The following is a 115,343-nucleotide window of genomic DNA, read 5'->3' as shown; positions in this document are numbered from 1 at the left end:
TCGGCCAGGCGCAGGGTGCGCTGCTCGCCGGTCGCGGTGCGCTGGTCGGCCAGCCAATAGTCGACCGGCAGATAACGTTCGCCGGCGAACAACGCCAGACCGATCACTGCGACGACACTGGCCAGGCCGCTACCGAGTTTGCGCACGCGCCGCCGAATGCCCTCGCGCGATTGCAGCAGCGCAGTTCGCGCCGGGCCGCTGGCAACACTGAAGCGTTGATCGAGCATGCCCAACTGACGCCAGGCCCGTGCGTGTTCTTCGTGGGCGGCGTGCCAATTAGTGAATGCTTCGCGCTCTACCGGGTTGCCGGAGTCCAGGGACAACTGCCACGCAATCGCGGCGTCCAGCACTTGCGCCGACACCGGTTTGGAGCTAACCGGGCTCATGTCGGCTCACCGTACTGCGCGATGTAGCACTGACGAACGCCCTGAGCCAGGTACTGACGAACCCGCGGCACCGAGACACCCAAACGCTCGGCAATTTCCGCATGGCCCAGGCCATCGAGACGGTTAAAGAGAAACGCCGCCCGGGCCTTGCTTGAGAGTTTGCCGAGCAGGCGATCAATGTTTTTCAGGTCTTCGAGGATCATCTGCTGTTCTTCCACCGACGGTTGTTCGGCTTCGGGGATCAGCATCAGTTCGGTGAGGTAGGCCTGCTCGAGCGCGGCGCGACGGAAATAGTCGAACAGCAAGCCCTTGGCAATCGCCACCAGAAAAGCTCGCGGCTCGCGAGGCACCTTCAATTCTTCACGACCCAGCAAGCGCACAAAGGTGTCCTGGCTCAGGTCTTCGGCCCGTTGCGGGCAAGCGACGTTGCGCCGAAGCCAGCCCAATAGCCAACTGCGGTGGTCGCGATATAGCGCACCGACGAGCTCACTTTGAGGGCTGGGGACTGACGACACGCAGCATCACCGAGTGGGAAGGGTTAACCAACGAGAATTGTTCGCGATTGTGTCAGAGGCCGGGACGGGAAGCAATTGGCGCTGGTCGGGTGGTTGGTGGCGCCAAACTCCGTAGGAGCTGCCGAAGGCTGCGATTTTTTGATCTTGAAAAAAGATCGCAGCCTTCGGCAGCTCCTACGGTGACCGCGTCGTTATTAGAAGGACGGCGCCTGCTGCCGCCGTTTCCATTGGCTCAAGCGCTGTTGCAGGTTTAACGGGCTATGAATCTGCTGCTGCCGCGCCCGGCTGAACAGGATCAGCGCCAGTTCTGCGGTGGCCAGCGCATCGGCACTGGCGTGGTGACGCTCGAAGACTTCCAGCTTGAACCAGTCGATCCAGTCGTCCAGCCCGGCCTCGCGAATGTGCGCCTGTGGGCACAGCAACGGAGCAATATCCGCCACGTCCATAAACAGGTGCCGCAACTTGTAGCCCAGATGATCTTTCAATGCGCGCCCGAGCATGTGTTGATCAAACGGCGCATGGAAGGCCAGCACCGGGCTGTCACCGATGTACTCCATAAGATCGAGCAACGCCTCGGCCGGATCGCTGCCTGCCGCGATGGCACTGGGGCCCAGCCCATGGATCAGCACGCTGGGGCCGAGTTTGACTTCAGCGCATTGCAAGGTGCGCTCGAACTGCTGACTGAAGTCGATCGCCCCGTCCTCGATCACCACCGCACCGATGGACAGCACCCGATCCTTGTTCATGTTCAGCCCGGTGGTTTCCAGGTCGAGCACGACCCAACGTTGTTCGCGCAGGCTGCATTCGCCCGGGGTGGCGGGATCTGGCAAGCGTTCGAGCCGATGCTGCAGGTCGGCGGACAGCGTTGGGCTGGCCGCACGCAGCCATGAGAACAGGCTCATAGCTGATACCGCAGGCTCAGGCTGCTTTGCAGGCGCTGGGCCTGACGCAGGGATTCGCGCAGGATGCGGCGGTCCAGGTGATTAAGGCTGTCAGGATCGACCCGATTGGAGTAGGGAAAATTCTCCCGGGTCTGTAGTTGATGTTGCTGCATGCGCGTTTGCTGAATGAAGTGATAAGCCTCTTCGTACGCCGCGCCATCCAGAGGCTCGATCACTTCTTTGGCGATCAACTGACGAAAGCGCTCCAGGGTGTTGTTGGCTTCGATGCCATGGGCGAGAGCCAATACGCGAGCGCCGTCGACAAAAGGGGCCAGGCCCTGGGTCTTCAGGTCCAGCGTGGCTTTCTCACCATTTTTGCGCGCCAGCACAAAATCACGGAAACGCCCTACAGGCGGACGATTGCGCAGCGCATTCTCGGCCATCATCCGCTGGAACAAACGGTTGTCGCCGACCTGATCGAGAATACCCCGACGCAACTGTTCGCAACTCTGTTCGCTGCCCCAGACCACGCGCAAATCGAAATAGATGCTGGAGCCCAGCAAATTCTCCGGCGTCGCCTCGCGGATAAACGCCGAAAAGCGTCGCGCCCATTCCGCACGGGACAGGCACAGCTCGGGGTTGCCGGCCATGATGTTGCCCTTGCACAGGGTGAAACCGCACAGCGCCAGGCTCTGGTTGATCTGCTGGGCGATGGGCAGCAACTTGCCGCGAATCTCCGCCGCATGGGCTGCGTCCCGGGCTTCGAACACAATACCGTTGTCCTGGTCGGTATGCAGCGTCTGTTCGCGGCGACCTTCGCTGCCGAAGCACAGCCAACTGAACGGCACGCCGGGGTCGTCTTTCTCGGCGAGGGTCAGTTCGATCACCCGGCACACGGTGTGATCGTTGAGCAAAGTGATGATGTGTGTGATCTGGGTCGACGACGCACCATGGGCCAGCATGCGCTCGACCAGTTGGCCGATTTCGCCACGCATCGCCACCAGGTTTTCCACCCGGGGCGCATTGCGGATGGTCCGCGCCAGGTGCACCAGATCGACCCGTTGCAGGGAAAACAGATCGCGCTCCGACACCACGCCGCAAAGGCGCTGATCCTTGACCAGGCAGACGTGGGCGATGTGGCGCTCGGTCATGGCAATCGCGGCATCGAAGGCGCTGTGATCCGGCGACAGGTAAAAGGGCGCGGGGGTCATGAATCGCTCAATGGCTTCGTTGAAGTCACTGCTGCCATTGGCCACGGCCTGGCGCAGGTCGCGTAGGGTGAATATACCCAGGGGCGCTTTGTGTTCGTCGACGGCCACGATGCTGCCGACCTGCTGCTCATGCATCAGCGTCACGGCCTCGCGCAGCGGCGTGAGCGGGCTGCAAGTCACCGGGTGACGCATGGCCAGTTCGCCGAGTCGGGTGTTGAGCGAATACTGGGTGCCGAGGGTTTCCACGGCCTTCTGCTGGACCTGCTGATTGACCTGGTCCAGCAAGCTGCTGACGCAACGCAGGGCGAAATTACGAAAGGTGTCCGACAGTGAAAACAGGCGGATGAATGCGGCTTTGTTCAGTTGCAGGCAGAAGGTGTCCTCGCCCGCCAGATGCTCGGTGCGGGTCGCCCGTTCGCCCAGCAACGCAGCAAGGGGGAAACACTCGCCGGTGGTGATTTCAAACACCGTTTCGGTACCACCCTTTGCCGTGTGCGGACGTTCGCCCACCACCCGGCCTTGCTTGACGATATAGAAGTGTTCAACGGGTCCGTCGGCGGGCTTGATGATGCTCTCGCCGGGGGCATAAAAACGCAGCTGGCATTGTTCCACCAGGTACGCCAGGTGAGCGTGTTCCATCTGATTGAAGGGCGGGAAGCGCTGAAGGAATTGCAACGTACCCTGGATGTTCTGCAACACCGCGGTTTTCCCTGCCTGTGTGAAGGCGTCCGCTCTACTCATAACCGTTACCGCAGTCTTTGTTTGAATTGTTGTGGTCGGATGACTCAGACATGGTCGACCCCTAAGACCGAGGTGCCCATTGGACGTAAGTCTAGGTAGGCAATCTATGGGATGGAGTGTCGGAAGAGTCTTACGCAACTGTGCGAAAAACCTCTCTGCTCGCCTATTGGAAAAATATCCGACGAAGCGCACATTGGAGGTCTGCTTAGCGATGTCTCACCACTGTGCTAGGGAACCGTATTGAACATGTAGAGAAAGCCATGTCCGACCACGATATTTTGAGTGACGCCGAGCGGGAACTGCTCAATGCCGTCATGCTGGAACCTGACTTGCCGCCGCAACGGGTGCTGATCGTCGATGACGATAAAGATGCCCGCGAGTTGCTGTCAGAGATTCTGGCACTGGATGGTATTCGCAGTATGTCGGCGGCCAGCGGCGAGGCTGCGCTCAAGATCCTGGTGGCCGAAACGGAGATCAAAAAGCCCACCATAGGCTTGCTGATCACTGACCTGCGAATGGGGCGCGTCGATGGGCTTGACCTGATCCGCCAGGTTCGCGAGTCGGTACGGGCTGCGTTGCCGATCATTATCGTCTCGGGCGATGCCGACGTGAAGGATGCGATCGCCGCGATGCATTTGAGCGTGGTGGACTTTCTGCTCAAGCCGATCGATGCCGACCAGTTGCTGGCGTTGGTCAAACGTGAACTGGGGATGAAGCCTTAGCTCAAACCTGCCGGCCTCGCACATTCCCTGTAGGAGCCGGCTTGCCGGCGATGGACTCAAGTGCGCCGCGTTTATCCGGTTCAAACGCGTTATCGTTAACGACCATCGCTGGCAAGCCAGCTCCTGCAGGTATGCGTTATCTGTCTTTCCCGGGGGCTTGCGTGAAGAACCAAAAAAAAGCCCTGATCGAAAGATCAGGGCTTTTTCATGTCCGGCGTAATCGCTCAGTTACAGACCGTTGGCAGCCTTGAACTCGCGACGACGACGGTGCAGGACCGGCTCGGTGTAGCCGTTCGGCTGCTTGGTGCCTTCAACCACCAGTTCGACCGCCGCCTGGAAGGCGATATTGCTGTCGAAGTCGGGGGCCAGTGGGCGATACAGCGCATCAGCGGCATTCTGACGGTCAACCACCGGCGCCATGCGCTTGAGGCTTTCCATCACTTGCGCTTCGGTAACGATACCGTGACGCAGCCAGTTGGCGATGTGCTGGCTGGAAATACGCAGCGTCGCACGGTCTTCCATCAGGCCGACGTCATTGATGTCCGGCACTTTCGAACAGCCGACGCCCTGGTCGATCCAGCGCACCACATAACCGAGAATGCCCTGGGAGTTGTTGTCCAGTTCGTTCTTGATCTGTTCGGCGGTCCACTGAGGGTTCACCGCCAGCGGGATGGTCAGGATGTCGTCTACCGAAGCGTGGGCACGTTTGGCCAGTTCGGCCTGACGGGCGAACACGTCAACCTTGTGGTAGTGCAGCGCATGCAGCGCAGCAGCGGTCGGCGATGGAACCCAGGCGGTGTTCGCACCGGCCATCGGATGAGCGATTTTCTGTTCGAGCATCGCCGCCATCAGGTCCGGCATGGCCCACATGCCTTTACCGATTTGTGCGCGACCTTGCAGGCCAGTGCTCAAGCCGATATCGACGTTGGAATTCTCGTAGGCGCCAATCCATTTTTCCGCCTTCATGTCGGCCTTGCGCACCATCGGGCCGGCTTCCATGGAGGTGTGGATTTCATCGCCCGTGCGGTCGAGGAAACCGGTGTTGATGAACACCACACGCTCGCTCGCAGCCTTGATGCAGGCCTTGAGGTTGATCGTGGTACGACGCTCCTCGTCCATGATCCCGACTTTGAGGGTGTTGCGCGGCAGGCCCAGCACGTCTTCGATGCGACCGAACAGCTCGTTGGTGAACGCCGCTTCTTCAGGACCGTGCATCTTCGGCTTCACAATGTAGATGGAGCCGGTGCGGGTGTTTTTGCGCGAGGTGTTGCCGTTCAGGTTGTGCATCGATGCCAGGCAAGTCACCAGGCCATCGAGAATTCCTTCCGGCACTTCGTTGCCGTCCTTGTCGAGGATCGCGTCGATGGTCATCAGGTGACCAACGTTGCGCACGAACAATAGCGAGCGGCCATGCAGGCTCAATTCGCTGCCGTCGACGCCGGTGTAGGTGCGATCGGCGTTCATGGTACGGGTAAAGGTCTGACCACCCTTGGCGACTTCTTCCGACAGATCGCCCTTCATCAGGCCGAGCCAGTTGCGGTAGATCACCACTTTGTCATCGGCATCGACGGCGGCAACGGAGTCTTCGCAGTCCATGATGGTGGTCAGTGCGGCTTCCATCAGGATGTCTTTGACGCCGGCTGCGTCGGTCTGGCCGACCGGGGTGCTGGCGTCGACCTGGATTTCGAAATGCAGGCCGTTGTTTTTCAGCAGGATCGCGGTGGGTGCCGATGCATCGCCGTGGAAACCGATCAGTTGTGCATCGTTGCGCAGCCCGGTGTTGCTGCCGCCTTTAAGGGCGACCACCAGTTTGCCGTCAACGATCTTGTAAGCGGTGGACTCGACGTGGGAGCCGGCCGCCAAAGGCGCCGCTTCGTCGAGGAAGGCACGAGCGAAGGCGATAACCTTGTCGCCGCGAACCTTGTTGTAGCCTTTGCCTTTTTCCGCGCCGTCAGCTTCGCTGATGGCGTCGGTGCCGTAGAGCGCGTCATACAGCGAACCCCAGCGGGCGTTCGAAGCATTGAGGGCGAAGCGGGCATTCATCACCGGCACCACGAGCTGTGGGCCGGCCATGCGGGCGATTTCTTCATCGACGTTTTGCGTCGTTACCTGGAAATCGGCCGCTTCTGGCAGCAGATAACCGATCTCTTGCAGGAAGGCTTTATAGGCCACGGCGTCGTGCGCTTGACCGGCGCGTTCCTGGTGCCAGGAATCGATACGAGCCTGGATATCATCGCGTTTGGCGAGTAGGGCTTTGTTCTTCGGCGCCAGGTCATGAATGACCTTGTCGGCACCGGCCCAGAATTGATCGGCGGTGAGGCCGGTTCCGGGAATGGCTTCGTTGTTCACGAAGTCGAACAGGACTTTGGCGACCTGCAGGCCACCGACTTGAACGTGTTCAGTCATTGCTTGCCTCACTCTGCTCAGCTATTTCGCTTTTCAGCTCTTCAATTTAACAATGAAGCCTTGGGCCATTTAAACCACAAACCCGTCTACCAGTACATGCCAATTACGGGCGGCTGGGTTGGGACCAATCAACGGCTTGGGGCCTTGCTGACAGGGCTTTCAGGGTTGCGAACGTGCCTGCGGCAGACATCGATCCAACGTTATGTAGTGCGCGCTGCGGCATACTACATGATGAATTGCGGTTGTGAAAATTAGACTAATTACGTCGTTCTGCGACCCCATGACGCATTGCAGTCACGGCGCGGAGCAGGATGTTCTCAAAAAACCAATGGATTGTTCCAGTTAAATATCGAAAGTTGTACACGATTTGTCTTCCACAGCAGATCGGCGGTGGACTGGATCGCTGGCAGGCCAGCTCCTACAGGGCCTTTTGCAATCCTTGTAGGAGCTGGCTTGCCAGCGATGGCGTCAGCCCATTCAGCACATGAACAACCCTTGCCTATACTTGGTTTTCTATAACAAAAGTCATGACCAGAGGGCTGCGCCATGGACCACCTCGTACTCACAGTGATTGCACCGGACAAGCCAGGGCAGGTCGAGCGCATTGCCCAATGCATTGCCGAGCACGGCGGCAATTGGCTGGAAAGTCGCATGTCGCGCATGGCCGGACAATTCGCCGGGATTCTTCGGGTAGGCGTACCGGCCGAGGCCTACGATGAACTGGTGGATGCCTTGCAAGGCTTGTCGACGTTGGGCATTCGCGTGTTGATCGCCGAAAGCGGTATCGAACAATCGTGTACTTGGAAACCGATTGCCATGGAGCTGGTGGGCAATGATCGTCCGGGGATCGTGCGCGATATCACGCGGTTGCTGAGCGAGCAGGGGGTAAACCTGGAGCAACTGGTCACGGAAGTGCGTCCGGCACCGATGAGCAGTGAGCCGTTGTTCCACGCTGAAGCGCTTTTGGCCGTACCGCTGACGCTGTCGCTGGATGTGTTGCAATCACGTCTGGAAACCCTGGCCGATGACCTGATGGTCGAACTGGTGCTGCGCAGCGATCCCTGATCAGTTATCCAAGTTAAACGTGCACCTGCCTGTGGATAACCTGTAGAGACACCCCGCCAGCCCACGCGGCCCGGGGTTCTTCAGGATATGATCAAAAAACCAGCAGTTTCAGAGACTTGCGCACAATCGGCGGGGATCACGCTGTGGATAACCTTGGGAAGGATCGATACAGGCCACGGGGGACGTGGCCTGTGCGGATTTGTGTGTTTTTTGATCAGCTGCGGCGACGCAAACTGACCCATGCATCGATGCTGTAAACGGCCAGGCCGGCCCAGATAAAGATGAACGCAACCAGCGTGCTGGAGGACAGTTGTTCGCCAAACAGCAGTACCGCTTGCAGCAATACCAAGGTAGGCGCCAGGTACTGGAGAAATCCCAATGTGGTGTAGGGCAAATGCCGAGCCGCTGCGTTGAAGCAAACCAATGGCACTAGCGTGACCGGCCCTGCGGCGACCAGCCACCAGGCTTCGGACGTGGTCCAGAATTCGGCCTGAGCGCTGCTGGCGGTTGGATTGAACAGCAGCCAGGCCAGGGCAATCGGCACCAGCATCCAGGTTTCCACTACCAGGCCCGGCAATGCCTTGACCGGCGCCTGCTTGCGAATCAACCCGTAGAAACCGAAGGTCAGTGCCAGGACCAACGACACCCACGGCAAACTGCCGACCTGCCACACCTGCTGCGCCACGCCAACCGCCGCCAGACCCACCGCGACCCACTGCATGCGCCGCAGTCGTTCGCCGAGAATCAGCATGCCGAGCAACACATTCACCAGCGGGTTGATGTAATAGCCGAGGCTGGCTTCAAGCATGCGGCCATTGTTCACCGACCACACGTAAGTCAGCCAGTTGGCAGCGATCAGGGTGCCACTGAGGGCCAGGATCGCCAGCCGTCGGGGATTCTCGCGCAGTTCACGCCACCAACCGGGATGTTTCCAGACCATCAGCAACAGTGCACCGAACAGCGCCGACCACAACACGCGGTGAATGATGATCTCCACGGCGGGCACGCTGGCGATGGCTTTGAAATAGAGCGGGAAAAGTCCCCAGATGATGTAGGCACTCAGGCCCAGAATGTACCCGCGACGCGGGTTGGTGACTTGCATGCAGAATCCTTGCTTAGGCAGCTAACAAAGAAACCGATTGTATAGATGTGTCAGGACTTTTGTAGGAGCCGGCTTGCTGGCGATTCGTACGACGCGGTGTATCAGGTAAACCGCGTCTTGGTTCATCGCCAGCAAGCCGGCTCCTACGAGGGTTAGAACAATTTCAGTGGCTCTTCGTTGAGCGCCGCGAGTTGCTCGCGCAACGCCAACACCTGATCGCCCCAATAGCGCTCGGTACCGAACCACGGGAAGCTGTGCGGAAATGCCGGGTCATCCCAGCGACGGGCGAGCCAGGCGCTGTAATGCATCAGGCGCAACGCTCGCAGTGGTTCGATCAGCGCCAGTTCCCGCGGATCGAAGTCGTGGAATTCATTGTAGCCATCCATCAATTCCGACAGCTGGCCCATGCATTCGTGGCGATCGCCGGCCAGCATCATCCAGATGTCCTGGACCGCCGGACCCATTCGGCAGTCGTCAAGATCGACGATGTGAAACATCTCGTCGCGGCACATCATGTTGCCGGGGTGGCAGTCGCCGTGCATGCGGATGTTCTTATGCTGCGTGTTGCTGTAAGCATCTTCCACACGCTTGAGCAGATCACGGGCCACTGATTCGTAGGCCGGTAGCAAACTGCGGGGGATGAAATTGCCTTCGAGCAACGTCGTGAGTGAATCGTGGCCGAAGTTTTTCACCGCCAAGGCTTCACGATGATCGAACGGCTTGGTCGAGCCCACGGCATGCAGGCGACCGAGCAATTGGCCCAGTCGATAGAGCTGATCGAGATTGCCCGGTTCCGGTGCACGACCGCCACGGCGCGGAAACAGTGTGAAGCGAAAACCGTTGTGTTCGTGAAGGGTTTCACCGTTGTGGATCATCGGCGCGACAACGGGAACGTCGCAATCGGCGAGTTCGGCAGTGAATTGGTGTTCTTCCAGGATCGCTTCATTGGTCCAGCGTTGAGGCCTGTAAAACTTGGCGATCAGTGGCTCGGCGTCTTCGATGCCAACCTGATAGACGCGGTTCTCGTAGCTGTTGAGCGCCAGAATGCGCGCGTCGCTGAGGAAGCCAATGCTTTCGACGGCATCGAGCACGAGGTCTGGCGTGAGGGTTTCAAACGGGTGGGCCATGCTGACTCCTGCGCGCAGCAGGCTGCTGCGTCCGGCCAGGCATGGTAGCGCAGACGGGCGCTCTTTAGGGGCAGGGTTGCGAGATGTGTTGTCTGGGCTGACGATATCGCGAGCAAGCTCGCTCCTACAGGTTATGCAAATGCCCTGTAGGAGCTGGCTTGCCAGCGATGAGGGCCTGTCAGGCGCCGACGATCCCGCCATCTTCCCGCGAAATCGCCATCACCGATGAGCGCGGCTTGCCATTGGGCAGATGCTCGGGGAAGGTCGAGCCGCCGTTCTCGCCCGGATGCTGAATCCCGACAAACAACGTTTTCTGGTCCGCGGAAAAACTGATCCCTGTCACTTCGCAGCCCACAGGCCCGACCATGAAGCGGCGAATCTCACCGGTTTCCGGATCGGCACAGAGCATCTGATTGTTGCCCATTCCGGCAAAATCACCGGCGTTGCTCGAATCGCCATCGGTGAGAATCCACAAGCGTCCTGCCTTGTCGAAACCCAGGCCATCCGGGCTGTTGAACATGTTCTGCGGTGTGATGTTCGAAGACCCGGCCTTCGGCGTTCCGGCGTGAATACCGGGGTTGCCGGCGACGACGAACAGGTCCCAGGCAAAACTTTTCGAGCCGTGATCGTCGCGGTCGGTGTGCCAGCGCAGGATTTGCCCGTAGACGTTCTTCTCGCGCGGGTTCGGCCCGCCCACCGGTTGGCCGTCTTCGCCACGTTTGGCATTGTTGGTCAGCGTGCAGTAAACCTGGCCGTCCTTGGGGCTGACGACGATCCACTCCGGACGGTCCATGCGCGTGGCCTTGACCACGCTGGCAGCCAGCCGCGCATGGATCAACACTTCGGCCTGATCAGCAAAGCCGCTACTGGCGTCGATGCCGTTTTTGCCGTGGGTCAGTTCGATCCATTCGCCCTGGCCCTTCGGGTGATCGGTGTTGCCGTCGCCCGCGTCGAAACGCGCGACATACAGCGTGCCGTGATCGAGGATGTCGCGGTTGGCCTTGGGGTTCTTGTGGTCGATCTTGTCGCGGCTGACGAATTTGTAGATGAATTCGCCGCGCTCATCGTCGCCCATGTACACCACGGCCTGGCCGTCCGCAGTTTCGGCGAGGGCAGCATTTTCATGTTTGAAGCGACCGAGGGCGGTGCGTTTGACCGGGGTTGACTTTGGATCGAACGGATCGATTTCCACGACCCAGCCATGGCGGTTCAATTCGTTGGGGTTCTTCGCCATGTCGAAGCGCTCGTCGTGCGGGTGCCAGTTGATCTCCTTACTGGTCGCCACCACGCCGTAGCGTTTCTGCGCCGCGTCGAATTTTTGTTCGGCGTTGCTGCTGCCGAAGCAGTCGGTGAAGTTTTCTTCGCAGGTCAGGTAAGTGCCCCACGGCGTTTTGCCGTTGGCGCAGTTCTGGAAGGTGCCGAGAACGTGCTTGCCCTGAGGGTCGGCGCTGGTTTTCAGCAGGGCATGACCCGCCGCCGGACCGCTCACGCTAATAGGCGCGTTGCCGTGAATGCGGCGGTTATAGCGCGAGCCCTGGACGAACTTCCACTCACCGTTTTGGCGCTGCACTTCGATCACCGACACACCTTCGCAGGCCAGCGCCTTGCGCACTTCTTGCGCCGATTGCGGCATCCCGCCGTGGGGGTAGAGGTAGCGGTAGTTGGTGTATTCGTTGTTGATCGCCATCAGCGCCCGGTCGTTCTCACCCGGAAACTCGAACAGGCTCATGCCGTCGTTGTTGTCACCGAACTGGAGTTCCTGATGCTCGGCGCTGCCGTTGCCGCTCGGGTCGAACACCGGGCCGTTTTTATGCAGGGGTTGGCCCCAGCTGATCAGCACCGAAGACTTGTAGCCTGGCGGCAGGGTTATCGTGTCGCTGGTCGCAGTGGCAATGCTGTCGAAGCCCAGTAGTTGGCTGGTGCCGGCGCTGACACTGGCCGCCAACACGCTGCGACTCAACAGGTTGCCCCCCAAAAACATGGCCGCCCCACAAAGTGCGCCCGCGCTGATAAAGCCGCGACGGCTGAGGCCGAGCATTTTTTCGAGGTCGGTGGATTGGTTTTCTTCTAATAGGCTCACATCAGGCTCCCTGCGGTTTTTGCAGTCACCTTAAAGATGGGCGATGAAGGTTTTGTTGCAGTTTGTTAAAGCGGCGTACCCAGCAGTATGTTGGACGGTGAAAACTCGACGCGCACCGATTTTCCGATAGCCAGTCCCAACGATTTTAGATGTGCAGGTTCGGTTAGCGCGCACAGCATCAAACCGTTGGGCAACGTGATACGTACTTCGCTGGGGCCGTCGTCGGCGTCGAGAATCTTCTCGATGATGCCCTTCAGGCAATTGTTTCCAGGGGTTGCCGTAGAGTCGGCATCCAAAACCTCGAGCCAGCCAGCCTTGATCAAGGCCACGACTTCAGTGCCGATTTGCAATTCCAGACGTTGAGTACTGTCGTGGGTGATTTGCGCCTCGATGATCAGATCGTCCGTCACTTGCAGGCGAATCAGGTCATTGCGCCCTTGGACCGCTATCGCCACGACCTTGCCGTGCAGCTGGTTGCGCGCGCTGGTTCGCATCATCAAGCGGCCGAGCAAGTCCAGGTCGCCTGTATCTTCGGCCGCCTCCAGCACTTGCGCCTGCAACGCCTGCAGTCGCTGATAAAGGCGCAATACCCGTTCGCCTTCGCTGGACAGTCTGGCACCGCCACCGCCCTTACCGCCGACTACCCGTTCCACCAACGGTGTTTGTGCCAGGTTGTTCAGCTCCTCGATAGCATCCCAGGCAGCCTTGTAACTGAGCCCTGCGCTTTTTGCGGCGCGGGTGATCGAGCCCTGTTCGGCAACGTGATGCAACAGCGCGATGCGCTGCGGGCGACGGACAATGTGCTGGGACAACAACGTAGACAAGGCCATGGTGAATCGCTTTGGGCTGTGACAATGGCGAAGACGTTGGCGGCTCGGGACGCAGGAGTCAAGTCAGGACGTCTCCCCCGGTTTTGGCGTGCGGGCCAGACAATAGACGTCGACACGGGCTGCCCCGGCATTCATCAGCAGAGCGGCCAACGCCTGAGCGGTGGCGCCGGTGGTCAGAACGTCGTCGATCAGGGCGAGGTGACGGCCCTTCACGACTGCATCGGGCGCCAGTGCGAACGCATTGCGCAGATTTTTGCGACGCGCATCGGCGTTCAGTGCCTGTTGCGCATCAGTGTCGTGAGTGCGCAATAACAGCCGTTCGTCGACAGGGATATCGAGGTCGGTTCCGAGCCAGCGAGCCAGCATCGCCGCCTGATTGAATCCCCGTTTGCGCAAGCGCCGATCGGCCAAGGGGACGGGGACAAGCACGTGGGGGCGATCCAGGCCGTCGGTGAAGCGATATCGCAGCGATTGAGTGACAATTTCGGCGAGCAAGCGCCCAAATGGCCAGTTGGCGTTGTGTTTGAAGCGTGTGATCAGGCTGTCGATCGGAAAGCCGTAAACCCAAGGCGCAATGACCCGTTCAAAGGCCGGAGGCTCTTGCAAACATTGGCCGCACGTCAGGCCCGCCGCGGGCAAGGGCAGGGCACAGGTGTGGCAATGATCACCCAGCCAGGGCAGTTCGGTTTCGCACGCCATGCAGATCGGGGTGACGTCTTCGGCGGGTTCGTTGCAAAGCAAGCAGTGCTGGTTGTTTTTTAGCCAGATGTAAACCGGTCCTTCGTATCTTGGTTGACAGCTCATCACTCTTCCTTAAATATGCCGAAACACTGTGATGCGACTCAGGGCGTTCCATTGCCCAGCCGCCTGTACAAGCATAATTCAAAGGAAACGCCCATGAGCGCCAGCACCACTGCAACCCTGCGTCATGACTGGTCTTTGGCCGAAGTCAAAGCACTCTTCGTACAGCCATTCAACGACCTGTTGTTCCAGGCGCAGACGGTGCACCGCGCGCATTTCGACGCCAACCGCGTCCAGGTCTCGACCCTGCTGTCGATCAAAACCGGCGCTTGTCCGGAAGATTGCAAATATTGTCCGCAGTCCGGTCACTACAACACCGGGCTGGAAAAAGAAAAGCTGATGGAGGTTCAGAAGGTTCTTGAAGAGGCCGCTCGTGCCAAGGCCATCGGTTCGACCCGATTCTGCATGGGCGCGGCCTGGAAGCATCCATCGGCCAAGGACATGCCGTACGTCTTGAAGATGGTCGAAGGCGTGAAGGCACTCGGCCTGGAAACCTGCATGACCCTCGGTCGCCTGGATCAGGACCAGACAGAAGCACTGGCCAAGGCTGGTCTGGACTACTACAACCACAACCTAGACACCTCGCCTGAGTTCTACGGCAGCATCATCACTACCCGCACCTACAGTGAGCGACTGCAGACCCTGGCGTATGTGCGTGAGTCGGGGATGAAGATTTGTTCCGGCGGTATTCTCGGCATGGGCGAGTCGCTGGACGACCGCGCCAACCTGCTGATCCAGCTGGCCAACTTGCCGGAGCATCCAGAGTCGGTGCCGATCAACATGCTGGTGAAGGTGGCCGGTACGCCTCTGGAAAATGCCGAAGACGTTGACCCGTTCGATTTCATCCGTATGCTCGCCGTCGCTCGCATCCTGATGCCGCAATCCCACGTGCGATTGTCCGCCGGCCGCGAAGCCATGAACGAACAAATGCAGGCCCTGGCCTTCTTCGCGGGCGCCAACTCGATTTTCTACGGCGAGAAACTGCTGACCACTGCCAACCCGCAGGCCGACAAGGACATGCAACTGTTTTCGCGCCTGGGCATCTTGCCGGAGGCGCGTGAAGAGCACGCCGACGAAGTGCATCAGGCAGCGATCGAGCAGGCGCTGGTGGAGCAGAAGAGCAGCGAGCAGTTTTATAACGCGGCGGTTTGAAGCCTTCCATCGACTCCTCTGATTGGAATGCGAAACCCTTGTAGGAGCTGGCTTGCCAGCGATAGCGGTCTGTCAGCTGATGGGTATGTCGAATCTGACGCACTCATCGCTGGCAAGCCAGCTCCTACAGGTTCGGTGTCTACCTTGATTGTTTGTCCGAGGCCTGCATGTCTTTCGATCTCGCCGCACGCCTTGCTGCCCGTCGTGCCGAAAATCTCTACCGCCAACGCCCATTGCTCGAAAGCCCGCAGGGGCCGCAAGTGGTGGTCGATGGCCAGCCGTTGCTGGCGTTCTGTAACAACGACTACCTGGGTCTGGCCAATCACCCGCAAGTGATCGAAGCCTGGCGAGAAGGCGCGTCGAAATGGGGCGTCGGTGGCGGGGCGTCGCACTTGGTCATCGGCCACAGCGGCCCGCATCACGCGTTGGAAGAAGCCTTGGCGGACCTCACCGGTCGCCCGCGGGCCTTGCTGTTCACCACTGGCTACATGGCCAACCTCGGTGCGGTCACCGCATTGGTCGGGCAGGGCGATACGGTGCTGGAAGACCGGCTCAATCATGCCTCGCTGCTCGACGCGGGGCTGTTGTCCGGGGCGCGGTTCAATCGTTACTTGCACAACGACGCCGTGAGCCTGGCCAAGCGCCTTGAGAAAGCCACCGGCAACACGCTGGTGGTCACCGACGGCGTGTTCAGTATGGACGGCGACATCGCCGACTTGCCGGCACTGGCGCGGGAAGCCAAGGCCAAAGGCGCGTGGCTGATGGTCGATGACGCCCACGGTTTCGGTCCGTTGGGTGCGAACGGTGGCGGCATCGTCGAGCATTTCGGCTTGAGCCAGGAAGACGTGCCGGTACTGGTCGGTACTCTCGGCAAAGCGTTCGGCACGGCCGGGGCTTTTGTCGCCGGCAGTGAAGAGTTAATCGAGAGCCTGATTCAGTTTGCCCGCCCGTACATTTACACCACCAGCCAACCGCCGGCATTGGCGTGCGCCACACTGAAAAGCCTTGAACTGCTGCGCAGCGAGCATTGGCGCCGCGAACATTTGCAGACGCTGATCCGCCAGTTCCGCCACGGCGCCGAACAAATCGGCCTTGAGCTCATGGACAGCTTTACACCGATCCAGCCGATCATGATTGGCGATGCCGGCCGCGCGGTGCGCTTCTCGCAAATGCTGCGCGAACGCGGGCTGATGGTGACCGCGATTCGACCGCCAACGGTGCCTGCTGGCAGTGCTCGTCTGCGTGTGACGCTGAGCGCCGCCCACAGCGAGGCGCAGGTTCAGTTATTGCTGGAAGGATTGGCCAATTGTTTTCAACAACTGGGACCGGAGCCAGCCCATGCGTGATCGTCTGATTCTGCTGCCTGGTTGGGGGCTCGGTGTTTCGCCGCTGGAACCGCTGGCGGCGGCGTTGCAAGGGCTGGATGAACACCTGCGGGTCGAGATCGAGCCGTTACCACAATTGCAGTCGAACGATCTTCAAGAGTGGCTCGCTGAACTCGATTCGACGCTGCCTCAGGATGCCTGGCTGGGTGGCTGGTCGTTGGGTGGCATGCTCGCTTCGGAATTGGCGGCGCGTCGCGGCGATCGCTGCTGCGGTTTGCTGACGCTGGCGAGTAATCCTTCTTTTGTCGCCCATGAACAGTGGTCGAGCGCGATGCCTGGCGAAACCTTCGATGCGTTCCTGGCTGGCTGTGCTGCTGACCCGCGCATGACCTTAAAGCGCTTTTCACTGCTTTGCGCTCAAGGTGCCGAAGACCCTCGCGGGTTATCACGGTTGTTGCTCGGGGGTGCGCCGCACACGGCTGGCCCCTTATTGATGAGCGGCCTGGAGTTGCTCGCTCAGTTGGATACCCGCCAAGCCTTGCAGACGTTCCGTGGCCCGCAACTGCACTTGTTCGCCGGCCTCGACGCACTGGTTCCGGCCGAAGCCACCGCAGACCTGCTGGCATTGCTGCCGGATGTCGAAATCGGTCTGATTGAACAGGCCAGCCACGCGTTTCTTCTGGAAGACCCCCACGGTGTGGCAGGGGCGATCCAGGCTTTTTTGCATGAGTGCGGCGATGACTGATTTGTCTCTTCCCAACGTACCCGGCGGTCTGCCTGACAAACGCCAGGTGGCGGCTTCGTTTTCCCGTGCGGCGTCGAGCTATGACAGCGTGGCCGAACTGCAACGTGACGTGGGCAGCCAATTGCTGAGCCGCCTGCCAGCAGATTTTATGCCGCAACGCTGGCTCGACCTGGGCTGTGGCACCGGGTATTTCAGTCGTGCATTGGGTGAACGTTTTGCCGGTGCTCACGGTGTGGCGCTGGATATCGCCGAGGGCATGCTCAATCACGCACGGCCATTAGGCGGCGCCACCGATTTCATCGCCGGTGATGCCGAGCGCCTGCCGTTGCAGGATTCGACCTGCGATCTGATCTTCTCCAGCCTGGCAGTGCAGTGGTGTGCAGACTTCGGCGCGGTACTCGGCGAGGCCCATCGGGTGCTCAAACCAGGCGGGATTTTCGCGTTTGCTAGTCTGTGTGTTGGGACGTTGATTGAACTGCGAGACAGTTGGCGTAAGGTCGACGGCATGGTGCACGTCAATCGCTTCCGGGAGTTCGGCGTTTATCAACAATTGAGTGCCGATAGCGGTTTAGAGGTGGTCAGTCTGCAAACCTGTCCCCATGTGTTGTACTACCCGGATGTGCGCAGCCTGACCCATGAGCTCAAGGCCTTGGGCGCGCACAACCTTAATCCCGGTCGGCCGGGTGGCTTGACTGGCCGGGCGCGGATTCTGGGTTTGATCGAGGCCTATGAGCAGTTTCGTCAGGCCGAAGGTTTGCCGGCGACTTATCAAGTGGTGTACGCCGTTTTGGAGAAACCCTTATGAGCTCAGCCTATTTCATTACCGGCACAGATACGGATGTCGGCAAAACCACGGTCGCGGCGGGGTTGCTGTATGCGGCGCGGTCGGCGGGTTTGAGCACGGCGGCGGGTAAGCCGGTCGCCTCGGGGTGCGATGTCACGCCCAAGGGTCTGCGCAACGCGGATGCGCTGGCGCTGCTGGCGGAATGTTCGTTGCCATTGACGTATTCGCAGGCGAACCCGGTGGCGTTCGAACCGGCGATTGCCCCGCATCTTGCAGCGCGTGAAGCGGGTGTGGCACTCACGGTGCAGTCATTGTTGACGCCGATGCGGCAGATCCTTGAAATGCAGGCCGACTTCACGTTGATCGAAGGTGCCGGTGGCTGGCGCGTGCCGTTGGCCGATCAGGATAATCTGTCTGATTTGGCGAAAGCCTTGGGCCTGCCGGTGATTCTGGTCGTCGGCGTTCGCCTGGGCTGCATCAGCCATGCCTTGCTGACGGCTGAGGCCATCGCTCGTGACGGTTTGCAGTTGGCGGGATGGGTGGCGAATATCATTGATCCGAAAACTTCACGGCTGGAAGAAAACCTAGCGACACTCGCCGAACGCCTTCCAGCGCCATGCCTGGGAAGGGTGCCAAAACTCAAGTCAGTCACAGCTGAAGCGGTGGCGGAACATCTTCAGCTGGATTTGCTTGACTAGCGTTTGCTATGACAAGGCACTGCGCCATTGGTGTTTTTGACGGGTGTTTTACCGAACCCTCTGCTTCAATGAACACTGATGAACCTTTTCAAGGACGAGTCCTCCCATGGAAATCTCAGGAAGCACCGCTTTTTATGCCGGTCTGAGCACTATTCAGACAGGGCAGAACCGTGTCGATCAAGCCGCCGGGCAGATCGCCAACACCACCATCGATCGTTCGGTCACTAGTCAGTCTTCCGACGCTCAGGTCGATCGCCTTCGATCTATCGATCGCAGCCATCAATCGGACCTTGCCAGCAATGTCGTCGAAATGGCCCAAGGTAAATTTCAGGTCGAACTCGGCGTCAGGCTCGCCAAATCGTCCGATGAAGTGCTGGGTACGTTGATCGATACCTTCGCTTGATTTCTCACTGAGCACGACTGCCAACGCCGCGAAATATTGCGGCGTTTTTCTGCGTAAGCCTTTCTTCCTAAACTAATCTTTCTTGCACTGCGTATCACTCGATCCGCGACGTGGCGATGTTGCGCGACCTGAATTTGCGTGAGGGGATGACGAACGGAAAAAGATCGATGCTTGACAAGATTTCGGCGTAAACGTATGTTTCAAACAACTGTTTGATCGCAACAACAATTCAGCGCGGTCGTTCATTCCCGGTTACATCAGCAGAGGTTTATCGCTATGCCTGACTACAAGGCCCCCTTGCGTGATATTCGCTTCGTTCGTGACGAGCTGCTCGGCTACGAAGCGCACTATCAGAGCCTTCCAGCGTGTGCAGACGCAACGCCGGACATGGTTGACGCCATTCTCGAAGAAGGCGCCAAGTTTTGTGAGCAGGTATTGGCTCCGCTGAACCGCGTGGGCGACCTCGAAGGCTGCACCTGGAGCGAGTCCGGCGTTAAGACCCCGACTGGCTTCAAAGAAGCGTACAAGCAATTCGTAGAAGGCGGCTGGCCAAGCCTGGCTCACGACGTCGAGCACGGCGGCCAAGGCCTGCCGGAGTCCTTGGGTCTGGCGATCAGCGAAATGGTCGGCGAGTCGAACTGGTCGTGGGGCATGTACCCAGGCCTGTCGCACGGCGCGATGAACACCATCTCCGAGCACGGCACCCCTGAGCAGCAAGAGGCTTACCTGACCAAGCTGGTCTCGGGCGAGTGGACCGGCACCATGTGCCTGACCGAGCCGCATTGCGGCACTGACCTTGGCATGCTGCGCACCAAGGCCGAGCCTCAGGCCGACGGTTCCTACAAGGTTTCCGGCACCAAGATCTTCATCTCGGCCGGTGAACACGATATGGCCGACAACATCGTCCACATCGTACTGGCTCGCCTGCCGGATGCACCGGCTGGCACCAAAGGCATCTCCCTGTTCATCGTGCCGAAGTTCATGCCCAACGCTGATGGCTCGGTTGGCACGCGTAACGCGGTATCTTGCGGTTCCCTGGAACACAAGATGGGCATCCACGGCAACGCCACCTGCGTGATGAACTTCGACGGCGCGACCGGTTTCCTGATCGGCCCGGCGAACAAAGGCCTGAACTGCATGTTCACCTTCATGAACACCGCACGTCTGGGTACCGCGCTGCAAGGTCTGGCCCACGCCGAAGTCGGTTTCCAGGGCGGCCTGAAATACGCTCGCGACCGTCTGCAAATGCGCTCGCTGACTGGCCCGAAAGCGCCGGACAAAGCCGCTGACCCGATCATCGTGCACCCAGACGTACGCCGCATGCTGTTGACCATGAAGGCATTCGCCGAAGGCAACCGTGCGATGGTTTACTTCACCGCCAAGCAGGTCGACATCGTCAAGTACGGCGTGGACGAAGATGAGAAGAAGAAAGCCGACGCACTGCTGGCGTTCATGACGCCAATCGCCAAAGCCTTCATGACCGAAGTCGGTTTTGAATCGGCCAACCATGGCGTGCAGATCTACGGCGGTCACGGCTTCATCGCCGAGTGGGGCATGGAGCAGAACGTTCGCGACAGCCGCATTTCGATGCTGTACGAAGGCACCACCGGTATCCAGGCGCTCGACCTGCTGGGCCGTAAAGTGCTGATGACTCAAGGCGAGGCTCTGAAAAGCTTCACCAAGATCGTCCACAAGTTCTGCCAGACCAACGAAGGCAACGAAGCGGTTCAAGAGTTCGTCGCACCGCTGGCTGCACTGAACAAAGAGTGGGGCGAGCTGACCATGAAGGTCGGTATGGCTGCCATGAAAGATCGCGAAGAAGTCGGCGCGGCCTCCGTGGACTACCTGATGTATTCCGGTTACGCCTGCCTGGCCTACTTCTGGGCTGACATGGCGCGTCTGTCTGCCGAGAAACTGGCTGCCGGCACTTCCGAAGAGGCGTTCTACACCGCCAAGCTGCAGACTGCGCGCTTCTACTTCCAGCGCATTCTGCCGCGTACCCGCACTCACGTTGTAACCATGCTATCGGGCGCTAACAACCTGATGGACATGAAAGAAGAGAACTTCGATCTGGGCTACTAAGTCTCGACGAAGCACTTCAAAAAGCCGCTGATCCTTCGGGACAGCGGCTTTTTTGCTTTAAAGGTTGTCGGTGAAATGGAAGCGGGCGACACCCGTTTAAAAAATACCTCAGTCATTCACTCAGCAACTCGGGGTTTCTGCCGTTACAGTGGTGGGCACATTGCCATCTATTGAATTGACGGGTCGGAGCTTTACCCTTGCTGCGTAATTCCGCTGTGCGTTTGAGTCATTTCCTGCCGTCATTACTGCTGTTACTGGCGGGGCTGGCGGCTGCATACATCAAGGATCTGAACGTCTTCTTCACGTCGCTGTTCAATGTGCTGCCCACTCTGGTGTTGTTGCTCGGAGGTGCCTATTGCGCGGTTTACCGGCGCCAGCGTGAACTGTTTCTGATGGTCACGGTGTACATCGCCTACTTCCTGCTCGACACCCAGACCGACTACTACCGCGACAACGGCAAGGTGCGCGATGACGCCGCGGTGGTCTTTCACTTGTGTTGCCTGTTGCTGCCCCTGCTGTTTGGCATCTTCGCGGCGTGGCAAGAGCGCACGCATCTGTTTCAGGACATGGTGGCGCGTTTCGCGGTGTTGCTGGCGGTGGGCAGCGTGGCATTGGCACTTGAGCAAAGTTATCCCCATGCGCTGCTGATCTGGCTTTCGGAGATTCGCTGGCCCGCATTGCACGGCGCATGGATGAGCCTGATCCAGCTGTCCTATCCGGTCTTCATCGCGGCTTTTGTGTTGTTGGCTTATCAATACTGGCGCAACCCGCGACCCCTGCATGCCGCGCAATTGGTGGGCCTGCTGGGGTTGTTCTGGATGTTGCCGAAAACCTTCATCCTGCCGTTCACCCTGAACATCATGTGCAGCCAGGTGATGTTGATGATCGCTGCAGCCGTTGCCCACGAAGCCTATCAAATGGCCTTCCGCGACGAACTGACGGGTCTGCCGGGTCGCCGTGCACTGAATGAGCGCATGCAGCGGCTGGGGCGTAACTACGTGCTGGCCATGAGCGACGTTGACCACTTCAAGAAATTCAACGACACCCATGGTCACGATGTGGGTGATCAGGTGCTGCGGCTTGTGGCCAGTAAACTGTCGAAAATCGGCGGCGGCGGTAAGGCGTATCGCTACGGCGGTGAGGAGTTTGCCCTGGTGTTTGCGGGCAAGACGCTCGAAGAGTGTATGCCGCATCTGGAAGCCATCCGAGAGTCGATTGCCACTTACAACATTCAGCTGCGCAATCAGGACAGCCGGCCACAGGATGATAATCAGGGTCGGCAGCGCCGCGCAGGTGTCGGTGCTTCGAGTGTATCGGTGACGGTCAGCATCGGCGTCGCCGAGCGTATTGAACAGCGCACCCCGGAAGAAGTGCTCAAGTCCGCTGACCAGGCACTCTATAGCGCCAAAGGCGCGGGTCGAAACTGTGTGATGGCGTTCGGTCAGAACCGCCGTGGCGCCGTGCGCATGGACGCCGCTACGGCTGAGTGATGATGGCGCATTCAGCGTCTGGACTGTGATTGTGAGGTCGGGTCAGCGGCAGTAGGTTGGAAAAATCTGCTGAAGGAGAATGACCATGCCCGAGTACAAAGCTCCCTTGCGCGATATGCGCTTTTTGATCGATCACGTTTTCGATTTTCACAGCAACTACACCGCACTGGGGGCTATCGATGCCAGCCCGGACATGGTCAATGCGATCCTCGACGAGGGGGCGAAATTCTGCGAGAACGTCCTCTCCCCACTCAACCGCAGCGGTGATGAAGAAGGCTGCCATTTCGACAATGGCGTGGTCACCACGCCTGCAGGTTTCAAGCAGGCTTTTGCACAATACGTGGAAGGCGGCTGGCATGGGCTGGCGGCGGATCCGGCCTACGGCGGTCAGGGTTTGCCAAGCTCATTGGGGCTGGTCATCAGCGAAATGGTCGGTTCCAGCAACACATCCTGGGGCATGTACCCGGGCCTGACCCACGGCGCCATGTCGGCCATCCACGCCCACGGCACCGAAGCACAAAAAGCGACTTACCTGAGCAAGCTCACAGCGGGTCAATGGACCGGCACCATGTGCCTGACCGAAGCTCATTGCGGCACCGACCTGGGCATTATCAAGACCCGCGCCGTGCCTTCTGCGGATGGCAGTTACGCGATCACCGGCAGCAAGATCTTCATCTCGGCCGGCGAGCACGACATGAGCGACAACATCATTCACCTGGTGCTGGCGAAATTGCCGGACGCGCCGGCGGGAACCAAGGGTATTTCGCTGTTCATCGTGCCCAAGTTTTTACCCGATGCAGCCGGCGAAGCAGGCGAGCGCAATGGCGTGTCCTGCGGCTCCATCGAACACAAGATGGGCATCAAGGCTTCGGCCACCTGTGTGCTGAATTTCGATGGGGCCAAGGGCTTCCTGATCGGCGAGCCGAACAAAGGCTTGAACTGCATGTTCACCATGATGAACCACGCACGCCTGGGCACCGGCATGCAGGGACTATGTCTGGGCGAAGCGAGTTTTCAGGGTGCGATCAAGTACGCCAACGACCGCTTGCAGATGCGTTCCCTGACCGGCCCGAAAGCGCCGGAAAAACCCGCCGACCCGATTATCGTGCACCCTGATGTGCGGCGGATGTTGCTGACCATGAAGGCCTTCAACGAGGGCAATCGGGCGCTGACCTACTTCACTGCGCAACTGCTCGACGTGGCGCACCTGAGTCCGGATGAAACCGCCCGCCAGGACGCTGAAGATCTGTTGGCATTCCTCACGCCGATCTGCAAAGCGTTCATGACCGACACGGGCCTGGAAGTGACCAACCACGGTATGCAGGTGTTTGGCGGTCACGGGTTCATTCGCGAGTGGGGCATGGAGCAGTTGGTTCGCGATTGCCGGATCGCACCGATCTACGAAGGCACCAACGGCATTCAGGCGCTGGATTTGCTCGGGCGCAAAGTCCTTGGCAGCCAGGGCAAATTGCTGCGCGGCTTCACCAAAATCGTCCACAAGTTCTGTGCCGTGAACGCCGAGCATCCACAACTGGCCAGCTATGTGGCGCAGCTCAACGGTCTGAATCAACAGTGGGGCGAGTTGACCACCAAGGTTGGCATGGCGGCGATGAAAAATGCCGATGAAGTCGGTGCTGCGTCGGTGGACTACCTGATGTACAGCGGTTACATCATCCTCGGCTACCTGTGGTTGCGAATGGCGCTGGTGGCTCAGGCGCAGCTCGAAAGCGGCAATGGCGATGCCGATTTCTGCCGAGGCAAACTTGCAACCAGTGAGTTTTACTTCAAGCGCTTGTTACCGCGAACCGCCGCTCATCGCGCAGCCATCGAGGCGGGCAGCGATTGTTTGATGCAATTGCCAGCGGAGTTGTTCGCGCTTTAGTCATGTAACTCCGTTAAAACAAAGCCCGCTGAATGCGGGCTTTCTGTTGCTGACCAAAAATTACAAAACGGTCACGTGCTGACCCTATGTGTCGCAAAAGTTGTTGGGGTACACTCCGACTCAGCGAAAACCACCTTCCTACGAATCACCTGTAAAGATCTTGCGAGGTTTGCCATGGCTGACTACAAAGCGCCCCTGCGCGATATGCGCTTCGTCCTCAATGAAGTTTTCGAGGTCGCCAAACTCTGGGCCGAGCTGCCTGCGCTGGCCGAGACTGTCGATGCAGAAACGGTCGAGGCAATCCTGGAGGAAGCGGGCAAAGTCACCAGCAAAAGCATCGCGCCTTTGAGCCGTGCGGCTGACGAAGAAGGTTGCCACTGGGCGGACGGTGCTGTCACCACGCCGGCCGGTTTCCCTCAGGCTTATCAGACTTACGCCGAAGGCGGTTGGGTCGGTGTCGGTGGTGATCCCGCCTACGGCGGCATGGGCATGCCAAAAGCCGTTTCGGCCCAGGTCGAAGAAATGGTCAACTCCGCGAGCCTTTCGTTTGGTCTATACCCGATGCTGACCGCCGGGGCTTGCCTGTCGATCAACGCCCACGCCAGCGAAGAACTGAAAGCGGCCTACCTGCCGAACATGTACGCCGGCATCTGGGCTGGCTCGATGTGTCTGACCGAGCCGCACGCCGGTACCGATCTGGGAATTATCCGCACCAAGGCCGAACCTCAGGCCGACGGTTCCTACAAGGTCAGCGGCACCAAGATTTTCATCACCGGCGGTGAGCACGACCTGACCGAAAACATCATTCACCTGGTGCTGGCCAAGCTGCCGGACGCACCGGCGGGCCCGAAAGGCATTTCGCTGTTCCTGGTGCCGAAGTTCATGGTCAACGCCGATGGCAGCCTGGGCGCACGTAACCCGGCCAACTGCGGTTCGATCGAACACAAGATGGGCATCCAGGCGTCCGCGACCTGCGTGATGAACTTCGACGAAGCCGTGGGTTACCTGGTTGGCGAGCCTAACAAAGGCCTGGCGGCGATGTTCACCATGATGAACTACGAGCGACTGGGCGTGGGTATCCAGGGTCTGGCCACCGGCGAGCGTTCATACCAGAACGCCGTTGAATACGCCCGTGACCGTCTGCAAAGTCGCTCGCCAAGCGGCGCGCAGAACAAGGACAAAGTGGCTGACCCGATCATCGTCCACCCGGACGTGCGTCGCATGCTGCTGACCATGAAAGCCTCGAACGAAGGTGGCCGTGCGTTTTCCACTTACGTGGCCATGCAACTGGACACCGCCAAGTTCAGCGAAGACGCGACTACCCGCAAACGCGCCGAAGATCTGGTCGCCTTGCTGACCCCGGTGGCCAAAGCGTTTCTGACCGACCTCGGCCTGGAAACTACCGTACACGGTCAGCAGATTTTCGGCGGCCACGGTTACATCCGCGAGTGGGGCCAGGAGCAACTGGTTCGCGACGTGCGCATCACCCAGATTTATGAAGGCACCAATGGTATTCAGGCGCTGGACCTGGTCGGGCGAAAGATCGTCGGTAGCGGTGGGGCGTTCTACAACCTGTTCGCTGACGAAATTCGTCACTTCACCGCTACCGCCAGTGCGGACCTCGCCGAGTTCACCAAGCCATTGAATGATGCGGTGACCACCCTCGACGAACTGACCGCGTGGCTGCTGGATCGGGCGAAGAGCAATCCAAACGAAATCGGCGCGGCATCCGTCGAGTATCTGCAAGCGTTTGGCTATGTTGCTTACGCTTATATGTGGGCACTGATGGCGAAGGCTGCCTTCGGCAAGGAAGCACAGGACGATTTCTACGCGAGTAAACTGGGCACGGCGCGTTTCTATTTCGCCCGCTTGCTACCGCGGATTCACTCGCTGAGTGCTTCGGTAAAGGCCGGCAGCGAGTCACTGTTCCTGCTGGACGCTGCACAGTTCTGACTATGTAACGCCATGTAAGCATTCACTTACATGGCGTGCTGCTGTTCTCCCATAGAAGCAAATTGGATCCACAGCTAATCTACTGCACATGGACGTAGCGCAGGAAGCGCAAAGCAACAACACGGACACGTAGGATTCTGCCAGGACGGTGGAGTGAAAAGGATGTCAGGGAAACAGTCTGCAAAGCCCCGCTTCGGCGGGGTTTTCTTTTGTCTGCGAAAAAGTATTCAGCTCAACCCATCCACAGCCGGCGCGCTGCTCAAGCGTTCATCCGGTCGATTGATCACTTCCTCCAGCAACGTTCGCAACAACGCCAACGAGGCCTGTTGCCTTTGCACATCGCGACACACCAATCCGACCTTCAAAGGTACGCGAGGCTCACTCAGGGGCTTCCATAGCAGTTCTTGATTGCCGTGGGTTTTTTGCGAACGCCCGGGCAACACTGTCGCCAGTCGAGTGTGTGGCAGGCTGTCGAGAATTCCCGCCATGTTGTTCAGTTCAGCTTGCACTTGAGGACGTCGTCCAAGGCTGGCCAGTTGGGTCTGCCAGATCTGACGTATCTGGAACTCTTCCCCCAATAGCAACATCGGCAATTCGGCAGCCTGACTCATGGAGACTTTCTTGAATTCGCGCAACGGATGCTCGGCCGGGATGACAAGGGTCAGTTCATCTTCGTACAGCATCACGCCATGCAGGCCAGGCTGACGGGGAGGCAAGTAGCTGATTCCTATGTCCAGCGAGCCATTGAGCAGCCGTCGCTCGATCTCAAGCCCGGTCAGTTCATAGATCTGCACCACCAGATGCGGCTGCGCCTTGCGCACCCGCTCAAGCATCTGCGGCACGAGGCTGGTGTGGACCGTTTGCAATACGCCAATGGCCAGAGTCCGCAGCGCCTGGCCCTTGAAACTGCCCAAGGCTTCGCGCGCTCGCTGCAAACCATCCAGAAGCGGCTGGGCATGGTTGTACAGCGTATGAGCGGCGAGGGTCGGCAACAGGCGCTTGCTGCTGCGCTCGAACAGACTCACATCAAGGTTCTGTTCCAGGTGGCGGATCTGCTGGGACAACGCTGGTTGTGAGATTGAAAGCCGCTCGGCGGCCCGGCCCACATGCCCTTCTTCGTAGACCGCGACGAAATAACGCAGTTGCTTGAAATCCATAAGTAATTCTTATCGAAAATGCTGGTAAATCGAAATGGCTCAGCGCCTTGTCTGGGCCTAGTCTAACTGCATTCACTAGGCTTACAGGGCCAATTAGCGCAATGGATACCGTTTGTTTCGGTGGTGTTTACATAGGTAAGACAAAAAATCTCAGAAGAGGTTTTCTTGAATGAACCTATTCAGCCTTCGTCGTAGTACGCCCAGTCTTGATGATCTTGCGTTGGACGCGGTCATGCCATCCAGACGCGACAACCTTTGCAGCGAGAACCTGATGCCCGGTGTCGAGCGGCCGAAACAAGTGTTTGTGCGCGGCCAAGGGTCTTGGTTGTGGGATAGCGCTGATCGCGCTTATCTGGATTTCTCCCAAGGCGGTGGAGCCAACAGTCTCGGCCACAGTCCATCGGTCCTGGTCAATGCCATCAACGCTCAAGCCCAGTCGTTGATCAACCCGGGTTTGAATCTGCATGACCGAGGCATGCTCAACCTCGCCGAACGACTGTGTGTCAGCACCGGCAGCGATGGGGCTTATTTGCTCAATACGGGCAATGAGGCCTGTGAGGCAGCGATCAAACTGGCGCGCAAATGGGGTCAAACGCATCGCGGCGGTGCCTCGAGGATCATCGTGGCCACCAGCGATTGCCATGACGGTATTCGGGCGACGATGTCGACGTCGGTCAGCCATGTTCCGTTCAACGATCTTCCCGCATTGCACGCCGCAGTGGATAAGCGAACCGTAGCGATCCTGCTTGAACCGATCCAGAGCGAGGCCGGGGTCATTCCTGCCACCGCCCATTATCTCAAGGGTGTCGAGCGGCTCTGCCGAGAGCTCGACATCCTGCTGATTTTCGATGAAGTACAAACCGGAGTCGGTCGCTGTGGCACCTTGCTTGCCGAAGAGTCGTGCGACGTGCGGGCCGATATTGTCGTGCTCGGCGAAGGCCTGGGCGGTGGCGTGCCATTGGCCGCCTTGCTGGCACGGGGAAAGGCGTGCGGTTTCGACATGGGGCAGATGACTGGTACCCATCACAGTAACGCGCTGATGGCAGCGGCAGGATTGGCGGTGCTCGACACCGTACAGGACAAGGGCGTGCTCAAGCACGTCGCAGACACCGGTCAACACCTGCGCGAAGGTTTGGGGCGTTTAGCCCACCGCTATGCCCATGGTGAACTGCGCGGCCAAGGACTGCTGTGGGGACTGACATTATCTGACGACTCAGCCGATGCAGTGGTCAAGGCCGCGCTGTATGAAGGCTTGCTGCTCAATGCGGTGCAACCCGACTGCCTGCGCTTTACCCCTGCGCTCAACGTGAGCAACGCCAACATCGACGAAATGCTCCTGCGCCTCGCCCGCGCCTTCTCCCGCGTACGCACCACGCAACTGCAGTGCCGCAAAGGGATTGCCGTCTGATCAGACCTGCCCTACACAAATTCCAGAACCGTCTCGCGGTATAACGCACGCCCCACGCCTGATTCTTTCGGCGTGGGGCGTTTTTTTGTCTATGAGGTTCAGCGAAGCGAAGGAGGTCAGTCACAGAGACTGAACCCTGACGAACGGCACCTGTCGATTAGGTGTAGGGTTTTAACGAGCCCACCCCAATCAGGAGCTGCCCCATGGACTTTATTCGCATCATCATTGCCATTCTGTTGCCGCCGCTGGGCGTGTTTCTGCAGGTAGGATTTGGCGGGGCGTTCTGGCTGAATATTCTGTTGACGTTGTGCGGTTACATTCCAGGAATCGTGCATGCGGTGTACATCATCGCCAAGCGTTGAGTTTGCGGTCTTCGCGAACCGGCTCGCTCCCACCTCTGACCGCGTTCTCCCGCCGTAACGCGATCAAGTGTGGGAGTGAGCCTGCTCGCGAAAAGGGGGGGGCCAAGTTTCTATCCTGAACGCTTGAATCAGTCCCCCTGATCCATCACCCGCCGATAAAACAACCACTCCTGTTCCAGCGCATGGGCCTGGTTTCCTGCCTTGCGCAGGCCGTGGCGTTCGTCGGCGTAATAGTGCGCTTCGACCAGGATGCCATTGCTCTGCAGGGCTTCGACCATGTCCCGGGTCTGTTGCGGGACAACCACGGCGTCCAGCTCTCCTTGAAAGAAGATCACCGGTACGCTGATGTTGCCTGCATGCAATAACGGCGTGCGTGCGGCGTAGCGCTCGGCGTCCTGTTCTGGATCGCCGATCAGCCAATCCAGGTAATCACCCTCGAACTTGTGGGTTGCCCGCCCCAGGGCGACAGGGTCGCTGACCCCATAAAGGCTTGCCCCGGCCCGGAAAATACGGTGAAAAGCCAGAGCGCACAGGGTTGTGTACCCGCCGGCGCTGCCACCTCGGATGAACGCCTTGCTGCCGTCGATCAATCCGCGTTGGTCAAGATGGCTGACAACAGCGCAAGCGTCTTCGACATCGACGGCTCCCCAACTCAAATGCAGTGCCTGACGGTAAGCCCGGCCATAGCCACTGCTGCCGCGATAGTTGAGATCGGCCACGGCGAATCCGCGCTGAGCCCAATACTGAATGCGCGGGTCGAGCATCGGGTAGCACGCGGAGGTCGGGCCGCCGTGAATGAACACCACCAGTGGCGGTTTCGCTTTACCCGTCATCGCCGGGTAGAAGAAACCGTGAGCTTCGCCTGAACCGCTTGGATAGCGCAGGATTTGCGGGCGGCTGATCTGCTCGGCGGGCAATGGGGCAATGCCGCCAGCCAGTACTTTCACTTGTCGTGACTGACGATCAAGGGCGATCACGGCGGTCGAGCTGACCGGCGACGCGGCGATGCAGTAGATGAATTGCTCATCCAGCGCGAGATGACGAAAGCGGCTGTAGTCCCCGGTGAAGTCTTCGCACGATGCACCACGCAGGCCCAGTCGGCCAAATCCCTCTTCGGTCCAACTTGCCAGAAAGTTGTCTTCGCCCAGCGGCAACCAGGTACAGCCGCCGAGTTGCCAGGGTGCGGGGCCATGGTCGGCGGCGGTGCTTGGCAGTGGGCTCAGGCCGTTTTCGCATTCCACCCATGGCTGCCAGTAACCCCTGCGATCGGTCAGGCAATACAAGCGGCCGGCGCGGTCAAATCTCGGTTGTTGCAGCGACTCCTGAGCGTTGTCTCCGGCCACGCATCGGGCAGGGCCAAAACCATCGTCGCTCTGGCGCTCGGCAACCATTAAACGGGTCGCGGTCCAGGGCTGATCCGGGCGACTCCATTCGATCCAGGCCAGTCGACGGGCGTCGGGACTGAGCGTCGGAGCGGCGTAGAAGTCGGCGCCTTCGGCTAGCAAATGCCGCGCGCCGTCTGCCAGATCGATGGCCACCAATCGGTGCTCATTGCGGTTTTCCTCAACCGCCAATACCTGATCATCGGCGAAATGCAGATCACCGTAGCGACACAATCCGGTCGTCAACACTTCGGGCGTTTCACCCTGTATCGATTGGCGATACAGCTGCTGGTCCGCCTCGTTGACGAAAACAATGCCATCGTCCGTCAGACAAAACGCACCACCGCCATATTCGTACACTCGGCTACGCACGCTGAAGCCTGTCGGCGTCAGGCATTTCAACACACCGTCGCGCCAATGCCAGATCCGGCACGCAGCGTCTTCAGGGCGATACTCGTTCCAGAACAAGCCCTGTGGGCCGAGCTGCAATTCGGCGTAATCAATGCCGGCCGCAACAGCTTTGGCCGCGCTGAAAGGCTCAGCTTTTGGCGATGAGGCGTGAGTTTCGTTCATTGCGAAAGGCCAGTTGTTCGATGGTCTGGGTCGCGTGCTCGGCCTCTTCGCGGGCCTTGAGGATCACGCCATGATGTTCTGATTTACTGCACACCGGGTCGGCATTGCTGGCATCACCCGTGAGCATGAACGCCTGGCAGCGGCAGCCGCCGAAGTCTTTTTCTTTCTCGTCACAGGAGCGACACGGTTCGGGCATCCAGTCGTATCCGCGAAAGCGGTTGAAGCCGAACGAGTCATACCAGATGTGCTGCATGCTGTGGTCGCGCACGTTGGGAAACTGCACCGGCATCTGTCGGGCGCCGTGACAGGGCAGCGCGGTTCCGTCTGGCGTGACCGTCAGAAAAATACTGCCCCAGCCGTTCATGCAGGCTTTGGGGCGTTCTTCATAATAGTCCGGGGTGACGAAAATCAGTTTGCACGGATGGCCTTCGGCTTCGAGTTTGGCCCGGTATTCGTTGGTAATGCGCTCGGCCCGCACCAGCTGTTCCTTGGTCGGCAACAGACCGACGCGATTGAGCTGTGCCCAGCCGTAAAACTGGCAGGTGGCGAGCTCGACGAAGTCCGCTTCAAGGGCGATGCACAGCTCGATGATGCGGTCGATCTTGTCGATGTTGTGCCGATGAGTGACGAAGTTCAGCACCATCGGATAGCCGTGGGCTTTCACTGCCCGGGCCATTTCCAGTTTCTGCGCGAAGGCCTTTTTCGAGCCCGCCAGCAGGTTGTTCACCTGTTCGTCGCTGGCCTGGAAACTGATCTGGATGTGATCGAGCCCGGCCTTCTTGAAGTCGCTGATTTTCTGCTCGGTCAGGCCGATGCCGGAGGTGATCAGGTTGGTGTAGAAACCTAGCTTGCGAGCTTCGGCAATCAGCTCGGCGAGGTCCTGGCGCACCAGCGGCTCGCCACCGGAAAAGCCCAGTTGCGCCGCACCCATCTCGCGCGCCTCGCGGAACACTTTGATCCATTGTTCGGTGCTCAGCTCCTTGCCTTGCTCGGCAAAATCCAGCGGATTGGAGCAGTACGGGCATTGCAGCGGACAGCGGTACGTCAGCTCGGCGAGCAGCCACAGCGGCAGACCGATTTCAGGGTTTGGCGGTACTTGCACCGATGAATCAGGCAAGTTCGATCCAGTGCTGCGCACGGGCAACCTCCATGAATTGCTCGATGTCGTCACCGAGCTCGGGCACGCCGGGGAACTGCCGGTCGAGTTCGGCGATGATCGCCGCGACATCGCGCTCGCCATCGATCAATCCACCGATCAGCGCGGCACTTTCGTTTAGCTTGATCATGCCCTCCGGGTACAGCAGCACGTGGCCTTTTTGCGCCGGTTCGTACTGGAAGCGGTAGCCGGGACGCCAGGTCGGGGTCTTGCTGCGATCGAAACTCATACGGTGATTCCTTTGTGCCAGACCCGCTCCCCGGTCACGCTGTGATACGGCGGGCGTTTCAGTTCGTAGGCCATGCTCATGGCATCGAGCATGCTCCAAAGAATGTCCAGTTTGAACTGGAGAATTTCCAGCATGCGTTCCTGACCTTCGCGAGTTTTGTAGTGCTCAAGCGTGATCGCCAGACCGTGCTCGACATCACGTCGCGCCTGGCCCAGGCGGGTGCGGAAATACTCGTAGCCGGCCGGGTCGATCCACGGGTAATGCTGCGGCCAGCTGTCCAGGCGCGACTGGTGGATCTGCGGTGCGAACAGTTCGGTCAGCGAGCTGCTGGCGGCTTCCTGCCAACTGGCACGGCGGGCGAAATTGACGTAGGCGTCCACGGCGAAGCGTACGCCGGGCAGCACCAGTTCCTGGGAGCGCAGTTGATCCGGATCGAGTCCAACGGCTTGGCCCAACCGCAGCCAGGCTTCGATGCCGCCGTCTTCGCCGGGGGCGCCGTCATGGTCGAGGAGGCGTTGAATCCACTCGCGGCGGATCTCGCGGTCCGGGCAGTTGGCCAGAATGGCCGCGTCCTTCAGGGGAATGTTCACCTGATAGTAAAAACGGTTGGCGACCCAGCCCTGGATCTGCTCGCGGCTCGCCCGGCCTTCATACATCGCCACGTGATACGGGTGATGGATGTGGTAGTAGGCGCCTTTTGCGCGCAGGGCGGCTTCGAACTCGGCGGGGGACATTGGGGTGTCAGTCATTGCGGTTCTCCGGGTAGGACCGGTGGATTCTTCATCGCCTGGGCTGGCCTGCTAGCGATAGGCCGCGCAGCGGTCTGGGCTACTTACAACACAATACTCATGCCGTCATACGCCACTTCAACCTGACGCCGATCCAGCTCCGCACGCTCTGGCGAGTCCTCATCGAGAATCGGGTTGGTGTTGTTGATGTGGATAAGAACTTTGCGCGGGTCAGGCAATTGCTCAAAAACTTCAAGCATCCCGCCAGGACCGTTCTGCGCCAGATGGCCCATCTCGCGACCGGTGCGAGTGCCGACGCCACGGCGCTGCATTTCATCGTCGTCCCACAACGTTCCATCCACCAACAGGCAATCACTGCCCGCCATGATCTCCAGCAGCGCTGCATCGACCTTGCCCAGCCCTGGTGCGTAGAACAGCTTGCCGCCGGTGTTCATGTCTTCAACGATCAAGCCGATGTTGTCGCCCGGATGAGGATCAAAGCGGTGGGGCGAGTAGGGCGGAGCGGCGCTGCGAAGCGGTAGCGGAGTGAAGCGCAGGTTCGGGCAGGCGGGCACGCTGAAACTTTGATCGAGCTCGATTCGGTTCCAGTTCAACCCGCCATTCCAGTGCTTGAGCATGGTGAACAGCGGGAAACCGGTGCTCAGGTCTTCGTGGACCATGTCGGTGCACCAGACCTGGTGCGGGCAACCTTCACGCAACATCAGCAGACCGGTGGTGTGGTCGATCTGGCTGTCCATCAGGATGATTGCGCTGATCCCGGTATCACGCAGGGCGCGGCCCGGTTGCATCGGGGCGAAGCTCTGGAGTTGCGCGCGGATGTCCGGGGATGTGTTGCACAGCACCCAGTTCACGCCGTCATCGGAAATCGCGATAGACGACTGCGTCCGCGCCTTGGCCCGCAGGCTGCCATCGCGAAAGCCTGCGCAGTTCACGCAGTTACAGTTCCACTGGGGGAAACCGCCGCCGGCAGCGGAACCTAGAATCTGGACAAACATGGGCGCTCCATCATTTCAACGCTGAAAATAAAACGCCTCGGATAACCGAGGCGTTGTGCTGCTCATCTGCCAGGGCAGAGATTAGCGGCTTGCGAAGTACATGGTGACTTCAAAGCCGATACGCAGGTCGGTGTAAGCCGGTTTGGTCCAGGCCATAAATCGAACTCCTTCAGGTAGGGTGGGACAGCGCTATCTATAGGTATAGTCCACCTCAAATCAGAGATGTTCCAAATAGTTAGGCTGCTATGTTACTCAAAATTTCAAAGAAATTGCCCGTGAATCTTTGAGAAAGCTCCTTACAGCCCTGGTAATGATCATTTTGTCGCTTGCCATGAGGCGTCGGGAACAGGGCTGGTGGCCAGACAGCGCCAGCCGCCTTCGACCTGATTCAAACGCTGTGCGGCGTCAAGCAATGCGGTGCGACCCGTCAGCAGGATGGCTTCAGTCAGTTGGGTCAGATAATCCGACGAGCGGCCGGCCAGTTTGCCCTGCCAAAGCAGCTCGCCGGCCTGGGCGGTAGGCAACGCGTTGCTCGAAAACTGCTCGGCCAGAACCTGGCGCTGAGCGATCAAGGCATTGTCGTCGATGGCCGCGATCAGTTCCGGTAACCCGCTCAGAAAATGTTCGATGTGTTGTAGCAGCTCCGTCGGCGCAACGCTTGGTGATTGCACACCGAACAGCAGCCCGGTTTGCCCATGAATCTGGCGCAGGGCGCTGAACACGGCATAACCCAGTTGCAACTCCACCCGCAGCCGTTGGTAGAACGGTGTCTGGCAGAGGTGAGCGAGAAAGCGCCACGCGGCTTCGTCGGCGATTTCTGGGGTCGATGTAGGACAGAACAGCAGCAACGCATGCTCTTCGGAGCGGGTATCGACGTAACTCCACAGACGTTGCGAACGAATCGTAGAGGGTGGCGTGAGTTGATTGTCCGGCGTGCCAGGGATGCGGCTCAATGCCAACCCCATGGCCGCTTGAGTCTGAGCGGATAAACCCGCCGCCAGACCATCCCAGCGAGCACTCGACCAGAGTTTCTGTACATCATCCGAGTTCACGGCAGGTTCAAGGCAGTGATCGGGCAACGCCTTGAGCAACTGTCGAATGGGTATGAGCGCGGCGCGGGTTGGTATTTCCTGTGGGAAATCGGCAGCAGGTTTTGTCAGCTCTTTCAGCGCATGCTCCAGGACGATCGGCATCGGTTCCTGTAGCCCGGTCATTTTCAGCAGCCATTCATTTCCCGAGGCACTCAAGGAGAAATCCACACCGGCCTGACGGGCGTCTTCGCACAGCGGTTGCAGTTCATTTTCCAGCCGTGAATGCAGTTGGCTGTCGGGAGCGGAATCCAGCCGCCAGCGTACATAAATCGCACCTTCAGCACTGTTATCCGGCAATGCCTGACTGAACTGCATCGGTGAGCCTTCCCGTCGACTGCGCGAGCGATCCTGGGCAAAAGTGCGCAGGCCTCGGTGGGCGCTGGTCTGGCCGCGAATCAGGCCGGCGTTCGATGCCGGTGCTTCGCAGCTCAAGAACGGGTTGGCTGCAGGCAGTTGCCAGGGGCCGCTGAAGTTATCCACAGCACCGATTTGTTGAAGGATGTGCTTGAGGGCTGTAACCCCCTGCTGGGTTAACCCTAATTCCCCTTGCTCGCTGTCCTGACGGGCCAATTGCAGCGCACCGCAGACCTGTTGCTGACGCTCAAGCAGCGCTGCGTATTCTTCGCGCAACCCGCTCCAGTCTTGCCGGGCGAAGAAGCTCAGCCAATCCATGAGCCGTTCAGCAATTGCGATCGTCCCTGCATTCGCGGGCAAGGTGAATTCGAGGTGCAGCAAGGCTTGACCCTCGAACTGATACATCGGGGATGCCTTGAGTTCGAGGGCTAGCCCGCGCTCGCGTAAATCCGCCAGCAATCCGCCCGATTTCCCGGTATTGAGCCAATGACACAGGAACGCCTGCGCTTGGGCAGACGACGCGGGCAGCGCTTCGAGCGCGAACAGCAAATCCAGCCGCCGCTCGCCAGCCTGTTGATAACTTTTATCCGACGTGTCCATCAGCGGCGTTGGGGCTTGTTGTGGCACGAATTTGCCTTTGGCTATTGCGCTGCCAAATGCTTCGGCCATCCCCCTCAATTCCTCGAGGCTTTGTGGGCCGGCGAGGCTCAAGGTCATCTGCCCGGTCTGATAGTAACGCTGGTAAAAACTCTGCAAGGCTTGCTGAAACTCGGGTTGTGCAACAGGTAGGCTGTCGCGATTGCCGGCATGAAAACCCCGCAATGGATGAGCCTGCGAAAGTCCGTTGAACAGCGCAAACTGCTGCTGCGCTGTCGGATCCTGCGACCACGCGACATATTCCGCGTGCAGAACTTCACGTTCGCGCAGTTGATCGTCCGGATTCATACGCGGATGGGCGAGCATATCTGACAGCCGCTCCAGCCCTGCGGCGAATGCCTGAGGCTGCAGTTCGAAAAAGTAATCGGTGGTGCGTTCGCTGGTCCGTGCGTTGACCTGACCACCGTGGCTCTGCACATAGGCCATCAACCCTTGGGCCGCAGGAAAACGCTCAGTCCCCAAAAACAGCAGATGCTCAAGAAAGTGCGCCAGACCGGGCCACGCCAGCGGCACGTCATGGCTGCCCACGGCGACCCTTAACGCCGCCGCGCAGCGCTTCAAATACGGTGCGTGACGCAGCGTCACCCGCAGGCCGTTGGCGAGGGTTTCTGTATGGGGGCGAGGGGGATTCAGCGCGGGCATGGGCACTTCCAGAACAGTGAAGTGCCAATGCTAGCGGATTACTGTGGGCTAGCGCTTGTTCAGGTCGCCGTAAAGCTCAGGGCGGCGATCGAAGAAGTAGCGATTGGCAGCGCGTGAGTCGACCATCAACTGCCGATCCAGCTCACCGACAATCAACGCTTCATCAAGCCCGGCCTGCGCGATGCGGCTGCCATCGGGTGCGGCGATGCTGCTCTGGCCGCAATAGTGAATGTCGCCTTCGTTGCCACAATAGTTGGCGTAGGCCACGTAGCACTGGTTTTCAAAGGCGCGGGCGCGAACCGTGACGTCGGCGATGAAGTCGTAAGGAATCATGTTGGCGGTCGGCACCAGAATCAGTTCGGCGCCGGCCAGGGCCAGACGTCGGGCGTTCTCCGGAAATTCCAGGTCGTAGCAGATCAGGAAACCGAGCTTCCAGCCGTTGAGCTCCACGATGGGGAACGCGTCGGAACCTGCGCTGAACATCGAACGATCGAGTTCGCCGAACAGGTGGGTCTTGCGGTAGTTGCAGACGCGCTCGCCACTGGCGTCGATCAGTTGCACGGCATTGTAGATTTGCCCGTCCGCGGTGCGTTCGGGATAACCGTACAAAATGGCCATCCCGGCCGCCTTGGCAATGCGCGCGATCTGCTGCGCCGATTCACCGTTGTGCACTTCTGCCAGCACGCTGACGGCATCGACGCCGATGTTGTAGCCGGTCAGAAACATCTCCGGCAGCACCAGCAGATCGGCGCCTTTGGCTTCAAGCGCAAGCTGATGCAAACGTTGCAAGTTGCCGGCGACGTCCAGGGGCAGGGGTGGACATTGGTAAAGGGCTACGCGCATTTCGGATTCCTCTTACTCGGGCAGGACGATCGGCCCGATCTCGTTGAACACATCTCCTGGACCCGGATTCTCGGCGTGAGTTGCACCGCCGAAGTGTTTCATGATGCCCCACACCGCGTTGAGCGACGTCTGCACCGCGCCCTCAACCCAGGCCGGCGTCCACGAAACGTCGTCGCCAGCGATGAAAATTCCGCGTTGCTCAGCGGGCATGTCGTCCTGCATGAAGTGCGCGTACATGCGCTGGTTGTAGCGGTAGTGACCGGGCAGGGCGCCTTTGAAGGCTCCCAGGAAGTGCGGGTCGGCTTCCCAGGACACGGTGATCGGATCGCCGATGATTCTCGCGGCAATGTCGACTTTCGGGTAGATCTTCTTCAATGCATCCAGCGCCAGTTTCACGCGTTTTTCCACCGGCTGCGGGAGCATTTTCAACGCGTCGCTCATCCACGAGTACGACAGGCAGATCACCCCCGGCTTGTCGTCGCCGTTGTCGAACAGGTAGGTGCCGCGGGTCAGGCGATCAGTGAGGGTCATGCTCATCAGGTCGCGGCCGGTTTCCGGGTCTTTGTCCTTCCAGAACGGACGGTCGACCATGACGAAGGTTTTCGACGACTGCATGTAACGGGTGCGGTCCAGGGCCATCCACATCTTTTGCGAGAACAGGGTTTCGTCGCATTCGATCTGGGTGGTCAGCAGCCAGCTCTGGCAGGTGGTCAGCACCGCGGCATATTCGCGGGTATCGCCCCAGTTGTCGGTGACGGCGAAACGGCCACCCGGCGCGTGGGCAATTTTCTTCACGCCGGTACGCGGCGCACCCTTGTGCAGAGAACTGAGGCTGGTGCCTTCGGGCCAGTGCACGCAACGTTCCGGCACATGGCGCCAGATGCCCTGCGGTACCTGTTCCACGCCACCCACCACGAGGTGTTGGTGATCGTCGCAGTTGGTCATCACCACACGGAAAATTTCCAGCATCGAGTTCGGGAAGTCAGAGTCCCAGCCGCCGGTGCCGAAGCCGACCTGGCCGAACACTTCGCGGTGATGGAACGAGAGCTTGGCGAACGCTTTGGAGGTGGCGACGAAATCGTAAAAGGTGCGGTCGTCCCACAGCGGCACCAGGGTGTTCCACAGTTCCTTGAGGCGTGGCACGTCGCGGTCGCGAATGGCTTGCTGGATATCGGAGAACTGCGAACCGGCTTCAAGCGCATCAGCCCAGGCGTCAGCCACTTCCTGAAACAGTGCAGGAAGGTCCGACAGCTTCTGTGCGTAATGGGTTTTACCTTCGAGGTCGATCACCGTGCTGCCCGACGCAGGCGTCAGCGGGTTAGGGAACGGTTTGGTTTCCAGGCCCAGCTTGTCGACGTAGTGATAGAACGCGGTAGATGACACCGGGAAGCGCATTCCGCCCAGTTCGGCAACAATGCCTTCGGCGCCGTTGAACGCCTGAGAGCGCAGACGGCCGCCCATTTTCGACGCTTCGTAGACGACCGGTTTCAAGCCAAGCTTCATCAGCTCATACGCCGCCACCAGGCCGGCAATCCCGCCCCCGACAATCGCCACTTCGGCACCGTGATTGTGCTCGGGAATGCTGCCCAGGCCGGCGGGGTGTTCGATCCAGTCGTCGAAGGCGAAGGGAAAGTCCGGGCCGAAAATGGTGACTGGTTTCTTACCGTCTGCAGGATGGCGATTGTTCTTGTTCATGGCTGACCTAGCTGGCGACCCGACGCGGAATGCGCATCTGAGTATAGGAAAAGATGCCAGCCATTCTAGAGAGCACAGAACACGTTAATAAGACGCAAAGTGTCGTCGTTTTGATGATTGCTTGATCAATATGACGATCAAATCTCACACAATGACCACTGTAGGAGCTGGCTTGCCAGCGAAGAGGCCGTGGAATTTTGTGTTGAAGGTCCGAACGCCTTCGCTGGCAAGCCAGCTCCTACAGGTCTTTGCTAACCTGTCAGGCACCTAAAACCACCGGAAAAACTCAAACCGGCTGCCCCCGATCAATCTTGCTGCTCAAGATGATCGAGGTCGTGGTCTTCTCCACCCCATCCACGCTGCCGATCTGATCCAGCAACTGATCCAGCTGCTCCGGCGAATCGGTGCGCAGCCACGCCACATAATCAAATTCGCCACTCACCGCACACAACTGCTGCACCTGCGCCATCGCGCTCAGGCGTCGCAACACCTCCTTGCCCGAGCGTGGCTGCACGGTGATCCCCACATACGCCTGCAACCCGCCATCTACCAGGCGCTGCCCGAGGCGCACGCCGTAACCGGTGATCACTTTGGCCTTTTCCAGACGCGCCAGGCGCGATGTGACGGTGGTGCGGGCGATGCCCAATTGCCGCGCAAGCATGGCCACACTCTCGCGGGCGTTGATCTGCAGGGCGGCAATCAATTGGCGGTCAATTTCATCAAGAACGGGTGGGCGAGTGTCAGGCAAGGGGTATCTCCAGTGGCATGGATCAATGCGCACGCATGTTACAGGCAGTTCCAGCAGGACGCTCGCGACGGAAATTTGATCTAGCCTCAATACCGTTCATGACATTTTTGCCTGCGACAAATTGCCATAAGTAACTAGGTAGTACATTATTCCGCCCTTGTCACAAATGGGGAAAACTTCCGACATGAACAATTCTGGGGCTGCCGCCGGCAGCAAATGGTTGCTGGCGGGGCTGGGTGTGCTGATTGCACTGATCGGGCTCGGCCTGGCCGCTGGCGGTGGCTATCTGATCGCGCTGGGTGGCAGCTGGTATTTCCTGCTGATGGGGCTGGCGATGCTGGCGTCCGGGTTGATGATTGCCAGGCGCAAGCCGTTCGGTGCCAAGTTGTATGGTGTGGCGTTGGTCCTCACTGCGATCTGGGCCGTTTGGGATACGGGGCTTGAATACTGGCCCCTGGTCTCTCGGGTGCTGACGTTTGCGGTGATCGGCCTGGTTGTAGCGTTGGTCTATCCGACCCTCGTCCGCGCTTCGGGTGCGACAGGTGGTCGTGGTGCCTACGGTTTGGCGGGCATTCTGGGTGTTGGCGTCGTTGCGACCATGGCCTACATGTTCGTGCCGACCCACGTGGTGAAAAACACCACTGTACCAGCGGTAACGCCGGTCGCTCCGGGCACCGAGCAAAAAGACTGGGCGCACTGGGGCAATACCACTGCCGGCAACCGCTTTGCCGCGCTGGACCAGATCAACAAGGGCAACATCGACAAGTTGCAGGTTGCCTGGACCTTCCGCACCGGCGACATCCCGCAAAGCACTGGTGCGGGCGCCGAAGACCAGAACACCCCGCTGCAAATCGGTGACACGGTCTACACCTGCACCGCCTACGGCAAAGTCTTCGCCCTGGATGCCGACACCGGCACTCAACGCTGGAAGTTCGACCCGCAGGGCACCGCGCCTAACTGGCAGCGCTGCCGTGGCCTGGGTTACTCCGAAACCCCGGTGTCTTCGGACAATCAGCCAACCGCCTGTAAGAAACGTCTGTTTTTGCCGACCGGCGATGCGCGTCTGATCGCCATCAACGCTGAAACCGGCAAGCCCTGCGAAGAATTCGGCAATAAAGGCACCGTCGATCTGACCATCGACATGGGCGAAGTGAAGCCCGGTTACTACCAGCAAACCTCGACCCCGTTGGTTGCGGGTGACGTAGTGATCGTCGGTGGCCGCGTGGCCGATAACTACTCCACTGGCGAGCCGCCGGGCGTGGTGCGTGCCTACGACGTGCGCAGCGGTGAACTGGTCTGGGCGTGGGATCCGGGTAACCCGAACACCACCCAACGCCCTCCGGCCGGTGAGACCTACACCCGTGGTACGCCGAACGTCTGGTCGGCCATGTCCTACGACGCCAAGCTCGGTCTGGTCTACCTGCCAACCGGCAACGCCACGCCGGACTTCTTCGGCGGTCAGCGCACCGAGATGGACAACAAGTGGAACTCGTCCGTCGTTGCCATTGACGTGAAAACCGGCCAGGTGCGCTGGCATTTCCAGACTACCCACAACGATTTGTGGGACTTTGACCTGCCGGCCCAACCGCTGCTGTACGACGTGCCCGACGACAAGGGCGGCACCCAGCCGGCGCTGGCGCAAGTCACCAAGCAGGGCGAGATCTTCCTGCTCAACCGTGAGACCGGCGTGCCGATCGCTCGCGTTGAAGAGCGTCCGGTGCCGCAGGGCCATGTGCCCGGCGAACACTACTCGCCAACCCAGCCGTTCTCTGTCGATATGCCGTCAATCGGCAACAAGACCCTGACCGAATCCGACATGTGGGGCGCCACGCCGTTCGACCAATTGATGTGCCGCATCCAGTTCAAAGGTATGCGCCACGAAGGCGTCTACACCCCGCCGGGCATGGATCGCGCCCTGCAATTCCCGGGCTCGCTGGGCGGCATGAACTGGGGCAGCGTCTCGGTTGATCCGAACACTAACTACATGTTCGTCAACGACATGCGCCTGGGCCTGGCCAACTACATGATCCCGCGTGACAAGATCGGCGCCGGGGCCAGCGGTATCGAAATGGGCGTGGTCCCGCAGGAAGGCACGCCGTTCGGCGCCATGCGCGAACGCTTCCTCTCGGCAGTTGGCATTCCGTGCCAGAAACCACCGTTCGGCACCATGTCGGCCATCGACCTGAAGACCCACAAACTGATGTGGCAAGTCCCGGTCGGCACCGTGCAAGACACTGGCCCGATGGGCATCCGCATGCACCTGCCGATCCCGATCGGCATGCCGACCCTTGGCGCATCGCTCGCCACCCAGTCGGGCCTGCTGTTCTTCGCCGGCACCCAGGACTTCTACCTGCGCGCCTTCGATACCGGCAACGGCAACGAAATCTGGAAATCGCGCCTGCCGGTAGGCAGCCAGTCCGGGCCGATGACCTACGTTTCACCAAAAACCGGCAAGCAGTACATCCTGCTGACGGTGGGCGGTGCGCGTCAGTCGACGGATCGCGGGGATTATGTGATTGCTTACGCTTTACCCAAGTAAGGCACGGTGAACCTTTGTAGGAGCGAGCTCGCTCGCGATGGACGTCAACGAATACGCGTACTCGCTGAATAAACGCGTCGTACTTGAGTTCATCGCGAGCGCGCTCGCTCCTACAGAAGGCGCCTGATGCCTTGATTGCTCAGCACTACGCCGTTGCGCGACGTCGGCTAGCATTGAGGTAATCAAGGGTGCGAGGCGAAAGACATGACGACAAACCTGCCTGCCGCTGTACGAAACCGTGCGTTGCAGATTGCCCATCACGAGATGGGTCACTACGTCGTGGCCCGCACACTGGGCTTTGAAACGGGCGGAGTGACATTGACCGTGACCATGGATCTACGGCATCAAGGTGGCGCGTCCATTTCCCTGGTGCGGCCAATCACTTCGATGGACGCCATGACGGAGTATCTGGAAGCCCGGATGATGGTCCTCCTGGCTGGCGCAATGGCGCAGACACTCCCTTCAAAACCTTCAGCCGCCAAACGCGTCGATAAAGCGAAAGCCACGGCCATCCTCAAAGGTGAGCAGGGGGCGGAACAGGATTACGCGAAAGTCAGAGAGTTACAGCACCTGCTACGTAACATCACATATCCAGATACCGATCCAGCGTCGTCCGAACACATCGCAGCGCAGCTTAAAGCGATGACTGATCGGGTGTGGATTCAGACGCAAAAAATCATCGAGGATCAGGCCGGGACGATTTTCGAATTGGCTACCGCGCTGGTCGACGGCATGGCGCTCGTTGAGCAATGGGGGCGGGCGGCGGATACGTATGAGGTCGTGTTCACCGGGGCGATGCTGGAGGGGATGAGGGCGGTGCAGGCCATCCCTTCGTTACCTGGTTGGACTGACAGTTGCAGTGATGTTGTTCAGCACTGGAAGTAACGACGGGTCGAAGAGTCTGGTTCTAAAGGTCCCAAAAAGGGAATGCTCGGTCCCTTTTTGGGAATCTTCACCTTTGCCGTGATTATGAGTTTTTCGATGCGGCTGCTTCCTTTGTTGTTTGAACTGGCCGGCGATCCAGCACCTTCGCCACATCATCGATGACTGCCTTGCTCATGGCCGTCAGGTAATGCGCTGCCCAGGCGTGGAGGTCGGTGCCTCTGGTGTAGGCGGCGTCGATGGTCAGCTCTTTGGCGAGACACAACAGATCGGAGGCCTGAGCCAAAGCATCGGCAAGCGGAACGCCGCGACTGACGTGGAACAGCGCCTGATTCTTGCAGTAGATGAAGGGGGTGAAGCCGATGGTTTTTAGTTCTGAGGGTGCGGGCGAGTCTGTTTTGCTCATGGGATTGCTCCTGGTTACTCAAGAAGCCGCCACTTTCGTTTCCAAGCGAATGGGTGGCAGCTGTGCGCAGGTTGGAAAACCGGGAACCAGAGAAACCGGCACGCCCAAAGGCGTCCCACGCACAGCTGCCATGAAGCAGGATTGCAGTCGTAAAAACGTATGCAGTCCTAACTGGGCGCCTTTGCGTTACGGTTCGACGGGTTTCCAAGCCCGATCGCTGATCGGTCAGCGACGGCGGAGACTATCCCGTCAAAGAAAGGCGCAACAAGGCGGCAAAGTGCCCAAACAGCAGATTCGGAGTTTGCCTACAACGTCCTACGGCGTCATCCGATAAAGCGAAACCTTAATTAACCAAAACTACACAGCAGACACAAAATAACCGAATGAGCATCTGCCTTTCGTAAAGACAAAAACCCGCTCAAAATCAGCGCACGTTCGAAACCATCCTGACCCCCAAAATCGCCCGCTCGGGCAACCCTTCGGTGCGCTTCACGCCTTGGGCCCAATGGCCGTCCGGGTAATAAGTCGTCGGGGTGGCGCTCACGCCAATGGCTTTACCGGCATTCTGCTGCGCGGCAAGGGTGCTGATGTCTTTACTGCTGCATGTTTGCGCCTTCACCGACTTGCCATGCATTGCGTCGTCGAGTGCCTGTTTCGGGTCGTCGCTGCACCAGACGTTTTTGTACACCGTCCAGGCCGGTTCATTGAGTTGGCCCGATGGCCAGGCGACGTAGCGCACCTCAATCCCCTTGGCATTGAACTCAGGCACCTTCTTGTGCAATTCACGGGAGTAGGGGCAGGTCGCATCGGCGAACACATAGACGTAAGCCTTGGGGTTAGCCGGGCTGAAGGAGATCCAGTTTTCCGGCTGCAGCTTACCCAGCGCTTCACGAACATAGCGCAATTGCGGTTCAGGCTTGGGTATCGGTGGCTGCGTCAGCTGCGAAAAGAAACTGCCGATGCTTTTTGTAGCATCGCCGAGGCCAACGGTTTCCGCCTGAGCAGACGGTGAGGTGAGAAAAAGCACGGCGGTGAGACTGGCACTTGCCAGGCTGCACGAATCTTTATTTAGAGTCATCCCTGTTGCGCGAGCGTCGCGCCTCCGAGTCAGGTCATATTTTGCGGTGATTGGCTGTACGCGCAGCGCCAGAGCCTGCAGGCGAGGGAGATGGCTGCGCCAATGTGGCGACAGAGGCTGCAATGTGCCGCAGCCTCTGGATGTGAAGTAACAACTAACTTTGACGATCGGCTAGTCGTGAGTGGTTAGAACCACGGCTTGGCAGAGTTGACGTAGGTACGTTCGAAATCTTCGTCTGACTTGGTGAGGTAAATAATGAATTCAACAAAGGCAATGATGCCGATGATCATGGATGGAACGCCCAGCAGGATAAACCCGAAGAGGAACAGCAACAGCATGATCACGCCTTGCTTGTTGTAGCCAAGGAAGAACTTGTGAGCACCAAAGGCGCCAAGAAACAAAGCCAGAAGTGCGGCGGTTATTTTCTTTGAGTTACCGACGGTCACGCCGGGTTCCTGGTAGATCGTCTCGGCAACACCATTGTTTGTAGAGAAATCCACTTTGACGCCAGATTTCGGCAATACCGAGCTTTTCCACTGTGCAACTTCAAAAGTGTAGCGATTTCCGTCATCGGCACTGATGATGCCGGTGCGGCTTTCACTATTGAAGTCCAGGATTTTCCCTTTCATGCAGTATTTCCTTTTGCTATTGGATGTTGGTTTTCAGTAAGTGTTGGTCAAGGTGGTCGTGCCGCCTTTTACCCGTGCCTGCTATTCAATTTCTGCGGTCAGTTCTGGTGTGCCAAAGCCTGCAAGTTCGGCATTTGATTGTTCAAAATAGCCTTGCCAGAAAGACTTCAGGTTGCTGATCATCTTGCCGGAGCGATAGCCGTTCTTGCTGGAATCAGGCACGAAGGCCGCGCCATGAACAAAAATGCGTGCGCCTCCAAAATCAGCCAACATGTTTTGCTTCTTGACCTTTTCCAGTTCAGCAGGGGCGTTGATGTCGCGAATGCGGTTTGCAGCGTAGAAGCTGCCAAAGTCGCTGTATTCCAGCATGTCGGACATCAGCAGCACGACTTGCTGGTTGGTGTCCTTGGCTTTGCTGGTATCTCTGGAGATTTCACGCAGGCTGAACAGGATCTCGCTGCGCGGAATATCGGTGGTCGATGCTCTCATCGTGCCCGCAAAAGCTTTGCCAAAACGCTGGAAGAGCACTTGCTGTTGCTGCTTCAGGCAACCGTCGAACTTCTTCGCGGCCATTATCGGCACGTTCGGGATGGCTTCAGGATCGATGGGGCTTTCCAGTTCACCGGCAAACTCCAGCTTGGTGTAGCGACCGTTCAAGTAGGCGCTGAAGCTGTACAGCCGAAGTTTGTCACCAGACTTCATGTACCGTTTGACGTGATTCCAGGCGGTCTTTTGCAGGTCTTCGGTCAACGGGGTCGTCTGATCAACGATGACCGTCAACAAGCGCCCTGAAGAGGGCGCCTTGAACTCGGTCAGTTTGGTGATCTCGTAACAGCTCGGCACGTCATTGCGCTCAACAGCCATCAGGGCTGCTGGGGCAAAGGCAAGGGCGGCGATGAGGTATCTGATCTTCATCAGCTCAGCTCCGCGTCCAGCTTCTGCAGCTTGTACGCGCGGCGAATCAGTGCGATATCAACGCCTTTCTTCCCGGCCACATAATCCAGATCGTCTTCTTCGAAGCCCATCAGATTGCCCCAGGCGTGCGGATCGAAACCTGCCTGTGCAACTGCTGCAACCGGCTCAGGGTTGACCACTTCGACCGCAGGTGCCGGCGCTGCGTGGACCACAGGCGTGGCTGCGTGGGCGGGTTCCGTCTTGGCTGCCACGACGGCCGGTGCTGGTGCTGCAACCGTTTCGGTGCCGTTGAGGCTGTTGATGCGGGCGCGAATCTCGTTAGCCTTGGCCATTGCAAGGTCGGAGCCTGCCTGGTCACCCTTTTTGGCCAGCTCTGTCGATTGCTTGTTCAGATTGTCCAGAATGCCGCTCAACACATCCCGTTGGTCCTTGACCATTTTCTCCGCGTGTTTGATCGCGAGGAAACGCTCAAAGGTGCGTTCGTGTTTATTGATTTCCTTCTCGTTATTGTCGTTACCCGAGATATGGAACTGCGCGCTCAGCAGGGCCTGCAAGTTGCCAAGGGCGCGTTGGGCATCAACGGCAATGGAGCGTGCAATCGTTTCATGATGAACAATAAATTCATCGGCGTTGGCAAAACCGCGGGTGGTCTTCCAGGCTTCACTCGAATGGCTGCCGGCGAAGCCGCGGGAATAGGCCATGATCGTCGAGGTGAACTGAATAAAGCAGAACAAGGCGCTCAGTACGGCGAAGGTGATCATCGATGCCCGGTGCATCGAGTCGATCTGGTCTTGCGCACTCTTGGATACCGAAGCTTGCTTGACTTCCTGCATGTCCTCGCCCAGATCGAAACTGTTTGAATCAGGCGGTGCCTGCTCCATGGACATGGAGATCGGGTTCGAGATCAGTTCGGCTTCGGTCGCTTTCAGCGTCTCGGTACGCACCGCAAACGCCGCTATTGCCAAGCCCACAATGAACACCGAGTAGATGATCAAGTAGTTGAAGGACTTGCTTGGCTTGGCAGTGTCACCCCCAACCTGGATGCGATTGAGCATCTGCTGGTAGGCCGGGCGATCGTCATCTTCAAAAGTCTTGTCGATGTTCAGACGATCCTTGCGGATGAAGTCACCGGCCGATCCGCTTTCGCGCATCGAGCTGTAGGCCATCACCTGATTGATCTTGTGGTTGATGTAGAGCTGGTGGCCGCTCTTCTCGGAAAGATAGAGGCCCACAACCGAAATCACCAGACCGATGCCCCAGGCCGTGATCATCGCCGTGTTGGGTGTAGCCATCGCCAGCACATAGGGCGCCAGTGCGTATCCGAAGGCCGAGGCTTCGACAACCATCAAGGTAAGGATCAGAGCCCACAACATCAGACCTTTTTCTTTACGGCCATCTTCATTGACCTTCAGAAGATAGTCTTCGGCCTTCTTGTAGAAAGTCCCGTCCTTGCTGTGCTTGAGGTAGTAGTGGTGATAAGCGCCGCAGAGTTCTGTTTCCGATTTCAGGAAGTGAGTTTGAGCGTCCTGCTTGCCCGGATTTTTAACCCAGTAGCTGATGGTCCCAATGAGTGGGAAGCGATGCCGGGCGATCATTAATCCATAACGAACTTTTTCCCAGTACACGATCACCGGAATCATCATTATCAGGGTGGCGATGACCGGCACCACGATGTACCAATAGGCCGTCGCAATTGCTTTTATGGTCTCTAGCATGGTGTCTTCCTTGTAAATTACTGACGGTTTGGATCGAACGAGGCGACGAACGCTGTGCCGCCCTTCGGATAGAAGATTTCGCCGCCCGATGCTTTGCCCGTGCGCTTGTCAAATACGATGTCCATGCAAGAGACCGGTGAGCTCTTCGCGTCGACCGAGAAGACTCGGTAGAGAACCTGGGACTCACCATCGTAGGTATTGGCCGAGGCCGGAACTTTGCCGGTCAGTTTCTCTTTGCTGGTCTTGTAGTCCGACTTGAAGGACATGAACGGTTGTTGGGCGAGCGCCGAGTCCTCCTTGAGGATCGAAACCGGACCGACACTGGCCAGGTGGCCATTGACCAGCTGTGCCCACGGACGCCCATCCATGCCCGGCAGATAGTCGGTGGTTTCGATCTCGTCGATCGATTTGCCAGTACCCAGGTTCATGACTTCGCCTTCGGTGCGTGGCATGTCGGCAATACAGGATCCGACCGGGGCGGATGCATAGGCGCTGGAAACCAGGGTGAACATCGACTTCTTCGGCACGATGGATTGCGCCAGTGTCGAGTTGCCATTGGTCACCGCGTGCCCGCCAAAGTCGATGCCACCCTTGCCGATAATTGCCAGAGGAGAGGGCGCCGATGTTGTCTGTTGCGGTATCGAGGGGGAAACAGCTTTGTTTGGCTTGGCCTTTGGCGCTGCCATTGGTACTTCAGCGACCACCGCGGAGGTCGCGGGCCTTGAAGCTTTCACCGGTACGGCAGGAGCCGGGGCTGCCTGTGTGCGGGTACCGTGTTCAAGGTACCTGGTGCTGTTGCGCTCACTGCGAACCCGTTCGACCAGCAATTGCTGGCTATCGATTTGCGACATCTCGACGCGCCGGTTCTTCGCACGACCCTGCTCAGTGCTGTTGTCCGCGACAGGGCGCGCAGAGCCAGCGCCCTGGTAGTAGATGTCAGTGGGCTTGATCCCGGCTTCAGCCAGAATATTGCCGACGGCGCGTGCACGTTTTTCAGACAGGGACTGGTTGAATTGCGCTGCACCGGTGGAGTCTGTGTGTCCGACGACCAGAATCTTCATGCCACCGGCGGGCGTGGGCTTCAATGCCTGGGCTTTTTGAGCGTCGGCCATGGCTTGGGCAATTTTGCGCAGTTGACGCTGACCTTCGGGGGTCAACTCAGCCGATGCGGGCGTGAACATCGTCGTATCACGCGCCTGTGCCTCAATGCCTACCGACGCCTCTTTGGAAGCCCCGCCGGCAGCCGTATTGGCAACGATCTCTTTGACGTCCATGTCCATGTGCTCAGCCTGAGCAATGTCCTGGAGGCGCTTGACTCGGTTCTGATAGAGCATTGTTGCTCCGCAACCAATACCGGCACCGACGACCGCTCCGACTTCTGGTTTGCCGTTAACAGCGGCGGCCAGTAGAGCCCCTGCGACCGCACCAACCGCGCCACCCACAACGCAGGCTGTAGCCCCTGATGACGAACCCAGCTGATTATCAATAGTGGCGCAGCCCGCAACCCCAGTCGCAATCGCCACTGCGAGAGCAGTCGGCCGGAGAAACCCCTGTTTCAACATCATGTTCAATCGTTCCTTCGCAATTAGGCCGGGGACCGGTTTGAGTCCAGGTCGTCCTGTCTGTTTTTAGCCGTTGGCCTCGCCGGGTCGGCATCCAGTTCGTTTTGGAATGTCGCCTTCCCCCAGTGTTCGACGCGTTCACACGCCTGCTTTGCAATCACGGGGCGATATCATATTGGCATCATCGGAAAATCTAAATGATTAGATTGATTTCTTGCTCTGAGATGTCGCAAAAGCCTTGCCCATAGGAGCAGCTGCAAGTGGACAGGGTCGCCATCGCGCATTCGGAATTGCTTTGCGCACATGATCCGCAGGGCGCGGCGGTCACCGACCGGGAGGGCTAAAAGTGAAATGGCAAGACAAGAGCTGCCAGGGAGGCGTTGTTCAGAGAACACTCGGCATATGGGGCTGGAAAGGAGTGAAACTTAGCGGCGACTGTCGATCAGAAACGCGAAAGCCGCGCATTGCGCGGCTTTCGGATTTGGTGGGCCCACAGGTCCGGTACTCACAGAGTAGACGGTTTTTTTGAGAGATCGTTCCCGACCTTCCATAGCGGACTGGGTTCCGAAGCTGGCGTAGGCCACCTCAATAGAGCGTCGAGAATAGAGAAAGAAAATGAAATCAATAATTCCTCTGAAAAACATCTGTAGCCCTGAAACCACAAGGGCTACAGCCATGCAGTTGTCCCCGCCAGACCTCAAAATTCGGACGCTGAAAAGTTGGCGTGTAGATTCTGAAAATACCTCATCCCCTGCATTTTCTTGTTTTTCACCGCTCTAGTCTGGGCCTCTTCTCTTTTCGCTGCCTGCGCTCCACCTGGGGCATCGTGCGCAATATCTTTTCCAAAAATTGCAAAACCTTTAACAAAATGAAAAACGCCATAACCCGCCAAGGCTCTCAGCCGGCTTGGGCTGGAGGGTTGTTTTCATCACCCGATTCTTTTCGCAAAAAAAGTGCACGAAGCCCGTCGGCGGGAGGGGGAAAAGTGCGTTCCCATCCGTGCTTTTCTCAACTCGTAGATTTTTCGAGTACCTGGATTCGTGACTTGTGGGACCGGGTCATGTATCGAGTCGCGCGCCCCCTAGCACTAGACATATTCTGTATAGCTTTCCGGTACTTGCCCGACGGCACGGCTAAAACCCTTGTAATAGGATGTTCGCCTAACCGAATGGAGTGATACGAATGGCGAACCCGGGTTACATGAGCATCACAGGTAAGGCCCAAGGTCTGATTTCCGCGGGCTGTTCCACGGCCGCATCGGTTGGCAACAAATACCAGTCAGCCCATACCGATGAAATCATGGTGCTGGCTTTCCACCACAACATGACCAACATTGGGAACATCTCTAAACCCACGCACAACCCGATTATCATCACCAAAAACGTCGACAAATCCTCCCCGCTCCTCGCGCAAGCTCTGGCTAGCCAAGAAGAAATCAACTGCACCATTAATTTCTATCGTGTGTCTGCTGCGGGCAACCAGGAAAAATTCTATTCCGTGTCGATCACGGGGGGAGTCATTGCGGATCTGACGCTGGAGATGCCCCATGCGGTGTTGCAAGGTGACGCCGAACCCGAAGAGCAGTTGGCCATTCGCTATCGCCAGATTACCTGGAACCACCACGCGGCAGGCACCAGCGGCTACGCCTCCTGGGGCACGGAAGGGTGAGTCGTTTCGGTGTCTGGGACGTTCAGAGCGCGGCGGGCCGACTGATCGCGCAAGCACACACGGTCAGTGCTCGCCATCTGGTCCACGGAGTGGCGCGTGTCCGGTTCAATCGGGAGGTGGCCGCTTACGCCAAGCGCATTGCCGATGAGGTCGCGCAAGGGCGCAAAACCCCTGAGCAAGGCATTCAGGCCCTACTCCAAGAACAGCGCGACCTCTTGAACCAATCGCGGATCGTGGCGCGCTACAGCCAAGACGCCATACCCTGTGCGGTTAAACGCCTGCCACTTTCGAGGCTCTCCCAGCCCGTCTTGAAGCCTGACCCTGAACGGCTGCTGTGCTCTGTCCATGCTCAACATCTCAAGGCAGACACTCATACACAGACCATCACGCCGGCTGCCCCACCGCCTCCACCTGCAGAGCGTCTCGCGTTTTTCCCGCGTGAGCTCTGGCCGGAAGCTATTCCATTGCACGATCCGGGGTTCTACATCGTCCCCCAAAGCATGACAGCGGATAAGTTGAAGGCTCAGCTGTTCACAGCACCCACCCCCGCAGTTCTCGCCAAATTCAGGGCCCTCAATCCGGGTTTGGATCAGGTCAAGGCGGGGACGATGATTGTCCTCGGTGATCCCAACAACCCCAACTGCATGTGGGAGGAAGCACAGTTGATGCTGGCCGCAGCACAGGTGAATCGAGCACTTGAGCCGCTGACACCGGAGGAGGCTGATTTCATGGCGCGTCACCGTGAGGAAATTGAGTCGTTTCTCACCAAAGGCTCCCCGGCTATCGGTGTCGGGGTCGCAATCTTCGCCAGTAATCTGGACAACGTACAAAACACGCTGCGCGACATCGAGGCCTTGCACCAACGCACCTTTCAGCGAGATGGCCATCTGCGTTCCCCTGAGTTTTTCGCCGAGCGTCAGCGCTTGCTTGGCCAACTCGATACCCATCTCACGGGGTTCACCAAAAAAGGGATTGGTTTTCCCGATCACCCAAATCTCAAGAGTGCCCTGGGGATTTCCAGTCGCAGTCTGGTGCATCGTTGGCGCAAAGCCGGTGCACCGGGGCAGATACCCGGTTATGCCACGCACATTGATGGTGTGGCCAAGGCCGCCCAATACGTCAAGTACGGAGGCTGGGTTGGTACGGCCATGGGCGGTGGTGCCTCAATTATGAAGGTCCAGGACGTGTGTAACGCGGGAAATACCGAAGCCTGCGAAAAAATTAAATTTACGGAGACGGGCAGCTTTACCGGTGGTGTGGTCGGGGGGGCAGCTTCGGGGGCGTTACTTTCAGGTTCCACGGTAGGCGTATTGTGCGTTGGACTTGGCGTTCCGACGGGAGGCATAGCTACTTTGGCTTGTGGCGTGGTGGTAGTTGGCGCGGCGTCATTCGGAGCAGGTGAAATCGGAGGACGAATCTTGGAAGCTACGGCTGAAAAGATTTACGAGGCTATTCAATGAGTTTGAGCACTGCGGATAAAGTTTTTTTAGTTGTTAGCTTGATCGATTTCGGAGGGATGATTGCTTGCATCGGAGTTGCGCTCCATTTGGCATACACCCGGATGGACGAATTACTGGAGCATCTTAAAAACTGCTCGGCAATCATGATTCGGGCGCCACTTCGACATGGCGGTCCCTGGGGGAAGCTGCTATTGGTTGGAGGTATTTCTGGAATCGTTACATTCCCTAATTTTTATCTCAAAAGAGGTCAGCTAAATCCCGAGGAATTGAGAGACTTCCCCGCACAACTAAAACGCACGCTGGCCAGATTACAATGGAGTCTAATTAGCTTTTTATTGCTAATGCTCGTCCTTTGGGTGGTGGTTGAGTTAGAACTGGTTTAGCACCGCTGGCGTGGGAAACCGCCTTGGCTTCGGCCAGGGCGGCTTTTATCCCGTAATGGGCTTCATCTGGCTGCCCAGTGCGGTGGCGGTGCCCGCATGCGACAAAAAGGCCGCCGCATCGCCGGGGCTCGGTTGCGGTCCCGGCACATGGGTGTGCACCGCGATCTGATTGTTCGTCTCGGCAACCAGGTCGATCAGGTCGCAAAGGATCTGCAGCAGGTTGGTGGACTCGGAGCCGATCCATGACTTGGGCGCCTGCAGACGTTGGCTGACCTCGGACACGCTGCGACGCAGGCCCTTGATCTGCTCGTGCATCTCGCCCCCCACCGAGGCGTTGTGCTTCTGCCCCACCACCAGATTCAGGTCGCGACCGGTGGCCTGGTGCAGGTCATCGACCGCCGCCAGGCTGGCCGAGCCACCTGACAACAGCTTCAGCGCGCCCAGCGCCTCCAGCGTTTTAATCCCACCTACCGATTCGCGGCTGTGGTCCTCCACCGTGAGGCGGGTGCTCTGGTAGCGCTCCTGGTTGTCCAGTGCTTCTATTTCGCGTTCGCTCGCCGTGTCGCTGATCCTGGCATCGGTCTGGCGCGTCCAGTTGCCATCGGCGTCGACGCGCTGCTGCACCGCCTCGCTGTGTTGCCAGACCTGATCGCCTTTGGACAGCGAGGGCAGGCTCAAGCACATAGGGTTTGTGCGGCAGGCCGTAGGCGAACATGACCACCACCAGGGTGTCTTCACCCGGGAAGGCGAACAGACCCATGGCTTCACCACCGAGCGGCAGGGGCAACGGCACACCGGGCAGGATCGGCACGTCGGCATCGGGTTCGCCATCCGGACCGAGCACCTGCTTCAGGGCGACGCAGGTCCAATCGGTGAACTGGCTTTTTGCGCCAGCTGATTACAAAGTGCTTACAAAATCATCAGACACAAAAAAGGCCAACCGCAATGGTTGACCTAACTTGTTGATTTTATTGGTGGGCCCACACGGACTTGAACCGTGGACCAAAGGATTATGAGTCCTCTGCTCTAACCAACTGAGCTATAGGCCCTCAGTAGGTCGCGGATTATAGCGACGGTTTCGCGGCAGTGCCATCCGAAAAAGCCATTAGGTTTGTACGAAGAAACGTTGCGGCAAATTCATTCGGTGGTAGCGGTGGGCTGACGATGTAGCCCTGGATCTGTTCACACCCTTCGGCGGCGAGGAATTGTTGCTGTGCCTGGGTCTCGACGCCTTCGGCGATGATCGTGAATTGCATGCTGCGTCCGAGTGCGATTATGGCTCGCACGATGGCCGCGTCGTGCGGGTCGTCGGGCAGTCCGCGGACGAAAGACTGATCGATCTTGAGAATATCTAAAGGCAAACGCTTGAGGTAACTCAGGGAGGAATAGCCCGTGCCGAAGTCGTCGATAGCCAGTTGGACGCCCAATTGTTTGAGTTGGTGCAGCACCGCCAACGCCTCCTCGGCCTGGCTCATGATGAAATTTTCGGTAATTTCCAGTTGCAGAAATCCGGGGTTGAGGCCGTTGTCCTTGAGCAGTTGTTCGATCCGCCCGAGCAGGTTCGGCTGGCGCAGTTGAGCCCCAGCGAGGTTGACCGAGAGGGGGCCGAGGCCGTCATACAGCTGGTTCCATTCATACATTTGGCGGCAAGCGGTTTCGAGGACCCAGTCGCCAATTTGCAGGATCATGCCGTTTTCTTCGGCCAACGGTATGAAGTGCTCCGGCGGAACGTCACCGAAGGTCGGGTGGCGCCAGCGAATCAAGGCTTCGGCGCCGACCAGGCGGTAGTCGGCGAGGCTGATTTTCGGCTGGTAGTACAGCTGCAGTTCGTTGCGTTCGATGGCGCGGCGAAGTTCGTGTTCCAGGGCCACGCGCTCGCTGGCCTGAGCCGTCAGGTCGCGGGTGTAGCTTTCCACGCGGTTGCGGCCCTTGGCCTTGGAGCGGTACATCGCTGCGTCCGCATTCTTGATCAGCGTGGCGACATCGCCACCATCCTTGGGATAGAGACTGGTGCCGATGCTGGCGCTGATGAAAAACTCATGCTCGCCGGCCTGGAAGGGTGCGGCGAAGCAATTGAGCAGTTTGGTGGCGATGTTGTCGGCATCAGTGGGTTGTTGCAGGCCAGGTAGCAGAATGATGAACTCGTCGCCACCCAGACGCGCCACGGTATCGATATCGCGCAGTTGCTCTTTGAGCCGGATGGCGATGCCTTTCAACAGCAGGTCGCCGACGGGGTGGCCGAGGCTGTCGTTGATGTGTTTGAAGCGGTCAAGGTCGAGGAACAATACGGCGCCTTGACCGCCATTTTCCTGCTGGTTGTTGAGTGCGGTCTGCAAGCGGCTTTCAAACAATGTGCGGTTGGGCAGGCCGGTCAGCGGATCATGGTGCGCCTGGTAGTCGAGTTTGGCCTGAGCGTGCTTGAGGCTGGAAATGTCGGCGAACACGGCAACAAAGTGAGTGATGAACTTGTCCCGGTTGCGCACGGCGCTGATGGTCAGCCAGCTCGGATAGAGTTCGCCATTCTTGCGTCGGTTGGAAATCTCGCCTTGCCAATGCCCCTCGGCGGTCAGTTGGTGCCACATTGCTGCGTAAAAGGCGCTGTCGTGCAGGCCCGAGGCAAGCAGGCGCGGCGTATGACCCAAGGCCTCGCTTTCGCTGTAGCCGGTGATTTCGCTGAATGCACGGTTGACCGCGCTGATGTGCTGCTGGGTATCGGTGATCAGAACGCCTTCGGCAGTGCTTTCGAACACGGTCGCGGCCTGTTGCAGTTTTTCCTGCATCAGGTGCCGCTCGGTGATGTCCCGGGCGATGGTCAGCATGCAGTCTTCATCGCCAATCGGCAGCGGACGGCTGGACACTTCGCAAAGCCGGATTTGCCCGTCGCTGCGGCGGATGTGGCAGCTGAAGTCGCGCACGAAGCCATCGCGATGCAGCAGGTCGAGCATTTGTTTGCGTTCGTTGAGGTTGACCCAGATCCCCAGATCCAGCGCGGAACGATCGACTGACATTGCGCTGTTGAACCCTGTAATGCGGCTGAAACCCTCGTTGACCTCCAGCAGCAAGCCATCGCTTTGGCGCGACAGCAGCAGACCGTCAGGGGAGGCGTGGAAGGCCTTGGCGAATTTCTCTTCGGATGTTTGCAGTTGTTGCTGGGTTTCCTTGAGCTGAGTGATATCCCGGACCACGACCACCAGCGCTGGTGTCATGTCGAGATCGAATGGTTCGGCGGAGATCAGGCCGGTAAACACCTGGCCGTTGTTGCGTCGAAAGGGCATCTCCAGGTTGCGGATGCTGCCGGCCTGCAAGCGCTGCAACAGACCCGGTCCAACGCCGGGGATGCCCCAGATATTGAGGTCGGTGGCGGTCAAGCCGATGACGTCCTCGGCCTTTAGGCCAATCTGTTCTTCAAACGCTTCGTTGACCTCCAGCAGACAGCCGTCGCAGAGCCTGGCGATTACCAGAATGTCCGGGCATTGCTGGAATACCGAGGCGAATTTCTGTTCCGACAGGCGCAGGGCTTCTTCGGTGCGCTTGGCGTCGGTGATGTCGATCATCAGCCCGCGCATCACCGGCTCATGGCCGTGTTCGATCAGGCTGACGATATCGCGCACCCACAAGCAGCGACCATCGGCGGTGATGACCCGGTAATCGAGCGTATGGTCACGTCCGGCCAGCACTTCGTGATCGCAGTAAGACTGGGCGCGGGTCAGGTCGGCGGGATGGATGATGTTGCGCCAAAAGCCCGGAATCAGCCAATGGGACAAGGGATAACCCAGCAGGTCCTCGGCGTGGGGCGATACGTAGCTGTAGGTAAAATCGTCTATCTTCGCTTCCCACGCGATGGCCGACAGGCTCTCCACCAGACCACGGTAATGGTATTCGCTGCTTCGCAGTTCCTGTTCCAGATCAACCCGACGGGTAATTTCCGAACTTAAACGGCGGTTGATCCGGATGACCACCGCCAGCACGATGGTCAGCAGCAGCAGCCCCGGCAGGCCATAGGCCAACAAATCGTTCCAGAACGTTCGATGATCGAGGACGTTACCGACCCAATGCTCTTGAATGGAGCTGATTTCCGCGGGGCTCATGTCTGCCAGGACTTTGTCGAGGATACCGACCAGGATTTTATTATCCCGGGGGACACCCATGGCCAGCTGATAGCGATAAGGGGTTTCGCCGCTGACATACAACCCGTCGAGCTTGAGCTGGCGCAGGCTCCAAACGCTGGACGCAAGATCGCCCACAACGGCGTCTACTTCATCAAGGGCCAGTGCTTGCAGGGCAGAGCTGACGTTTGGCATCGCCACCAGGTTGAGGTCTGGATGTTGGGTGCGCAGCAGTTCGTGGGGGGCGTAATTCTCCACCACGGCGATTTTCAATCCGTACAGGTCTTCGATGTTGTGGGGCTGCGGACCTCCGACATGGGCCAGAATGACGATCGGGAAGTCCAGGTAGGGGCGGGTGAAGGACAGGAAAGTCTGGCGCTCCGGAGTCGACATCACTCCGGGTAGCAGGTCCAGTTTGCCCTGTTTGGCTTGATCCAGGACAACGGTCCAGGTCACGGGCTCAACGGGTGTAAGTTTGACCGCCAGCCGCTGGCGTATCACTTGGATATAGTCGGCTGCCAGACCCTGGTAACGACTCTGGTCGTCGCGAAACTCAAACGGGGGCCAGGACGCATCGACACCCAGGCGCAAGTCCGGGTGAGCCGCCAGCCAGCTACGTTCTTCGTCAGTGAGAGTCAGCGCGCCAGCCGTTGCGGTCCAGGTCATCAGCGACAGCAAAAAAAGCACGGTCGGCAGTCTGGGCATAACGGTCTCGTTATGGCTCGGGGGAATGCTTCGAGTGTAGACGGGCTATGGGGTGGGAGGGGAGGAGCGGGGATTTTATCTGCACAAAACAAAACCCCCGGCCTGGGCCGGGGGTTTATGTTTACTCGTCGAGGAAGGAGCGCAGATGCTCGCTTCTCGTCGGGTGGCGCAGCTTGCGCAGCGCTTTGGCTTCGATCTGACGAATCCGTTCACGGGTCACGTCGAACTGCTTACCAACCTCCTCGAGGGTGTGGTCGGTATTCATGTCGATACCGAAGCGCATGCGCAGTACCTTGGCTTCACGGGCGGTGAGGCCGGACAGCACTTCGCGAGTCGCTTCTTTGAGGCTCTCAACGGTTGCAACATCGATTGGCGACTGCATGGTCGAGTCTTCGATGAAGTCGCCCAGATGGGAGTCTTCGTCATCACCGATCGGGGTTTCCATGGAGATCGGCTCTTTAGCGATCTTCAATACCTTGCGGATCTTGTCCTCAGGCATTTCCATGCGTTCGCCCAGCTCTTCCGGGGTCGGTTCGCGACCCATTTCCTGCAACATCTGGCGGGAAATACGGTTGAGCTTGTTGATCGTCTCGATCATGTGCACCGGAATACGGATGGTGCGGGCCTGGTCGGCGATCGAGCGAGTGATCGCCTGACGGATCCACCAGGTGGCATAAGTCGAGAATTTGTAGCCGCGGCGGTATTCGAACTTGTCTACCGCTTTCATCAAACCAATGTTGCCTTCCTGGATCAGATCGAGGAATTGCAGGCCACGGTTGGTGTACTTCTTGGCAATCGAGATCACCAGACGCAAGTTTGCTTCGACCATCTCTTTCTTCGCGCGGCGGGCCTTGGCCTCACCGATCGACATGCGACGGTTGATGTCCTTGATCTCGGCGATCGTCAAACCGGTCTCGGTTTCCAGTGCGGTCAGCTTCTGCTGGCAACGGAGGATATCCGGCTGCAGACGACCAATGGCTTCAGCGTATTTGCTTTTACCCTTGGCCAGAGCGTCGCTCCAGCTTTCGTCAACTTCGTTGCCCGGGAACTGGCGCAGGAAGTCGGCACGCGGCATGCGTGCATCACGAACGCACAGCTGCATGATTGCGCGCTCTTGCTGACGCAGGCGATCCAGGGCGCTACGAACACGCTCGACCAGGCCTTCGAATTGCTTCGGCACCAGCTTGATCGGCATGAACAGCTCGGCCAGGGCCAACAGCTCGGCAATCGTTGCCTTGTTGTTGCGACCGTGCTTTTTCAGCGCCTTGCGGGTGATTTCCATCTGATCGGCGACAGCGCCGAAACGCTGGGCTGCGATGATCGGATCCGGACCGCTTTCGGCTTCTTCTTCGTCATCGGAAGATTCGGCTTCTTCATCGTCGGAATCGTCATCCGCTTTCACGGCTTTCGCGTCGATTGGCGGCGGCACTTCTGCCGCAGGCGGCGCGATGCCGTCGTCCGGGTCGATATAACCGCTCAGGACGTCAGACAGGCGACCACCTTCGGTGGTAACGCGGGTGTACTCGGAGAGAATATGATCAACCGTGCCAGGGAAGTGCGCGATTGCGCTCATCACTTCACGGATGCCCTCTTCAATACGTTTGGCGATTTCGATTTCGCCTTCACGTGTGAGGAGCTCTACGGTTCCCATTTCGCGCATATACATGCGCACTGGGTCGGTAGTGCGACCAATGTCGGTCTCGACCGCTGCCAACGCAGCAGCTGCCTCTTCGGCCGCGGCTTCGTCGGTATCGGCGTCGGCCAGCATAAGGGAATCCTTATCTGGCGCAACCTCGAATACGTTGATCCCCATGTCGTTAATCATGCGGATGATGTCTTCCACCTGTTCCGGATCTGAAATATCCTCCGGCAGGTGGTCGTTGACCTCCGCGTAAGTCAGGTAGCCCTGCTCACGACCAAGTGTGATCAACTCTTTGATACGAGACTGCTGTTGCGCTTTTCCGGACATAACACCCTATCCACTGAAGGTCTTGGCGGGCAAAAAACAAGCCGAGGATTATACCTGAGCTATGACCTCACGCGCCAGTTGAGGTCGGGTTTGATGCGGAAACATTGCGACTTAATAGGTCGCGCAGTTGATTTTTCTCTTCACTGCTCAGCTCGCTTTGACGCGCTTTCCTGAGAAGTTGTTCCAGGTTTCGCTCGCGTTGGCGGGCTGACAAGCTAGTTATGGTGTCGAAAAACTGTTGTTCAAGGTTATCTCCCTCTATCAGCCATTCCTTTTCCGCCAGGGCCTTGAGCAAGCGGCCTTGCTCCGTGCCATGCCAGCGTGCGATCAACTGAATTGAGTTTAGCTTGGGATTCTTTTGCACGGCTTCGAGCAGCGCCACCAGCAATTGCGTGTTGGTGTGATCCTCGGCGGCAAAGTGCCCGGCGTCCTCGACTTTTTCCGCCAGCTGCGGGTGATGCAGCAGCGTGCGCAAGGCGGCGAGGGTTGGCGGCTCTACAGCGGCAGGCACCCGCGGGGCGCGAGGTTGATCGCGATCACCGCCACGTTTGCCATTTTTGTCCCAGGGCTTCTTGTCCCATTTCTTGCCTCCTGCACCGGGTTTTTTCGGCGTCCATTCCTGCTGCGGCACATACATTTCCTGCGCCTGCGGCTGATGATAGTCGCTGTAATCGGGCATTGCGTCGTAATCGATGCCCGGATCGTAGGCCGGAGGGGCTTCTTGCGGGGCGCTTTGGGCTAGCTGACTCACCGCTTCACCGCTCAGGCCGGTGATTTCGCTCAGGCGCTGACGCATCAGGATGCGCAGGTTGGCCCCGGGGACTTTGTCGATCAGTGGTGCAGCGAGGGTGGCCATGTGGGCCTTGCCCTCGAGCGAGCGCGGGTCGGCTTCTTCCGTCAATTGCTGGAAGAAATAGTCCGCCAGCGGCTGCGCATGCTGGTTGATCCGGGCGCGGAAAGCATCAGTGCCTTCGGAGCGAACCAGCGTATCCGGGTCTTCGCCCTCTGGCAGGAACAGAAAGCGGGCGCGCCGGCCGTCCTGCAGGCTCGATAACGTGGCTTCCAGGGCTCGCCAGGCGGCGTTGCGGCCGGCCTGGTCGCCGTCGAAGCAAAACAGCACGTTGGGCACGACGCGAAACAGTCGCTTGAGGTGTTCTTCGCTGGTGGCGGTGCCCAGGGTCGCGACGGCGTTGCGCAAACCTTGCTGGGCGAGGGCGATGACGTCCATATAGCCCTCGACGACGATGATTTCGTCGAGATTGCGGTTGTTCTTGCGTGCTTCATACAGGCCGTAGAGTTCCTGGCCTTTATGGAATACCGGGGTTTCCGGGGAGTTCAGGTATTTTGGCTTGTCATCGCCCAGTACCCGGCCGCCAAAGGCAATGATGCGGCCACGGCTATCACGAATCGGAAACATGACGCGATCACGGAAGCGATCGTAGCGTTTGCCGGTCTCGGCGTTTTCGATCAACAGGCCGGCATCGATCATGGCTTTTTGTTGCAGGGTATCGCTGCTCAAGTGCTTGAACAGGTTGTCCCAGCCGGGTGGCGCGAAGCCGAGGCCAAAGTCCCGGGCAATCTCGCCGGTCAGTCCACGACCTTTTAGATAATCCACGGCGGCTTTGCGCGATGGATGGCTTTTCAGGGCCTGGCGATAGAAGTCGGCGGCGGCACTGAGCAACGGGTACAGCGGCGAATCGGTGGGCTGCCGAGGTTTGTGCGGGCGACCGCTTTCTTCTCGGGGGATTTCCATCCCGGCGGCTTTCGCGAGCTCTTCGACGGCCTGGACGAAGTCCAGGTTGTCGTGGTCCATGATGAAGCCGAGGGCGTTGCCCCCTGCGCCGCAACCGAAACAGTAGTAGAACTGTTTGTCGGGACTGACGCTGAAAGAGGGTGTTTTTTCTTTATGGAACGGGCAGCAGGCGGTGTGATTCTTACCGGCTTTTTTCAGTTGCAGGCGCGAGCTGACCACGTCGACGATGTCGGTGCGGTTCAGAAGGTCGTCAATGAAGCTCTGGGGAATTAGCCCGGCCATGGCGTTCTCGTCATCTGCGCTGATAGGAGTCCGAAACGAAGGGCGGCCGAACGCGGGTGATTGTAGGAGGCGCGCAAGATGTGCGGCTCGACCGGTGTCGTCTGCGTAATCGCTGTCGGGAAGTGTATCTGTCGTAAATCCACTGACGTTAGTGCCAATCAGTATTCGACGGTTTGAAAGTGTTGCGCTGAATCCGGCTGCGACCAATCAATGGTCTCGGATAGCTCACAATTTGGCACGCATGCAGGTGCCTTGGGCTGATCGTCGTGAGAGGAATCAGTGGGTGTGCTCGTCAGTAGCCTTGAAAGGCTCGTCAGAAAAGACGTGCACCGCTGGCAAAAGAGCCAGGTCTGACGCTTTAAAGCAGATTTGTCTCGGTCGCGTCTGCGGCTTCGACGGTGAAGCATCAAGCGTTTTACGCAAATGCCATAAGCCCGGCTGAGGGCCGGGCTTGGCAGAAGCTTGCTACGATCGTCTGTGTATTAGTACAGACGAACGGCGCGGCGCTGTTCGCGCTGAACTTTCTTGGCGTGACGCTTAACAGCGGCTGCTGCTTTGCGCTTACGCTCAGAAGTTGGCTTCTCGTAAAATTCGCGGCTACGAACTTCAGCCAGTACACCGGCTTTTTCGCAGGAGCGCTTGAAACGACGCAGAGCTACGTCGAAGGGTTCGTTCTCTTTTACTTTGACGGCTGGCATCCAGAGCTACCTTCATTCATTACCGGGGTCAACATCCTCGCGGCAAAAGAGCACTTGAAGACGTCGGTTTTTAAGGGTTGCGGATGTTAACCCCTCATCGCACGGAATGCAAAGCCTCTGATCGAAAACCGCTGGTCGGGGCATCACGCGACGACTATTATGCGCGCCTTCGAATTCAGCCTAAACAAGGCGCAAACCCATGCTAGTACTGGGATTAGAAACCTCCTGCGACGAAACTGGTGTCGCATTATATGACAGTGAACGCGGCCTGCTGGCCGACGCGCTGTTTAGTCAAATCGACTTGCACCGCGCCTATGGTGGCGTAGTGCCAGAGCTGGCCTCGCGGGACCACGTCAAGCGCATGCTGCCCTTGATTCGTCAGGTGTTGGCAGAAGCTGACTGTGTGCCGACCGAGATCGACGCGATCGCTTATACCGCGGGTCCTGGCCTGGTCGGCGCGCTATTGGTGGGTGCTTCCTGCGCTCAGGCGCTGGCGTTTGCCTGGGGTATTCCGGCCCTCGGCGTGCACCACATGGAAGGCCATTTGCTGGCGCCGATGCTGGAGGCGCAACCGCCGCAATTTCCGTTCGTCGCTTTGTTGGTGTCGGGTGGTCATACGCAGCTGGTTCAGGTCGACGGAATCGGTCAATACACGCTTCTGGGCGAGACCCTGGATGACGCAGCGGGAGAAGCCTTCGACAAGACCGCGAAGATGATGGGTCTCAACTACCCTGGCGGTCCGGAGATCGCTCGCCTGGCGGAGCAGGGCACTGCAGGACGTTTTGTCTTCCCGCGTCCGATGTGCGACCGCCCGGGCCTGGATTTCAGCTTCAGTGGCTTGAAAACCTTCGCCTTGAATACCTGGCAGCAGTGTGTCAGCGCCGCAGACGACGGCGAGCAAGCTCGTTGCGACATCTCGCTGGCGTTCCAGCAGGCTGTGGTGGAGACTTTGACCATCAAGTGCAAGCGTGCCCTCAAGGCGGCAGGCATGAAGCGCCTGGTGATCGCAGGGGGCGTCAGTGCCAACAAGGCTCTGCGTACTTCGTTGGAGAAAATGCTCGGCGACATGAAGGGCGATGTTTTTTATGCTCGCCCGGAGTTTTGTACCGATAATGGCGCGATGATTGCGTTTGCCGGTTGCCAGCGCTTGCAGGCCGGTCAGCAGGAAAGCCTGGCAATCAGCGTGCAGGCGCGTTGGCCGATGGAGCAATTGTCCGCGCTGTGATGAGGGGGCGTTCACATTCGGCATTTAAAAATGCCGTTCGCGCCCGGCAAGCAGGTCACGTAGATTGCCGCGATGGCGCCAGACGATCAGTCCGGTAAGCGCGCTCATGGGAAGCAGCGCCGCCGGCTCTTGCCAGGCCAGCAGCGGCAGGGTCAGTGGTGTGGCGATCAAGGCGGCCAGCGAGCTGGTGCGGGTCAGGTAGAACGTCAACAGCCAGGCGCTCACCGCCAGCAACGCTGCAGGCGGATACAGCCCCAGCAGCATGCCGGCAGCGGTGGCGACACCCTTGCCACCGCGAAAGCGGAAGTACAGCGGGAACAGGTGGCCGATGACGGCGCAGACGCCAACCCAGGCCTGCTCCTGCAACGTAAGTCCTGCAAGGCTTGCAATCAGTACCGGCAGCAAGCCTTTGCAAAGGTCGCCGAGTAGAGTCAGGATCGCCAGCTTCCTGCCCGCAACGCGCAGCATGTTGGTGGCGCCGGCATTACCCGAGCCACTCATTCGCGGATCGGGGTTACCGGTCAGACGGCTGAGCAAAATGGCGAAGGACAGAGAGCCAAGCAGGTAGGCGAGGATCGCCAGTAACCAAAACATGCTAACTATTCCGGGCGAGGACGCCCTGATTCTAACGGCGCATTGCGCCCTTGTCGTGTAGCGGAGAGAAGTGCTTGGACAGAGTGTTTATCGAGGGCCTGGAAGTCGATACGGTGATCGGTGCCTACGACTGGGAGCGGGGCATCCGACAGTGCTTGCGTCTGGATCTGAGTTTCGCCTGGGATAATCGCCCGGCCGCTGGTGGCGATGACCTGACTTTGGCGCTCGACTACGCAAGCGTTTCCTCGCGCATTCAGGCTTTTGCAGAGCAGGCGCAGTTCCAGCTGGTTGAAACCTTCGCCGAGCGTCTGGTTGAAGTGCTTATGAGCGAATTCAAGATCACCTGGATGCGCCTGAAGCTGACAAAGCCAGGTGCGGTTCCGGCTGCTACCGGCGGTGTTGGCGTGGAGATCGAGCGCGGATGTCGCTGACTCAGGTTTATCTCGGGCTCGGTAGCAATATCGAGCGCGAAACCCATTTGCAGGCCGGCCTGGAGGCCCTGTCGGGTTTTCTGGTCGACATTCATTGTTCGCCGGTATTCGAAAGCCAGCCCGTCGGAATCAAGAGCGGGCCCTTCTTCAATTTCGTGGTATCGGCCTGCACTGACTTGCCACTCATGGAACTAGACCGCCGACTTAAGTTTATCGAGGCGGATAACGGTCGTTATGCACCAGATCGCCGAGGTTTGCCGCTGGATATCGACGTGTTGCTGTTTGGTGATCTGGTGGGTAATTTCGATGGCCTGATATTGCCGCGGGCAGAAATTCTGAAGAATGCGTTCGTTCTGTGGCCGTTGTCTTTGATTGCGCCGGATCGTGTACATCCCGGAGTAGGTAAAAGTTTTTCCAGGCTGTGGGATGAATCGCAGATTGATCAGGTGTTGGCGCCGGTGGCTTTCGAGTGGCGTGGTGCGCAGCTGACGCCTTCGAATTTGCTGTAAAGAGAGAAGATCGCAGCCTTCGGCAGCTCCTACATGGATTGATGTGCGTCCTGTAGGCGCTGCCGAAGGCTGCGTCTCTGCGCTTAGGCTTTTTCCTTGTAAGCCTTCAGCACCTTGAGCCGCTCACGCTTGATCGCCTCACCCAGCTCCGGGCCTTTGAATCCTTTTTCCAGCAGTGGCTGAACCTCCACGCTGCGAGCTGCGTTAGCGGCGCCGCGTAAATAATCCGCCTGTGGATAACTTCTCTCTTCCAACCCTTTGCGTCCGCGGGCATCCATTTCGCATGCCGCGATGAACTCTTCGAATCGCTGCGGACGACGGTACACGTCGAAGCGCTGCAATAACTCCAGCAAAGTCGACGGCTTTAGCTCTTGGGCGCGATGGCCGTGAGTGTGAAATTCGCCCACCAATAACGCCAGTTCCTGGCAATCCCTCGGCGCCTTGAATCGTTCATTGACCGCTTTGATCAGCTTGAGTCCCTTGAACTCGTGGGCAATGTGTCTGGGCCATTCGTCTTCCGGCGTCAGGCCTTTGCCCAGATCATGCAGCAGGCAGGCCCAGCGCACGGTCAGCGGTTGTTCGTGCTTTGCGGCTTGTTCCAGCACGCTCAGGGTGTGCGCGCCGGTATCGATTTCCGGGTGGTGGGTCTCCGGTTGCGGTACGCCAAACAGTGCGTCGATTTCCGGCATTAACACCTTCAATGCTCCGCATGCACGCAGGACTTCTATGAACACCTGAGGCCGATCTTCCATCAGTGCGCGGGAGATTTCTTTCCAGCTCCGTTCTGCCGTCAGCGCTTGCAGTTCACCTGACTCACTGAGTTGGCGCATGAGATCCAGCGTTTCGGCTGCGACGGTGAAGCCGAGTCCGGAATAACGCGCAGCGAAGCGGGCAACACGCAGCACCCGGAGCGGATCTTCGGCAAACGCAGGGGAAACATGTCGAAGAATCCGTGCTTCCAGATCGCGCTGGCCATGATAAGGATCGGTCACGTTCTGCTGATCATCCTCTGCCATGGCATTAATCGTCAGGTCGCGGCGTATCAAGTCTTCTTCGAGAGTCACTTCAGGGCTGGCGTGGAACGTGAATCCGCCGTAACCACGACCACTTTTGCGTTCAGTTCGGGCGAGGGCGTATTCCTCGCCCGTTTTTGGATGAAGAAACACCGGGAAATCCGCACCCACCGGGCGAAAACCCTTGGCGAGCATTTCTTCGGTAGTAGCGCCTACGACCACGCGGTCGATGTCGGCGACAGGTATGCCCAGCAAGCGATCACGTACCGCACCGCCGACTTTATAGATCCGCATAAAAAACCTCCGTTAGCTCGACAGGATAACCGCAACGTCGAGCTTTCGGAGGCCTGAACCGGATCAAAGATGAATGACAGCCAGGTCCAGTCGACCGTATTCGCTTTCGGTATGCTCGCTTCTGGGTGGTACATGGTGGGTTTTCATCACCTGATCCCCTTGTAGGGTTTCCAGATGAATATCAAAGCCCCAGAGACGGTGCAAATGCTTCAATACCTCCTCGGTGGACTCTCCCAACGGCTTGCGGTCGTGTTGTTGGTGGCGCAGGGTCAGCGACCGATCGCCACGGCGGTCGATGCTGTAGATCTGCACATTGGGCTCGCGATTACCCAGGTTGTACTGCGCCGCGAGGGTTTCCCGGATGGTGCGGTAGCCGCCCTCGTCGTGAATGGCGGGTACCAGCAGGTCGTCCTTCTGGTCGTCATCGAGAATGCTGAACAGTTTCAGATCGCGGATCACCTTGGGTGACAGGTACTGCAGGATAAAGCTCTCATCCTTGAAGCTGCTCATGGCGAACTTGATGGCGGCCAGCCAGTCGGTACCGGCAATGTCCGGGAACCATCGGCGATCTTCTTCCGTGGGCTCTTCACACATGCGGCGGATGTCGCGGTACATGGCGAATCCCAGGGCGTAGGGGTTGATGCCACTGTAGTAAGGGCTATCGAAGCCAGGCTGGAACACCACGCTGGTGTGGGACGTCAGGAACTCCATCATGAAACCGTCCGTGACCAACCCCTCGTCGTACAGGTCATTCATCAAGGTGTAGTGCCAGAACGTCGCCCAGCCCTCGTTCATGACTTGGGTCTGGCGTTGTGGATAAAAATACTGGGCGATCTTGCGCACGATGCGCACGATTTCCCGCTGCCATGGCTCCAGCAGCGGCGCATGTTTTTCGATGAAGTACAGGATGTTTTCCTGTGGCTCGGCCGGGAAGCGTGCGTTGTCCTTGTCGCTGTACTTGTCCGCGCCTTTTGGAATGGTGCGCCAGAGGTCGTTGATCTGTTTCTGCAGGTGTTCTTCCCGGTCCTTTTGCCGACGACGTTCTTCTTCGGCGGAAATGGGGTAGGGGCGTTTGTAGCGGTCGACTCCGTAATTCATCAGTGCGTGGCAGGAATCGAGCAAGTCCTCGACTGCATCGATGCCGTGGCGCTCTTCGCATTGCATGATGTACTGCTTGGCAAACACCAGGTAATCGATGATCGAACTGGCGTCGGTCCAGGTGCGGAACAGGTAATTGCCTTTGAAGAAGCTGTTATGCCCATAGCAGGCATGGGCCACGACCAACGCCTGCATGCAGATGGTGTTTTCTTCCATCAGATAGGCAATGCATGGGTCGGAGTTGATCACGATCTCGTAGGCCAATCCCATCTGACCACGAGAGTAGGATTTTTCGGTGCTAAGGAAGTGTTTGCCGTAGGACCAGTGGTGATAGCCCAGCGGCATGCCGACGGAGGCGTAGGCATCCATCATTTGTTCGGCGGTGATCACTTCGATCTGGTTTGGGTAGGTATCGAGCGCATAGCCAGCGGCAATACGGCTGATTTCGCGGTCGTAGGCCTGGATCAGCTCGAACGTCCATTCGGAGCCGGTGGAAATGGGTTGGCGCTTCTGCTCTTTGGCGGTCATGTCACTAACCTGCGCTGGAAGAGTTCACGGAAGACCGGATAGATATCCCCGGCCGAGACCAGTTGTTGCTGGGCAAACGTGTCGGAAAAGGCTTCGGCGATGCGCTCGTATTCGAACCACAGAGCCTGATGTTCGCGCGGGGTAATCTCAACGTAAGTGTAGTACTGCACGAACGGCATGATCTGGTTGATCAGGATGTCGCGGCAGATCGGCGAGTCGTCATTCCAGTTGTCGCCGTCGGAAGCCTGGGCGGCGTAGATGTTCCACTCATTGCTTGGATACCGCTCGGCCATGATCTCTTGCATCAGTTTCAAGGCGCTGGACACGATGGTACCGCCGGTTTCCCGGGAGTAGAAAAACTCTTCCTCGTCCACTTCGCGGGCGCTGGTGTGGTGGCGGATGAACACGACGTCGATCTTGTCGTAATTACGCTTGAGGAATAGATAAAGGAGGATGAAAAAGCGCTTGGCGATGTCCTTGGTCGCCTGGGTCATCGAGCCGGAGACGTCCATCAGGCAAAACATCACGGCCTTGGAGCTGGGGTTGGGTTGTTTGATGAGCAGGTTGTACTTGAGGTCGAACGTGTCAAGAAACGGCACACGATGGATGCGTGCGCTAAGTTTTTCAATTTCGGCTTCGATTTCCTGGATATCGCCGAAGTTGTCTGGTTCTTCCAGCTTGAGTCGCACGAGTTCTTCTTTGGCTTCGCGCAGTTTCGCCCGGCTGCTGCCGGACAGGGCAATCCGTCGGGCATGGGCTGAACGCAGGGTGCGAATGATGTTGATCCGCGACGGGTTGCCTTCGTTGCTGATCCCCGCTCGTACGGTCTTGAAGGTGTCTGTGCCGGTCAGGTTGCGTTTGACCAGGTTCGGCAGTTCGAGGTCCTCGAACATGAATTCAAGAAATTCCTCCTGAGTGATCTGGAAGACAAACTCGTCCATGCCTTCGCCCGAGTTACCGGCTTTTCCGGGCCCTCGGCCACCCCCACCGCCTGGCGGACGGGCAATGTGCTCGCCGCTGGTGAACTCCTTGTTGCCCGGATGCACGACCGTCTGTTTGCCGCCGCGACCGTGGTGAAGCACCGGCTCATCGATATCGCGGCCGGGAATGCTGATTTGCTCGCCGTGTTCCATATCGGTAATGGAGCGCCGGCTGACCGCCTCTTCGACAGCCTTTTTGATGTGATCACGGTATCGCCGCAGAAACCGCTGGCGGTTCACCGTGCTCTTGTTCTTGCCATTGAGACGTCGGTCGATCACATAGCTCATGACTGCTCCTTAGAAGCTGTCCTGAAAGGGGCGAGCGGTGATGCTGCATCGAACGAGAGCCGAGGGATATGCAACGCTCCCCCAAGCGCCTGGATGCTGCCTGAACTCGCTACCGACTTTCGAACACCTTCCAGAGGCCTGTGTAACAGAAAAAGCGCACACAGGTCTCTGGCTGACGACAACCGGTCTGACCGGCAGCGGGTTATTGTGATTTTCTGACCCGCAAGTACCACTCGGACAGCAGTCGTACCTGTTTGTCGGTGTAACCCCGCTCGACCATTCGTGTGACGAAGTCGTTGTGTTTCTGCTGGTCCTCTTTGCTCGCCTTGGCATTGAAGCTGATGACTGGCAGCAGGTCTTCGGTGTTGGAGAACATTTTCTTCTCGATGACCACCCGCAGTTTTTCGTAGCTGAGCCAGGTCGGATTCTTGCCGTTGTTGTTGGCGCGGGCACGCAGGACGAAGTTAACGATTTCGTTGCGGAAATCTTTCGGATTGCTGATGCCGGCCGGTTTTTCGATTTTCTCCAGTTCCTCGTTCAGTGCCACGCGGTTGAGGATCTCGCCGGTTTCCGGATCGCGGTATTCCTGGTCCTGGATCCAGAAGTCGGCGTACAGCACATAGCGGTCGAAGATGTTCTGGCCATATTCGCTGTAGGACTCGAGATAGGCGGTCTGGATCTCCTTGCCGATGAATTCGATGTAGCGCGGTGCCAGGTACTCCTTGAGGAAGCGCAGATAGCGTTCACGGGTCTCGGCCTGGAACTGTTCCTGCTCGATCTGTTGTTCCAGTACGTAGAGCAAGTGCACCGGGTTGGCGGCGATTTCGTGGGGATCGAAGTTGAACACCTTCGACAGGATCTTGAACGCGAAGCGGGTCGACAGTCCGTTCATGCCTTCGTCGACGCCCGCATTGTCGCGGTATTCCTGGATCGACTTGGCTTTCGGATCGGTGTCTTTGAGGTTCTCGCCGTCGTACACGCGCATCTTCGAGTAGATATTGGAGTTTTCCGGCTCCTTGAGGCGCGAGAGCACGGTGAACTGGGCCAGCATCTTCAGGGTATCCGGCGCGCAGTGGGCCTTGGCCAGCGAGCTGTTGAACAACAGCTTGTCATAGATCTTCACTTCGTCACTGACCCGCAGGCAGTATGGCACTTTGACGATGTAGATCCGGTCGATGAAAGCTTCGTTGTTCTTGTTGTTGCGGAAGGTGTGCCACTCCGATTCGTTGGAGTGGGCCAACAGGATCCCGGTGAACGGAATTGCACCAAGGCCTTCGGTACTGTTGTAGTTGCCTTCCTGGGTGGCAGTCAGTAATGGGTGCAGCACCTTGATCGGCGCCTTGAACATTTCGACGAATTCCATCAGGCCTTGGTTGGCCCGGCACAGTGCGCCCGAGTAGCTGTAGGCGTCGGCGTCGTTTTGAGGGAACTCTTCCAGTTTGCGAATATCGACCTTGCCCACCAGAGCGGAAATGTCCTGGTTGTTTTCGTCACCCGGTTCGGTTTTTGCCACGGCGATCTGGTTGAGGATCGACGGGTAGAGTTTCACCACGCGGAACTGGCTGATGTCGCCACCGAATTCGGCCAGACGCTTGGTCGCCCATGGCGACATGATGGTGTTGAGGTAGCGCCGTGGAATGCCGAAGTCTTCCTCGAGGATCGCCCCATCTTCAGTGGAGTTGAACAGACCCAGAGGTGACTCGAACACTGGCGAGCCCTTAATGGCATAGAAGGGCACTTTTTCAATCAGCTGCTTGAGTTTCTCGGCCAGGGACGATTTACCACCACCGACAGGGCCGAGCAGGTAAAGAATCTGTTTCTTCTCTTCCAGGCCCTGAGCGGCATGCCGGAAGTACGATACGATCTGATCAATGCACTCTTCCATCCCGTGGAAGTCTTCGAAGGCCGGATAGCGGCGGATGACCTTGTTGGAGAAGATTCGCGACAGCCTCGAGTTGGTCGAGGTGTCGAGCAGTTCCGGTTCACCGATGGCGAGCAGCAGACGCTCGGCGGCGGAAACGTAGGCGCTGCGGTCTTTTTTGCACAGCTCAAGATACTCTTGCAGAGAGAGTTCTTCCTGGCGTGTGGACTCGAAGCGTTGTTGGAAGTGGCTAAAGATACTCATGACGTCACCTCGCTCGATACGTGGAGCCGACGCCGGATCACTCAGTCGATGCTGGCAGCAACCGAACAGGCGATTGCTGTTTACCCCCCAGAACTCTCCCGGAGCTGACCGCCCCGAAAGCTACTCCCGATGACCCGCGCGCCGGTGTACCGGCTCTCCCCTGTTTTGGATGGCCTGCGCTTAAGGATAGTTGGGAATTCGGGAGGTAAAGGCGAGATACGTAATTAGTTGTGGCAGACCGTTCGTCTGCCACCGCGCAAGCCCAAGGCAGCCGGGGGCTTGCGTGTTACAAAAAAATTATTCAGAAGTGCCTTGCGCCGTTTCTGAAGGGTAGGTCGTACGCCACAGCTCAAAACCGCCATCCATGCTGTAAACGTCCGAGAAGCCCTGGCTGACCAGGTAGGCGGCCGCGCCTTGGCTGGAGTTGCCGTGATAGCAGACCACAACTGTCGGCGCGTCGAGATCGGCGCCCTGGATAAAGGCGTGCAGGGAATGGTTGTCCAGATGCTTCGAGCCTGCGATGTGCAGGGCGGCATAAGTGGCGGGGTCGCGGACGTCGACCACCACGGCGCCTTGTTCGCGCAGGGTCTGGGCTTGTTCCGGGGGGATTCTTTTGAATTCGCTCATGTCGGGCTCCTGTGGCTCGGCTGAATGGGCAGTCTAGCGCGGGGCGCTGGCTGGCGATGGTTCGCAGATTTGTGAGGCGACTGACGGCACGGCAGGTTGGCCATGCTCGTCGCATTTGCAGTTCAGACGCTCGCCGCTGTCGACGTTCATCAGGGTCAGGGCGCCGCCCCAGACGCAGCCGGTATCGAGCGCCGAAATGCCAGGTGCATCTATGTTGCCTTCCAGCGCAGCCCAATGACCGAAGATGATCTTCAGATCCTTGGTCTTGCGTTCTTTGTGCTGGAACCAGGGCTTGTAACCCGGCGGGGCGGTGTCGAGACCTTCCTTGCTCTTGAGGTCGAGTTTGCCTTCGGCGGTGCAGAAACGCATACGGGTGAAATAGTTGGTGATGACGCGCAGGCGTGTCACGCCTTTGAGGTCGTTGTCCCATTTCGCCGGATCATTGCCGTACATGCCGTCAAGATAGGGCGGCAGCAGGTTGTCATCGCGCAATGCGGTCTCGACTTCGGCGGCACACTTCAGCGCTTTGCGCAGTGACCACTGCGGTGGAATGCCGGCGTGTACCAGAGCGGTATTGCGTTGTTCGTCGTAGTGCATGAGCTTTTGCTGACGTAGCCATTCGAGCAGTTCAGCGCTGTCCGGTGCGTCGATAATTTCGCGCAGGGTATCGGTTTTCTTCAGGCGTTCGATGTTGCGTCCGGCGGCCAGCAAATGCAGGTCGTGGTTGCCGAGTACACACACCAGCGATTCGCGGATAGTGTAGAGAAAACGCAGGGTTTCCAACGACTGCGGGCCGCGATTGACCAGATCTCCCACCAGCCACAATCGATCTTTTGCAGGATCGAACGCGACTTGCTTGAGCAGGCATTGCAGCGCTTCAAGGCAGCCTTGCAGATCACCGACCGCGTACGTTGCCATCAGTGTAACGACCCCGGCACCGCCAGGCGAAACGGGGCAATAATGGCATCGAAGTGCTTACCGTCGTCGGCAATCATCTGATACGAGCCTTGCATGGTGCCGACCTTGGTGGTCATGACCGTGCCGCTGCTGTAAGTGTGGCTCTTGCCCGCCTCGATCAAGGGTTGCTGGCCAACCACGCCAGCCCCACGAACCTCTTCGACGTGTCCGTCGCCATCGGTGATCACCCAATGCCGTGAAAGCAAGGTGGCTGGCACCAGGCCATTGTTTTTCACGGTAATGGTGTAGGCGAAGGCAAAACGGTCATGCTCGGGTTGCGATTGTTCTGCCAGATAGCGGGTGACGACGCTGACGTCGACCTGATAACGAGGATCGGACATGCAAGAGGCCTTAAAAACGAAGCGGGACGCGGGGCGTAGCTGATGGAGTTCAGTCTAGGCCAAGTATCGGGTAGTAGACCAGAGTGTCGTCCTACCCGATAGCGTTCATCGCCTGTCAGTCTGTGGCAGGCTTTTGCTCGCTGAGCTTGTCGGCCAGGCGCACGAACGCCGCCAGGTCGAGTTGTTCGGGGCGCAGACTGCCGTCGACGCCGGCAGCTTCGATTTCGTCGTTGCTCAGCAGCAGCTTGAGCGTATTGCGCAGGGTTTTGCGACGCTGGTTGAAAGCTTCGCGTACGACGCGCTCAAGCAGGCGATGGTCCTTCGCCGGGTGCGGCAACACGGCGTGAGGCACCAGACGCACAATGGCCGAATCGACTTTTGGCGGCGGATTGAACGCTCCCGGGCCGACGTTGAACAGGTGTTCGACCCGGCAGTGGTACTGAACCATGATCGACAACCGCCCCCAATCGCCACCGCCAGGCCCTGCGGCCAGGCGCTCGACCACTTCTTTTTGCAGCATGAAGTGCATGTCGCGGATCAGGTGCGAGTTGTGCAACAGGTGAAAAATCAGCGGTGTCGAGATGTTGTATGGCAGGTTGCCGACCACTCGCAGGCTGCCGGGCGCGGCATTCAGGCTGTTGAAGTCAAACTTCAGCGCATCGCCCTGATGCAGGTTGAAGTTGCTCTTGCCGGCGAATTGCTGGTTGAGGATCGGGATCAGGTCCTTGTCCAGTTCCACTACGTCGAGTTGCGCGCCGCTGCTGAGCAAGCCTTGGGTAAGAGCGCCCTGGCCCGGGCCGATTTCCAGCAGGCGGTCCTCGGTCTTGGCATGGATGGAGCGCAGGATGCGGTCGATAACGCCGGCATCGTGCAGGAAGTTCTGGCCAAAACGCTTGCGCGCCTTGTGTTGGTAGTGCTCGGTCATAAACGGGTCTCGGCCATCTGGTAGGCGGTTTCCAGGGCGACTTGCAGGCTGCCGGTGTCGATCTTGCCGCTGCCGGCCAGATCCAGGGCGGTGCCGTGGTCGACCGATGTGCGGATAATCGGCAAGCCGAGGGTCACGTTGACTGCCGCGCCGAAGCCTTTGTACTTCAGCACAGGCAAGCCCTGGTCATGGTACATCGCCAGCACTGCGTCGCAGTGCTCCAGATACTTGGGGGTAAACAGAGTGTCGGCGGGCAGGGGGCCGCGCAGGTCCATGCCTTCGCCGCGCAGACGCTCCAGGGTGGGTTCAATGATATCGATTTCTTCATGGCCCAGGTGTCCACCTTCACCGGCATGTGGGTTGAGTCCGCACACCAGTATGCGTGGCTGGGCGATACCGAATTTGTTTTGCAGATCAGCGTGCAGGATTCGTGTGACTCGTTCCAGACGCTGCGGCGTGATGGCGTCGGCAATCTCGCGAAGGGGCAGGTGAGTCGTCACCAGTGCCACGCGTAACCCGCGGGTGGCCAACATCATCACCACTTGTGCGGTGTGGGTCAGGTCGGCGAGAAATTCCGTGTGCCCGGAAAAGGCGATGCCGGATTCGTTGATCACGCCTTTGTGCACCGGGGCCGTAATCATTCCGGCGAAATGCCCGTCCAGGCAGCCTTGGCCGGCGCGGGTCAGGGTTTCCAGAACGAAGGCAGCGTTGGCCTTGTCCAGTTGCCCGGCGACGACCTTGGCATTGAGCGGTGTGTCCCAGACATACAGGCTGTTGGCTGGCGCGGGTGCATCCGGCCAGTTATCCGGTGTGACCGGCAGCAAGTCGACAGCCACGCCCAGTTGCGCGGCCCGCTCAAGGAGCAGGTCGCGGCTGGTGATGGCAATCAGGGGATGTGGCTGGGCTTGCGAGGCGAGCAGCAGGCACAGGTCGGGACCTATGCCGGCTGGTTCGCCGGGTGTCAGCGCGAAACGTTGGAGTTTCACTGCGCTGCCTGGTCGACGCCAGGGAGTTTGATTTCTACATACGCTTCGTCACGGATCTGACGCAACCAGGTTTGCAGTTCTTCGTCGTATTTGCGGTTGCGCAGTACGGTCATCGCTTGCTGCTCACGCGCCTGGGTGGTGCTGTCAGTGGCGCGGCGGCCGAGAACTTCCAGTACATGCCAGCCATACTGCGTCTGGAACGGTTTGGATAGCTGGCCTTGTGGAGTCTTTGCCATGACCTCGCGGAACTCTGGAACCAATGCGTTCGGGTCGATCCAGTTCAGGTCGCCGCCGTTGAGGGCAGAACCTGGGTCTTCCGAGTAGCTTTTGGCCAGTTCGCCAAAGTCTTCACCCGCTTCGATACGGGTATAGAGCGAATCAGCCAGCGCCTTGGTCTTTGCTTCGTCGCGGATCGGACTCGGTTTGACCAAGATATGACGCACATGCACTTCATCGCGCATTTGAGTCGCACCGCCGCGCTTGTCGAGGAGCTTGAGAATGATGAAACCGCCTGGAGTGCGTGCCGGTTGAGTGATATCACCCACGGTCATTCTGCTCAGTTCGCGGTCGAACGGAGGCGGCAATTGAGCTGCCTTGCGCCAGCCCATGTCGCCGCCTTCCAGTGCGTTTTCGCTGGCGGATTTGGCAACGGCCATTTGACCGAAGTCGGCGCCTTGCTTGAGTTGCTGGTAGACCTCCATCGCCTGTCGTGCGGCATTCTGAATGGCTTCAGAATTGGCGCTTTCTGGCGTTGGAATCAGGATGTTGGCCAGGTGCAGTTCTTCGGACAGCTGCATTTTGCCGAGGTCCGAAGCCAGGAAGTTTTTCACTTCCTGCTCGGACACCTGGATGCGCTCCGCCACGCGGCGTTGGCGAACACGGCTGATGACCATTTCGCGACGAATCTGCTCACGGGCGTCGTCATAAGACAGACCGTCGTGAGTCAGAGCTGCGCGGAATTGCTCAAGCGACATGTTATTGCGCTGGGCGATGGTGCCAACCGCCTGGTTCAGTTCTTCATCGGTAATGCGGATGCCGGAACGTTCGCCGATCTGCAGTTGCAGGTTTTCGACGATCAAGCGCTCAAGGACCTGCTGTTCCAGCACGTTGGCTGGGGGCACGGCGGAGCCACGCTTGGCAATGGTTTGCTGAACTTCATGAACGCGTTGGTCCAGTTGGCTCTGCATGACCACGTCGTTGTCGACAATGGCCACCACTTTATCGATGGACTGTACGGCGGCGCCAGCCGCGGTACTCAGGAACAGCGCGCCCAGCATCAGCGGGCGCAGACAATCAGAAAGCTTGGTCTTCACGTTCACGATAACCTTGAATGCCTTTGTCGAGGAAACTCTCTACCTTGGCGCCGGTGAGGCCGCCGAGTCCCTTCAGAACAATTTGGAGGAAGACGCCATGGTCGCCTTTTTCGTTTTCCGGTGCTTCCTGACTGAATTCGTCATAAGAAACCCAGTAACGGTTGATCAGGCGCAATTTCCAGCAGCAGTTGTCGTACTCGAAGCCACCGAAGGCTTCCAGGGTACGGTTGCGGTTGTAGTCATATTGCCAACGGCTGATGGCGTTCCATTGCGGCACGATCGGCCAGATCACCGAGAAGTCGTGCTGTTCGATCTTGTAGTAGTCCTTTACGTAGCCAGGAGTGCCCGGGGTGCCGTAGTCGCCGCCGCCCACTGTCCATTTGCCGGTGTTCTGGTCGTAACGGACCTGGTCATTGCGATAGCGATAACCGGCGTTGATCACCTTGTTCGGATTGTCTTCTGGCTGGTAGTGGAACATCGCGCTACCCGAGCGAGGGCTGCGGCTGTCCGGATCCCAGTTGTAATCGGCGGTGGTGCGCCAGTCACGGTTCCAGCGGTACTCGTATTCCAGCGCATAAGGGGATACGTCGGAATGGGCATCTTCGCGGGTTTTGGCATCGATGCCCGGCATCTGCACTTCGCGATCCTTGAAGTACAACGCCTGACCGACGCTAATGCGTTGACGCTCGAAACCGTTGTCTTCGATCCAGCGACTGGTTACGCCCAGCGACAATTTGTTCTCGTCGCCGACACGGTCAGATCCGGAGAAGCGGTTGTCGTAAAACAGCGAAGAATAGTTGAAGGTGTATTCGCCAGTGTCGAACACCGGAATGTCTTCCTGATCTTTCTCTGGTACATAGAGGTAGAACAGACGGGGTTCAAGCGTCTGGCGATAGTTTTTGCCGAACCACTGGGTGTGGCGATCGAAGTACAGGCCGCTGTCGATGCTGGCAATCGGCACGCCGCGGTTCTGGTTGCTGTCGAAGGTGCCGTTGAGTCTGTCTTGCTCTGCGTTTTGCGCGGCAACCTGGGATTTTCCGATGCTGTCCAGATCCAGTTGGTACTGGGTGTACTGGTACTTCAGCGCCGGCCTCAGGAAACCATAGGACCAGGTCAGTGGCAGGCTGACAGCCGGGGCAAGGTTCAGGCGGTCGCCAGTGGCACGTGCGAGTCCCTGGATGTTGTTATCAAGACGTCGCGCTACATTGCCGTCTTCATCGATGTAAGTGCCGTTCTCCAGATCCCGATCAAATCGCACGACTTCAGTTTGATAATCGAAATTCAGGCCGCTTGGATGATATGGCAGAGCACCATTGAAGGTGATCTGTGGCAAGCGATCATAGGGTGTGAGGTTCGATACCGTTGCCAGCTGGTAAGCCTGTGCATTCACGCGAGCGGTGTAGTTGTCGCCGCGATAGCTGACGGAACCCTGCTGGTTCACGAAGTCAGCGCTTTTCACACCAATCTGGTCAGTCTGCAGATCCTGGAAATAATACGGATCGCTGATCTTGGTGTAGTCGACTTGCGTGAGGACACGCGAATCCAGGCCACCGACGTGCTGCCAGTTGTACATATAACGAGTGCTGTCATAGTCGCTTTGCAACTCGCGATCGTTGCTCTCGTCATTGAGATACGCGGCACCGAACTGTCCTTCGCTGGTTTGTGTCAGGTAGCGGAATTCGCCTTCCATCAGCAAGCCATGCTTGGACATGTAGCGTGGGTACAACGTGGCGTCGTAGTTCGGCGCCAGGTTGAAGTAGTACGGGGTGACCAGCAGGAAGCCGGTATCGCTGCCGGTGCCGATGGTCGGCGGCAGGAAGCCGGACTGGCGACGGTCGTCGATCGGGAAATAGATGTACGGCGTGTACAGGACCGGAATGTCCTTGACCCGCAGTGTCACGTTGGTCGCCGTACCGAAACCGGTGGCCGGGTTCAAGGTGATGTTGTTGCCCTTGAGCTGCCAGGCGTTGCTGTTCGGTTCGCACGTGGTGTACGTACCATCCTTGAGGCGGATGATCGCGTTTTCGGCACGTTTGGCGTACAGCGCATTACCGCGGATGCGCGATTTGTGCATCACATATTCGGCATTGTCGACCTTGGCTTCACCGGTGTCGAGTTGCACATCGGCGTGATCGCCTACGATCAGTGCACCATTGTCGCGAATGCGCACGTTGCCGTTCAGCTCGCCACGACTCTCGGCCTGGTACAGGTTCGCCTCGTCGGCTTCGACCTGCATGCTACCTTGTCGCATGACCACGTCGCCGGCCAGGGTCGCAATCTGCTCATCCTGCTTATAGCGGGAGGCTTTTGCGCCGATAAAGGTAGGAGCGTCACTTTTACTCGTCTTGTCATTCATGCCAGGACGAATCGGTTCGATATAGGAACCAGCGCAATAAGGACCGGTTTCAGCCAATTGTGCCGCAGTGAGTTGTTCGCGCGGAACCCAGTCAAGGTGACTGTAGTCTTCACTGCGCGACTTCAGGCCACGGCCTTTGGACTCGGTAACCAGAGCTGGCTTGGCACCCATGTCTTCGCTGGTACCGCTCTCAGCCGGGGTTTCTCCGGTCGCGGAGGCTGTACTGCCATCATGGACGGGACGCGGAGGCAATGCAGCTGCCGGTGCTTTTGGCGCACAGTTCCAGGCACCCGAAGCAGAGACAGAGCAGTCAAACTGTTCCGCGGCGACCACGAAGGAAGTGGTAAGAGGTTGCAGGGCCAGCAGACTGCCGGTTACCAGCAACGGAAATTTTTTACGAAACGCGGGGGATTTCAATGCCATCTTATTAGTCCGGGCTTCCTGCGTGCCATCTGCCCGCGGTGTGGGCCGCACGCCTCTCGATGGTCTGAAAAAGATGCTGGATAATAAAGCATGACCCGCTTGACGGCTAGCGCCGTCGGAGACCCTTGCAATGCCTGACCAAGATGTACGTTTGCAACACCTGAAAGTTTGGCTCGATGAGCAGTTGGCAACCCTTTTTACTGAACAGGGATGGGGTTGCGTACCCCCGGCCACGTTGACCGCGGCCAGCAGTGACGCGAGCTTTCGGCGGTATTTTCGCTGGGAGGGCGGTGATAGAAGTTTCATTGTGATGGACGCACCTCCGCCGCAGGAAAACTGCAAGCCGTTCGTGGATATCGCTTTTCTGTTGGCAAAATCCGGAATAAATGTGCCGAAAATTTATGCCGAAGACCTCGAACGCGGGTTTCTTTTGCTAAATGACCTGGGCAACAAGACCTATCTGGACGTGATCGACAGCGAAAATGCGGACAATTTGTTCGCAGATGCCATTCAAGCACTGCTGGCTTTTCAGCAGTTGCCGATGGTTGCGCCACTGCCGAGCTATGACGTGGCCTTGTTGCGCCGCGAACTGGAACTGTTCCCCGAGTGGTATGTAAAGCGGGAACTGGGGGTCGAATTCGATTCCGCACAACAAGCCCTTTGGCAGCAGGTCAGCGACTTGTTGATTGACAGCGCCCTGGCCCAGCCGAAAGTCCTGGTGCACCGCGATTACATGCCGCGCAACCTGATGCTCAGCGAGCCGAATCCCGGTGTGCTGGATTTTCAGGATGCCGTGTATGGCCCGGTGACCTATGACGTAACCTGCCTGTTCAAGGATGCCTTCCTCAGTTGGCCCGAAGAGCGAGTGCGTGGCTGGCTTGAGGATTACTGGCAGCAAGCGGGCGCTATGGATATTCCCGTTCAACCCGACCTGGAGGACTTCCTGCGCGCGAGTGACCTTATGGGGGTTCAGCGTCACCTGAAAGTCATCGGTATCTTCGCCCGTATCTGCCATCGCGACGGCAAGCCACGCTACTTGGCCGATGTACCGCGCTTCTTCGGTTACATAGAAGCTGTGGTCGCCCGGCGTCCTGAGCTGGCAGGTTTGGCTGAGTTGCTGGGTAGTCTGCGAGCTGGAGCCAACTCATGAAAGCAATGATTCTGGCCGCGGGAAAAGGCGAGCGTATGCGCCCGCTGACGCTCACGACGCCAAAGCCCCTGGTGCGAGCAGGCGGAGTGCCACTAATCGAGTATCACTTGCGTGCGCTGGCAGCGGCCGGCTTTACCGAAATCGTCATCAATCATGCGTGGCTAGGCCATCAGATTGAAGACTATCTGGGCGATGGCTCACGGTATGGCGTCAGCATTCAATATTCTGCGGAAGGTGAGCCTCTGGAGACGGGCGGCGGTATTTTTCGGGCATTGCCGTTGCTGGGTGACGAAGCTTTCCTGGTGGTCAACGGCGACATCTGGACCGATTACGACTTCAGTGTGCTGCACCCCCCCATCACCGGGTTGGCGCACCTGGTGTTGGCCGATAACCCGGCGCACCACCCGACAGGGGATTTCAGCCTGATCGGCGGCCAGGTACACGACGGACAATCGGACGCCGCGACGCTGACCTACAGCGGGATCGCCGTACTGCATCCGCAATTGTTCGACGGTTGCTCGCCAGGCGCTTTCAAGCTCGCGCCGCTGTTGCGAAAAGCCATGGCGCAGGGACAAGTCAGCGGTGAGCAATTGAAAGGACACTGGGTTGATGTCGGCACGCACGAACGTCTGGCCGAAGCGGAAGCATTGATAGAAGCGAACCGCTGACATGTTGTGGCCAGGGACTCTGATTGGAGCCGGAGCGGGTTTTGCCATAGCCAGCATCCCGGGGGCCATGCTCGGTGCATTGTTGGGGCAGGCGCTGGATCGGCGCTTGCAACTGCAGAGCTGGGGGCATTTGCGGGAAAAACTGGGCGGCCGTTCGGTGTTGCGCAACGATGAGCTGCTATTTGTGTTGCTAGGGCGGCTGGCCAAATGCGACGGGCGGGTATCGGCAGGTCATATCGAGCAGGCGCGAGCGGAAATGCGCTCGCTGGAAATGTCCGAGTCGGCCCAGCGCCGGGCGATTGCCGCGTTCAATCGTGGCAAGTCGGGCAGTGACCGGTTGCGCGGTTACCTGCGTCGCTTGAGCGCTCAGCCCCATGCCGCGGAAGGGGTGTTGCGGGCGTGCTGGCGGATGGTGTGGGCCGACGGTCGCGCCGGCAGCAGTGAGCGCGAGTTGATCAGCCGATGGGGCAAGTGGCTGGGGTGGTCATCGCATCAGGTGCAGGCGCTGGCCCACGACTATGAGCCGCAGAGGCAGCCATTGGCCAGCGGTGCGCCAACCTATCAGGATGCTTTACGGCTATTGGGCGTGTCGGCCACCAGCGAACCGGCACAGATCAAACGCGCGTACCGGCGCCTGCTCAGTCGCCATCACCCGGACAAGATCGCCGGCAGCGGGGCGACGGCATCGCAGGTTCGTGAAGCGACCGAGCGCACGCGTGATCTGCACAGTGCCTATACCTTGATTCGTGAACGGCGGGATTTTCGGTAGTCAGGAAGGATTGCGTTGTTTGTGGGGCCATTTCGCTAGCAGGCTTTCTGCCCACATTAGATCTCCAGTACTGGAAGATTTCCTGTAGGAGCGAGCTTGCTCGCGATGAGGCCACCTCGACTTGTCAGTCTGTCGCAGGTTTAGGATTCAACCAGCCCCGCACCCGACGGAACAGCTGCTCCTGCTCTGCCTTGTTGTCAGGCAGCGCCTTGAGCGATACCTGGCTGAATGCCGACGATTTTACCCGCTTGCTGGCCTGCAGTCGGGCGAGCGCCGCATTGCGATCCAGCGGCTTGTCCATGTAGAAAATGTCCGCGGTCGGCAGCTTCAGATTCGGTGTCAGTTCGTCCAGTCCGGGTTTTGCTTGAACAGGTGTTTGTGCGGCGACCATGACGAAGCGCTCGACTTGCGAGGGCTGCTTCTCGCTTAAATAGCGCGCCGCCCAGTAGGCGCCGGTGCCATGGCCCAGCAGCACGATGCGGCGAGCGCTTTGCTGTTCAGCGAAGGCAAGCGCCGCATCGATACGGGCGAAGATTCGCTCGGCATCTTCATTGCTCTGTTCCTCGCTGGTGGCGGCGATGACTTTGTCAGGCACGTCCGCTTCACCGCCAGCCGCCTGCTCGATGGGGGCAGCCGTGGTGGAGTCTTTGCTGGCACTTTCCGGTGTCTTGGGGGCGGGTGGCGCTTGCGCGATTCGTGGGGCGATGGCATCGCTTTGCAGGTCCGGCAAGGTGATACTCAGGCTGCTCCAATCGGCATCCGGCAGTTTGCGCCGCAACGGGCCGATTGCTTGCGGCCAGTCAACGGTTTCACCGGCGCCGGGGATGATAATCACCTCACCTTTGGGCTCGGCGGTATTGGCGGGTTTCCAAAGGGTCAGAAATGTGTCCGTACCCGCTTGCAGTGGTTGCTGCTCCTGAGCTGGAATTTTTCGTTCAAGGGCTGTCGCTTCTTCCTGACTACGCTCAGGCAATGGTTGGCGTTCGAGCGGTTTTTCTTCGGCAGGTTTTTCCGTAGCGGCAGGCATCGGGTCGCTAGCCTGGACAGAAAAAGCGCTAGGCAGGATCAGCGACAGGCACAATGCTGGCAGTGCCAGGCGGTAGACAGGGGGCATCGGATATTCCAGGCCAGAAGTGATTCCGGCAGCCTAATGGGTTGGTCAGTATTTGTCAGTGTGTGAGAGTTCGATGATGCGTTTTCGCTGCCTGTGGGTTATCGGCTGTTTGTGGTTTCCCTTGATGGGCTGGGCGGCCCCCGCGCCCCCGGAGCACATTGCGCAGCTGTCACCGAACCAGCGACAGTGGCTGGCGCAGCAGAGTGAACTGCGGGTCGGACTGGTGTTGCAGGTGCCCTATGCGCAATACGATCGCCGCTTGCAGCGCCTGTCGGGGGTCAATGTCGAGTTGATGAAGTGGCTGGCCAAGGCTCTGAATGTCGAGCTGAGCTGGCGCAATTTTCCTGACCTTGAGCAGCTGGAAGCCGCCGCGCGCGAAGGCGAAATCGATATCGCTCCCGGGTTGACCCAGACTCCGGGAGGACTGCGACTGTGGCAGTTTTCCGATCCGTACATGCGCGTGCCGCAATTGGTGGTCAGCGACCAGAAAAGCACCGGTACGGTGGAACTGGAAAAACTCGACAGCCAGACCCGTGTGGCCGTGCGCATGCCCAGCGCCACCGCCGACTATCTGCGCAGCAATTATCCTCATTTGAACCTGCAAGGCGTGCCGGTCGAGCGTCAGGCACTGCAACTGCTGGCAAGTCAGCAAGCCGGTTATGCGGTGGTGGATGAGGCGCAATTGGGGCGATTGTCCGTTGAGCCGGAGTTCTCCGGGCTGGTCGTGGTCGGTGATATTGGTCTGCCGCAATTGTTGCGGGTGGCCACGCGGCGCGACAAGCCGGAGCTTGCCGGTATCGTCGAAAGCGCGTTGCGGGCCATTCCGGCCAAGGACCTTGAGCAACTGCACAATCAATGGCTGCAACCCAAATATCCGCGGCTGACTGAATCGCCGGGGTTCTGGCAAAACCTTTGTCTGCTGCTGGCCGTACTTACGCTGAGCTGCATGGCCATCGTGTTCTGGCAACGCCGCCAGCAGCACAGCCTGGAACTACGCCTGTCGGCCGCGCGGGAAGACATTGCCTTGCGTGCCGCCAGCGAAGAGGCGTTACGACTCACACAGTTCTCCATTGATCAAAGCACCGTCGGTATCCTGTGGGTCAATTGGGACAGCCACGTGCGCTATGCCAATCGTGCGGCGGAAAACATGCTTGGTTATCCATCGGGCGCAATCATCGATCGGCCATTGATCGACTTCGAGCCTGGACTGCACATGGATCGCTGGTTGAACCTGTGGAAACGCGCCCGGGCCAGCGATGAAGGGCCGCAAAGTTTCGAAACCCACTGCGTGCGCGCCGATGGCAGCATCTTGCCGACCGATGTCTCATTGAGTTTTCTGCGTTTTCGCCAGAGCGAGTATCTGGTGGTTTATCTCAACGACGTCACCGAGCGTCGCCGTGCCCTGGCGGCGCTGCAGGAAAGCGAAGCACGGCTGCAAGGCATCGCGGCGAACGTTCCGGGACTGGTCTTTCGCCTGGAGCGGGCGCCGGTGACCGGTCAGATCGATTTCGCCTACATCAGTGAAGGCAGCGAGAGTCTGGTGGGTTACTCCCCGGCAACCCTTGCTCATCGCGACAAAGGCTTGCGCAGTCTGGTGCATCCGGACGACAAGGCCAGTTATCACCGGACCCAGGATCATGCGCTGGATACCGACAGCGACTGGTCCTGGCAAGGTCGCATCCTCACGCGTCAGGGCGAGCAGCGCTGGGCAGAAATCAAGGCCATCACCCGTCAGCTCGAAGACGGCGCCTATGTCTGGGACGGGATTGTCTGGGACATCAGCGAGAGCAAGCGTATCGAGCTGGAATTGGCCGGTTCGCGGGCGCAATTGCGCGAGTTGTCGGCGCACCTGGAAAGCGTGCGGGAAGAGGAAAAGGCGCGTATTGCCCGGGAAGTTCACGACGAATTGGGTCAGATGTTGACCGTGCTCAAGTTGGAAACCTCCATGTGCGAACTGGCCTACGCCCAGCTCGACCCCGGTCTGAACGAGCGCTTGACCAGCATGAAGCGCCTGATCGCGCAGTTGTTCCAATTGGTCCGGGATGTGGCGACAGCGTTGCGCCCGCCGATTCTCGATGCGGGCATCGCCTCGGCCGTTGAATGGCAGGCCCGACGATTCGAAGCGCGTACGCAGATTCCGTGTCTGGTGCAGGTGCCTGACAATTTGCCAGTGCTCAGCGATGCCAAGGCGATTGGCCTGTTCCGGATCCTCCAGGAAGCGCTGACCAATGTGATGCGTCACGCCCAGGCGCATACTGTTGAACTGTCGCTTGCGTTGGAAGGCGACGAGTTGTGTCTGACGGTCAGCGATGATGGCGTAGGATTTGTCGCCGAGCTTGGCAGGTCGACGTCCTTTGGGATTGTCGGGATGCGTGAGCGGGTGTTGATCATGGGTGGGGAATTGTTCCTTGAGAGTGAACCGGGTGAGGGCACGACTCTGAGTGTGCGTGTGCCGCTGGATGCAGCCTGATGTTTTTTTGTTGTCTGCTCTGACGCCATCGCGAGCAGGCTCGCTCCTACAGGGGAGCGCGGCTAACTGTAGGCGCGGGCTTGCTCGCGAATAGACCTTGAATCTGGAGAAAAACGTGATCCGAGTACTGGTAGCCGAAGACCACACCATCGTCCGCGAAGGCATCAAGCAGTTGATCGGCCTGGCCAAGGATTTGCTGGTGGTGGGGGAGGCGAGCAATGGCGAGCAGTTGCTCGAGACCTTGCGCCATGTGCCCTGCGAAGTGGTGCTGTTGGACATTTCCATGCCCGGGGTTAACGGTTTGGAAGCAATCCCGCGGATTCGTGCACTGAGCAATCCTCCGGCGATCCTGGTGTTGTCGATGCACGACGAGGCGCAGATGGCCGCCCGGGCATTGAAGGTCGGGGCGGCGGGTTACGCGACCAAGGACAGCGATCCGTCGCTGTTGCTGACGGCGATTCGCAAGGTGGCAGCGGGCGGGCGTTACATTGACCCGGATCTGGCGGATCGCATGGTCTTCGAGGTGGGCTTGACCGACTCGCGTCCATTGCACTCGCTGCTCTCGGAACGTGAATTCTCGGTGTTCGAGCGCCTGGCCCAGGGCGCCAACGTCAACGACATCGCCCAGCAACTGGCGCTCAGCAGCAAAACCATCAGCACCCACAAGGCCCGGCTGATGCAAAAGCTCAACATCACGTCGCTGGCGGAACTGGTGAAGTACGCGATGGAACACAAACTCCTCTGAGTGCACTGAATCTCCTGTGGGAGCCGGCTTGCTGGCGATGGTGTCATTGAAATCGCTATCGCCAGCAAGCCGGCTCCTGCAGGGTTCGTGGTGGCATATCCATTTGCGACACCTCAAAACATTGCTTTTGCCTGTGCTTGCGGCTTGTAACTGCAAGCTTGCCGCTGCCTCTATCAAAACGCGCCATCCTTGTAGGGCAATCCCTACCCTCAACCTTCCATCCGGCTGAGGCCAATCTCTCTTGCGCCCCGATTTGCGTGGTCCCCAGCGTCCACTAGGCTTAACCCCACAGCAGTCATCAACAACAAAGGTGTGGGTATGAGCCAGGTCGATTCAAGCGCAGGGGCCAATGATGTTCTGGTCAGCTTTCGTGGAGTGCAGAAGAGCTACGATGGCGAGAACCTGATCGTCAAGGACCTCAACCTGGACATTCGCAAAGGCGAATTCCTCACCCTGCTCGGGCCGTCCGGCTCCGGCAAGACAACCAGTCTGATGATGCTCGCCGGTTTCGAAACCCCGACCGCCGGTGAAATTCTCCTGGCCGGGCGCTCGATCAATAACGTGCCGCCGCACAAGCGTGACATCGGCATGGTGTTCCAGAACTACGCGTTGTTCCCGCACATGACGGTGGCTGAGAACCTCGCGTTCCCGCTGACCGTGCGCGGCATGAACAAGAGCGACGTCAGTGCCCGGGTCAAGCGTGTGTTGAGCATGGTCCAGCTCGATGCTTTCGCCCAGCGTTACCCGGCGCAGCTTTCCGGCGGACAGCAACAGCGTGTGGCGTTGGCTCGCGCATTGGTGTTCGAACCGCAATTGGTGTTGATGGACGAACCCCTCGGCGCACTCGACAAGCAATTGCGCGAACACATGCAGATGGAGATCAAGCACCTGCACCAGCGCCTCGGCGTAACGGTGGTCTACGTGACCCACGATCAGGGCGAAGCCTTGACCATGTCCGACCGCGTGGCGGTGTTTCATCAGGGCGAAATCCAGCAGATCGCGCCACCGCGCACCTTGTACGAAGAGCCGAAAAACACCTTCGTTGCCAACTTCATCGGCGAGAACAACCGTCTCAACGGGCGCCTGCACAGCCAGACCGGCGACCGTTGCATTGTTGAGCTCGGGCGCGGTGAAAAGGTCGAAGCGCTGGCGGTAAACGTCGGCAAGACTGGTGAGCCGGTGACCCTGTCGATTCGTCCGGAGCGCGTCAGTCTCAATGGCTCCAGCGATCAATGCGTCAACCGCTTCTCCGGGCGAGTCGAGGAATTCATCTATCTGGGCGACCACGTCCGGGTTCGCATGGAAGTCTGCGGCAAGACCGACTTCTTCGTTAAACAACCGATTGCCGAGCTCGATCCGGCGCTCGCGGTCGGCGACGTGGTACCGCTTGGCTGGCAGGTCGAACACGTTCGCGCGCTCGATCCACTTTTAGAGGCGCATTGATCGCCCCGGCAATACCAACACCAACCCTGCACGTGGAGAGAACAATAAATGTTGAGATCCCTGAAATTCACCGCTTTGGCACTGGGCATGATGGGCGCGGCCAGCGCAATGGCCGCCGGCCCTGACCTGACCGTGGTGTCCTTTGGCGGGGCGAACAAGGCCGCGCAGGTCAAAGCCTTCTACGCACCATGGGAAGCGGCAGGCAACGGAAAAATCGTGGCCGGCGAGTACAACGGTGAAATGGCCAAGGTCAAAGCCATGGTCGACACCAAGAGCGTGTCCTGGGACCTGGTGGAAGTCGAGTCGCCGGAATTGTCCCGTGGTTGCGACGAAGACATGTTCGAGCAACTGGACCCGGCGCTGTTCGGCAAGACCGAAGACTACGTCAAGGGGGCAATCCAGCCTTGCGGCGTGGGATTCTTCGTGTGGTCGACCGTGCTGGCCTACAACGCCGACAAGCTGAAAACTGCACCCACCAGTTGGGCGGATTTCTGGGACACCAAGCAATTCCCGGGCAAGCGTGGCCTGCGTAAAGGCGCCAAGTACACCCTGGAATTCGCCCTGATGGCCGACGGCGTTGCGCCCAAAGACGTCTACAAAGTGCTGGCAAGTAAAGATGGCCAGGACCGCGCGTTCAAGAAACTCGATGAACTCAAGCCAAGCATTCAGTGGTGGGAAGCCGGCGCACAGCCGCCGCAATACCTCGCTTCCGGTGATGTGGTCATGAGTTCGGCGTACAACGGCCGCATCGCTGCCGTGCAGAAAGAAAGCAACCTGAAAGTGGTGTGGAACGGCGGTATCTACGACTTCGACGCATGGGCCATTCCCAAAGGTTTGGATGCCAAGCGCGCCGAAGCGGCGAAGAAATTCATCGCCTTCTCGGTACAGCCGCAGCAGCAGAAGACCTACTCGGAAAACATCGCTTACGGCCCGGCGAATATCCAGGCCGTACCGTTGCTGGCCAAGGATGTCCTGAAAGACATGCCGACCACCCCGGAAAACATCGCCAACCAGGTGCAGATCGACGTCAGCTTCTGGGCTGACAACGGCGAGCAACTGGAACAGCGCTTCAATTCCTGGGCGGCGAAGTAAGCAGCGATTGAACCTGTAGGAGCTGGCTTGCCAGCGATCCGGGCGACACGGTGTATCAGCCAGACCCCGTTATCGTTCATCGCTGGCAAGCCAGGCTCCTACAGGTGATGAGTTGTTATCAAGAACAGAGGTGGCCTTGTCCTCAAGAAGCGCCACCTCTGTAACGATCAAAGATTTCCGGAGTACGCCATGGCTATCGCCGTTCCCGTGAACGCGGGCACTGACCCCACCTTGAAGCAACGGCTCAAGCACGCCGAGCGGGTCAACCGCTGGAAGGCCCAGGCGCTGATCGCGCCGCTGGTGCTGTTTTTGTTGCTGGTGTTCCTGGTGCCGATCGTGGCGCTGCTCTACAAAAGCGTGGGCAACCCGGAAGTGGTAGGCGGCATGCCGCGCACCGTGACCGCCATCGCCAGTTGGGACGGTCGCGGCCTGCCCGCTGAACCGGTTTACAAAGCGGCCGCCGAAGACCTCGCCGAAGCCCGCAAGAATCAAACCCTGGGCGATTTGTCCAAACGCCTGAACATGGAGCTGGCCGGCTACCGCAGCCTGCTGACCAAAACCGCTCGTGCCTTGCCGCTCGCTACTGAACCGGCTTCTTATAAAGAAGCGCTGGAAGGCCTCGACGAACGTTGGGGCGATCCGGCCTATTGGCAAGCGGTACGCCGCAACACCAGCAGCATCACCCCGTATTACCTGCTGGCAGCTGTCGATCACCGTATCGACGACCTCGGCGAAATCGCTCCGGCGACCCCGGACCAGGCGATCTACCTCGACATCTTCGCCCGGACCTTCTGGATGGGCCTGGTCATTACCGTGATCTGCCTGGTGCTGGCGTATCCACTGGCTTACCTGCTGGCCAACCTGCCGTCGCGGCAGAGCAATTTGCTGATGATTCTGGTGTTGTTGCCGTTCTGGACGTCAATTCTGGTGCGCGTCGCAGCGTGGATCGTGTTGCTGCAATCGGGTGGCCTGATCAATAGCGGCCTGATGGCCATGGGCATCATCGATAAGCCGATCGAGCTGGTGTTCAACCGTGTCGGCGTCTACATCTCGATGGTGCATATCCTGCTGCCATTCATGATCCTGCCGATCTATAGCGTGATGAAAGGCATCTCGCCGACCTACATGCGCGCCGCGATTTCCCTCGGCTGCCATCCGTTCGCCAGTTTCTGGCGGGTGTACTTCCCGCAGACCTATGCCGGTGTCGGCGCTGGTTGCCTGTTGGTGTTCATCCTCGCCATCGGCTACTACATCACCCCGGCGCTGCTGGGCAGTCCGAACGACCAGATGGTCAGCTACTTCGTCGCTTTCTACACCAACACCAGCATCAACTGGGGCATGGCGACCGCACTCGGTGGGCTGCTGCTGCTGGCGACGGTCGTGCTTTATCTGATTTACAGCTGGCTGGTTGGCGCGAGCCGCCTGCGCTTGAGCTAAGGGGAGAACGAAATGCTGAGTCCTTATATGTCGCCCATTGAACGGGTGTGGTTCTACAGCTTGCGGATTCTCTGCGGCTTGATCCTGTTGTTCCTGATCCTGCCGGTGCTGGTGATCATTCCACTGTCGTTCAACTCCGGCAGTTTCCTGGTGTATCCGCTGCAAGGGTTCTCGTTGCAGTGGTACCACGATTTCTTCGCCTCGGCGGAATGGATGCGCGCTCTGAAGAACAGCATCATCGTGGCCCCGGCAGCAACGGTGCTGGCAATGATCTTCGGTACGCTGGCGGCCATTGGCCTGACCCGGGGAGACTTCCCCGGCAAAGCGCTGGTGATGGCATTGGTGATTTCACCGATGGTGGTGCCGGTGGTGATTATCGGTGTGGCCAGTTACTTGTTCTTCGCGCCGCTGGGGCTGGGCAACAGCTTCTTTTCGCTGATCGTGGTGCATGCGGTGCTGGGTGTGCCGTTTGTGATCATCACGGTATCGGCGACATTGCAGGGTTTTAACCAAAATCTGGTGCGTGCCGCTGCGAGCCTCGGTGCTTCGCCGCTGGTCGCGTTCCGTCGCGTGACGTTGCCGTTGATCGCGCCGGGTGTGATTTCCGGTGCACTGTTCGCCTTCGCGACCTCGTTCGACGAAGTGGTGGTGACACTGTTCCTCGCCGGACCGGAACAAGCGACCTTGCCACGGCAGATGTTCAGCGGTATCCGCGAAAACCTCAGCCCGACCATCGCCGCCGCCGCAACATTGCTCATCGCCTTTTCGGTGGTGCTGTTGCTGACCCTGGAATGGCTACGCGGCCGTAGCGAAAAACTGCGTACCGCTCAGGTTTGATACCGCTTCTTGTAGGAGCCGGCTTGCTGGCGAATGGTGCAACGCGGTGTGCCTGATACACCGCTTTCGCCGGCAAGCCGGCTCCTACAGGGTCGTGTCGGGCGTGGGTCATTCACCACCTGAATGGCAGACAACCCGCAATCCCCAGCTACTATTGTGCCCAGCTCCCCTACCTATAAGAGGCTGCGCACATGAGTCTTTCCTCTTTCAAAATCGCTCACAAACTGATCACCGGCGCAGGGGCTATCGAGCAACTCGCTGCCGAGCTGACGCGTCTGGATATCGACAACCCACTGATCGTCACCGACGCCACGCTGGTCAAATCCGGCACGGTAGAGCTCGCTCTGGCGCAGCTCGGGGGGCGGGCGTACGAAATTTTTGATCGCGTGTTGCCGGATCCGGAAATCGCCATCGTCGAAGACTGCATGCAGGTCTATCGCGATGGCGGGCATGACGGTTTGATCGGGCTGGGCGGCGGCAGTGCCATCGACATCGCCAAGAGTGTGGCAGCTTACGCCGGTTATCACGGTGCGCTGGAAGATCTGTTCGGCGTCGACCAGGTGCCGCGCAAAGGCCCGCCGCTGATCGCCATTCCGACCACTGCCGGCACCGGCTCGGAAGTGACCAATGTGGCGATTCTTTCCGACAAGGTCGCGCAGCTGAAGAAGGGCATCGTCAGCGATTATTTGCTGCCCGATGTGGCGCTGGTCAGCCCGCAGATGACCCTGACGTGCCCGCGCAGCGTCACCGCCGCCAGTGGTGTCGATGCGCTGGTGCATGCCATCGAATCCTACCTGTCGGTCAACGCTTCGCCGATTACCGACGCGCTGGCCATCGGTGCAATCAAGCTGATCGCCAAGGCATTGCCCAAGGCCTACGCCAATCCATCGAACCTGCAAGCCCGGGAAGACATGGCCACCGCAAGCCTGATGGCGGGCATGGCATTCGGTAATGCCGGGGTCGGCGCGGTGCATGCGCTGGCGTATCCGCTGGGCGGGCGTTTCAATATTGCCCACGGCGTCAGCAACGCCTTGCTACTGCCCTATGTCATGACCTGGAACAAGATGGCGTGTGTTGAGCGCATGCAGGATATCGCTGAGGCCATGGGTGTACAGACCGCTCACCTGAGTGCCAATGAGGCGGCGGACAAAGCCGTTGTAGCCATGACTGAATTGTGTGCGGCAGTGGAAATTCCACAGGGGTTGCGCAGTTTCGGCGTTCCCGAAGACGCCATCCCGGCCATGGCCGTGGAGGCGGCCGGGATCGAGCGCCTGATGCGCAACAATCCGCGCAAACTGAATGCCGTCGATATCGAAAAGATTTATCGCGCGGCGTACTAGGGCCTTCTCTGATCATGGATGATGGCTAAGCCCAATCATCGCGCTTACGGTGCGCGCGCCAAAGTATGAGGTATACAATGCGCGCCATCGTGATTCTGCTCAGAAAAGGTGCGTCATGCAGCCCTTCGTAATTGCTCCGTCGATTCTCTCCGCCGACTTCGCCCGCCTGGGCGAAGAAGTGGACAACGTCCTGGCCGCTGGCGCCGATTTCGTGCACTTCGATGTCATGGACAATCACTATGTGCCCAACCTGACCATCGGCCCGATGGTGTGTGCGGCGCTGCGCAAGTACGGCGTGACCGCGCCGATTGACGCGCATCTGATGGTCAGCCCGGTGGACCGCATCGTTGGCGACTTCATCGAAGCCGGCGCGACCTACATCACCTTCCACCCGGAAGCCACCCAGCACGTCGACCGCTCTTTGCAATTGATCCGCGAGGGCGGTTGCAAGTCGGGCCTGGTGTTCAACCCGGCGACTCCGCTGGATGTGCTCAAGTACGTGATGGACAAGGTCGACATGATCCTGTTGATGAGCGTCAACCCGGGCTTTGGTGGGCAGAAATTCATCCCAGGCACGCTCGACAAGCTGCGTGAAGCGCGGGCATTGATCGATGCCTCGGGTCGTGACATCCGCCTGGAAATCGACGGCGGCGTGAACGTGAACAACATTCGTGAAATCGCCGCGGCCGGGGCTGACACCTTCGTCGCCGGGTCGGCCATTTTCAATGCGCCGAACTATCAGGAAGTCATCGACAAAATGCGCTCCGAACTGGCACTGGCTCGCCCATGAGTGGTTTTGAGCAGCTTTTCGCGGGGCGTCTGCCACGGCTGGTGATGTTCGATCTGGACGGTACGCTGATCGATTCGGTCCCGGACCTGGCGGCGGCTGTGGATAAGATGCTGCTCAAACTGGGTCGCGAGCCCGCAGGCCTGGAAGCCGTGCGCGAATGGGTCGGTAATGGCGCGCCGGTGCTGGTGCGTCGTGCACTGGCCGGTGGCATCGATCATTCGGCGGTCGATAACAGCGAGGCCGAGCGGGCGCTGGAATATTTCATGCAGGCCTATGGCGAGAGCCATGAGCTGACCGTGGTCTATCCCGGCGTACGCGATACCCTCAGATGGTTGAAAAAGCAGGGTGTCGAAATGGCGCTGATCACCAACAAGCCGGAGCGATTCGTTGCGCCGCTGCTGGATCAGATGAAAATCGGCCGGTATTTCCGCTGGATCATCGGCGGTGACACCCTGCCACAGAAAAAACCGGACCCGGCCGCACTTTTTTTCGTGATGAAAATGGCCAACATTCCGGCCTCGCAATCCTTGTTCGTCGGCGATTCGCGCAGCGATGTGCTGGCGGCGAAAGCGGCGGGAGTCAAGTGCGTGGCCCTGAGCTACGGCTATAACCACGGACGTCCGATTGCCGAAGAGTCGCCGGCCTTGGTGATCGACGATCTGCGCATGCTAATTCCCGGTTGCCTGGATCCGGCCGCTGAGATAACGTTGGCCGACGCTGTCAAACCCCCTTCTGGAAACGCCATCGTGGTGGTCACTCGCAAACTCTGGATGAAAGTCATCAAGGCCCTGGCCCGCTGGCGTTGGCGCGCCTGACTTTATCCTGGCCGGTCCCCCGGCGCGTTTGCACACCTGACTGTTCGACCCTCAAGCCACGAGGCACCTCATGATCCGCGAAGAATTCCTGCGTTTGGCCGCTGCCGGCTACAACCGCATCCCGCTTGCCTGCGAAACCCTGGCCGACTTCGACACCCCGTTGTCGATCTACCTGAAACTGGCCGATGAGCCCAATTCCTACCTGCTGGAGTCCGTACAGGGCGGTGAGAAGTGGGGCCGTTACTCGATCATCGGCCTGCCGTGCCGTACCGTACTGCGAGTCCACGATCATCACGTCAGCGTGACCGTTGATGGCATCGAGACTGAAAGCCACGATGTTGAAGACCCACTGGCTTTCGTCGAGACCTTCAAGGCTCGCTACAACGTGCCGACCATCGCCGGTCTGCCACGCTTCAACGGTGGCCTGGTGGGTTACTTCGGTTATGACTGCGTGCGTTATGTGGAGAAACGTCTGGGCAAGTGCCCGAACCCGGATCCGCTCGGTGTGCCGGACATTCTGCTGATGGTGTCGGATGCCGTGGTGGTGTTCGATAACCTGGCCGGCAAGATGCACGCCATCGTCCTGGCCGATCCGGCCCAGGATGACGCCTTCGAACAAGGTCGCGCGCGCCTCGAAGAGCTGCTGGAAAAGCTCCGACAGCCGATCACCCCGCGCCGTGGCCTGGATTTCAGCCAGCAACAGTCCGCCGATCCAGTCTTCCGTTCGAGCTTCACCCAGAACGATTACGAAAAAGCCGTCGACACCATCAAGGAATACATCCTGGCCGGTGACTGCATGCAGGTCGTGCCTTCCCAGCGTATGTCGATCGACTTCAAGGCAGCGCCGATCGATCTGTATCGCGCACTGCGCTGCTTCAATCCGACGCCTTACATGTACTTCTTCAACTTCGGCGACTTCCATGTCGTTGGCAGTTCGCCGGAAGTGCTGGTGCGGGTCGAAGACAACCTGATCACCGTGCGCCCGATTGCCGGCACCCGACCACGGGGCGCCAACGAAGAGGCTGACCTGGCGCTGGAAAAAGACCTGCTGTCGGACGACAAGGAAATCGCCGAACACTTGATGCTGATCGACCTCGGTCGCAACGACACCGGTCGCGTATCGGAAATCGGCTCGGTGAAACTGACCGAGAAGATGGTCATCGAGCGTTATTCCAACGTCATGCACATCGTGTCCAATGTTACCGGCCAACTGAAGAGCGGGCTGACGGCGATGGATGCACTGCGGGCGATTCTGCCGGCGGGCACCTTGTCTGGCGCACCGAAGATCCGCGCGATGGAAATCATCGACGAACTGGAGCCGGTCAAGCGCGGCGTGTATGGCGGTGCGGTCGGTTACTTCGCCTGGAACGGCAACATGGACACCGCCATTGCGATCCGCACGGCGGTGATCAAGGATGGCGAGCTGCACGTGCAGGCCGGTGGCGGCATCGTCGCCGACTCGGTGCCGGCGCTGGAATGGGAAGAAACCCTGAACAAGCGCCGTGCCATGTTCCGTGCCGTGGCCTTGGCCGAGCAAACCCCAAACACCTGAGTTCATGCGGTAAAGGAGCTTCTGTGGCGAAGGGGCTTGCCCCCGTAGCGAGTGCTCAGCAAAAAGATCGCAGGCTGCGCCAGCTCCTACAGCACATCCCCAGGTGCATGTAGGAGCTGGTGCAGCCTGCGATCTTTTGATTTTCAAACGCGGATCAGAAATCCAGCGCGACCCCAACCGTCAGCCCTTGCTGGGTAAAGTCATCATCCTTGCGGAACGTGTACCCGCCACGCAGCGCCAGATCGGCCGTCAACTTGTGGCTGACGCCCAGGCTCACGCGATTCAAGTTGCTTTGCGGCGCGTATCCATCAAGCTCGAAATCCAGGGATGGCAGACTGTTGAGGGCGATGTTTACATTCTGCACGTCATCCTCGTATTCATGCTCGTAGGCATACTCGCCGAACACTTGGGTCTGTGAAGTGATCTGGTATTTCCCCTGCAGTCCTGCACCGAGGCGTTTTGAGTCGCGCTTCTGGTCGTCAAACGTCAGCGCCGTAGAACGTGCGGCGTTTTCCGAGTAGCCGTCGACTTCGACCTTCGCGTAATCCGCGCTGATGAACGGTGACAGGTGCCAGTCACTGCCCGGCCGCGCAATGTCGTAGCCGACACGTGTGCTGAACGCCCAGAGATAGCCATCGGTATCACCTTTCTCCGCACCTTGCGCCGCACCCAGATCGAATTTGCGCTTGAGGTTGTCGTAATCCAGTTTGCCCCCGGTCAACGCAGCGTCCGCCCACCAGCGATCTTGCTGGAACTGACCGAAGGCGGTGGCCAGGTAGCTGTTGAGTTTGTAATCCGAGTCGTTATTGCCTGCCTCCAGATCCTGACGGTAGAAGCCTGCCGCTACACCCACACGCCAGGCTTCGTTAAGCCGATAGCTGCCGCCGATGTTGAGGTTGTAACCACTGCCATCGGCGCTGGCGCCGCTGCTTTGGCTGTCGACATCGAGGTGCTGTCCACCCCCGGCGACAATCGCACGCCATTGACCGACGGCTTGCCAATTACCCCAATCCGATTGCCATTGGCTACGCAGTTCATCCTGATGCGCCCGCAACGTTGCGTGAGCCATCTCCGGCAACAGCGTCAGTTCCCAAGGCGCCGCCAGTAAGGAATAGGCGTAATCGGAAATCAGCTTTTGCCCGGTCTCAGTCGGGTGAACACCGTCGTTGTAGATCAGCTTGCTCGGATCCGGGGTCGCGCTGTTGATGCCAAAGGTCGCGTTTTCGGTGCAGCCATTTCCGCTGAAGCAAGTCGCAGTCAGGTTCTGCCCGGTGGCCAGTCCGAATCGCGCCGGATCGGCGAAGGTTTCCTGCAATAGCAGTGGAATATTCAGTGGAATGATTTGCGCATCGATCCCCGCCAGTCGAGTGACCAATTGCCGATTGAAGGCCGCGCTCAGTTGTGAGGTCGGTGTCTGCAAAGGGGTCCCATTGATGGCTGGAGTCAAACCCAGGTCCGGTAGCAGCCAAACCATGATGTACTGGGCGCCGGCGGTTTGCAGTAGCTGAACGCTGTTTGCCAGCCGGTCCGCCGCGGCATTCGCCTGGGCGCCACTTTGTACGCGGCCCTGCAGGAAATCATTACCGCCGCCGGAAAGGTAGTACAGCGCGTTGGGATCGGCGCGAAAGCTGTTGGTCGGCAGATAGCCGGCGCGGGCACGTTCGCCCGTCGCGGATACGGTGGTGATCGAGTCAAGGATCTGGTCGGTACGGTAGCCACCTACAGCCCAGTTGTTACCATCCGGCAAACCTTGGGCGGCCCGTGCGGCCGAGGTCGAAGCGGAGGTCTGGTCCGCTGAAAATCCAAGATTCCCGCCCAGCAGTTGGGTCGAGTTGGCGGAATAGACTTCGCCGCTACCGTCCCGATAAGTCGGTCCGGTACGGTTGGTGAAGCGCAGGGTCGAACCGGGAGGGCCGCCCCTGTCGGTAAACTGTCCCGCATCGTTGAGGCTGTCGCCAAAGACGATGAAGTTCGAGTAAGGGGTGGGCGCCGCAATCGCCTGGGCGCAGGCCATCGCGAGCACGCAACCGGCGAGCGGTGCAGCCAATCTCTGCTTGATCATGAGCAAGTCCGTTTGTTTATTGTTTTGGTAGGCAAAACGACAGTGCCAAAAAACTATAGAGCCAGATGCCATTCGGCGCGAACCCGCCAAATGTTTCAGGCGCTTCGATCGCACCATATTGCACGCTCTGCCCAGCTAAGTTACTGTGCCAAGACGTATAAATGAGACCTTCCCCGTGTTGATCGTCAGCAAACTTCTGGATCAAGTCATCAAGGCACACGCCCGTTGGCGTTGGCGCGCCTGAATCCTTCTGCCGGCCCGGCCGGATCTTTACCGCTTCGCCTTCTTTACCCGTAAGACATGCCGCTTTGCTGCGCAATTCCAGCGCCTGACAAAAGTGCAGGACGCTGCGGGTGAATCATTCGAAGGCTGTTTTAGTAGTCAGTGAATCAAAGAGGTTCTTAACGCCATGTTGCTGATGATCGATAACTACGACTCTTTTACCTACAACGTTGTGCAGTACCTTGGTGAGCTAGGCTCCCAGGTCAAAGTCGTGCGCAACGACGAGCTCACCATCGCTGAAATCGAAGCCCTCAACCCAGAGCGCATCGTTGTGTCGCCCGGCCCGTGCACGCCGACCGAAGCCGGCATCTCTATCGAAGCGATCAAACATTTCGCCGGCAAGTTGCCGATCCTGGGCGTGTGCCTGGGCCATCAGTCCATCGGCCAGGCCTTTGGCGGCGACGTGGTGCGTGCCCGTCAGGTGATGCACGGCAAGACCAGCCCGGTGTTCCACGAGGACAAAGGTGTATTCGAAGGTCTGAATCGTCCTCTGACGGTCACGCGCTATCATTCCTTGATCGTCAAACGCGAAACGCTACCCGACTGCCTCGAGTTGACCGCCTGGACGCAGCTTGAAGACGGCTCGGTCGACGAAATCATGGGCCTGCGTCACAAGACCCTGAATATCGAAGGCGTGCAGTTTCACCCTGAGTCGATCCTCACCGAGCAGGGCCACGAACTGTTTGCCAACTTCCTCAAACAAACCGGCGGCACGCGCTAAGGACGACTCATGAATATCAAGACAGCCCTGGGCCGTATCGTCGAACATCTCGACCTCAGCACCGAAGAAATGCGCGACGTGATGCGCGAAATCATGACCGGGCAATGCACGGACGCGCAGATTGGCGCGTTCATGATGGCCATGCGCATGAAGAGCGAAAGCATCGACGAAATCGTCGGCGCCGTATCAGTGATGCGTGAACTGGCCGACAAGGTCGAACTCAAGACCCTCCACGGTGTGGTCGATGTGGTCGGCACCGGCGGCGACGGCGCGAACATTTTCAACGTGTCGACCGCTTCGGCGTTCGTGGTTTCGGCAGCCGGATGCACCGTGGCCAAGCACGGCAACCGTGCAGTCTCGGGCAAGAGCGGCAGTGCCGATTTGCTGGAAACAGCCGGTATCTATCTGAACCTGACGCCGGTGCAAGTCGCGCGTTGCATCGACAACGTCGGCATCGGCTTCATGTTTGCCCAGACTCACCACCGCGCCATGAAGTACGCCGCGGGTCCGCGCAAGGATCTGGGCTTGCGCACCTTGTTCAACATGCTCGGCCCGCTTACGAATCCGGCCGGTGTTAAACATCAGGTGGTCGGCGTGTTCACCCAGGCGTTGTGCCGGCCATTGGCTGAAGTGTTGCAGCGTCTGGGCAGCAAGCACGTGTTGGTGGTGCATTCGAAGGATGGCCTGGACGAATTCAGCCTCGCAGCGCCGACCTTTGTCGCTGAGCTGAAAGACGATCAGATCACCGAATATTGGGTCGAGCCGGAAGACCTGGGCATGAAGAGCCAGAGCTTGCACGGCCTGGCGGTCGAAAGCCCGGCGGCATCCCTGGAACTGATTCGCGATGCCTTGGGCAAGCGCAAGACCGAAAACGGTCAGAAGGCTGCCGAGATGATCATGCTCAATGCCGGCGCCGCGTTGTACGCCGCCGACCATGCCAGCAGTCTCAAAGAAGGTGTTGCCTTGGCGCACGATGCGCTGCACACCGGTCTCGCTCGGGAAAAACTCGAGGAGCTGGGTGCGTTTACCGCGGTATTCAAAGTGGAGAATGAGGGATGAGTGTGCCGACGGTTCTGGAAAACATTCTGGCGCGCAAGGCTGAGGAAGTCGCCGAGCGTCGTGCTCGCGTCAGCCTCTCCGAGCTGGAAAGTCTGGCCAAGGCGGCCGATGCACCCCGTGGTTTTGCCCAGGCATTGATGGCTCAGGCCAAGCTGAAACAGCCGGCGGTCATTGCTGAAATCAAGAAAGCGTCGCCGAGCAAGGGCGTGATCCGCGAGAACTTCGTTCCCGCTGACATCGCTAAAAGCTACGAGAAGGGTGGCGCGACCTGCCTGTCGGTGCTCACCGATATCGACTTTTTCCAAGGGGGCGATGCGTATCTGCAACAGGCGCGTGCGGCATGCAGCCTGCCGGTGATCCGCAAGGATTTCATGCTTGATCCGTACCAGATCGTTGAGGCGCGTGCATTGGGCGCCGATTGCGTGCTGTTGATCGTCTCCGCACTGGATGACGTGAAAATGGCCGAGCTGGCGGCCGTGGCCAAAAGCGTCAATCTCGATGTGCTGGTGGAGGTCCACGATGGCGATGAGCTGGAGCGGGCCCTGAAAACCCTCGACACTCCTCTTGTCGGCATCAATAACCGTAACCTGCACACCTTTGATGTCAGCCTCGAAACCACGCTTGACCTGTTGCCGCGTATTCCGCGCGATCGTCTGGTGATCACTGAGAGCGGCATCCTCAATCGTGCCGATGTCGAGTTGATGGAAATCAGCGATGTCTACGCATTCCTGGTCGGCGAGGCATTCATGCGCGCCGAGAGTCCGGGTACCGAGTTGCAGCGTCTGTTCTTCCCAGAGCGCGGTGTGCCTGTCAGCGGTTCGACCCTCGACTGAAACGCATCGCGAGCCTGCTCGCTCCCGCATTGGATTTTTTGGTGTAAACAAATCCTTTGTAAGAGCGAGCTGGCTCGCGATAGCGGCATAGGAAGCACCACAGGCTTTGTGTCCGACGGATTCCCTCATGACCTCACCTCTCTCCCTGACCATCGAAGCCGGCCTGCAAATGGAACAGGATCTGTTGGCGTCAGTCTGTGCCGGCGACGCAGAATTCGGTCTGCTGTTCTGGCAACCAAGCGATCAAGCCTTGGTTATGCCGCGCCGCTTGAATCGCTTGCCAGGTTTCGAGGCCGCTTGTGAGGTGTCGGCAGCAGCAGGCTGGCCCGTGCTGTTGCGCGATACCGGCGGCGAACCCGTCCCGCAATCAGCCACCACGATCAACATCGCACTGGTTTACGCCCCCCCGCGCAGCGAAGGGGATCTGAACCGCATCGAATCTGGATACCGCCGATTGTGTGATCCGATCTGCCAGCTACTGGATGAATTGGGTGGCGCTTCGTCTCTTGGCGAAATCGACGGTGCGTTCTGCGATGGCCGTTTCAACGTCAACCTGGACGGACGCAAGATGGTTGGCACCGCCCAGCGCTGGCGCCAGAGCCAGGGCGGTCAACGTCCAGTGGGGCTGGTGCACGGTGCAATGTTGATCGATAACGAGCGCGAGTCGATGGTCGCGGCGGTCAACCGCTTCAACCAAGCGTGCGGACTTGAACAACGGGTGCGTGCCGAAAGCCACATTGCCCTGCATGAGAAATTCGTCGCGCCGGATGCGTTGGCGCGTCTCGATGAGCTTTACCGTCTGATGCTCGAACAGATGTTCAGCGGCTAGGTTTTCGAGCTTATCGGGTGCCGAAGACCACCATGGTCTTGCCTTTGACGTCCACCAGGTTGCGTTCTTCCAGATCCTTGAGCACACGACCGACCATCTCTCGCGAACAACCGACAATCCGTCCGATTTCCTGTCGTGTCACCTTGATCTGCATCCCGTCCGGGTGAGTCATGGCATCCGGCTGCTTGCACAATTCCAACAAACAACGCGCAACGCGACCGGTGACGTCGAAGAACGCCAGGTCACCCACCTTGCGCGTAGTGTTGCGCAGGCGTTGTGCGATTTGTCCGCTAAGCACGTAAAGAATGTCAGGATCCTGCTGCGACAGTTCACGAAATTTCGCGTAGCTGATTTCCGCGACTTCGCATTCGACCTTGGCCCGCACCCAGGCACTTCGCTCCTGCTCCAGACCGGCCTGTTCGAACAGGCCCAACTCACCAAAGAAGTCCCCGGCATTCAGGTAAGCGATGATCATCTCCCGACCGTCCTCATCTTCGATCAGGATGGTGACCGATCCTTTAATGATGAAGAACAGCGTCTCCGAACGGTCGCCGGCGCAAATGATGTTGTTCTTGGCCTGATAGCGACGGCGCTGGCAATGCATCAGCAGCTTGTCGAGGTTTTTGATCCTGGGGGTGTGGGCAAGAGCAACCATGGTTGTATCCCGAAAAGACTGCGCGGTGTGTTTGGTTTTTTTATGAATAGCGAAAACAGCGACAAGGCTGACCATGCGCCAGCGAATTGGCGTCAGCTTATCAGACGCTTCCTAGAATATTCGAGAAATTACCTACGGTGCAGATGCTTATGTCCTAGGAAGGCAAGCGCTGCCATTCGAGGGCCCTGTGCTAAGCTGGCGACCCTTTTTTAGACAGTGGAGTCTTGGCGATGAAGGCACGCATCCAATGGGCTGGCGAAGCCATGTTCCTCGGCGAATCCGGTAGCGGTCATGTCGTGGTCATGGACGGTCCGCCCGAAGCCGGCGGTCGTAACCTGGGAGTCCGGCCGATGGAAATGCTCCTGCTGGGTGTTGGCGGTTGCAGCAATTTCGATGTGGTCAGCATCCTCAAGAAGTCCCGCCAGGCTGTGGAAAGCTGTGAAGCCTTCCTGGAAGCCGAGCGTGCGACCGAAGATCCAAAAGTGTTCACCAAAATCCACATGCATTTCGTGGTCAAGGGCCGTGGCTTGAAAGAAGCCCAGGTCAAACGTGCCATCGAGCTGTCCGCCGAGAAGTATTGCTCGGCTTCGATCATGCTCGGTGCAGCAGGCGTGGCGATCACTCATGATTACGAGATCATCGAACTCGGTTGAATAGACATTCAACTATCATAAAAGCGGTGCAGACTCTGGCGATCCCAAGCGGACGTCTGCATAATGCGCCACTTTTTTCAGGGTAGTGGCCGGTCGACCGGCAGGCCGCGCGCCCGAAACAGACAACCAAAATCGCCATCGCGAAGAGGTGTTAACCGTCCTACGCAGGTGCGTTGTTCGCATCTGACGGGCATGCTTGATCACGCGGCCGGGCCGCAAACACATAGAGAGTTTTTAACGGTGAAAAGCAAACTCAAGCTCCACGGGTTCAATAACCTGACCAAGACCTTGAGCTTCAACATCTATGACATCTGCTACGCGGAAACCCCGCAAGATCAACAGGCCTACGTCGAGTACATCAATAAAGAGTACAACGCCAAGCGCCTGACGCAGATTCTCACGGAAGTTGTCGATATCATTGGTGCCAACATCCTGAACATTGCGAGTCAGGACTATGAGCCACAGGGCGCCAGCGTCACGATCCTGATCTCTGAAGAACCGGTAACCCCGACCGAGAGTCAGATCGAAGAGTCCCCGGGCCCGCTGCCGGAAATCATCCTGGCCCACCTCGACAAGAGCCACATTACGGTGCACACCTACCCGGAAATCCATCCGGATGACGGTATTGCAACCTTCCGTGTGGATATCGACGTGTCGACTTGCGGGGTCATTTCACCGCTTAAAGCGCTCAATTTCCTCATTCACCAGTTCGACTCGGACATCGTGACCGTGGATTACCGTGTGCGCGGTTTCACCCGTGACGTTGAGGGCAAAAAGCACTTCATCGACCACGAGATCAATTCGATCCAGAACTACCTCTCCGAAGACACCCGCGACGCGTATCAGATGACCGACGTGAACGTGTACCAGGAAAACCTTTTCCACACCAAAATGCTGCTGAAGAACTTCGAGCTGGATAACTACCTGTTCGGTGACGCTACCAACAGCCTGTCCTCTGAGCAGCGCACTCAGGTGACCGAGCGGGTGAAGCACGAAATGCTCGAAATCTTCTACGCGCGTAACATGTCGTAAGATTCTCGAACTCAAAAAAGGCGACCTCGGTCGCCTTTTTCATGTCCGTCGCAAACCCCTGTAGGAGCGGGCTTGCCCCCGAAGAGGACCTATAAGGCAACAGAGCCCTCACATCCGATAAGTACTCTTGGTCATCACCTTGGCCATCAGACTCATTCCGAACTTCACAGGTGCCGGAAAACGGAAGCCCCCCGCATCCAGCGCACTTTCGGCATGTTGCTCTTCATCAATGCGCATCTGCTCAAGAATCGCCCGGGACTTTTCATCCTCGGCCGGCAATTGCTCCAGATGTTCGTTCAGGTGTTTGCACACCTGATCTTCCGTCGCCGCAACGAACCCCAGGCTGACTTTATCGCTGATCAGGCCGGCCACTGCGCCGATCCCGAAAGACATGCCATAAAACAGCGGATTGAGAATGCTGGTGTGGCTGCCCAACTGATGAATGCGTTGTTCGCACCAGACCAGGTGGTCGATTTCTTCCTCGGCGGCGTGCTCCATGGCTGCGCGCACTTGCGGCAGTTTCGCGGTCAGGGCCTGCCCCTGATACAGCGCCTGGGCGCAGACTTCGCCGGTATGGTTGATACGCATCAGGCCGGCGACGTGGCGGGTGTCTTCGTCGCTCATTTTTGCGTCCGGTTGGACGATGGCCGGCGATGGGCGGTACGGATGGCCATTGGAAGGCAACAGAGTACGCATCGCGGCGTCTGCTTGCAGCAGAAGACGGTCAATCGGCGAGTAGTGACGTTGGGTAGTCATGCTGACCTCCGGAGGAATCTCGGCGGCCAGTTTAACCCAATCGGCCGGGGAAGGTTTGCGCTGGGTCAAGATCAAAAAATCGCAGCCTGCGGCAGTTGCTACATGGGTTCGCGATCCACGTAGGGGCTGCCGAAAGCTGCGATCTTTTAAGTACCTACACTCAGCCCGGCGGCCAATGCATTTGGCGCTGACCCAGCACGTGCATATGAATGTGATAGACAGTTTGCCCACCTTCTTCATTGCAGTTCATGACAACGCGGAAACCTTTTTCACAACCCAGCTCCAGCGCCAGACGCTGGGCCGTGAACAGAATGTGTCCGGCCAGTGCCTTGTCATCTTCGGTGAGGTCGTTCAGGGTGCGCACCGCTTTCTTCGGGATCACCAGAAAATGCACGGGTGCCTGTGGGGCGATGTCGTGGAAGGCCAGAACCTGGTCGTCCTCGTAAATGATCTTCGCCGGGATTTCCCGATTGATGATCTTGGTGAACAGAGTATCCACAGCTGTTTTCTCCGTTGTTTGGGCTGGTCTGAGTGTACTCACGGGTTCAGTCCGAGCCCAGTCTTTTACCGGCAAGTCGGTCAGCGTGGGCAGTGTGCCTTGATGACCATCCCGGTGATTGTGCGAATCAGCCAGCGCGAGCCGAACCGGGGCAGGGTGGCCAGCCATCGGTTGCGCCGTCCCGGAATGATGATCGCACGGTTTTTCTCCAGGGCGCGCACGGTATAGAGGGCGACCTCTTCCGGGCTCATCAGCATTTTGCTGTTGGCCAGTTTTTCGGTGTTCAGTTGCGCGGTATGGAAAAACGCCGTGCGGGTCGGTCCTGGGCAAAGCACTGAGACCTTCACTGCGCATTTTTTAAGCTCGACCCGCAAGGCTTCGGAAAAGTGCAGCACATAAGCCTTGCTGGCGTAATACGTGCTCATCCACGGCCCGGGATGAAAGGCTGCAACCGAAGCCACATTCAGTATTTGCCCGCCGCCTTGCAGCGCCATGCTATTGCCAATGGCGTGGCAGAGGCGGGTGAGGGCAAGGATGTTCACTTCGATGAGGTCCTGCTCGGTCATCCAGTCCTGGGCCAGGAACGGGCCGCATGTACCGATGCCGGCGCAGTTGACCAGCAAGTCGATCTGCCGCTCACCTTCTTCCAATTCCAGCAAGAACCCGGACAGGCGCAGTGGCTCACCCAGGTCGCAGGCGCGAAACAGCACTTCCACGCCGAAGCGTTGAGTCAGTTCAATCGCAATACTTTCCAACTGATCACGTTGTCGGGCCACCAGAATCAGGCTTCGGCCGCGCCGGGCCAGGGCTTCGGCCATCGCCAGGCCGATGCCACTGGAAGCGCCGGTGATCAGAGCGTAACGGGTCATGCAGTTCTCCATCGCAACAGCTCCGCGCCGCGACGCAGGTGTCACGGGCCAGGAGCGCTGTTCATTCTTTCGCAGAGTCTACAGGGGGCTGGGCCTCTTCGGCTGCATCGTCGTTGGAATTTGGCGCAGGCTCGGCCTCGACATCGATTTCTTCGGAGATGACAGAACCGCTGTCGTAGCGGCTCTGCGCAGCACTTTCATACTCTTCCTGAAGGCTCGAGATGCCTCCGGCCAATACGCCCACCAACATCAACGCGATGAACGCCAGCCACAATGAAGCCAGCACTTTTACCGCAGCGCTGTTTGGCGGGGGCGGCGGGCCGTAGCGATTGGGACCTGTGTCGCCGGGCATCGCCATGGTTACAAACGGGAAGATGCTGCCAACAAACGGAACGAGGTTGATCAGCCACAGCCAGCCGGACCAGCCGATGTCATGCAGGCGCTGAACATTGATCTGAATGCTGACGAAGGCGAACCCGACAAACACGATCAAGGCGAGCAGACTGCCTAAAATCAGGCCCGCAGTAGAGTCTGAATCGATAAGGGCCAGGGCGACCACGGCAAACACCCCGCAAACCGCCATGAGGATCAGGGTCAAGACCATCGTCCAGGCCAGATAGCGCAAGCGACCGATACGCCCATCGAAGCTGAATGGCTTGAGTGTGGCAAATTCTGTGGAGGTTGCCCCAAGGTCCGCTCGGGGTGGGGTGTAAGGCGACGGAGGATCGACCGATGTGGCTGAGTAATGCTCATGAATCTCGGTGAGGTTCAATTCTACAGGCGGCTCGGCTTCGATGCGGGCATCGATGCCGGTTTTGCTCAGTGCTTGCAGATAGGTTTGAGCGTCGGCATGGCTCAGGTCGCGTTTGAGCGCGACCGGGCGGCCGCTGAACAGGCGCTCGATTGCCGCGACATCACTTTTGAACAACTGCGCAAGGTTGACCTTTGCAGTCGTGATATCGACACCGGGCTGCAAAGCGCCTTCGAATACGATCTTGAAACGGTTTTCGCCCATGTTCGAAGCATCCTTGTCACGAGAGATTGAATAAGAAATCCAGGCCTGGGCGTGTAAAGGGTCAGCCGTGGGAGGTCGACCCAGGGTTGACTGTCAGCGCGGCCACCGCTTTGGCAGCTGTGCGGCGTGTTCCAGCGCCTTGCGATACTCCCCATCAAGACGCGCGACCAATTGATCGACACTTGGCAAATCATCGATCTCGCCGACGCCCTGGCCCGCGGACCACACGGTTTTCCAAGCTTTGGCTTCATCGCTGATGGGCTTGAGCTTGGAGCCGAAGTTGATTTCGCCCTTGCCTTGCAGCGCTGACATGTCGAAACCGGCGGCTTCCAGGCTCTGACGCATGAAGCTTGCCGGAACGCCTGACACCGCTGGAGTATGGATGATGTCTGCGGCTCTGGCTGTCAGCAGCATTTCTTTGTAGGCGTCAGACGCATGACTTTCGGTTGTGCCGATAAATCGCGTACCGAAGTAAGCTAAATCCGCACCCAGCAATTGTGCGGCGAGAATTTCGTGGCCGTGGTTCAAGCATCCGGCCAATAGCAGGGTCTTGTCGAAGAACTGGCGGATTTCGGCCATCAGCGAGAACGGGCTCCAGGTGCCGGCGTGGCCACCGGCACCGGCGGCCACTGCGATCAATCCATCTACCCCGGCTTCGGCAGCTTTCTCGGCATGACGGCGGGTGGTGACGTCGTGGAATACCAGGCCGCCGTAGCTGTGGACCGCATCGACCAGTTCCTTTACGGCGCCGAGGCTGGTGATCACGATCGGTACTTTGTGTTCCACGCAGATTTCCAGATCCGCTTGCAGCCTTGGATTACTGTTATGGACGATCAGGTTCACAGCATACGGTGCGGGGTTGTCCATTGTCGCCAACCCGGCCTCGATCTCCTTCAACCAGGCTTTGAACCCACTGCTTTCACGCTGGTTCAGCGCCGGGAAGCTGCCGACCACGCCGTTGCGACAGCAGGCCAGCACCAATTGCGGGTTGGAGATGAGAAACATCGGCGCAGCCACCACAGGCAAGCGCAGACGTTGTTCGAGCAAAGCGGGCAGCGACATTGGAAGTACCCCGAAATAACACGATCAGTAGGATTTAGAACGGCCGAACCACGACCAGAATTACGATTGCCAGCAATAGCAGAACCGGCACTTCATTGAACCAGCGATAAAAGACATGGCTCCGGGTGTTTTCGCCACGGGCAAATCGTTTTACCTGGGCGCCGCACATATGGTGATAGCCGATCAGCAGTACGACCAGTGTCAACTTCGCATGCATCCAGCCACCCTGGGTGAAATATGCACTTGGGTTGAGGCTGATCAACCAGCCGCCAAAGATCAGCGTGGCGATCATTGCCGGGCCCATGATTCCCCGATACAGCTTGCGCTCCATGATGCTGAAGCGTTCCTTGCTCACGGTGTCTTCGCTTTGAGCGTGATAGACGAACAGGCGCGGCAGGTAAAACAGGCCGGCAAACCAGCAAACGATGCTGATGATGTGAAAAGCTTTTAGCCACAAATAGAGCATTTTTAGTTATTCCAGGATTCACGGTAGACCGAATAGTAGAGGCTTGAGCGTCCGCACGTCACCTTGGCGGTTGTCGCAGGGGCGCGCGGCCCCTATTATCGACGGCTTTCCAGTGGGTTCGTTGAGGGCAGGTTTATGGTCAAGGTCGGTATCGTCGGCGGCACGGGTTACACCGGTGTCGAACTGCTGCGTCTGTTGGCGCAACATCCGCAAGCTGAAGTGGTTGTCATCACTTCCCGATCCGAGGCAGGCCTGGCCGTTGCCGACATGTACCCGAACCTGCGAGGCCACTACGACGGCCTGGCGTTCAGCGTTCCGGACATCAAGACCCTGGGCGCTTGCGATGTGGTGTTCTTCGCCACACCGCACGGTGTTGCCCACGCCCTGGCCGGCGAGTTGCTGGCGGCGGGGACCAAGGTCATCGACCTGTCGGCCGATTTCCGCCTGCAAGACGCGGATGAATGGGCCAAGTGGTATGGTCAGCCGCACGGCGCACCGGAGTTGCTGGACGAAGCGGTCTACGGCCTGCCGGAAGTCAATCGCGAGCAGATCAAGAAAGCGCGTCTGATTGCGGTGCCGGGTTGCTATCCAACTTCCACGCAATTGGGCTTCCTGCCATTGCTGGAAGCGGGTCTGGCCGACGCCTCGCACTTGATCGCTGACTGCAAATCCGGCGTCAGTGGTGCTGGTCGTGGCGCCTCCGTAGGTTCGTTGTACTCCGAAACGTCGGAAAGCATGAAAGCCTATGCCGTGAAAGGTCACCGTCACTTGCCGGAAATTCGCCAGGGCTTGCGTCGTGCAGCAGGCAAGGATGTCGGCCTGACTTTCGTTCCACACCTGACGCCAATGATCCGTGGCATTCACTCGACGTTGTACGCGACCGTCGTTGATCGCTCGATCGACCTGCAGGCGCTGTTTGAAAAGCGTTATGCCAACGAACCGTTCGTCGACGTTATGCCGGCCGGTAGCCACCCGGAAACCCGCAGTGTGCGTGGTGCCAACGTCTGCCGTATTGCTGTGCATCGTCCTCAGGATGGCGATCTGGTGGTCGTATTGTCGGTGATCGACAATCTGGTCAAAGGTGCGTCGGGTCAGGCGGTACAGAATATGAACATCCTGTTCGGGCTGGATGAGCGTCTGGGTCTGTCCCACGCTGGCATGTTGCCCTAAGGCTTGTACCGAACAGCAAAAAGGCCCTTTGAAAGGGCCTTTTTGCATTCTGGCTTGGCGATTGGATTGGCTGATATACCATAACAATAGTTGACCGCTTTTCTAGGAGAAGCGGATAATGCGCGTCATCACGCAATATGACGGCGTAACGCCGGGAGATAGTCAGCATGAGCGTCGAATCCTTCACCCCCACGGCTTTGCAATTCACCCACGGTGCCGCGCACAAGGTGAAGAGCCTGGTCGATGAAGAGGGGAATGATCGCTTGAAGCTGCGCGTATTCGTTACGGGCGGCGGTTGTTCAGGTTTTCAATACGGCTTCACCTTCGATGAAGAAGTGGCCGATGACGACACCATCGTCGAGCGCGAAGGTGTGAGTCTGGTTGTCGATCCGATGAGCTTCCAATACCTGGCGGGCGCCGAGGTGGATTACCAGGAAGGTCTGGAAGGCTCGCGTTTTGTCATCAAGAACCCTAACGCGACCACTACCTGTGGCTGTGGCTCTTCGTTCTCGATCTGATCAGCGCGTCGCTACCAACAAAACGCCGTATGGCCTCAAGGCCCTGCGGCGTTTTGCTGTCCGGCATTTATGCGGGGTAGATGGCGCCGAGCACGCGTAATCCACGGGCTCCAGTGACGCTAGGGCGATTGGCCGCGATGCCTTCGAGGCAGCAGTGGGCCAACCAGGCAAAGGCCATCGCTTCGACCCAGTCAGGGTCTACGCCGTAAATGGCGGTGCTGCTGACTTTTGCGTTTGGCAGCAGGCTGGACAGTCGGCTCATCAGCGCAGCGTTATGCGCGCCGCCGCCGCAGACCAATAGTTCCTGGGTATCCAGCTGAGCGCTTTGCAGTGATTCAATGATGGTCAGCGCGGTCAGCTCAAGCAGCGTTGCCTGCACATCCTCGGCCGCAAAGGAGGGCAAGTGCGCGAGGTGTTGCATCAGCCATGGCAGGTTGAACACTTCGCGGCCGGTACTCTTCGGGCCTTGGGTAACAAAGAATGAATCACTGAGCAGTGCCTTCAGCAGATCAGGTTCGATCTTTCCACTGGCCGCCCATTGGCCGCCACGGTCGTAATTGTCGCCACGATGCTGATTGATCCACGCATCCATCAGCACATTCCCTGGACCGCAGTCGAAGCCGGCTACAGGTTTTCCGGGCTCGATCAGGCTGAGATTACTGAAGCCACCAACATTAAGCACTGCGCGATGGCCGGTGCGCTCTTCGAACAGGGCTTCGTGAAAGGCGGGTACCAGCGGTGCGCCTTGACCGCCAGCGGCGACGTCGCGGCTGCGGAAATCGCTGACTACCGTGATGCCGGTGAGCTCTGTCAGCAGGGCGGGATTACCTATCTGCACCGTGAAGCCTCGTGCGGGCTCATGGCGAATGGTCTGGCCGTGGCTGCCAATCGCTCGAATGCTTTGAGGCTTGAGCTGCTGTTGAGTCAGGAGGGCGTTAATGCCCTGTGCAGCCAGCTTTACCCAGTTTTGCTGGGCCACGGCAGAGCGGGCAATCTCGTCCGCCCCACTGACGCACAAGCCAAGCAGCTCGGCACGCAGTGAATCGGGCATTGGGATGTAGTGGGTGGCGACCAGTTTGATCGCCGGGGATTGCTCGATCAGCGCTATGTCCAGGCCATCAAGGCTGGTCCCGGACATCACGCCTATATAGAGCGACATCGCTTAGCGCCTGGCCGAGGCTAGCTGGGTGGATTTTTCCTGATCCATGCGCGCCATCAGCGGTTGGCTCTGAGCAAGGAAGCGCGCACGCTCGCCTTTGGAAATTGGATCGGCCATTGCTACTTTCTGGCCCAGCGGATCAACGTGCACGCCATTGACCTGGAACTCATAGTGCAAGTGCGGTCCCGTGGAGAGGCCAGTGGTGCCGATATAACCAATGACCTGACCTTGCTTGACCGTGCCGCCAGTCTTGACGCCTTTGGCGAAGCCCTGCATGTGGCCATACAGCGTGCGGTAGGTGTTGCCATGCTGAATGATGACCGTATTGCCGTAACCGCCACGGCGGCCGGCGAGCAAGACTTTGCCGTCACCGGCGGCCTTGATGGGGGTGCCGCGCGGCGCTGCGTAGTCGACACCTTTGTGGGCGCGGATCTTGTTCAGGATCGGGTGTTTGCGGCCCATGGAGAACTTGGAACTGATACGGGCGAAGTCCACCGGCGTACGAATGAACGCCTTGCGCATACTATTGCCGTCAGCGGTGTAGTAGCTGCTGTTGCCTTGTTTGTTGGTGTATCGCACGGCAGTGTAGGTCTTGCCGCGGTTGGTGAAGCGTGCGGACAGGATCGGGCCATTGCCGACAGCCTTGCCGTTGACAACCTTCTGCTCGTAGATCACGTCAAACTCGTCGCCCTGGCGAATATCCTGGGCAAAGTCGACGTCGTAGCCAAATACGCTGGCCATATCCATGGTCAGGCTATGGGACAGGCCGGCTCGAGCCGCGGACTGCGATAGCGAGCTGTTGATCACGCCATGTACATAGGCTGAGCGCACGGTGGGTTTGGCAGTAATGCGGTTGAACGTGTAACCCTTGTCGTTCTTGGACAGGGTGATGGTTTCCAGATCGCTGATTTTACTGTGCAGGCTGGTCAGTTGGCCGTCCGGGCCCAGTTCGAATTCAAGTTTCTGCCCGCGCTTGAGTTGGCTGAACTGCTTGGCCTGCTTGTTACTGGCGAGTACTTCTTTCACGGCAGTGGTTGGAAGGCCTACTTTTTCGAACAGGGTAGAGAGCGTGTCGCCTTTGGCAACGGTCACTTCCCTGTGGCTATCGAGCTTCTTTTCTTCAGCGACCGCTACTGTCACGGGAGCAGGTGCTGGCGCGGCTTCAGCGGTTTCCTGTGGCTCTTCTGCGCTGTTTTCAATCTGTGCGAAAGGAGAAGCTGCTGACTCATTTGTGGCTTCGACGGCTTCAGCGACGTCTTGATCTTGTGTCAGTTGTTCAGCAGGGCTTTCCAGTTCAAGACTCAGGGTCGTCTTTTTGGCTTCAACATCACTGGAAGGGAATACCAGAAGCGCCAGGCTCAGAAGGGCGGCGATGCCACTTGCAGCGAGCAGATGGGTCTTCGGGTAAAGCGGAGGCGCTTTAGACGATTCTTTGGTCATAAGTAGTGTTTTGACTTTGAAAATGATGAATTGGAAAAGATGAATGACATGATGAAGATGAAATAACTGTATAAAATATAACCAAATCATCTCTGAAGCAAGTCTACGGACGTTCCGTCCGTGGATTGGTGTCCGTGTGCCGGGCAAACCTTGTATTTGACGCCCGATCTTGTATGGTTGGTCCCCTTTGAATTCGAGCCTTGCGGGTCTGTTATGAAGTCGGTTGAAGAGCAGCTAGCGCTGATCAAACGTGGTGCGGAAGAACTGTTGGTCGAGTCCGAGCTGATCGAAAAGCTCAAGCGTGGCCAGCCGCTGCGTATTAAGGCAGGCTTCGATCCGACGGCGCCGGATTTGCACCTGGGTCACACCGTGCTTATTAATAAGCTGCGTCAGTTCCAGGAGCTGGGGCATCAGGTGATCTTCCTGATTGGTGACTTCACCGGGATGATCGGTGATCCGAGTGGCAAGAGCGCGACGCGTCCTCCGCTGACTCGTGAGCAGGTTCTCGAGAACGCCGAAACTTACAAGACTCAGGTTTTCAAGATTCTCGATCCGGCCAGGACGGAAGTGGCATTCAACTCCACCTGGATGGATCAGATGGGGCCGGCCGACTTCATTCGCCTGACTTCGCAGTACACCGTGGCTCGCATGCTCGAACGCGATGACTTCGACAAGCGCTACACGACCAATCAGCCAATCGCCATTCATGAGTTCCTTTATCCGCTGGTCCAGGGTTACGACTCGGTAGCGCTGCGTGCGGACGTCGAGCTTGGCGGTACCGATCAGAAGTTCAACCTGCTGATGGGGCGTGAGCTGCAGCGTGGTTATGGTCAGGAAGCTCAGTGCATTCTGACCATGCCGCTGCTTGAAGGTCTGGATGGCGTGAAGAAAATGTCCAAGTCGTTGGGCAACTATGTCGGTATTCAGGAAGCGCCGGGTGTGATGTACGGCAAGCTGGTTTCCATTCCGGATGCGCTGATGTGGCGTTATTTCGAGCTGCTCAGCTTCCGTTCGATGGATGAGATCAATGCGTTCCGTGCCGATGTGGATGCGGGTGCCAATCCGCGTGACATCAAGATCAAGCTGGCTGAAGAGATCGTTGCACGTTTCCATGGTGAAGAGGCTGCGGCCAGCGCTCATCGTGCGGCGGGCAACCGTATGAAGGATGGCGAGCTGCCGGATGATCTGCCAGAGATCGAATTGACTGCTGCTGAGGATATGCCGATCGCTGCTGTCCTTAATAAGGCTGGCCTGGTCAAGAATTCGGCTGTAGCGCGAGATCTTCTCGGTTCTGGTGGAGTGCGTATAGATGGTGAGGTTGTTGATCGCACCTTTATACATGCGCTGGGTGCGACCCATGTTTGCCAGGCTGGCAAGAAGGCATTTGCGCGTATTACGCTCAAATCCGAATAAACCTGAAATAAGGGGTTGACGGCGAATTTTAGAAGCCTATAATTCGCCCCACTTCCGGCGCAGTCGAAACGGAAAACTCCTTGGTAAACAAAGAGTTACGCAGTTTTCGGCAGCAGGTTGCTTCAGGTCATCGAAGCCAGAAAGAAGTTGAAAAAGAGGTGTTGACAGCAGCGTGTAACGCTGTAGAATTCGCCTCCCGCTGACGAGAGATCTGAAGCGCAAGTGGTTGAAGTTGTTAAGGAAATCCTTGAAAACTTCTGAAAAATACCACTTGACAGCAAATGAGGCTGCTGTAGAATGCGCGCCTCGGTTGAGACGAAAGATCTTAACCAACCGCTCTTTAACAACTGAATCAAGCAATTCGTGTGGGTGCTTGTGGAGTCAGACTGCTAGTCAACAGATTATCAGCATCACAAGTTACTCCGCGAGAAATCAAAGATGTA

At 58.6% G+C, this 115,343-nt stretch carries 99 protein-coding genes, 1 tRNA gene and 1 pseudogene (1 of these 101 running past the window's edge); 44 read left to right on the top strand and 57 right to left on the bottom strand.

The genetic code is table 11. The features are described 5' to 3' along the window. The 4 genes from AD668_RS24750 to AD668_RS24735 all read right to left on the bottom strand — a co-directional run. Window positions 1-386: the beginning of a FecR domain-containing protein gene (locus AD668_RS24750; protein ID WP_053163047.1), read on the bottom strand. The gene continues 589 nt to the left of window position 1, outside the view; 386 of the gene's 975 nt are visible here — the first part of the coding sequence; it begins with the start codon at window positions 384-386; the stop codon falls past the left edge of the window. Then, on the bottom strand, window positions 383-901 hold the full coding sequence (locus AD668_RS24745; protein WP_053163045.1) for an RNA polymerase sigma factor: 519 nt from the start codon (window positions 899-901) through the stop codon (window positions 383-385). Before AD668_RS24745 ends, AD668_RS24750 begins: the two co-directional genes overlap by 4 nt. A gap of 194 nt (window positions 902-1,095) precedes the next feature. Then, window positions 1,096-1,803 carry a PolC-type DNA polymerase III gene (locus AD668_RS24740; RefSeq protein ID WP_053163043.1) on the bottom strand — a complete coding sequence of 236 codons (708 nt, stop codon included), beginning with the start codon at window positions 1,801-1,803 and terminating at the stop codon, window positions 1,096-1,098. Next, the gene (locus tag AD668_RS24735) at window positions 1,800-3,734 is read right to left on the bottom strand and encodes a putative nucleotidyltransferase substrate binding domain-containing protein (RefSeq protein ID WP_053163041.1); all 1,935 of its coding nucleotides are present in this window, start codon (window positions 3,732-3,734) and stop codon (window positions 1,800-1,802) included. The genes AD668_RS24740 and AD668_RS24735 overlap by 4 nt, the downstream gene beginning before the upstream one ends. A gap of 260 nt (window positions 3,735-3,994) precedes the next feature. Here AD668_RS24735 and AD668_RS24730 point away from each other — a divergent pair, with 260 nt between their 5' ends. After that, window positions 3,995-4,456: a response regulator gene (locus tag AD668_RS24730; RefSeq protein ID WP_053163039.1), complete on the top strand. Its 462-nt coding sequence runs from the start codon at window positions 3,995-3,997 to the stop codon at window positions 4,454-4,456. A gap of 228 nt (window positions 4,457-4,684) precedes the next feature. Here AD668_RS24730 and AD668_RS24725 read toward each other — a convergent pair whose 3' ends face one another. Then, window positions 4,685-6,862, bottom strand: coding sequence for a malate synthase G (locus AD668_RS24725; protein WP_053163037.1), 2,178 nt, complete (start codon window positions 6,860-6,862; stop codon window positions 4,685-4,687). A gap of 546 nt (window positions 6,863-7,408) precedes the next feature. Between AD668_RS24725 and AD668_RS24720 the strand changes: the two genes are divergently transcribed. Continuing rightward, a complete protein-coding gene (locus AD668_RS24720; protein ID WP_053163035.1) occupies window positions 7,409-7,927 on the top strand; it encodes a glycine cleavage system protein R in 519 nt (172 codons plus the stop codon). A 214-nt stretch (window positions 7,928-8,141) separates the two neighbouring features. Here AD668_RS24720 and rarD read toward each other — a convergent pair whose 3' ends face one another. From rarD to AD668_RS24695, 5 genes are all read right to left on the bottom strand, one after another. Continuing rightward, on the bottom strand, window positions 8,142-9,029 hold the full coding sequence (gene rarD, locus AD668_RS24715) for an EamA family transporter RarD (protein ID WP_053163033.1): 888 nt from the start codon (window positions 9,027-9,029) through the stop codon (window positions 8,142-8,144). 152 nt (window positions 9,030-9,181) lie between these two features. After that, the gene (locus AD668_RS24710) at window positions 9,182-10,156 is read right to left on the bottom strand and encodes a serine/threonine protein kinase (RefSeq protein WP_053163031.1); all 975 of its coding nucleotides are present in this window, start codon (window positions 10,154-10,156) and stop codon (window positions 9,182-9,184) included. Window positions 10,157-10,334: 178 nt separating this feature from the next. Continuing rightward, entirely contained in the window at window positions 10,335-12,236 is a 1,902-nt protein-coding gene (locus tag AD668_RS24705) for a PhoX family phosphatase (protein WP_053163029.1), read from the bottom strand. Window positions 12,237-12,301: 65 nt separating this feature from the next. After that, window positions 12,302-13,066 (bottom strand): TOBE domain-containing protein, encoded by a 765-nt coding sequence (locus tag AD668_RS24700; RefSeq protein ID WP_053163024.1) that lies wholly within the window; start codon window positions 13,064-13,066, stop codon window positions 12,302-12,304. A 63-nt stretch (window positions 13,067-13,129) separates the two neighbouring features. After that, complete coding sequence (locus tag AD668_RS24695) at window positions 13,130-13,870, bottom strand: ComF family protein (protein WP_053163021.1); 741 nt, start codon at window positions 13,868-13,870, stop codon at window positions 13,130-13,132. Window positions 13,871-13,963: 93 nt separating this feature from the next. Here AD668_RS24695 and bioB point away from each other — a divergent pair, with 93 nt between their 5' ends. The 10 genes from bioB (at window position 13,964) to AD668_RS24645 (ending at window position 26,381) form a co-directional block, all read left to right on the top strand. Beyond that, window positions 13,964-15,019, top strand: coding sequence for a biotin synthase BioB (bioB, locus tag AD668_RS24690; RefSeq protein WP_053163018.1), 1,056 nt, complete (start codon window positions 13,964-13,966; stop codon window positions 15,017-15,019). Window positions 15,020-15,186: 167 nt separating this feature from the next. Next, window positions 15,187-16,365 (top strand): 8-amino-7-oxononanoate synthase, encoded by a 1,179-nt coding sequence (gene bioF, locus AD668_RS24685; RefSeq protein ID WP_053163016.1) that lies wholly within the window; start codon window positions 15,187-15,189, stop codon window positions 16,363-16,365. Continuing rightward, window positions 16,358-17,089 carry an alpha/beta fold hydrolase gene (locus AD668_RS24680; RefSeq protein WP_053163014.1) on the top strand — a complete coding sequence of 244 codons (732 nt, stop codon included), beginning with the start codon at window positions 16,358-16,360 and terminating at the stop codon, window positions 17,087-17,089. The genes bioF and AD668_RS24680 overlap by 8 nt, the downstream gene beginning before the upstream one ends. Then, a complete protein-coding gene (gene bioC, locus AD668_RS24675; RefSeq protein WP_053163012.1) occupies window positions 17,082-17,894 on the top strand; it encodes a malonyl-ACP O-methyltransferase BioC in 813 nt (270 codons plus the stop codon). The genes AD668_RS24680 and bioC overlap by 8 nt, the downstream gene beginning before the upstream one ends. Then, the gene (bioD, locus tag AD668_RS24670) at window positions 17,891-18,571 is read left to right on the top strand and encodes a dethiobiotin synthase (protein WP_053163010.1); all 681 of its coding nucleotides are present in this window, start codon (window positions 17,891-17,893) and stop codon (window positions 18,569-18,571) included. Before bioC ends, bioD begins: the two co-directional genes overlap by 4 nt. A gap of 106 nt (window positions 18,572-18,677) precedes the next feature. Next, window positions 18,678-18,974, top strand: coding sequence for a hypothetical protein (locus AD668_RS24665; protein ID WP_053163008.1), 297 nt, complete (start codon window positions 18,678-18,680; stop codon window positions 18,972-18,974). 276 nt (window positions 18,975-19,250) lie between these two features. After that, window positions 19,251-21,056 (top strand): phenylacyl-CoA dehydrogenase, encoded by a 1,806-nt coding sequence (locus AD668_RS24660; RefSeq protein WP_053163006.1) that lies wholly within the window; start codon window positions 19,251-19,253, stop codon window positions 21,054-21,056. Window positions 21,057-21,253: 197 nt separating this feature from the next. Then, window positions 21,254-22,546, top strand: coding sequence for a diguanylate cyclase (locus tag AD668_RS24655; RefSeq protein ID WP_053163004.1), 1,293 nt, complete (start codon window positions 21,254-21,256; stop codon window positions 22,544-22,546). A gap of 85 nt (window positions 22,547-22,631) precedes the next feature. Further along, the gene (locus AD668_RS24650; protein ID WP_053163002.1) at window positions 22,632-24,428 is read left to right on the top strand and encodes an acyl-CoA dehydrogenase C-terminal domain-containing protein; all 1,797 of its coding nucleotides are present in this window, start codon (window positions 22,632-22,634) and stop codon (window positions 24,426-24,428) included. Between the two features lie 174 nt (window positions 24,429-24,602). Next, a complete protein-coding gene (locus AD668_RS24645; RefSeq protein ID WP_053163000.1) occupies window positions 24,603-26,381 on the top strand; it encodes an acyl-CoA dehydrogenase C-terminal domain-containing protein in 1,779 nt (592 codons plus the stop codon). 227 nt (window positions 26,382-26,608) lie between these two features. Here AD668_RS24645 and AD668_RS24640 read toward each other — a convergent pair whose 3' ends face one another. Beyond that, window positions 26,609-27,538 carry a LysR family transcriptional regulator gene (locus tag AD668_RS24640; RefSeq protein WP_053162998.1) on the bottom strand — a complete coding sequence of 310 codons (930 nt, stop codon included), beginning with the start codon at window positions 27,536-27,538 and terminating at the stop codon, window positions 26,609-26,611. Window positions 27,539-27,707: 169 nt separating this feature from the next. Between AD668_RS24640 and AD668_RS24635 the strand changes: the two genes are divergently transcribed. Both AD668_RS24635 and AD668_RS29165 read left to right on the top strand, forming a co-directional pair. Next, window positions 27,708-28,946, top strand: a complete 1,239-nt coding sequence (locus AD668_RS24635; protein WP_053162996.1) for an aspartate aminotransferase family protein — start codon at window positions 27,708-27,710, stop codon at window positions 28,944-28,946. Between the two features lie 203 nt (window positions 28,947-29,149). Continuing rightward, complete coding sequence (locus AD668_RS29165; protein ID WP_003228885.1) at window positions 29,150-29,308, top strand: YqaE/Pmp3 family membrane protein; 159 nt, start codon at window positions 29,150-29,152, stop codon at window positions 29,306-29,308. Window positions 29,309-29,436: 128 nt separating this feature from the next. Here AD668_RS29165 and AD668_RS24630 read toward each other — a convergent pair whose 3' ends face one another. From AD668_RS24630 to AD668_RS24590, 10 genes are all read right to left on the bottom strand, one after another. Then, window positions 29,437-31,263, bottom strand: coding sequence for a S9 family peptidase (locus tag AD668_RS24630; RefSeq protein WP_053162995.1), 1,827 nt, complete (start codon window positions 31,261-31,263; stop codon window positions 29,437-29,439). Then, window positions 31,229-32,365, bottom strand: a complete 1,137-nt coding sequence (gene pqqE / locus AD668_RS24625; RefSeq protein WP_371259845.1) for a pyrroloquinoline quinone biosynthesis protein PqqE — start codon at window positions 32,363-32,365, stop codon at window positions 31,229-31,231. The genes AD668_RS24630 and pqqE overlap by 35 nt, the downstream gene beginning before the upstream one ends. A 7-nt stretch (window positions 32,366-32,372) precedes the next feature. Continuing rightward, window positions 32,373-32,648, bottom strand: a complete 276-nt coding sequence (gene pqqD, locus AD668_RS24620) for a pyrroloquinoline quinone biosynthesis peptide chaperone PqqD (protein WP_007959876.1) — start codon at window positions 32,646-32,648, stop codon at window positions 32,373-32,375. Next, window positions 32,645-33,397, bottom strand: coding sequence for a pyrroloquinoline-quinone synthase PqqC (pqqC, locus tag AD668_RS24615; RefSeq protein ID WP_053162993.1), 753 nt, complete (start codon window positions 33,395-33,397; stop codon window positions 32,645-32,647). Before pqqC ends, pqqD begins: the two co-directional genes overlap by 4 nt. 83 nt (window positions 33,398-33,480) lie before the next feature. Then, the gene (gene pqqB, locus AD668_RS24610; protein ID WP_053162991.1) at window positions 33,481-34,392 is read right to left on the bottom strand and encodes a pyrroloquinoline quinone biosynthesis protein PqqB; all 912 of its coding nucleotides are present in this window, start codon (window positions 34,390-34,392) and stop codon (window positions 33,481-33,483) included. Window positions 34,393-34,473: 81 nt separating this feature from the next. Continuing rightward, the gene (gene pqqA, locus AD668_RS29160; RefSeq protein WP_003444522.1) at window positions 34,474-34,548 is read right to left on the bottom strand and encodes a pyrroloquinoline quinone precursor peptide PqqA; all 75 of its coding nucleotides are present in this window, start codon (window positions 34,546-34,548) and stop codon (window positions 34,474-34,476) included. A gap of 158 nt (window positions 34,549-34,706) precedes the next feature. Beyond that, window positions 34,707-37,136, bottom strand: coding sequence for a pyrroloquinoline quinone biosynthesis protein PqqF (gene pqqF / locus AD668_RS24605; protein ID WP_053162989.1), 2,430 nt, complete (start codon window positions 37,134-37,136; stop codon window positions 34,707-34,709). Between the two features lie 48 nt (window positions 37,137-37,184). Next, a complete protein-coding gene (locus tag AD668_RS24600; protein ID WP_053162987.1) occupies window positions 37,185-37,979 on the bottom strand; it encodes a carbon-nitrogen hydrolase family protein in 795 nt (264 codons plus the stop codon). Between the two features lie 12 nt (window positions 37,980-37,991). Then, window positions 37,992-39,674, bottom strand: coding sequence for an NAD(P)/FAD-dependent oxidoreductase (locus tag AD668_RS24595; RefSeq protein WP_053162985.1), 1,683 nt, complete (start codon window positions 39,672-39,674; stop codon window positions 37,992-37,994). A 286-nt stretch (window positions 39,675-39,960) separates the two neighbouring features. Continuing rightward, entirely contained in the window at window positions 39,961-40,422 is a 462-nt protein-coding gene (locus AD668_RS24590) for an Lrp/AsnC family transcriptional regulator (RefSeq protein WP_053162983.1), read from the bottom strand. Window positions 40,423-40,606: 184 nt separating this feature from the next. Here AD668_RS24590 and AD668_RS24585 point away from each other — a divergent pair, with 184 nt between their 5' ends. Beyond that, a complete protein-coding gene (locus AD668_RS24585; protein ID WP_053162981.1) occupies window positions 40,607-42,961 on the top strand; it encodes a glucose/quinate/shikimate family membrane-bound PQQ-dependent dehydrogenase in 2,355 nt (784 codons plus the stop codon). A 204-nt stretch (window positions 42,962-43,165) separates the two neighbouring features. Further along, window positions 43,166-43,846: a peptidase M41 gene (locus tag AD668_RS24580; protein ID WP_053162979.1), complete on the top strand. Its 681-nt coding sequence runs from the start codon at window positions 43,166-43,168 to the stop codon at window positions 43,844-43,846. 82 nt (window positions 43,847-43,928) lie between these two features. Here the strand turns inward: AD668_RS24580 and AD668_RS24575 are convergent, their stop codons facing one another. The 6 genes from AD668_RS24575 to AD668_RS24550 all read right to left on the bottom strand — a co-directional run bounded on the left by AD668_RS24575 (window position 43,929) and on the right by AD668_RS24550 (window position 49,920). Beyond that, window positions 43,929-44,249: a DUF3077 domain-containing protein gene (locus AD668_RS24575; RefSeq protein WP_053162977.1), complete on the bottom strand. Its 321-nt coding sequence runs from the start codon at window positions 44,247-44,249 to the stop codon at window positions 43,929-43,931. 424 nt (window positions 44,250-44,673) lie between these two features. Further along, window positions 44,674-45,327, bottom strand: coding sequence for a DsbC family protein (locus tag AD668_RS24570; protein WP_053162975.1), 654 nt, complete (start codon window positions 45,325-45,327; stop codon window positions 44,674-44,676). 185 nt (window positions 45,328-45,512) lie between these two features. Then, a complete protein-coding gene (locus tag AD668_RS24565; RefSeq protein WP_053162974.1) occupies window positions 45,513-45,956 on the bottom strand; it encodes a TM2 domain-containing protein in 444 nt (147 codons plus the stop codon). Window positions 45,957-46,037: 81 nt separating this feature from the next. Beyond that, window positions 46,038-46,706 (bottom strand): hypothetical protein, encoded by a 669-nt coding sequence (locus AD668_RS24560; RefSeq protein ID WP_156322394.1) that lies wholly within the window; start codon window positions 46,704-46,706, stop codon window positions 46,038-46,040. A gap of 164 nt (window positions 46,707-46,870) precedes the next feature. Further along, window positions 46,871-48,586 carry a hypothetical protein gene (locus AD668_RS24555; protein WP_053162970.1) on the bottom strand — a complete coding sequence of 572 codons (1,716 nt, stop codon included), beginning with the start codon at window positions 48,584-48,586 and terminating at the stop codon, window positions 46,871-46,873. Between the two features lie 17 nt (window positions 48,587-48,603). Next, the gene (locus AD668_RS24550) at window positions 48,604-49,920 is read right to left on the bottom strand and encodes an OmpA family protein (protein WP_053162968.1); all 1,317 of its coding nucleotides are present in this window, start codon (window positions 49,918-49,920) and stop codon (window positions 48,604-48,606) included. 1,410 nt (window positions 49,921-51,330) lie between these two features. Here AD668_RS24550 and AD668_RS24545 point away from each other — a divergent pair. From AD668_RS24545 to AD668_RS24535, 3 genes are read left to right on the top strand one after another with little or no spacing between them, the layout of a single operon-like run. Beyond that, entirely contained in the window at window positions 51,331-51,816 is a 486-nt protein-coding gene (locus AD668_RS24545; protein WP_053162964.1) for an Hcp family type VI secretion system effector, read from the top strand. After that, window positions 51,813-53,276, top strand: coding sequence for a hypothetical protein (locus tag AD668_RS24540; RefSeq protein ID WP_053162962.1), 1,464 nt, complete (start codon window positions 51,813-51,815; stop codon window positions 53,274-53,276). The genes AD668_RS24545 and AD668_RS24540 overlap by 4 nt, the downstream gene beginning before the upstream one ends. Beyond that, window positions 53,273-53,659 carry a hypothetical protein gene (locus AD668_RS24535; protein WP_053162960.1) on the top strand — a complete coding sequence of 129 codons (387 nt, stop codon included), beginning with the start codon at window positions 53,273-53,275 and terminating at the stop codon, window positions 53,657-53,659. Before AD668_RS24540 ends, AD668_RS24535 begins: the two co-directional genes overlap by 4 nt. 45 nt (window positions 53,660-53,704) lie before the next feature. On the opposite strand, the pseudogene AD668_RS24530 reads toward AD668_RS24535, so the two are convergent. From AD668_RS24530 to rpsU, 6 genes and pseudogenes are all read right to left on the bottom strand, one after another. Beyond that, window positions 53,705-54,557: pseudogene (locus AD668_RS24530) on the bottom strand (hypothetical protein); the annotation flags it as partial. A 74-nt stretch (window positions 54,558-54,631) separates the two neighbouring features. After that, a tRNA-Ile gene (locus AD668_RS24520) sits at window positions 54,632-54,708 on the bottom strand. Between the two features lie 15 nt (window positions 54,709-54,723). Further along, entirely contained in the window at window positions 54,724-58,470 is a 3,747-nt protein-coding gene (locus AD668_RS24515) for a bifunctional diguanylate cyclase/phosphodiesterase (protein ID WP_053162954.1), read from the bottom strand. 121 nt (window positions 58,471-58,591) lie between these two features. Beyond that, a complete protein-coding gene (gene rpoD / locus AD668_RS24510) occupies window positions 58,592-60,439 on the bottom strand; it encodes an RNA polymerase sigma factor RpoD (RefSeq protein ID WP_053162953.1) in 1,848 nt (615 codons plus the stop codon). Between the two features lie 67 nt (window positions 60,440-60,506). Continuing rightward, window positions 60,507-62,474 carry a DNA primase gene (dnaG, locus tag AD668_RS24505; protein WP_053162952.1) on the bottom strand — a complete coding sequence of 656 codons (1,968 nt, stop codon included), beginning with the start codon at window positions 62,472-62,474 and terminating at the stop codon, window positions 60,507-60,509. 482 nt (window positions 62,475-62,956) lie between these two features. Further along, a complete protein-coding gene (gene rpsU / locus AD668_RS24500) occupies window positions 62,957-63,172 on the bottom strand; it encodes a 30S ribosomal protein S21 (RefSeq protein ID WP_002551877.1) in 216 nt (71 codons plus the stop codon). A gap of 199 nt (window positions 63,173-63,371) precedes the next feature. On the opposite strand from rpsU, the gene tsaD reads away from it, so the two are divergent. Next, window positions 63,372-64,397, top strand: coding sequence for a tRNA (adenosine(37)-N6)-threonylcarbamoyltransferase complex transferase subunit TsaD (gene tsaD, locus AD668_RS24495; RefSeq protein WP_053162951.1), 1,026 nt, complete (start codon window positions 63,372-63,374; stop codon window positions 64,395-64,397). 24 nt (window positions 64,398-64,421) lie between these two features. Here tsaD and plsY read toward each other — a convergent pair whose 3' ends face one another. Next, complete coding sequence (plsY, locus tag AD668_RS24490) at window positions 64,422-64,991, bottom strand: glycerol-3-phosphate 1-O-acyltransferase PlsY (RefSeq protein WP_053162950.1); 570 nt, start codon at window positions 64,989-64,991, stop codon at window positions 64,422-64,424. 74 nt (window positions 64,992-65,065) lie between these two features. On the opposite strand from plsY, the gene folB reads away from it, so the two are divergent. Together folB and folK are read left to right on the top strand one after the other, a co-directional pair. After that, window positions 65,066-65,422, top strand: coding sequence for a dihydroneopterin aldolase (gene folB / locus AD668_RS24485; RefSeq protein WP_053162948.1), 357 nt, complete (start codon window positions 65,066-65,068; stop codon window positions 65,420-65,422). After that, on the top strand, window positions 65,413-65,931 hold the full coding sequence (gene folK / locus AD668_RS24480) for a 2-amino-4-hydroxy-6-hydroxymethyldihydropteridine diphosphokinase (protein WP_053162946.1): 519 nt from the start codon (window positions 65,413-65,415) through the stop codon (window positions 65,929-65,931). Before folB ends, folK begins: the two co-directional genes overlap by 10 nt. Before the next feature lie 83 nt (window positions 65,932-66,014). Here folK and AD668_RS24475 read toward each other — a convergent pair whose 3' ends face one another. From AD668_RS24475 to AD668_RS24425, 11 genes are all read right to left on the bottom strand, one after another. Further along, the gene (locus AD668_RS24475) at window positions 66,015-67,238 is read right to left on the bottom strand and encodes a multifunctional CCA addition/repair protein (protein WP_053162944.1); all 1,224 of its coding nucleotides are present in this window, start codon (window positions 67,236-67,238) and stop codon (window positions 66,015-66,017) included. Between the two features lie 63 nt (window positions 67,239-67,301). Continuing rightward, window positions 67,302-68,864: a SpoVR family protein gene (locus AD668_RS24470; RefSeq protein WP_053162942.1), complete on the bottom strand. Its 1,563-nt coding sequence runs from the start codon at window positions 68,862-68,864 to the stop codon at window positions 67,302-67,304. Beyond that, window positions 68,861-70,132: a YeaH/YhbH family protein gene (locus tag AD668_RS24465; protein ID WP_053162940.1), complete on the bottom strand. Its 1,272-nt coding sequence runs from the start codon at window positions 70,130-70,132 to the stop codon at window positions 68,861-68,863. The genes AD668_RS24470 and AD668_RS24465 overlap by 4 nt, the downstream gene beginning before the upstream one ends. A gap of 202 nt (window positions 70,133-70,334) precedes the next feature. Beyond that, complete coding sequence (locus tag AD668_RS24460) at window positions 70,335-72,257, bottom strand: PrkA family serine protein kinase (protein ID WP_053162938.1); 1,923 nt, start codon at window positions 72,255-72,257, stop codon at window positions 70,335-70,337. Between the two features lie 297 nt (window positions 72,258-72,554). Further along, window positions 72,555-72,884 carry a thiosulfate sulfurtransferase GlpE gene (gene glpE, locus AD668_RS24455; protein WP_053162936.1) on the bottom strand — a complete coding sequence of 110 codons (330 nt, stop codon included), beginning with the start codon at window positions 72,882-72,884 and terminating at the stop codon, window positions 72,555-72,557. Window positions 72,885-72,917: 33 nt separating this feature from the next. Continuing rightward, window positions 72,918-73,802 carry a symmetrical bis(5'-nucleosyl)-tetraphosphatase gene (locus AD668_RS24450; RefSeq protein ID WP_053162933.1) on the bottom strand — a complete coding sequence of 295 codons (885 nt, stop codon included), beginning with the start codon at window positions 73,800-73,802 and terminating at the stop codon, window positions 72,918-72,920. Beyond that, a complete protein-coding gene (gene apaG, locus AD668_RS24445; RefSeq protein WP_053162931.1) occupies window positions 73,802-74,182 on the bottom strand; it encodes a Co2+/Mg2+ efflux protein ApaG in 381 nt (126 codons plus the stop codon). Before apaG ends, AD668_RS24450 begins: the two co-directional genes overlap by 1 nt. 115 nt (window positions 74,183-74,297) lie before the next feature. Next, window positions 74,298-75,107 carry a 16S rRNA (adenine(1518)-N(6)/adenine(1519)-N(6))-dimethyltransferase RsmA gene (gene rsmA, locus AD668_RS24440; RefSeq protein WP_053162929.1) on the bottom strand — a complete coding sequence of 270 codons (810 nt, stop codon included), beginning with the start codon at window positions 75,105-75,107 and terminating at the stop codon, window positions 74,298-74,300. After that, on the bottom strand, window positions 75,104-76,093 hold the full coding sequence (pdxA, locus tag AD668_RS24435) for a 4-hydroxythreonine-4-phosphate dehydrogenase PdxA (protein ID WP_053162927.1): 990 nt from the start codon (window positions 76,091-76,093) through the stop codon (window positions 75,104-75,106). Before pdxA ends, rsmA begins: the two co-directional genes overlap by 4 nt. After that, window positions 76,090-77,406: a peptidylprolyl isomerase SurA gene (surA, locus tag AD668_RS24430; protein WP_156322393.1), complete on the bottom strand. Its 1,317-nt coding sequence runs from the start codon at window positions 77,404-77,406 to the stop codon at window positions 76,090-76,092. The genes pdxA and surA overlap by 4 nt, the downstream gene beginning before the upstream one ends. Continuing rightward, a complete protein-coding gene (locus AD668_RS24425) occupies window positions 77,387-80,185 on the bottom strand; it encodes an LPS-assembly protein LptD (protein WP_053162925.1) in 2,799 nt (932 codons plus the stop codon). Before AD668_RS24425 ends, surA begins: the two co-directional genes overlap by 20 nt. Window positions 80,186-80,315: 130 nt before the next feature. On the opposite strand from AD668_RS24425, the gene AD668_RS24420 reads away from it, so the two are divergent. The 3 genes from AD668_RS24420 to AD668_RS24410 are packed head-to-tail and all read left to right on the top strand — an operon-like array spanning window position 80,316 to window position 82,772. Then, entirely contained in the window at window positions 80,316-81,335 is a 1,020-nt protein-coding gene (locus AD668_RS24420) for an aminoglycoside phosphotransferase family protein (protein WP_053162923.1), read from the top strand. After that, window positions 81,332-82,003 (top strand): N-acetylmuramate alpha-1-phosphate uridylyltransferase MurU, encoded by a 672-nt coding sequence (murU, locus tag AD668_RS24415; protein ID WP_053162921.1) that lies wholly within the window; start codon window positions 81,332-81,334, stop codon window positions 82,001-82,003. Before AD668_RS24420 ends, murU begins: the two co-directional genes overlap by 4 nt. A gap of 1 nt (window position 82,004) precedes the next feature. Continuing rightward, entirely contained in the window at window positions 82,005-82,772 is a 768-nt protein-coding gene (locus tag AD668_RS24410) for a TerB family tellurite resistance protein (RefSeq protein WP_053162919.1), read from the top strand. Between the two features lie 124 nt (window positions 82,773-82,896). On the opposite strand, the gene AD668_RS24405 is transcribed toward AD668_RS24410, so the two are convergent. Then, window positions 82,897-83,886, bottom strand: coding sequence for an alpha/beta hydrolase family protein (locus tag AD668_RS24405; RefSeq protein WP_053162917.1), 990 nt, complete (start codon window positions 83,884-83,886; stop codon window positions 82,897-82,899). A gap of 73 nt (window positions 83,887-83,959) precedes the next feature. On the opposite strand from AD668_RS24405, the gene AD668_RS24400 reads away from it, so the two are divergent. The 10 genes from AD668_RS24400 to trpE all read left to right on the top strand — a co-directional run bounded on the left by AD668_RS24400 (window position 83,960) and on the right by trpE (window position 96,407). Further along, window positions 83,960-86,356 carry a PAS domain S-box protein gene (locus AD668_RS24400; RefSeq protein ID WP_053162915.1) on the top strand — a complete coding sequence of 799 codons (2,397 nt, stop codon included), beginning with the start codon at window positions 83,960-83,962 and terminating at the stop codon, window positions 86,354-86,356. Window positions 86,357-86,471: 115 nt separating this feature from the next. Then, window positions 86,472-87,101 (top strand): response regulator transcription factor, encoded by a 630-nt coding sequence (locus tag AD668_RS24395; protein WP_053162913.1) that lies wholly within the window; start codon window positions 86,472-86,474, stop codon window positions 87,099-87,101. 318 nt (window positions 87,102-87,419) lie between these two features. After that, window positions 87,420-88,544, top strand: coding sequence for an ABC transporter ATP-binding protein (locus tag AD668_RS24390; protein ID WP_053162911.1), 1,125 nt, complete (start codon window positions 87,420-87,422; stop codon window positions 88,542-88,544). A gap of 48 nt (window positions 88,545-88,592) precedes the next feature. Then, window positions 88,593-89,636 (top strand): ABC transporter substrate-binding protein, encoded by a 1,044-nt coding sequence (locus AD668_RS24385; RefSeq protein ID WP_053162909.1) that lies wholly within the window; start codon window positions 88,593-88,595, stop codon window positions 89,634-89,636. A 189-nt stretch (window positions 89,637-89,825) separates the two neighbouring features. After that, window positions 89,826-91,073: an ABC transporter permease gene (locus tag AD668_RS24380; protein ID WP_053162906.1), complete on the top strand. Its 1,248-nt coding sequence runs from the start codon at window positions 89,826-89,828 to the stop codon at window positions 91,071-91,073. A 12-nt stretch (window positions 91,074-91,085) separates the two neighbouring features. Beyond that, the gene (locus tag AD668_RS24375; protein ID WP_053162904.1) at window positions 91,086-91,910 is read left to right on the top strand and encodes an ABC transporter permease; all 825 of its coding nucleotides are present in this window, start codon (window positions 91,086-91,088) and stop codon (window positions 91,908-91,910) included. A 191-nt stretch (window positions 91,911-92,101) separates the two neighbouring features. After that, the gene (locus AD668_RS24370) at window positions 92,102-93,250 is read left to right on the top strand and encodes an iron-containing alcohol dehydrogenase (protein ID WP_053162902.1); all 1,149 of its coding nucleotides are present in this window, start codon (window positions 92,102-92,104) and stop codon (window positions 93,248-93,250) included. Window positions 93,251-93,365: 115 nt separating this feature from the next. Then, window positions 93,366-94,040, top strand: a complete 675-nt coding sequence (gene rpe, locus AD668_RS24365; RefSeq protein ID WP_053162900.1) for a ribulose-phosphate 3-epimerase — start codon at window positions 93,366-93,368, stop codon at window positions 94,038-94,040. Further along, window positions 94,037-94,855 (top strand): phosphoglycolate phosphatase, encoded by an 819-nt coding sequence (locus tag AD668_RS24360; RefSeq protein WP_053162898.1) that lies wholly within the window; start codon window positions 94,037-94,039, stop codon window positions 94,853-94,855. Before rpe ends, AD668_RS24360 begins: the two co-directional genes overlap by 4 nt. A 70-nt stretch (window positions 94,856-94,925) precedes the next feature. Beyond that, window positions 94,926-96,407 (top strand): anthranilate synthase component I, encoded by a 1,482-nt coding sequence (gene trpE, locus AD668_RS24355; protein WP_053162896.1) that lies wholly within the window; start codon window positions 94,926-94,928, stop codon window positions 96,405-96,407. Window positions 96,408-96,561: 154 nt separating this feature from the next. On the opposite strand, the gene estP is transcribed toward trpE, so the two are convergent. Both estP and AD668_RS29605 read right to left on the bottom strand, forming a co-directional pair. Continuing rightward, a complete protein-coding gene (estP, locus tag AD668_RS24350; RefSeq protein WP_053162894.1) occupies window positions 96,562-98,469 on the bottom strand; it encodes an esterase EstP in 1,908 nt (635 codons plus the stop codon). A 16-nt stretch (window positions 98,470-98,485) separates the two neighbouring features. Next, window positions 98,486-98,788 (bottom strand): hypothetical protein, encoded by a 303-nt coding sequence (locus AD668_RS29605; protein WP_156322392.1) that lies wholly within the window; start codon window positions 98,786-98,788, stop codon window positions 98,486-98,488. Window positions 98,789-98,878: 90 nt separating this feature from the next. Between AD668_RS29605 and AD668_RS24345 the strand changes: the two genes are divergently transcribed. The 4 genes from AD668_RS24345 (at window position 98,879) to AD668_RS24330 (ending at window position 102,193) form a co-directional block, all read left to right on the top strand. Continuing rightward, window positions 98,879-99,472, top strand: coding sequence for an aminodeoxychorismate/anthranilate synthase component II (locus tag AD668_RS24345; protein ID WP_007906885.1), 594 nt, complete (start codon window positions 98,879-98,881; stop codon window positions 99,470-99,472). 9 nt (window positions 99,473-99,481) lie between these two features. Next, window positions 99,482-100,531, top strand: coding sequence for an anthranilate phosphoribosyltransferase (trpD, locus tag AD668_RS24340; RefSeq protein WP_053162892.1), 1,050 nt, complete (start codon window positions 99,482-99,484; stop codon window positions 100,529-100,531). Beyond that, entirely contained in the window at window positions 100,528-101,364 is an 837-nt protein-coding gene (trpC, locus tag AD668_RS24335; protein ID WP_053162890.1) for an indole-3-glycerol phosphate synthase TrpC, read from the top strand. Before trpD ends, trpC begins: the two co-directional genes overlap by 4 nt. 127 nt (window positions 101,365-101,491) lie before the next feature. After that, window positions 101,492-102,193, top strand: coding sequence for a lipoate--protein ligase family protein (locus AD668_RS24330; RefSeq protein ID WP_053162888.1), 702 nt, complete (start codon window positions 101,492-101,494; stop codon window positions 102,191-102,193). A 10-nt stretch (window positions 102,194-102,203) separates the two neighbouring features. Here AD668_RS24330 and crp read toward each other — a convergent pair whose 3' ends face one another. After that, the gene (crp, locus tag AD668_RS24325) at window positions 102,204-102,848 is read right to left on the bottom strand and encodes a cAMP-activated global transcriptional regulator CRP (protein ID WP_053163819.1); all 645 of its coding nucleotides are present in this window, start codon (window positions 102,846-102,848) and stop codon (window positions 102,204-102,206) included. Window positions 102,849-103,078: 230 nt separating this feature from the next. Here crp and AD668_RS24320 point away from each other — a divergent pair, with 230 nt between their 5' ends. Both AD668_RS24320 and speD read left to right on the top strand, forming a co-directional pair. Beyond that, entirely contained in the window at window positions 103,079-103,501 is a 423-nt protein-coding gene (locus AD668_RS24320) for an OsmC family protein (RefSeq protein ID WP_003176451.1), read from the top strand. A gap of 240 nt (window positions 103,502-103,741) precedes the next feature. Then, window positions 103,742-104,533: an adenosylmethionine decarboxylase gene (gene speD, locus AD668_RS24315; protein ID WP_053162886.1), complete on the top strand. Its 792-nt coding sequence runs from the start codon at window positions 103,742-103,744 to the stop codon at window positions 104,531-104,533. 108 nt (window positions 104,534-104,641) lie between these two features. On the opposite strand, the gene coq7 is transcribed toward speD, so the two are convergent. The 6 genes from coq7 to hemJ form a co-directional block, all read right to left on the bottom strand. Then, window positions 104,642-105,289 carry a 2-polyprenyl-3-methyl-6-methoxy-1,4-benzoquinone monooxygenase gene (gene coq7, locus AD668_RS24310; protein WP_053163817.1) on the bottom strand — a complete coding sequence of 216 codons (648 nt, stop codon included), beginning with the start codon at window positions 105,287-105,289 and terminating at the stop codon, window positions 104,642-104,644. A gap of 160 nt (window positions 105,290-105,449) precedes the next feature. Continuing rightward, window positions 105,450-105,788: a histidine triad nucleotide-binding protein gene (locus AD668_RS24305; RefSeq protein WP_053162884.1), complete on the bottom strand. Its 339-nt coding sequence runs from the start codon at window positions 105,786-105,788 to the stop codon at window positions 105,450-105,452. Between the two features lie 80 nt (window positions 105,789-105,868). Then, window positions 105,869-106,657, bottom strand: a complete 789-nt coding sequence (locus tag AD668_RS24300) for an SDR family oxidoreductase (protein ID WP_053162883.1) — start codon at window positions 106,655-106,657, stop codon at window positions 105,869-105,871. Window positions 106,658-106,718: 61 nt separating this feature from the next. Then, the gene (locus AD668_RS24295; protein WP_053162880.1) at window positions 106,719-107,672 is read right to left on the bottom strand and encodes a DUF805 domain-containing protein; all 954 of its coding nucleotides are present in this window, start codon (window positions 107,670-107,672) and stop codon (window positions 106,719-106,721) included. Between the two features lie 93 nt (window positions 107,673-107,765). Beyond that, a complete protein-coding gene (locus AD668_RS24290; protein WP_053162879.1) occupies window positions 107,766-108,734 on the bottom strand; it encodes a nitronate monooxygenase family protein in 969 nt (322 codons plus the stop codon). A gap of 34 nt (window positions 108,735-108,768) precedes the next feature. Next, complete coding sequence (gene hemJ, locus AD668_RS24285) at window positions 108,769-109,200, bottom strand: protoporphyrinogen oxidase HemJ (RefSeq protein WP_053162877.1); 432 nt, start codon at window positions 109,198-109,200, stop codon at window positions 108,769-108,771. Between the two features lie 135 nt (window positions 109,201-109,335). On the opposite strand from hemJ, the gene argC reads away from it, so the two are divergent. Beyond that, window positions 109,336-110,370: an N-acetyl-gamma-glutamyl-phosphate reductase gene (gene argC / locus AD668_RS24280; RefSeq protein WP_053162875.1), complete on the top strand. Its 1,035-nt coding sequence runs from the start codon at window positions 109,336-109,338 to the stop codon at window positions 110,368-110,370. A 167-nt stretch (window positions 110,371-110,537) separates the two neighbouring features. Then, a complete protein-coding gene (gene erpA / locus AD668_RS24275; RefSeq protein WP_007906865.1) occupies window positions 110,538-110,888 on the top strand; it encodes an iron-sulfur cluster insertion protein ErpA in 351 nt (116 codons plus the stop codon). A gap of 67 nt (window positions 110,889-110,955) precedes the next feature. Here erpA and AD668_RS24270 read toward each other — a convergent pair whose 3' ends face one another. Together AD668_RS24270 and AD668_RS24265 are read right to left on the bottom strand one after the other, a co-directional pair. Further along, window positions 110,956-112,047 (bottom strand): anhydro-N-acetylmuramic acid kinase, encoded by a 1,092-nt coding sequence (locus tag AD668_RS24270; RefSeq protein ID WP_053162873.1) that lies wholly within the window; start codon window positions 112,045-112,047, stop codon window positions 110,956-110,958. A 3-nt stretch (window positions 112,048-112,050) separates the two neighbouring features. Then, window positions 112,051-113,487, bottom strand: coding sequence for a peptidoglycan DD-metalloendopeptidase family protein (locus AD668_RS24265; RefSeq protein WP_053163815.1), 1,437 nt, complete (start codon window positions 113,485-113,487; stop codon window positions 112,051-112,053). 213 nt (window positions 113,488-113,700) lie between these two features. Between AD668_RS24265 and tyrS the strand changes: the two genes are divergently transcribed. Beyond that, entirely contained in the window at window positions 113,701-114,900 is a 1,200-nt protein-coding gene (tyrS, locus tag AD668_RS24260; RefSeq protein ID WP_053162871.1) for a tyrosine--tRNA ligase, read from the top strand. Window positions 114,901-115,343 lie beyond the last annotated feature (443 nt).

Source organism: Pseudomonas sp. P1.8, assembly GCF_001269805.1.
Lineage (GTDB): Bacteria > Pseudomonadota > Gammaproteobacteria > Pseudomonadales > Pseudomonadaceae > Aquipseudomonas.
This window is presented reverse-complemented; position numbering and strand designations above follow the sequence as displayed.

Bases quoted from the DNA above. Each gene is read 5' to 3' on its own strand.
- AD668_RS24735 (WP_053163041.1), bottom strand. From the start codon at position 3,734: ATGAGTAGAGCGGACGCCTTCACACAGGCAGGGAAAACCGCGGTGTTG.
- tyrS (WP_053162871.1), top strand. From the start codon at position 113,701: ATGAAGTCGGTTGAAGAGCAGCTAGCGCTGATCAAACGTGGTGCGGAA.
- trpC (WP_053162890.1), top strand. From the start codon at position 100,528: ATGAGTGTGCCGACGGTTCTGGAAAACATTCTGGCGCGCAAGGCTGAG.
- pqqF (WP_053162989.1), bottom strand. From the start codon at position 37,136: ATGCCCGCGCTGAATCCCCCTCGCCCCCATACAGAAACCCTCGCCAAC.
- AD668_RS24380 (WP_053162906.1), top strand. From the start codon at position 89,826: ATGGCTATCGCCGTTCCCGTGAACGCGGGCACTGACCCCACCTTGAAG.
- erpA (WP_007906865.1), top strand. From the start codon at position 110,538: ATGAGCGTCGAATCCTTCACCCCCACGGCTTTGCAATTCACCCACGGT.
- AD668_RS24390 (WP_053162911.1), top strand. From the start codon at position 87,420: ATGAGCCAGGTCGATTCAAGCGCAGGGGCCAATGATGTTCTGGTCAGC.
- AD668_RS24295 (WP_053162880.1), bottom strand. From the start codon at position 107,672: ATGGGCGAAAACCGTTTCAAGATCGTATTCGAAGGCGCTTTGCAGCCC.
- folK (WP_053162946.1), top strand. From the start codon at position 65,413: ATGTCGCTGACTCAGGTTTATCTCGGGCTCGGTAGCAATATCGAGCGC.
- rpsU (WP_002551877.1), bottom strand. From the start codon at position 63,172: ATGCCAGCCGTCAAAGTAAAAGAGAACGAACCCTTCGACGTAGCTCTG.
- glpE (WP_053162936.1), bottom strand. From the start codon at position 72,884: ATGAGCGAATTCAAAAGAATCCCCCCGGAACAAGCCCAGACCCTGCGC.
- AD668_RS24370 (WP_053162902.1), top strand. From the start codon at position 92,102: ATGAGTCTTTCCTCTTTCAAAATCGCTCACAAACTGATCACCGGCGCA.
- AD668_RS24545 (WP_053162964.1), top strand. From the start codon at position 51,331: ATGGCGAACCCGGGTTACATGAGCATCACAGGTAAGGCCCAAGGTCTG.
- AD668_RS24330 (WP_053162888.1), top strand. From the start codon at position 101,492: ATGACCTCACCTCTCTCCCTGACCATCGAAGCCGGCCTGCAAATGGAA.
- AD668_RS24270 (WP_053162873.1), bottom strand. From the start codon at position 112,047: ATGTCGCTCTATATAGGCGTGATGTCCGGGACCAGCCTTGATGGCCTG.
- AD668_RS24450 (WP_053162933.1), bottom strand. From the start codon at position 73,802: ATGGCAACGTACGCGGTCGGTGATCTGCAAGGCTGCCTTGAAGCGCTG.
- pqqB (WP_053162991.1), bottom strand. From the start codon at position 34,392: ATGTTTGTCCAGATTCTAGGTTCCGCTGCCGGCGGCGGTTTCCCCCAG.
- AD668_RS24720 (WP_053163035.1), top strand. From the start codon at position 7,409: ATGGACCACCTCGTACTCACAGTGATTGCACCGGACAAGCCAGGGCAG.
- dnaG (WP_053162952.1), bottom strand. From the start codon at position 62,474: ATGGCCGGGCTAATTCCCCAGAGCTTCATTGACGACCTTCTGAACCGC.
- AD668_RS24635 (WP_053162996.1), top strand. From the start codon at position 27,708: ATGAACCTATTCAGCCTTCGTCGTAGTACGCCCAGTCTTGATGATCTT.
- rsmA (WP_053162929.1), bottom strand. From the start codon at position 75,107: ATGACCGAGCACTACCAACACAAGGCGCGCAAGCGTTTTGGCCAGAAC.
- AD668_RS24345 (WP_007906885.1), top strand. From the start codon at position 98,879: ATGTTGCTGATGATCGATAACTACGACTCTTTTACCTACAACGTTGTG.
- AD668_RS24535 (WP_053162960.1), top strand. From the start codon at position 53,273: ATGAGTTTGAGCACTGCGGATAAAGTTTTTTTAGTTGTTAGCTTGATC.
- AD668_RS24575 (WP_053162977.1), bottom strand. From the start codon at position 44,249: ATGAGCAAAACAGACTCGCCCGCACCCTCAGAACTAAAAACCATCGGC.
- AD668_RS24290 (WP_053162879.1), bottom strand. From the start codon at position 108,734: ATGTCGCTGCCCGCTTTGCTCGAACAACGTCTGCGCTTGCCTGTGGTG.
- AD668_RS24595 (WP_053162985.1), bottom strand. From the start codon at position 39,674: ATGAACAAGAACAATCGCCATCCTGCAGACGGTAAGAAACCAGTCACC.
- plsY (WP_053162950.1), bottom strand. From the start codon at position 64,991: ATGTTTTGGTTACTGGCGATCCTCGCCTACCTGCTTGGCTCTCTGTCC.
- rarD (WP_053163033.1), bottom strand. From the start codon at position 9,029: ATGCAAGTCACCAACCCGCGTCGCGGGTACATTCTGGGCCTGAGTGCC.
- AD668_RS24710 (WP_053163031.1), bottom strand. From the start codon at position 10,156: ATGGCCCACCCGTTTGAAACCCTCACGCCAGACCTCGTGCTCGATGCC.
- bioD (WP_053163010.1), top strand. From the start codon at position 17,891: ATGAGCTCAGCCTATTTCATTACCGGCACAGATACGGATGTCGGCAAA.
- AD668_RS24460 (WP_053162938.1), bottom strand. From the start codon at position 72,257: ATGAGTATCTTTAGCCACTTCCAACAACGCTTCGAGTCCACACGCCAG.
- AD668_RS24730 (WP_053163039.1), top strand. From the start codon at position 3,995: ATGTCCGACCACGATATTTTGAGTGACGCCGAGCGGGAACTGCTCAAT.
- AD668_RS24740 (WP_053163043.1), bottom strand. From the start codon at position 1,803: ATGAGCCTGTTCTCATGGCTGCGTGCGGCCAGCCCAACGCTGTCCGCC.
- AD668_RS29165 (WP_003228885.1), top strand. From the start codon at position 29,150: ATGGACTTTATTCGCATCATCATTGCCATTCTGTTGCCGCCGCTGGGC.
- AD668_RS24320 (WP_003176451.1), top strand. From the start codon at position 103,079: ATGAAGGCACGCATCCAATGGGCTGGCGAAGCCATGTTCCTCGGCGAA.
- AD668_RS24470 (WP_053162942.1), bottom strand. From the start codon at position 68,864: ATGACCGCCAAAGAGCAGAAGCGCCAACCCATTTCCACCGGCTCCGAA.
- pqqD (WP_007959876.1), bottom strand. From the start codon at position 32,648: ATGAGTTTCGATCGCAGCAAGACCCCGACCTGGCGTCCCGGCTACCGC.
- AD668_RS24375 (WP_053162904.1), top strand. From the start codon at position 91,086: ATGCTGAGTCCTTATATGTCGCCCATTGAACGGGTGTGGTTCTACAGC.
- murU (WP_053162921.1), top strand. From the start codon at position 81,332: ATGAAAGCAATGATTCTGGCCGCGGGAAAAGGCGAGCGTATGCGCCCG.
- argC (WP_053162875.1), top strand. From the start codon at position 109,336: ATGGTCAAGGTCGGTATCGTCGGCGGCACGGGTTACACCGGTGTCGAA.
- AD668_RS24665 (WP_053163008.1), top strand. From the start codon at position 18,678: ATGGAAATCTCAGGAAGCACCGCTTTTTATGCCGGTCTGAGCACTATT.
- estP (WP_053162894.1), bottom strand. From the start codon at position 98,469: ATGATCAAGCAGAGATTGGCTGCACCGCTCGCCGGTTGCGTGCTCGCG.
- hemJ (WP_053162877.1), bottom strand. From the start codon at position 109,200: ATGCTCTATTTGTGGCTAAAAGCTTTTCACATCATCAGCATCGTTTGC.
- tsaD (WP_053162951.1), top strand. From the start codon at position 63,372: ATGCTAGTACTGGGATTAGAAACCTCCTGCGACGAAACTGGTGTCGCA.
- AD668_RS24585 (WP_053162981.1), top strand. From the start codon at position 40,607: ATGAACAATTCTGGGGCTGCCGCCGGCAGCAAATGGTTGCTGGCGGGG.
- AD668_RS24420 (WP_053162923.1), top strand. From the start codon at position 80,316: ATGCCTGACCAAGATGTACGTTTGCAACACCTGAAAGTTTGGCTCGAT.
- AD668_RS24650 (WP_053163002.1), top strand. From the start codon at position 22,632: ATGCCCGAGTACAAAGCTCCCTTGCGCGATATGCGCTTTTTGATCGAT.
- AD668_RS24385 (WP_053162909.1), top strand. From the start codon at position 88,593: ATGTTGAGATCCCTGAAATTCACCGCTTTGGCACTGGGCATGATGGGC.
- AD668_RS24265 (WP_053163815.1), bottom strand. From the start codon at position 113,487: ATGACCAAAGAATCGTCTAAAGCGCCTCCGCTTTACCCGAAGACCCAT.
- AD668_RS24400 (WP_053162915.1), top strand. From the start codon at position 83,960: ATGATGCGTTTTCGCTGCCTGTGGGTTATCGGCTGTTTGTGGTTTCCC.
- AD668_RS24425 (WP_053162925.1), bottom strand. From the start codon at position 80,185: ATGGCATTGAAATCCCCCGCGTTTCGTAAAAAATTTCCGTTGCTGGTA.
- AD668_RS24515 (WP_053162954.1), bottom strand. From the start codon at position 58,470: ATGCCCAGACTGCCGACCGTGCTTTTTTTGCTGTCGCTGATGACCTGG.
- trpE (WP_053162896.1), top strand. From the start codon at position 94,926: ATGATCCGCGAAGAATTCCTGCGTTTGGCCGCTGCCGGCTACAACCGC.
- AD668_RS24640 (WP_053162998.1), bottom strand. From the start codon at position 27,538: ATGGATTTCAAGCAACTGCGTTATTTCGTCGCGGTCTACGAAGAAGGG.
- bioF (WP_053163016.1), top strand. From the start codon at position 15,187: ATGTCTTTCGATCTCGCCGCACGCCTTGCTGCCCGTCGTGCCGAAAAT.
- AD668_RS24695 (WP_053163021.1), bottom strand. From the start codon at position 13,870: ATGAGCTGTCAACCAAGATACGAAGGACCGGTTTACATCTGGCTAAAA.
- AD668_RS24700 (WP_053163024.1), bottom strand. From the start codon at position 13,066: ATGGCCTTGTCTACGTTGTTGTCCCAGCACATTGTCCGTCGCCCGCAG.
- AD668_RS24570 (WP_053162975.1), bottom strand. From the start codon at position 45,327: ATGACTCTAAATAAAGATTCGTGCAGCCTGGCAAGTGCCAGTCTCACC.
- AD668_RS24580 (WP_053162979.1), top strand. From the start codon at position 43,166: ATGACGACAAACCTGCCTGCCGCTGTACGAAACCGTGCGTTGCAGATT.
- AD668_RS24630 (WP_053162995.1), bottom strand. From the start codon at position 31,263: ATGAACGAAACTCACGCCTCATCGCCAAAAGCTGAGCCTTTCAGCGCG.
- bioB (WP_053163018.1), top strand. From the start codon at position 13,964: ATGAGCGCCAGCACCACTGCAACCCTGCGTCATGACTGGTCTTTGGCC.
- apaG (WP_053162931.1), bottom strand. From the start codon at position 74,182: ATGTCCGATCCTCGTTATCAGGTCGACGTCAGCGTCGTCACCCGCTAT.
- rpoD (WP_053162953.1), bottom strand. From the start codon at position 60,439: ATGTCCGGAAAAGCGCAACAGCAGTCTCGTATCAAAGAGTTGATCACA.
- AD668_RS24405 (WP_053162917.1), bottom strand. From the start codon at position 83,886: ATGCCCCCTGTCTACCGCCTGGCACTGCCAGCATTGTGCCTGTCGCTG.
- bioC (WP_053163012.1), top strand. From the start codon at position 17,082: ATGACTGATTTGTCTCTTCCCAACGTACCCGGCGGTCTGCCTGACAAA.
- coq7 (WP_053163817.1), bottom strand. From the start codon at position 105,289: ATGACTACCCAACGTCACTACTCGCCGATTGACCGTCTTCTGCTGCAA.
- AD668_RS24410 (WP_053162919.1), top strand. From the start codon at position 82,005: ATGTTGTGGCCAGGGACTCTGATTGGAGCCGGAGCGGGTTTTGCCATA.
- AD668_RS24725 (WP_053163037.1), bottom strand. From the start codon at position 6,862: ATGACTGAACACGTTCAAGTCGGTGGCCTGCAGGTCGCCAAAGTCCTG.
- AD668_RS24550 (WP_053162968.1), bottom strand. From the start codon at position 49,920: ATGCTCTATCAGAACCGAGTCAAGCGCCTCCAGGACATTGCTCAGGCT.
- AD668_RS24465 (WP_053162940.1), bottom strand. From the start codon at position 70,132: ATGAGCTATGTGATCGACCGACGTCTCAATGGCAAGAACAAGAGCACG.
- AD668_RS24660 (WP_053163006.1), top strand. From the start codon at position 19,251: ATGCCTGACTACAAGGCCCCCTTGCGTGATATTCGCTTCGTTCGTGAC.
- crp (WP_053163819.1), bottom strand. From the start codon at position 102,848: ATGGTTGCTCTTGCCCACACCCCCAGGATCAAAAACCTCGACAAGCTG.
- AD668_RS24600 (WP_053162987.1), bottom strand. From the start codon at position 37,979: ATGCGCGTAGCCCTTTACCAATGTCCACCCCTGCCCCTGGACGTCGCC.
- AD668_RS24555 (WP_053162970.1), bottom strand. From the start codon at position 48,586: ATGCTAGAGACCATAAAAGCAATTGCGACGGCCTATTGGTACATCGTG.
- AD668_RS24645 (WP_053163000.1), top strand. From the start codon at position 24,603: ATGGCTGACTACAAAGCGCCCCTGCGCGATATGCGCTTCGTCCTCAAT.
- AD668_RS24475 (WP_053162944.1), bottom strand. From the start codon at position 67,238: ATGCGGATCTATAAAGTCGGCGGTGCGGTACGTGATCGCTTGCTGGGC.
- AD668_RS24360 (WP_053162898.1), top strand. From the start codon at position 94,037: ATGAGTGGTTTTGAGCAGCTTTTCGCGGGGCGTCTGCCACGGCTGGTG.
- pqqC (WP_053162993.1), bottom strand. From the start codon at position 33,397: ATGACTGACACCCCAATGTCCCCCGCCGAGTTCGAAGCCGCCCTGCGC.
- AD668_RS24680 (WP_053163014.1), top strand. From the start codon at position 16,358: ATGCGTGATCGTCTGATTCTGCTGCCTGGTTGGGGGCTCGGTGTTTCG.
- trpD (WP_053162892.1), top strand. From the start codon at position 99,482: ATGAATATCAAGACAGCCCTGGGCCGTATCGTCGAACATCTCGACCTC.
- AD668_RS24565 (WP_053162974.1), bottom strand. From the start codon at position 45,956: ATGAAAGGGAAAATCCTGGACTTCAATAGTGAAAGCCGCACCGGCATC.
- AD668_RS24300 (WP_053162883.1), bottom strand. From the start codon at position 106,657: ATGACCCGTTACGCTCTGATCACCGGCGCTTCCAGTGGCATCGGCCTG.
- rpe (WP_053162900.1), top strand. From the start codon at position 93,366: ATGCAGCCCTTCGTAATTGCTCCGTCGATTCTCTCCGCCGACTTCGCC.